Here is a 113772-nt window from a genome sequence, read left to right as displayed (position 1 = left end):
AAATTCACACCATTAGCCTTCTCGTGCTTACGCAGCAACTGAACAGAAGTTGTGCCTGTTGTTGTGGCTACTTTTTTACCTGCCAATTGAGAAATGGAGTTAATGCCAGAATTTGCTTTTACTGCAATGCGAACTTCTTCAACATATAAAGTATTTGCAAAACCGACATCTTTTGCGCGGTTTGCATTATTAGTTGTCGTGCCGCACTCAATATCGACCGTACCGTTTTGCACCAATGGCACACGGTTTTGAGAGGTTACAGGTTGATAGTTGATGCGCAATGTGTTCATGCCTAACTTATCTTTGATGTCGCCCAAAATCATGCGACAAACTTCAACGTGATATCCATCAAAACGACTATCGCCAGTTGTATAAGACATTGGAATAGAGGACTCGCGCACACCCATTGTGACTGCGCCAGTTGATTTAATTTTGTCCATCGTGGCACTGGCGGCTTGAGCCGTACCTGACAATGCGATAGATGCCGCAGCCAAAACCATAGCGCTGGCTAGAAATGATGCTGGTTTAAATTCTCTTTTTTTCATAGCAATCCATTTACAGTAAGTTGTTTTAGAAAATATACTACATCTAACGTTTTTTAATTCTAGCCCAATTTAAGCTTTAAACACTATAAATTAGATTGTTTTAGGGCGGCATGAACTCTTCTTACAAATCCTTCTTATCGCCTCCATATAAGTACCTAGTTCCCCACCAGAATGACTATAGTCATTCCGCAGGAATTTCAATCATCTCCGGCTCCAAGCCAGAGATATAGCGCGCATGGACTGCTTTATAGGCCTTCTCAATACTCTTGGCCATTAATTCCGAATTAAACAACGGCTCAGTCAATCTATTCTTAGCCAACTTTTCCTTGATGATCTTGAGGTCTGCTGGGTTTTTAGCTAAAGCTATTGCCTTAGCAGCATAAGCCTCTAATGAATCCGTAATGAGCTCTTGCAGGCCTACAGCGCTTAATAAGCTGGCAGCTACTCTGCTAGCAAACGATTTGCCGGTACAGGTCAAAATGGGAAGCCCCGCCCACAACGCATCGCTTGCAGTGGTGTGGGCGTTATATGGCAGCGTATCCAAAAATAGATCTGCTAAGCGTTGGCGCGCTAAATGCTCGCCTAGCGGTAATTTAGGTGCAAAAATTAAGCGGCTTTCTGATATCCCTCTTTTAACCGCTTCGGCCTTTAAATTCTGTGACGCTGTTGGGTTTGCATCAAACAGCCAAAGGACGCTATTGTCAACGGCATGCAGAATGCGCATCCAGACATCAAACACCTCCGGAAGAATTTTGTAATTATTGTTAAAGCAGCAAAATACAAAGCCATCTTCAGGCAATCCCACCTCTTCTCTGGTGAACCGCCTATCCGATATTTGTTTTCTTGAATCGTTAGGCTGATAGCTATGCGGAAGGTAAATCACTTTTTCAGAATAGTCTGCCTGCGAATCGCTTGGAATGACTACTTTGTCGGCAATGATGTAGTCCATATACTCAGCCCCCATCGTTCCGGGATAGCCAAGATAGTTAATCTGCACTGGGGCGGCGCGATGAGCAAAAATGCCGGTTCTTGAATTTTGTGTGTACCCCATTAGATCAATAGCAATATCAACCTTTAGATCTCTACTGAGCTGAGCAACCTCAGCGTCACCCATTGAATCAACTTCAATAAACTGATCAAAAGCTTTAACAATTCGATCTCTCATCAATCCATCTTGTATTTGAGCAAAAGAGATCCCGATCATTTCAAATGCAGCTCTATCATGCAATTCAAATATCTCGGCTATTAAATACGCGACAGCATGCGCATGCAAATCGGCCGAATAATAGGCAATTTTTATTTTGTCGCCTTTTGGCCAAGGCTGACTAATCCCAAGCGATGGATTTTTAGGAAATTCCTGTTTTGCATAAATCTCTGCACAACTCTTTTGCAAGCCGGGATGATCTATCAACCCAAGCAATGGAAAAGGAAGAATTACTTTTTTGCCAGCCTCAATCAAGCCCTCAAGTCTCTGCAAATCATTGTCAACAGAGTTCCATTGACAAATCTCCATCTTGGCATGCAGTGATTGCCCCAGAACCCAATTCTGAGAGGGATCCAACTTCAAAGCGGCATCGTAACTTGCAATAGCTAGGTCATAGCGTTGCAGCGCATGTAAAACCTTGCCCTTAACTGCATAGGCTTCCGCGCACTCTGGATTTTTATTCAGTACGAGATCGTATACGTCTAATGCTCTCGTGTAATCTTTCTGCAAAAATAAAGTATTGCCAAGATTTAAGTTTGCGTTTACATCGCCTGAGTTCAAGCGAAGAGCATGTCTGCAAGCATCAAGTGCCTGCTGATGTCTGCCCATATTATTTAGGGGTACGCTTTTATTTGACCAAGCTTCCAAATAATCCGGCCTAAGTCTTATGGCTTCGTCATAAGCAGCTATCGCCTGCGGATATAAGGCGAGATGATTGTATGCAATCCCTTGATTTAGAAGGGCCTCTGGAATGCCCCTCTCAGAGGCAAGCACCATTTCAAGCACATCTAATGCCTGCGCATGCGCACCCATATCATTTAATACTGAAGCCTTATTAATTAAGGTTTCAGTATCTACAGGATTCATTTCTAATGCCGAGTTATAAGCCTCGAGTGCTTCGTGCAGTTTGCCCTGTATAGCATAGGCCAACCCCAAGTTATATAGAACCCGAAGATCGGGCTCCGCAATACTGCGGAGCAATTTAAATATCAAGACCGCTTCATTTAGCCTATTGTGCTGAGCACATGCAATACCAAGATTAATCCACCCCTGAATATCAGGCAGATCACTTTTCATGCCAACCTCTACCTCATGCTCAAACCCGTCTAAGCTACCGCTTTTGATCAACCCAACAACCTTTAACAGGGAAGCGGATGCGGGGGTATTCATATAAAACCTATCATGCAAGTAATCATCAATTTAGTAGCCTCAGTGTTTATGCTGAGCCCCATAAATCAATCTATTAGCGGCCATGACAAGCAGTAGGCATATCTTGCAGCGGCTGCCCATGAAAATTGCAATTCACACCCAATGCCGATTGGCTACTGGCTCCGCAAGCCACCAAATTTAATAGGCAAACAGTAAGCACACAAAATACTTTTATTGAATTCATAAACTCATCCCTTAAACATCTTGTCAAAACGATATAAAAAAACCCACTGTGTTTCCACAGTGGGTTATTTCAATACTTAATTCTAAATTTAATACTAGCTTACGCTAGCGTTAAATTAGAAAGTGTGGCGAACACCAACAGAGTAAGCAGCGTTGCTTGCAGCACCGTTTACGTTGTTTGATGTTGTAGTTTGGCTACCGTAGATAGCGTACAAGTTAGTACGCTTGCTGAGGTAGTAGTTAGAACCAACTTGCCAACCTGTGAAGTTTGCGTATGTAGAAGCAACAGTAGCTTTGTACTTACCGTTACCTACAGTACCCCAAGCTTCGATAGTTGGAGTGATGTAGCTACGTACGCCAATTGCTTGTGCGTTACGGTTAACTTGAGTAGCAGCTGCAGTAGTTGCGCTGTAGTCGTCTTGAACCTTACGACCTTGCCAACCAGCAAACGCCTTCAAAATACCGAAGTCATAAGTACCGAGTACTTGAGTTTGCTTGTCAGACAACATTGTTGCTGGGAATGCAGCTGTAGTACCAGCAGCAATAGTAGCAGTTTGGTTTGGTGTCAAACCAGCATTAAATGCTTCAGCAGAAGCAGCTACGCCGTTAGCATACTGAGTCTTGAATGACTGGTATGTTGCGCCGATAACCAATTTTTGCCATGTGTAATCAGCAGACAAGCCCCAACCGCTCCAGTTCATAGTACCTGTGCCAACAGCACCAGTATTAGTCTTGTTTGAGTTTGACATTGCATACATTGCGTTGCCACGGAAACCGGCAATGGTTTCTGTACGTGCGATCAATGCATTAGATGCACGAACGTTTTGTGAGATATCGCTATCGCCACCTGAGTTAGCAGTACCGCCAACAGCGTACAAAACGTTACCAGGCATGATTACGTTCTGAGTTGCGCTCATAGCAGATTGCATCTCATAGCCCAATGTGTATTGACGGCCTAAAGAGAATGAACCTACGCCATTCTTTTTCAAACCAACAAATGACTGACGGTTATCAACAGCAGAACCTGAAGTTTGTGAGTCGTAAGCAGCAACGGCACCACCAGTTTTGGCGTTACCTGTCAAAGATGCTGAATCTGGACGCAATGCCATTTCAACAGTGAAGAATGCAGAAGAACCACCACCTAAGTCTTCATTGCCTTTGAAACCTAAACGGCTTGTAGACTCTTGACCAGAGCGGAAAGAACTAGATGTAGTTTTTGTTTCTACGCCAGCCGTATTCTTAGAAGCTGCTGTAGAACCGTAGTAACCCATATCCAAAACACCGTAAACGGTAACGCTGGACTGAGCTTGAGCAGCAGATGCAAACGCACCAATTGCTGCAACTGCTAATAGCGATTTTTTCATTCTTTAAATCTCCAAAAATTAAAAGTAATGCCCAAATAAAAACTGGGACCTGTGAATTTTGCTTCTTTTGCCTCGCTAGACTGGGGGTCGGGGTATTTAGGAACTCTTTTTGCTTGTCAAAAGGTAGTTTTTTGGCTTTCTTCGTTGTATCTCGGCAACAAGACCTGAGTTTTCTGTCTTTTATGGGCCTTAGATGCCAGAATTGTCATATGGCAAGCCGCGAATTCTTAAAAATCCTCAGTTCAGCCCGGTTGGGTGATGTTTCTGCGCAACAAAATCTTGCTCAAGCCTATTTAACCGGCGTATTTAAAACACCTATACAGCCAGCTAACGCATTGATTTGGCTAGAAAAATCCTATTTTTCTATTAAAAATCAGTCACTTAAGGATGAAAGCACAAGTAGCGTTGAAATTCTTAAGGTCTTGGCGCAAGTTGCCAGCATTCCACTGGTAGAAACCTTTAATTCACCTGCATTTAGCTTTGGCTGGGATTCATTTTGGAGGCTTGCTGAGTCCAATGAAGACTTAGAACACTCCTCTGCGGCCAAATGGCAACTCGTCAACTTATTAGTCAACCCACAACATCAAGAAATTCAATCTCAACTTTCTGATTGGCTTAAAAAGTCCAGCGGAATCACTATCGTCGAGAAAATTTCTGGGCAAGATTTCAGCGGTCTTCAAAAAATTGCCAAGCAATATTTAACTGAGTTAGGCGAAGGGGGCTCTACTTTTGCAGCAAACGCAAAAGAATTACTCATCAAACTCCAGCCAAAGAATGAAGCGCTTTCTTCTTTGTGGAATGTTTGGATAGATGAACAAAATGAGGATGCCCTAACTCGAGCCGCAGAACTTGGCTTAACAATTGCAAAACTGACTTTGGGCTTAAGACTTGCCCAACTCGACAATAGAGTTGAAGTAGCAGAAACAAAATCAAATGCCTCTCTTAAAAAGGCCGCATATTGGTTGGAGCTTGCTGCGAAAGATGGTGACCGGGATGCATGGTATGCACTTGGTGAAATTTATCGCCGCCCACAGTTTTCTGGATATAACGCTGCAGAAAGTGATCGCTGCTTTGATCGTGCAGCTGACCTTGGTCATGCTCAAGCCCAACTTCGCAAAGGTGCCAACCTTTGGCGCAAGCGCGAGAAATCGGAAGAAAAAGTTCGCGGGTTACAGGCCTCATACTGGGTTTGGCAAGCCCAACAACAAGGAGTACCTGAAGCAAAAGAATTACTCTGCAAGATTTTAGAGAGCTGTCCAAATCTAAAAAAGAATGAATGGTTTGAGTTAGCTCAATTTGCCGAGCGAGCCCTAAATCATCATGCTGAGCACAAACTTGATGAAGACTGGCTGCTACTTTGTCATCGCATCATCATTGCCAATCAATTCAATTTCAGCAAGGCAGAATTATTGCTATGCGAAGTCGGGCAACTTCAACATGAACATTGCGTAGTTGTAGATATTCGTTGGGAGCTGCCAAAGATATTACCGCGATTGATTCAGATCGAAACTATTCAGCAACGCCGCGCCCTACTGTCGGCCGGCAAGGCTTTTGCCGGTTCGGAAATAGATCTTGAGGGCAATCTTCGTCAAAGGCGTTACCGTTTTGATCGCGTCACCGACTGGCTAAAGACAACCTTCGCAAATCAGACTGTCGACGCAGAAGCTAATTAAGCCGCAGAACCCTCTGCCTTAACTTCGTCCTCTGAAGGCTTGGGCACATAAAAGCGTGCAATCAGCAGGCCTAATTCGTAGAGAAGGGTCATGGGGACCGCCAACAGCAGTTGGGAAAGAACATCTGGTGGTGTCACAACTGCTGAAATCACGAATGCGCCCACAATGACATAGGGACGAATTTCTCTCAACTTTGCCAATGGGACCATACCCATACGCACCAAGACAACCACCACTACAGGCACTTCAAAGGTGATACCGAATGCCAAAAAAGTGGTCATAGCGAAACTTAGATAGTTGTCGATGTCTGTAGACATCTCCGCACCCAAGGGAGCGTTATAGCTAGCCATAAACTTAAATACGGTTGGAAATACTAAAAAGTAAGCAAATGCCATGCCGATAATGAATAAGCTGTAGCTACTTACCACCAATGGCAAGATGAGTTTTCTTTCATGTAAATAGAGACCGGGCGCAATAAATGCCCACAGCTGATACATCACCACCGGCAATGCAATCAGGAAAGCAACCAGCATGGTCACCTTCATGGGAACAAAGAATGAGCCCGTAACATCAGTCACAATCATTTTGCCGCCAGCTGGCAAAGCCTCTAGTAAAGGCTGTGCGAACAAATGAAAAATATCAGGGGCCCAATACACCAACGAGACAAAGACAATAATGATGGCAAGCGCTGATTTAATTACGCGATCACGCAACTCAAACAAGTGGGATAAAAATGTTTCCTGTAATCCCGAGTCTTCGGTTGAATTATTTTCAGTCATGCGTAAATGTTTTTATTGTTTTAATTTTTTACTATTATTTTTATTTGCCAGCGCTGTGGTGAAAACGCTTCATTCTGGCTGCCCCAGATTGCACGCGAGTACGAATCCCTGCGGAACGTTTAAACCAAACCGGCCTAGCAGCGCGGCGCACCCCCCAGCTATTACGGCCTTGCCTCATGCTTTTTCGGAGTATCTCTTTTTCGTTTAGCGGTGGCTTTTCGAAGCTAGTCTCAAAAATATCCGCCTGATCGCTTAAGTTGGCGCCGGCCTCTTGAACGGTAGAGCCAATGCTATTTTCAACTTCCTTGAAAGTAGCGGCAGTTTCTTCTCGAAACTTTTTAAACTCCTCCACTTCCATCTGGCGATTGACTTCAGACTTGACGTCAGCCATATAGCGTTGAGCACGTCCAAACAAATTTCCTGCCATGCGAGCTACTTTTGGTAAACGCTCTGGTCCAACTACGACCAAAGCAACCACAGCAATTAGCGCAAGCTTTGAAACTCCGAGATCAATCATTTAACCAGTCGTTTAAAAGCAGCATGAGTTTCTATCGCGCTTCAGATATCTTATTTATTTACGTCTTTTGCTTGAACATCAACAGTCTTTTCTGCTGTTGCAGAACTTTGCTGAATTTGCTCTTTAGTCTCTTCGCCTGGCTTCATGCCATCTTTAAAACCCTTAACAGCACCACCTAAGTCTTGGCCAATGTTGCGTAATTTTTTGGTACCAAATACCAACATGACGATAACCAAAACAATTAACCAATGCCAAATGCTAAATGAACCCATCTTTAATCTCCTTGGATTATTTTTTCCAGGGGCGGGGACCGCCCATCACATGTAAGTGCAAGTGATAAACCTCCTGCCCACCATCCGCACCATTGTTCACCATCAATCTAAAGCCGCCATCCTTACCAGGACGACAACCTTGCTCTTTGGCAAGACGGGGTGCTAATTCCATCATTCTACCTAGCAAAGGGGTATCTACGCTTTCTGCGGATTCCAACATGGGTATATGTTTTTTAGGAATCATCAAAAAATGGATGGGTGCCGCTGGATTAATGTCTTTAAAAGCATAGATCTCTTCATCCTCATAAACCTTCTGGGAGGGGATTAAACCCTGGGAAATCTTGCAAAACAGGCAATTTGGATCGTGTGACATGCTTATTCCGTAGTTATTTCAGAGCTATTTCGTAATTACTCTTTACCAGCAGCTTTTCGGGCAGCCTTCTCTTCAATACCAGAAGTTCCTAGACGACGATCAAGCTCGGCGACCACATCCTCCGGACGCAGGTTAAATTGCGACAGGGCAATTAAGCAGTGAAACCATAAATCGGCTATTTCACCAACTAGCAACTTTTGCTGATCGGGAGCCAAATTGGAGTTACGCGCATCTTTTGCAGCCATGACTGCCTCAGTAGCCTCTTCACCAATCTTTTTCAAGATGCCGTCGTCACCCTTAGAAAAGAGCAAAGCGGTGTAGGAGGTTTTAGGATCTGCTTGACCTGCTTTAAACGCATCACGACGTTGGTCAACCACATCAGCCAAATGGGCTAATGCTGAGTCCAGATTAGAGGGTTTGTTTGCAGAACTAGTCATAAGATCATTTTATGTGTTTTGTAAGAAGGTCTTCGCAATTACTTCTTACTCTTGGACTCATCAACCCAAGTAGCCTTTGCAGAATCCCATTGCAAAAAGAAGCAGCTATGTTCACCTGTATGGCAGGCAATGCCATCTTTTTGCTCAACCAACAGCAAAATCGTATCGCCATCACAATCTAGACGAATTTCTTTTACCTTTTGAGTGTGGCCAGACTCTTCGCCCTTGTGCCATAACTTCTGCCTAGAACGAGTCCAGTAGACTGCTTCACCTAAACGCAAGGTCTCGAGAAGAGCGTCGCGGTTCATCCAAGCCATCATCAAGATATCTTTGCTACCGACCTCTTGAGTAATTACCGGAACTAAACCCTGCTCATTCCATGCCACAGCATCAAGCCATGAACCAGCTTGCAGATTTTGAATGGGTGTAAAAGTGCCTTGAGAATTGCTCATACCTAAACTTTACAGGCAATGGCTCAAACTTAGTAAAAAGTCTGAAATAGCTTTAAATCCGAACCGGGATTCCTTGGGCAGCCATATATTCCTTGGCCTGGCCAACGGTGTACTCACCATAATGAAAGATACTGGCAGCTAAGACTGCATCTGCATGGCCTTTGGTGATGCCATCAACCAAATGCTGCAAATTACCAACTCCGCCCGAAGCAATAACCGGTACCGATACCGCATCACTTACTGCCGCAGTAAGAGCCAAATCAAAACCATCTTTGCTGCCGTCGCGATTCATGCTGGTTAATAAAATTTCACCAGCGCCACGCTTAGCAACTTCTTTTGCCCACTCCACTACATCCATACCAGTAGCAGTTCTGCCGCCATGAGTAAATACCTCCCAATTACCGGCTTCAGTTTGCTTGGCATCAATTGCCACCACAATACATTGGGAGCCGTAATAGGCAGCCGCATCAGAAACCAAATCGGGATTAGCAACTGCGGAAGAATTCATGCTGACTTTATCTGCGCCAGCGTTAAGTAAGCGCCGTACATCAGCAACCGCACGCACGCCCCCACCAACAGTCAGAGGAATAAAGACTTGTGATGCCACATCTTCAATGATGTGCAATATGAGATCGCGTCCATCAGAGGTAGCAGTGATATCTAGGAAAGTTAACTCGTCTGCACCCTGCGTGTCATAACGCTTAGCAATTTCCACAGGATCTCCTGCATCGCGCAAACCGACAAAGTTCACACCTTTAACTACGCGCCCTGCAGTGACATCAAGACAAGGAATAATGCGCTTGGTTAACACTAGATAATTTTCTTTTTATATTTGAGCGTTAACTCATCTGCATATTTTTGCGCAGCAGCGAGATCAAGATCACCAGCATAAATAGAGCGGCCAGCAATCACACCCATCACGCCCTCTTCCTCTGCCTTACAGAGTGCATCGATATCTTGATTATTCGATAAGCCGCCACTAGCGATTACCGGAATACGAATAGCTTGGGCTAACTTCACAGTGGCATCAATGTTTACACCTTTTAGCATGCCATCGCGCCCAATATCAGTGTAGATAATGGCTTCAACACCCCAGTCTTCAAACTTCTTAGCAAGGTCAATCACTTCATGGCCGGTGATTTTGCTCCAACCATCCGTAGCTACTTTGCCATCACGTGCATCCAAACCAACCATGACATGACCTGGAAATGCTGTGCAAGCATCTTGTACGAAACCAGGGTTCTTCACTGCTGCAGTACCAATAATAACGGTGCTAATTCCATCATCCAACAGGCGTTCAATTGTCTCGAGATCACGAATACCGCCACCCAACTGCACAGGAATCTCATTGCCGACAGCTTTGAGAATAGCTTTAATGGCGGACTCGTTTTTTAACTTACCAGCAAATGCACCATTGAGATCAACTAAGTGCAAGCGACGCGCACCTTTGCTAATCCAATGTGCCGCCATTGCGCCAGGGTCTTCAGAAAAAACCGTAGCCTTGTCCATATCACCTTGTTCGAGTCGAACACAGTGGCCGTCTTTTAGATCAATTGCGGGAATCAGCAGCATAGCAAAGAGTAATAAATATTAAGGTTGCCAAGTAACAAAATTTTGATAAAGCTTTAATCCGTATTCTGCACTTTTTTCTGGATGGAATTGAGTTGCAAAAATATTATCTCGCGCTACTGCAGAAGTAAACCAATCACCATACTCAGTTGAACCGGCAATATCTTCATTGCGCTGCGGCACAACATAGTAGCTATGCACAAAATAAAAACTCGTCAAATCTGGGATGCCAGACCAAAGGGGGTGATTTTGATCCTGACGAACCTGATTCCAGCCCATATGCGGTACTTTAAAAGCAGATCCATCCGGCTGCCTCTTACCAGCCAAATCAAAACGGCGCACTTCACCAGGAATCAAGCTTAGGCATGACGTCCATTGCTCAGTAGCACGAACCTCTGCACTTCTATCAAATAGCATTTGCTCGCCAACGCAAACACCTAGAAGTGGCTTGCTTTTAGACGCCTCTAGCAAGGCCTCTAATAAACCGGACTCTTGTAGGTGCTTCATGCAATCTGGCATTGCGCCCTGACCTGGCAAAACCACACGATCAGCAGCGCGAATCTCTTCAGGCCGCTGTGCAATGAGTACATTGTCATTGGGTGCGACATGATGAAATGCTTGATACACAGAACGGAGATTACCCATTCCATAATCAACGATCGCAATGGTTTGCGCCAAAATTTAGCCTATCCTTGCTGTTATCTAACGGGCAACTAGAAGATCTAGATTAGAGGCTGCCTTTGGTTGAAGGAATAGAACCAGATGCACGTGGATCCACTGCCAAGGCCATACGTAATGCGCGACCAAATGCCTTGAATACAGTTTCAATCTGGTGATGCGCATTAATACCGCGCAAGTTATCGATGTGCAAAGTCACTCCAGCATGGTTCACAAAACCACGGAAGAACTCAATACTAAGATCCACATCAAAATCACCCACGCGAGCACGAGTAAATGGAACATTGAATTCCAAACCAGGGCGCCCGGAGAAATCAATTACAACGCGGGAGAGAGTCTCGTCGAGAGGAACATAAGAGTGGCCATAACGAGTAATACCAGCCTTATCACCCACCGCTTTAGCAAAGGCTTGACCCAAGGTAATGCCCACATCCTCAACGGTGTGGTGATCATCAATATGGGTATCGCCTTTAGCAACCACTTTGAGGTCAATCATGCCGTGACGGGCAATTTGATCCAACATATGGTCGAGGAAAGGAACTCCGGAGGCTAGCTCAGCCTTACCGGTACCATCTAAATTGATGGAAATCTGAATTTTGGTTTCCGAAGTGTTTCGGGTAACGTCGGCTTGCCGCATGCTTCATTGCGCCGCGAGGCGAAGTGTTGATTGAAGCCTCATAATATCATTCCTAGAGAAGATTTAAATATCGATATTGCTGTACTTTCACCCAGATTTTTGACCTGAGAACCCTCATGAGCCGTTTTTGGAGCCCTGTTGTTAAAACCCTAACCCCTTACGTTCCTGGGGAGCAACCGCTAATGCAGCGGCTGGTTAAACTCAACACCAATGAAAGCCCTTATGGGCCATCACCAAAAGCATTGGCTGCAATCGAAAGTCAAAATACGGCAGATTTACGTCTTTATCCTGATCCAGAAGGTGCAGCCCTCAAACAAGCCATCGCCAAATTGCATGGCCTAGACCCAAAACAAGTTTTTTTAGGCAATGGTTCGGATGAAGTTTTAGCGCATGTCTTTGCTGGGCTTCTCAAACAAAGTAAGCCAGTCCACTTTCCGGATATTACATATAGCTTCTATCCGGTCTACTGCAAGCTTTTTGGCATTGAATACCAAACGATTCCCTTGAGTGAGAATTTTGAGATCAACACTGCTGACTACCAATCACCCAATGGCGGGATTATTTTTCCAAACCCGAATGCTCCAACAGGTAGATCAATCTCTCGTTCTGAAATCGAGGCATTGTTAACTCGCAATAAAGATTCAGTATTGGTTATTGATGAAGCCTATGTCGATTACGGCACCGAATCCTGCATTCCGTTATTGCGTGGCAAAGACTGTCCAGAAAATCTTCTAGTCGTCCATACACTTTCTAAATCTCGGGCCCTAGCTGGCCTGCGGGTTGGCTTTGCAGTTGGTCATCCAGATTTAATCGAAGGCTTAGAGCGAGTAAAAAATAGCTTTAACTCTTACCCGCTAGGCCGCCTCGCACAAGCAGGCGCCATTGCAGCCATTGAAGATCAAGCGCACCTTGAACAAACCTCTGCCAAGGTAATTCAAACTCGTAGTAATTTAGTCGAGCAGCTAAATGCTCTGGGATTTGAAACACTGCCATCAACTGCTAACTTTATTTTTACCCGTCACCCAAAACATGCTGGCGTGAAACTCTATCAAGCCTTGCGTGATAGAGGCATCATCGTTCGTCACTTTAAATCTGCGCGCATAGAAGAATTCTTGCGCATCACGATCGGCACAGATGAACAAAGCAACGAACTCGTCGCCGCTTTAAAAGAAATTCTGAATTAAAAGATTGAATTAGTAAGCGCGGGTTTATTGCGCGCTTACTTTTTAAGACGCATCTCGGCCGCGCGGGCATGGGCCTGTAAGCCTTCACCATGAGCCAAGGTGCTTGCAACCTCACCCAACGTTTGTGCACCAACTTCACTCACTTCAATCATGCTCGAGCGCTTGATGAAGTCATAAACACCCAATGGCGAAGAGAAACGTGCGGTACGTGCTGTTGGTAATACGTGATTAGGTCCTGCACAATAATCGCCCAGTGACTCGCTGGTGTAATTACCCATGAAGATAGCACCAGCATGACGAATTTGATCTGCCCACTTCCGAGGATCTGCTGCACAAATTTCTAAATGCTCAGCAGCAATCGCATTAGCGATCTCACATGCCTCTGACATATCTTTTACCTGAATCAACAAAGCGCGATTTGTGAGAGAAGCTTCAATTACTTTTGCTCTTGGCATTTCTGGCAAGAGATTGTTAATACTTACTTTTACTTGCTCTATGTATGCAGCATCCGGACAAAGCAAAATTGATTGCGCCTGCTCATCGTGCTCGGCCTGCGAGAACAAGTCCATAGCAACCCAATCGGGGTTGGTAGATCCATCGCAAAGAACCAAGATTTCTGAAGGGCCGGCAATCATATCGATACCAACAGTACCAAATACTCTACGCTTAGCTGCAGCTACATAAGCATTACCGGGTCCAACAATTTTGTCGACTGAAGGAATCGTTTTTGTTCCGTATGCCAAGGCACCTACAGCCTGAGCACCGCCAATCGTAAAGACGCGATCAACGCCAGCAAGGTACGCTGCTGCCAAGACCAATGGATTGCGCGCTCCATCTGGAGTAGGCACCACCATAATGACTTCAGCAACGCCTGCCACTTTTGCAGGAATGGCATTCATCAAGACTGAGGATGGGTAAGCAGCTTTACCGCCTGGCACATAAATGCCAACACGATCCAATGGAGTCACTTTCTGGCCTAAGCGCGTGCCATCTTTCTCTTCATACTCCCAGGAATGGCAACCTGCCTCAATCTTTTGCTTCTCGTGATATGCGCGTACTCTTTGCGCCGCAATATCTAAGGCATTTTTTTGCTCGGTAGATAAAGATTGATACGACCGCTCTAAATCCTTGCGCGGAATCTCTAAGTCCGAAACACTTGTAACATTCAAACGATCGAATTGTTTTGTAAAACCAAGAACCGCTTCATCACCCTTGTCTTTGACTGCCGCCAAGATCTTGACGACTGCAGAATCTATAGCCTCGTCATCAGCGCTAGGCAAAGAAAGGCTAGATAACAGAATTTCTCTAAAGCCTGCATCTTGGCTATTAAGGCGCTTGACGTTGATATTTGAAGACATGGATGAGACTTCTGGTTGGCCGCTGATTACTTCAGCAACTCAAAAATAGGCTGCAGCTGAGCACGCTTACGCTTATACGAAGCTTGATTTACTACCAAACGAGCACTGATATCGGCGATTGGCTCAACCTCAACCAAGCCATTGGCTTTTAGAGTATTGCCAGTAGAAACTAAATCTACGATAGCGTCAGCCAACCCCACCAATGGAGCAAGCTCCATTGAGCCATACAAATGAATCGTGTCAATGTGAACACCTTTATTAGCAAAGTGCTCCCGTGCACAATTGACATACTTCGTTGCCACCTTTAAACGAGAGCCCTGCTTCACTGCGCCAGCGTAATCAAAACCTTCACGTACAGCAACAGACATACGGCACTTGGCAATTCCCAAGTCATAAGGCACGTACAAACCATCAGTACCTTTTTCCATCAATACGTCCAAGCCAGCAACGCCAAAATCAGCACCACCAAATTGAACATAGGTTGGAACATCCGAAGCACGAACAATGATTAAGCGAACATCTGGATTGGTAGTCTCAATAATGAGTTTGCGAGACTTCTCTGGATCCTCCAGCGGCACAATGCCGACCTTGGACAAGATCTCAGCGGTTTCCTCGAAGATGCGGCCCTTGGAGAGAGCTAAAGTCAATTTCATGGACTAATTATCCATCAGCCTTACTTGACGCGCTCAATCTTGGCGCCCAAGAGGGTTAACTTCTGCTCCATACGGTCATAGCCACGATCTAAGTGGTAAATCCGGTCCACTTGGGTTTCGCCCTGAGCTGCCAGCCCTGCGATCACCAAGCTAGCGGAAGCGCGCAGGTCAGTAGCCATCACGATTGCGCCGGAGAGCTTTTCCACCCCCTGAGCAATTGCGGTATTTCCTTCAATAGCAATGTCTGCACCCAAACGATTGAGCTCTTGCACATGCATAAAGCGGTTTTCAAAAATTGTTTCGGTAATCATTGAGCTACCAGCCGCAATGGCATTCACGGTCATCAACTGTGCCTGCATGTCTGTTGGAAAGGCTGGATATTCAGAGGTGCGGAAATTCACTGCCTTAGGGCGACTCTGCATCGATGCCTTAATCCAATCTGGTCCAACCTCCATCTGCAGACCAGCTTCTTTTAATTTCACGATCACCGCGTCTAAAGTATCTGGACGACAGTGTTTTACTGTGATCTCGCCACCTGTCGCAGCTACTGCACATAAAAATGTGCCAGCTTCTATACGATCCGGGATTACTGAGTGCTCTGCACCATGTAGTTTTTCAACGCCTTCAATTACTAGCCGATCACTGCCAATGCCAGAAATCTTGGCGCCCATCTTCACTAGCAATTCAGCTAGGTCGCCAACCTCAGGTTCACGCGCAGCATTTTCTAATACTGTTGTTCCTGATGCCAAAGTAGCGGCCATCAATAAATTTTCAGTGCCGGTCACGGTAATCATGTCCGTCAAGATCGAGGCGCCCTTCAAGCGATCAGATTGAGGCTTCGTTTCGGCTTGAATGTAACCACTCTTGATTTTGATGCTGGCGCCCATTGCCTTCAGACCCTTGATGTGCTGGTCCACCGGGCGGGCACCAATAGCGCAACCACCTGGTAATGACACCTTCGCACTATGCATTCTGGCTAAAAGCGGACCAAGCACCAAGATGGACGCGCGCATAGTCTTCACCATCTCGTAGGTGGCTTCAGAACTTTTAATCACTGCCGCGCTTAACACCATATGACTGCGATCACCAGCATTTGGGAAATCTACCGTGACACCAATCTCTTGTAAAAGTTTGAGCATGGTACGCACATCCTGCAAGTCAGGAACATTGCGCAAAACTACCGGTTGATCAGTCAACAGACAAGCACAAAGAATTGGCAGTGCGGCATTTTTAGCGCCAGCAATCACTACCTCTCCATTGAGAGGAGTGCCGCCAACCATTCGTAATTTATCCATGAAACGATTCCAGTAAAAACTTAGTTATTAATGTGTAGTGTGTAATAAGAGAACTCTTATGCCGCTGAATTCTGTGCAAATTCTTCCGGTGTAAAAGCCTTAATTGATAAAGCATGAACTTCTGCTTTCATACGATCACCCATGGCACCATAGACCAATTGATGACGCTGCACTAGACGCTTACCCTCAAACTCCGGACTCACAATCGTTGCAAAAAAATGTTGTCCATCACCCTCAACCTGTATATGGGTGCATTGAATACCTTGCTTGATATAGCCTTCAATCTGTTCAGGGGTGGGTAGCATTTTTTTCCTAATGAACCAGGGTATTAATAATTAGTAACGGAGCTTATAGCCCTTTTGGAGCAAGCGCAATGCAATGGCTGACACCACCACAAAGAAACAAAATACGATCACCAAACTACTCCAAGGGGAGTTATCAGAAACTCCAAAAAATCCGTAGCGGAACCCATCAATCATATAAAAGAAAGGGTTGAAGTGTGAGACCACTTGCCATGCTGGCGGTAAAGAATGAATGGAATAGAAAACGCCAGACAACATCGTAGCTGGCATGATGATGAAATTCTGAAAGGCAGCCAACTGATCATATTTATCAGCCCATATGCCAGCAATTAAGCCGAGACTTCCTAAAATTGCTGCACCTAAAAATGCAAATACCAAAATCCACAGTGGATATTCGAGCGCGGGGAATGCAAACCATGAGGTAATTAAAAGCACGCCCATGCCAACCACAATTCCCCTGAAGACTGCAGCCAATATATAAGCAGCATAGAACTCAAAGTGACTCAAAGGAGCAAGTAGAACAAAGACCAAATTACCTGTGACTTTGGACTGAATTAAAGAGGAGGATGTATTGGCAAAAGCGTTTTGCAAAACACTCATCATCACAAGGCCTGGAATCAAGAAAGCCGTATAGCTCAAGCGGCCATACACTTCCCTCCCCTCAAGCACATGCCCGAAGATCATGAGATAAAGCACAGCCGTAAGTACTGGCGCTGCCACTGTCTGAAAAGCCACTTTATAAAAGCGCTTTACCTCTTTGAACAATAAAGTCGGGAAGCCGCTACCGTACTCCAAGGCAGGTCGATTGAGGCCGTGCTTCATTGAGCGTTCCCTGACATGATGTTGACAAAGACTTCTTCCAGATCGGTTTTACCTTCGCCATCTTTTTTGACCGATCCGTAACGACTTAATAAATTAGCGGTGGTATCTAGCGCCACAATCTTGCCTTGCTTGAGCATGGCAATGCGCTGACACAGAGCTTCAGCCTCTTCTAAATAATGTGTAGTTAAAACAATCGTATGGCCATCTTGATTCAGTCTGCTGATAAATTGCCATAAGGATTGACGTAACTCGACATCTACACCGGCAGTAGGCTCATCCAGAATGATGACTGGTGGTCTATGTACCAATGCCTGAGCTACAAGCACTCGGCGTTTCATTCCACCAGACAAAGAACGCATATTGCTATCGGCTTTAGAGGTGAGATCAAGATTAGCCATGATCTCGTCAATCCATGCATCGTTATTGCGTATCCCAAAGTAGCCAGACTGAAAACGCAAAGTTTCTCGAACTGTAAAGAAGGGGTCAAAGACCAACTCTTGAGGAACAACGCCCAGCATACGGCGCGCCTCCCGAAAACCTTTTTGAACATCGGCGCCCATGATGGCAGCGTGGCCATGGCTAGGTCTGACTAAACCAGCCAAAATAGAAATTAAAGTGGTCTTGCCAGCACCATTTGGGCCCAACAAACCAAAAAACTCTCCAGGCTCGATAGCTAGTGAAACATCATCTAATGCTTGAAGTGCTCCGTATTGCTTGGATATGTTTTGTATAGATATTGCAGGATGCATTGTCATTACAAACCTAGCAATACAGCAACACCGTAAACACCAGCCAGCACTTTTAGCTTCTCTGGCGCATGCTCTATGGAAATAGATTTGCCTTCAAACTTAAGCTTTTTTTGCCATGCCAATAAAACAGTTAATACGGTGGAGTCAAAGTCTTTGAGCGCAGAGCAATCGATCGATTGCAAATTTGGGCTATTTAACAAGCCTTCCTTTTGCAGCTGCAAGGCAGTTTCTTGCGTTACTTTTTTAGGCAAAAGAAAAGGCATGATCTCTATTTCTAGCTATTAATTGCTTGGCTTAGCTGCGGCTAATTGCTTGTTACGGTCTTGTAAGAACTTCACCAAACCTTCAACACCGTTTTGACTGATTTGATTGGAGAATTGATTGCGATAAGCCTCGACCAACCAAACACCCATGATGTTCATGTCATAAACTTTCCAGCCATTAGCTGTCTTCTCAAGGCGATAGTCCAGAGGTACTGGGTCACCACGGCCAAGTACAACCGTTTTCACAACTACCTCTTTATCATCTGGTGCAGCCCGCAAAGCTTTGAATTGCACAGTCTGGTCGCGCAATTGGCTCAAAGCGCCGGAATAGGTGCGAATTAGAAGATTCTTAAATTCAGAAGTCAGTTGAGCCTGCTGTTCAGGCGTTGCCTTTTTCCAATTTGGGCCCATCGCCATTTCCGTAGTACGACGCATATCGGTATAGGGAACAATTTTCTTCTCCACCAACTCGACAATCTTAGGAATATTGCCCTTTTGAATATCTGGATCTGCTTTAACGGTTGCCATTACCTCAGTAACGACCATCTTAATTAAAGCATCTGGAGGGGTTGATTGATCAGGAGTTTGAGCAAAAACAGCGCCGGAAGCGAGCAGCAAGCCCGCAAAAATGAAGCCGCAGATTCTTTTAAAGTTTTTCATATTCTCCTGCCCACTATCTTTATCTAAATTGAGACTCATTTTAGTCGCACCAGGCGATATTCGTTGACCGCTTATTGATATGGGTTCTCATAAATGATGGGCTCTTCATCCTCGCGACCCTCATTAATTTGATATGCCCGTCTTTGAATATAAGCATCGCGCATAAAGCTGTACTTATCTATTGCAGCACCATCCAATAAATCACCAGCTTCGTAATATGTATTTCGGGCATTCACTACACGTAGCCCAGTAATGCTATTTCTAACTCCAATATCCTTTACATAGCTAAAAAGATAGTCTGACTCTAAATCAGCCACAGTGCCAAAAGTATCGCGCACATTGCTTGGCCCAAAGAAAGGCAAAACAACATATGGGCCAGAAGGCACACCCCAAACACCCAAAGTTTGGCCCCAATCTTCCTTATGCTTTTCTAAACCGCCTGGTGTTGCTAAATCCAATAGGCCACCCAAGCCCATTGTGGTATTGACCACCACCCGCATGAAATCATTAAACGCATAATCCGGCTTGCCTTGTAGCAGGTTAAAGAGCGCAGTATAGATATCGTTGTAGTTGCTAAAAAAGTTGTAAATCCCGTCGCGTACAAACTCAGGCAACACAAAGCGATAGCCTGCAACTACCGGCTTAAGTACATAAGCGTCTAAACCTTCATTAAATTCAAATACAGAGCGATTAAATGGCTCCCATGGATCTTGGGGTGAACGCTCTGCGCCAGCAGGAATGGATGCACAACCAACAATAACTGCAATCAAACTCAGCAAAGCAACTATCTTGAGTTTGCGCAAAAGCGACAACATCATTTTGCTGCGCCTTTTTCCTGGCCACTATCTGCTGCTTTGTTATAGAGAAACTGACTGATTAGGTTTTCTAAAACAATTGCTGACTGAGTCTGAGAAATCTTCTCGCCATTAGTCAACATATCATCCGAGCCACCTGCTTCAAGGCCAATATATTGCTCGCCCAATAAACCGGATGTCAAAATCTTTGCAGAGGAATCTTTTGGAAACTTAAAAGAATCTTCAATCGTCATAACCACTGTTGCCTGATAAGTCTTGTCATCGAAGGAGATATTGGCAATTCTGCCAACAACTACTCCAGCACTTTTAACAGGTGCGCGGGGCTTTAAGCCGCCGATGTTGTCAAAGCGTGCAGAAATTTTGTATGTGGGAGCAAATGACACTGCATTCATATTGCCTACTTTTAGCGCAAGAAATAACGCTGCCAATAAACCAATGGCAACAAAGATTCCTACCCAAACATCAATTGCACTTTTTCTCATAAGAGCCCCAGTTTATTCTTTCTAATTTGAGAACATCATCGCGGTTAGCAAGAAATCCAATGCTAAAACCGATAAAGAAGAGATCACCACCGTACGGGTAGTCGCTTGCGAAACGCCTTCAGGCGTAGGCTTAGATTCATAACCTTGATAGAGGGCAATAAAAGTTACTGCCACACCAAACACCATGCTTTTAATTAGGCCGTTACCAATATCCGAAAACAGGTCTACGCCACCCTGCATTTGTGACCAGAAAGCTCCTGAATCCACCCCAATAAGCGGAACACCAACCAAGTAACCACCAAGTACACCTACAGCTGTAAAGATGGTGGCCAATATTGGCATTGAAATAATGCCCGCCCAGAGTCGTGGTGCAATCACACGACCCAATGGATCCACTGCCATCATCTCCATAGCAGTCAATTGCTCACCCGCCTTCATTAAACCAATTTCTGCGGTCAATGAAGTGCCAGCTCTACCAGCAAACAATAAGGCTGTAATCACAGGGCCTAGCTCACGAGTTAAAGACAGTGCGACCAACAAGCCAAGGGCTTGTTCTGAACCATAACGATTTAAGGTGTAGTAACCCTGCAAACCCAATACGAAACCTACAAATAATCCTGAGACCGCAATGATGATGAACGAATGGTTGCCAACAAATAAAATTTGATCGATCACTAAGCGTGGTCTCTTAAGCAAGAATCCTGAGCGCACGATCACCGCTACAAACATGCGGGCAGCCAATCCAAGACTACTTAAGTTACGACGAACAAAAAATCCAAGATCACCAAAGAGATTTAATAGTGCAGTCATAGAGGTCTAGCTCCAAAATCTTCTTCCAAGGTTTTACCTGGGTAGTGGAATGGCACGGGACCATCTGGTGCGGCATCTAAAAACTGTCTGACAAAAGGATCGGTTGAGCGACTTAACTCGTCAGGAGTTCCTTCAGCGCCAATGCGGCCATTCGCAATAAAGTACACATAGTCAGCAATGGCAAAAGTTTCCTCAACATCATGCGTGACCAATAAACTCGTGGCTCCCAGGGCATTATTCAGGTCGCGAATCAGGCGTGCCGTAATACCAAGCGAAATCGGATCCAATCCAGCAAAAGGCTCGTCGTACATGATCAATGGAGGATCTAGTGCAATCGCCCTAGCAAGTGCAACACGTCGCGCCATACCACCAGAAATTTGAGCGGGCATTAAATCACGTGCGCCACGCAAACCGACAGCATTGAGTTTCATCAATACCAATGAATGTAAGAGCTCTTCACTTAAGTCGGTATGCTCGCGGAGTGGAAAGGCAACGTTTTCAAAAACACTGAGATCGGTAAATAAAGCGCCAAACTGAAAGAGCATGCCCATCCGTCGACGAGCGGCCATCAACTCAGCACCACTCATCTTGCCAATATCTTGACCTTCAAACAGAACTTGACCCGATTGGGCCATATATTGACCACCGATCAGACGAAGAATGGTGGTCTTGCCACAACCAGAGCCGCCCATAACAGCAACTACTTGACCGCGTCGAAACTCCATATTGAGTCCCGACAAAATTTGCCGCTCACCTGCAGCGTAGGAAAAGTTGACGTCTTTAATAGAGACGACAACCTCGCCTGCAGCTTGCTTGCTTACATCCAAAGAGTTTGGCCGGCCACTGTTCATATCCTCACATTATCGAGGTAAAACAGAAGACCCCATTAAATATTCATCAACTGAACGGGCGCATTGGCGGCCTTCACGAATCGCCCAAACCACCAGAGACTGTCCGCGACGCATATCGCCAGCGGCAAACACCTTGGGAACGTTCGTTTGATAGGCATTTTGACCATCTACGGTCGCTTTAGCATTGCCACGAGCATCTTTTTCAACACCGAAAGCATTCAGCACTTGCTGAACTGGAGACACAAAGCCCATCGCCAAAAGCACTAAATCTGCCTTAATCTCAAATTCAGAGTTTGGCACTTCTGACATCTTGCCGTCTTTCCACTCCAAACGTACGCCAATTAATTTCTCTACTTTGCCGTTTTTACCTTCAAAACGTTTAGTTCCAACAGACCAGTCACGATCACAACCTTCTTCGTGAGAAGAGGATGTGCGCAACTTTGTTGGCCAATATGGCCATACCAATGGCTTGTTTTCCTCTTCAGGAGGTTGTGGGAGTAGTTCAAACTGAGTAATCTTGGTAGCGCCATGGCGGTTAGAAGTACCTACACAATCAGAGCCTGTATCACCACCACCGATAACTACAACATGCTTATCAGTCGCACGAATTTCATTTTTGAAATCACCTGCATTTTCTTTGTTCTGTGGAATCAAGAACTCTAATGCATAGTGGACACCAGCTAACTCACGGCCTGGCACGGGCAAATCACGTGGCTGCTCTGCGCCGCCAGTAATTACAACCGCATCAAAATCTTTCATCAACTGTTCAGGCGAAACAGTCTTGGTAGAGTAATTTTTTACTTCAGCACCAATTGCTTCTTTACCAACAAAAACACCAGTCTCAAACTTTACGCCTTCTGCTTGCATCTGTTCAACACGACGGTCAATCAACCACTTTTCCATTTTGAAATCAGGAATACCGTAGCGGAGCAAGCCTCCAACACGGTCATTCTTTTCGAATACAGTCACATCGTGACCAACACGAGCCAATTGCTGTGCAGCTGCCATACCCGCAGGTCCACCGCCAACTACTGCTACTTTTTTACCAGTCTTGGTCTTGGGTGGTTGAGGTTTAACCCAACCACTTTCCCAGCCTTTATCAATGATGGCGTGCTCAATAGACTTGATGCCAACTGCCGTGCTATTAATCCCTAAAGTACATGCAGCTTCACAAGGAGCGGGACAAATACGGCCAGTAAATTCTGGGAAGTTATTAGTTGATTGCAAAACATCTAATGCATTCTTCCAATCGCTATGAAATACCAAATCATTGAAGTCAGGAATGATGTTATTCACAGGGCAGCCGTTATTGCAGAACGGGATGCCGCAATCCATACAACGCGCGCCTTGAACTTTAGCTTCTTCATCGGTTAAAGCGGCGACAAACTCTTTGTAATGATGGAGGCGTTTAACCGGCGCTTCGTACGTCTCACCGACGCGCTCAAACTCCATAAATCCTGTGACCTTACCCATATCGAATCCTTAGTATCTTTTCTTAATGTCTTTATTAATTAAGTGGCTTATGCCGCAACTGTTTTGTTTTGAGATTTTTCCCACAACTCACCTAGAGCACGCTTGTACTCAGTTGGGAGAACTTTCACAAAACGTCCGCGGGCACTTTCCCAGTCAGCCAAGAGTGCTTTAGCGCGCTCAGAGCCTGTGTGGCGGAAATGACGCTCAATCAAGCCCTTCAAAATTTGCTCGTCTGTTAAGCGCTCACCACCATCTTTAACATCGACAGGGGCATGCCACTCAGACTTCGGCATCTTGGCAATCTGCTCAGCAGAAGGCAGTACTTTTTCCAAGGTAGCCATGCTGGTGTTGCAACGCTTATCGAACAAACCATCTTCGTCGTAAACATAAGCAATGCCACCGCTCATACCTGCAGCAAAGTTACGGCCTGTTGCGCCCAATACAACTACTGTGCCACCAGTCATGTACTCACAACCATGGTCGCCAGTACCTTCAACAACTGTTGTAGCACCAGAGTTACGCACCGCGAAACGCTCACCAGCTACACCGTTAAAGAATGCCTCGCCAGCAATCGCACCGTAGAGAACGGTATTGCCAACAATGATGTTCTTCGCTGTATCGCCACGGAACTCATGCGGAGCACGAACAATCACACGACCACCAGACAAACCTTTACCAACGTAGTCATTACCATCGCCAACCAAATCTAAGGTGATGCCGCGAGCCAAGAAAGCTGCGAAGCTTTGACCGGCAGTGCCATTCAACTGAATATGAATAGTGTCATCTGGCAAACCTGCATGGCCATAACGCTGAGCCACCTCACCTGAGAGCATTGCGCCAACCGTACGGTTCACGTTCTTAACAGGAACAATGAAAGATACCTTCTCGCCACGCTCTAAGGCAGGCTCACTCTTCTCAATCAAGATATTGTCGAGTGCACTAGCTAAGCCGTGATCCTGCGTCAACACTTGGTAACGTGGAACTTCAGCAGCAACCTGTGGCTCAGCAAAGATCTTGCTGAAATCCAAGCCGTGTACTTTCCAGTTCTCAATACCTTTGCGGGTATCTAACAAATCAACGCGACCAATTAAGTCATCAAACTTACGAATGCCTAATTGCGCCATGATTTCACGAGCTTCTTCAGCAATAAAGAAGAAGAAGTTCACAACGTGCTCTGGCTTCCCTGAGAATTTCTTACGCAATTCAGGGTCTTGAGTAGCAACACCAACTGGACAGGTATTCAAATGACACTTGCGCATCATGATGCAACCCTCTACTACCAATGGCGCTGTAGCAAAACCAAACTCATCCGCGCCCAATAAAGCGCCGATCACTACGTCGCGACCAGTTTTCATTTGGCCATCAGCCTGAACACGAATACGACTACGCAATCCATTAAGCACCAATGTTTGCTGTGTTTCAGCCAAACCAAGTTCCCATGGGGAACCAGCATGCTTGATTGAAGACAGTGGGGATGCGCCAGTACCACCATCGTGGCCAGCGATCACAACGTGATCTGCTTTTGCTTTTGCAACACCAGCAGCAACAGTACCAACGCCCACCTCAGAAACCAACTTCACAGAAACGTCGGCTTTTGGATTGACGTTTTTCAGGTCATGAATCAACTGAGCGATATCTTCAATAGAATAAATGTCGTGGTGCGGAGGTGGAGAAATCAAACCAACGCCCGGTACTGAGAAACGCAACTTACCGATGTAGTCAGAAACTTTACCGCCAGGTAATTGACCGCCTTCACCAGGCTTTGCGCCTTGTGCCATTTTGATCTGAATCTGATCGGCAGAACGTAAATATTCTGTAGTTACACCAAAGCGACCAGAAGCAACTTGCTTAATCTTGGAGCGTAAGGAGTCGCCATCTTGCAATGGGATATTCGCCTCAACAACATCGCTACCTAAGATGCTTGCTAAAGACTCACCCTTCTTAATAGGAATGCCTTTAAGTTCATTCACATAACGGTTTGGATCTTCGCCGCCTTCGCCGGTATTGGACTTACCGCCAATACGGTTCATGGCAATTGCCAAGGTAGCGTGCGCTTCTGTAGAGATCGAACCCAAAGACATCGCGCCCGTAGCAAAACGTTTAACGATTTCTTTTGCAGACTCTACTTCATCTAACGGAATAGCTTTTGCTGGATCAATCTTGAACTCAAACAAACCGCGCAAAGTCATTTGACGCTTAGTTTGATCATTAATGATGTTGGCGTACTCTTTATAGGTCTGATAGCCCTTCTCAGCGCCAATACGTGTGGAGTGCTGTAACTTTGCAATCGTGTCAGGAGTCCACATATGGTTCTCACCACGGATACGGAAAGCGTACTCACCACCAGCGTCAAGCATATTGGTTAACACTGGATCATTACCAAATGCGGATGAATGCATACGCAATGCTTCTTCAGCCACTTCAAATACGCCGATACCACCAACATTTGATGGAGTGCCTTTGAAATATTGATCAATGATGTCGTGGTTTAAACCAATGGCTTCAAAAATCTGTGAGCCTGTATAAGACATGTAAGTTGAGATACCCATTTTGGACATCACTTTTTGCAAGCCTTTACCAATTGCTTTTACAAAATTCTTCACTGCTTTTTCTGCAGATAAATCACCGGACAAACCTTTAGCCATTTCAGCCAAAGTTTCCATTGCAAGGTATGGGTGAACAGCTTCAGCACCATAGCCAGCAAGGAGTGCAAAGTGATGGGTCTCACGTGCGCTACCTGTTTCAACTACCAAGCCAACGCTAGTGCGCAAACCTTTTTGCACTAAATGTTGGTGAATTGCAGAAGTTGCCAACAATGCAGGAATTGCAACGTGTTTCTCGTCAACTTGACGATCGCTCACGATCAAAATGTTGTAACCAGAGCGCACTGCATCAGCCGCTTCTGCACACAAAGAAGCTAAGCGCGCTTCAATACCAGCCTTACCCCATGAAGCTGGATAGCAAATATCCAATTCATAAGAGCGGAACTTGCCGTTGGTGTAGTGGCCAATGTGACGAATCTTAGTGATGTCGTCAAAATCCAAAATTGGCTGACTAACTTCTAATCGCATTGGAGGATTAATGTTATTGGTGTCCAACAGATTCGGCTTAGGTCCGATGAAAGAAACCAAAGACATCACCATATTCTCGCGAATCGGATCGATTGGAGGATTGGTAACCTGCGCAAACAATTGTTTGAAGTAGTTATATAGTGGCTTGTTCTTATTTGAAAGAACCGCCAATGGGCTGTCGTTACCCATTGAACCAATAGCCTCTTCACCATTCATGGCCATTGGAGCCATGAGGAATTTAATGTCTTCCTGGGTGTAACCGAATGCTTGTTGGCGATCTAATAATTTAGCCGCTGGACGAATGGTAGTTTTCTCATCAATCAAGTCCACTTTGCTGGCATCAACTTCGTCTAACTTCACACGAACAGCATCGATCCAACTCTTATAGGGCTTAGCTTTAGAGACAGCATCCTTTAATTCAACGTCATCAATAATGCGACCTTGTTCCATGTCAATCATGAACATCTTGCCAGGTTGCAAACGCCATTTTTGTACGATCTTGCTTTCAGGAATCGGCAATACACCAGCCTCAGAGCCCATGATGACGAGATCATCATCAGTTACGTAGTAACGAGCTGGACGCAAACCATTGCGATCCAAAGTGGCGCCAATTTGACGACCATCGGTAAATGCCATTGCTGCAGGACCATCCCATGGCTCCATCATTGCTGCATGGTATTCATAGAAAGCGCGACGGTTGTCATCCATTAATGCATGCTGTTCCCATGCTTCAGGAATCATCATCATCATGGCTTGAGCCAATGGATAGCCCGACATTACCAACAACTCTAAGCAGTTATCAAAACAGGCTGTGTCTGATTGGCCCGGATAAATTAGTGGCCAGAGTTTTTGTAAGTCATCGCCAAGCACTGGGGAGCTAATTGCACCTTCACGTGCATTCACCCAATTGACGTTACCTTTTACTGTATTGATCTCACCGTTATGCGCAATCATGCGGTATGGATGCGCTAACTCCCAAGCAGGGAAAGTATTGGTTGAGAAACGTTGATGCACTAAAGCAAGCGCAGACACAGTGCGCTTATCTTGCAAATCTTGATAATAGGCGCCTACTTGGTTCGCTAACAGCAAACCCTTATAAACAATGGTTCTAGCAGACATCGAAGTAACGAAATATTCTTTGCCATGCTTGAGATGCAAGTCTTGAATTGCATGACTTGCTGTCTTACGAATTACATACAACTTACGCTCGAGCGCATCGGTTGTCATGATGTCGCGGCCACGACCAATAAAAATTTGGCGGATGAATGGCTCAGTCAGTTGCACTGTTGGAGACATCGGCAATTTCACATCCACCGGAACATCTCTCCAACCTAAAACTACCTGACCCTCTAAACGAACAGTGCGCTCTAATTCTTGTTCACATGCCAAACGTGAAGCATGTTCCTTTGGCAAGAAAATCATGCCAACGCCATACTCGCCTAATGGCGGCAAAGTTACACCTTGCTTGGCCATTTCTTCGCGATACAAAGTATCTGGAATTTGAATCAAGATACCAGCGCCATCGCCCATCAAGGGATCAGCACCAACCGCTCCCCGGTGATCTAAATTCTCAAGAATCTTTAAACCCTGAGAAACGATCTCATGGGATTTCTTGCCTTTGATGTGTGCTACGAATCCTACGCCGCAAGCATCGTGCTCATTACTTGGGTCATATAAACCCTGAGCGATAGGGCGAAGATCTGTATTTAATTGTGTAGTCATAGTATTTCGAGGGGCGACAAAGGCCTAATTACTTTTGGAGGATCAAATATAGGTGAATACCCATACCGATGCAATAGAAATAAAATGAGTCTGTCCCATTTATTTTGATGTCGCACCAATATGCATTGCTTATATGGGGACAGAGTCGAAATATTCAATATCCCGAATTTATTACTGAGGGGTTTTTATTTCTCTAAGTTATTGAATTAACTGAATTTATTTTCCTGGGTCGTCCACGATGACGTATCACTGAAATCTCAGGGGCATCTTTGAAGAGTTTTTTCGCATAAATATCACTCACCCAAGGTTTAGAGCGAATCAAGGATTCGGTGATTTGACGATCTTCCCAATGGGGCGCACCCTCCTTAACAAAGTTCGCCCAACTCATCTGCCTCTCAAAAGGCGTATTACCTAAACGCCAAAAATACTGATGATCTACTAGCCAGGGTTCGGCGTTGCCTCCAATGTGCGTAGCAAAACTAGTCCAAGTGGAGCTTTGGGGGTTAGATTCAAATCCCGCTCTCACCGGATTGAGTTCTATATAACGTTGGCAACGCAAAAAATAGTCGGGGTCAATCAGGGATGAGCGATACCTCCCCTCCCAGATTGTTCCTGAGCGCTGATGCTGCTTATTGAAAAACTGCGCATAACGACGCCCCAAAGATTGCATAGTTTTTGCAAGGGAGTCTTCGTTTTGCGGGGTCATCAACAAGTGAACATGATTTGGCATCAATGCAAAGGCATGCACTGCACAACCAAATTGCCTTGCCGCCTCGCGCAACCAATCCAAGTAAGTGTGACGATCCTCATCGGTAAAAAAAAGTGTCTCACGGTTATTACCGCGGACCATCACATGCATTGCTTGGCCAGGTATTACAGTGCGAGCTTGCCGTGCCATCTTAGAGGCGAACTACTGCAGTTCGCGTGCACCGCCGCTACTAGAAAATTCTGGGATAAACCAGTCGCCATCAGCTTGAGTTACTCCACTAGGCACTTCACGTGTCTGCTGTGGAATATCCCTTAATGCAGTGCTCATATAAGAAATCCACATTGGCAATGCAAGACCGCCGCCAGTTTCTCGATCACCTAAGCTGGCTGGCTTATCAAAACCAATCCATGCAACAGCAACTACTTTCGGGTTATAGCCAGCAAACCAAGCGTCATGAGAATCATTGGTTGTGCCAGTTTTACCGGCAATATCATTGCGCCCCAACTTACCGCGTGCAGAAGCTGCAGTACCGGTCTTGGTTACTTCTTGCAACATGCTATCCATTACGAAAGCAGTTCGAGCATCCAACACACGAGGAGCATCTTCGCGAGCATGAGTTGGCTTTGCTTCAAACATAACAGTACCTTTAGAGTCCACCATCTTGTCAATCAAGAATGGATCTACTCGATACCCACCATTGGCAAACACACTATAAGCAGAAGCCATTTGCAATGGCGTTACAGAACCCGCACCCAAAGCCATCGTTAAATAAGGCGGGTGCTTTTCTGGTTCAAAACCAAAACGTTGAATATATTCCTGAGCATAGGAGGGACCAATGGCGCGAATGATGCGAACGGAAACTAAGTTTTTGGATTTTGCTAAAGCATTTCGCAAACGCATCATGCCCTCATATTTACCGTCGTAGTTTTTAGGCTCCCAGGCCTGACTACCTGTTTCCATGCTGCCAATCGATAGCGGTGCATCATTCACCATCGTGGTAGGGGTAAAGCCTTTTTCAATCGCAGCTGCATAAATAAATGGCTTGAATGAAGAACCAGGTTGACGGAGGGCTTGTGTCACGTGATTGAATTGATTGCGGCGGAAATCAAAGCCGCCCACCAAAGAAAGAATGGCTCCGGTCTCTGCATTCATAGACACAAACGCAGCCTCAACTTGAGGTAACTGGGCTAACTTCCAAACACCGCCATCAGACAGCAGGCGCACTACCGCTCCAGGACGCAAGCGTTTCTTAGGTTGAGTGCTATCGGTAATTGATGCGGCTGCAAGCTTCATGCCATCACCTTTAATGGTGATGGTGTCGCCAGTGGCAATCATGACCTGCATTTCTTTGGGCTTAACGTCAAGCACAACGCCAGACTGCAAGTCATCCAACTGTGGATAAGCAAGTAACGCTTCGTCAATGGCACGTTGGCGTTTTACAGAATCTTCTGGCAGATTAATAAATCCCTCGGGACCACGATATGCATGACGTAAGTCATATTCAAAAATTCCCTTACGCAGCGCCTTGTATGCTGCATCTTGATCGGCCTTCAAGATGGTGGTGTAAACGTCGATACCCTGAGAATAGATTGCTTCACCATATTGAGTAAAGAGCAGTTGGCGAACCATCTCTGCCGGGAACTCTGCACGGACTGCAAATTCATTCCCAAGACCGCGAATATGTAGCTCTTCAATCATCGCCTTTTGGTAATCCTCTGGCTTGATGTAACCCAAATCTCGCATACGCTGAAGAATGTACTCTTGGCGAATCTTGGCGCGACGGAAGTTGCTAACTGGGTTATAGGCTGATGGTGCCTTTGGTAGCCCAGCTAACATTGCAGACTCAGCAATCGTGATGTCTTTTAGCTCTTTGCCAAAGTAGATCTGTGCCGCACTAGAAAAACCATATGCGCGCTGTCCCAAGAAAATCTGGTTCATGTAAATTTCTAGAATCTTGTCCTTGGTTAACTGAGACTCAATTTCCCAAGCTAGCAATACTTCATAGATTTTTCGACTAAAGGTCTTCTCATTGCTGAGGAAGAAATTACGCGCCACCTGCATAGTGATAGTTGAAGCGCCCTGCGAAAGATGTCCACGTAAATTGGTTAATGCAGCCCGCAAAATTCCAACGTAGTCCACACCGCCGTGAGAATAGAAGCGATCATCCTCAATTGCTAGAACAGCATTTCGCATACTTTGAGGAATTTCATTTAAGGGGATTACCTTACGACGCTCTTCACCGAACTCACCAATTAACACTTTATCCGCCGTATAGATGCGCAGAGGAGTCTTTGGGTTGTAATCAGTTAAGGCTGAGATTTTTGGCAGATTGGGTTTTGCAACCAAAAAGGCGTAGCCCATCAGCAGCATAATGACCACAGCAAAAACTACGCCAATGATCAACAAAGCCTTTACTAGTGGATTGCTTGAATTTTTTCTAGGCAAGCCAGGCTGTACTCGTGTTGGCCGAGGACGTCTATCGGATGGACGGATAGGACGTTGATTGAACAGCGGCTTGTCTTTTGGAGTTAAGGCCATATGCCCAAATTATAGGGTGCTTAGACATTTTTCCTAAAAGCTCCAAATCCCTTGTTTTCCGAATGTTAAAAGCCTAATTTCTGACGTTGGGTTCAAGCTGGGCTGATGGCTTTTCTGGTCTCTAAACTGAAGAATAGGGTCATGCCTGCACGCCACATTTCCAGCCAATCGTTTGATGAAATTTTGAGTGATCTTGGCGATGACCCCGCAATCCCAGATCCCCATGGAATTCGCAAGCCACCCACTCATCCAGACGTCCCCTCCAAAACCTCTGGAAGAGGCAATAACCCCTCTTTCACAGACTCCCTCAACAAACTTCAAATCCCAGGGTCCACTCAAAAAATAATAGGGTTTATTGCGCTATTTTTCGGGATCTTAATAGCGGCAGCAGTTGCAATCTCCCTTGTCTTCAACACACCCAATCAGGAACCTCAAAGCACTCAAGAGGCATCCCAAAAACTCTTAACCGAGCTAAAAAAGGAAATATCTTTAATGCGCGAGGAATTTCATCAAGATCAAGAAGATATATATCTAGGAATAGAAGAAATAGAAGTGAGTATTCACTCATTAATTAATAAAAGGCCTGAAAGCAGAGCTCCAAGCAAACCCAAGGCGCCCTCCCATGAAACCGAATTACGCCGCTGGCGGTATCTGGGCTCAGCACAAATGGGAGGCTCTCATCAGGCATTTTTCAATACCGGAAAAAGCAATATTGCTTTTGAAAAAGGGGTCCAAGTTTTAGGCGAATGGCGTCTTAGCAATATTGAAAATGGCAGTGTAATGCTGTCTCACCCCGAAGGTAAATCTCTGGTGCTGAAAGCCTTCTCAAGCGAATGAACTCCTGCATTCATCTTCTCCAAAAATACTTCAATAGAGTCAGCTTTTCGATTGCATTATTTATGCTGCTTTCACCCAATTTAGTAATTGGAAACTCACCTTCACAAAATCATTTTTTGAGTTCAATTACTCTGCAATTTACGGATATTGAAGTAAGTGAGCTTTTACAGGTTTTGGCTAAATTGGGTAACGCCAATTTTTTATTAAGCGAGTCGATCAAGGGAAGGATTTCGGTCAATCTCAGCAAGACTCCTTGGCAGACCGCTCTCCATTCCATTCTTGCCAGTCGCGGTTTGAGACTTGTTCGCAATGGTGATATTTACTGGATTGGCCCGCATGCAGAAATCCAAGCCTTCCAGAAATTTCGCCGCGATGATGCTGCCCTACCTTTTGGTGGGGATCACATCAACAGCCCAAGACAGATACTGATAGAGGCTCGCATTGTAGAAGCGGATGAGCGCTTTGCTAAAGAGCTAGGGGTAAAGCTGGGATACCAAGCAAATGGGGTGGGCGATCAAAAGCTGGTTGGCAACCTGGACTTGGCAGGTGCTGGATTAAGTGGCTTTAATCCAGCGGCCATAGCTGCAACCTTGGTTTCCAGAAATGGGAGTCGCATTCTTCAGGCAGAGCTTTCCGCCCTGGAATCTGAGGGCCAAGGCAAAATTCTTTCCAACCCCCGAATCATGACAGGCGATCAGGTGAAAGCCACGATTGAGCAAGGCACTGAACTCCCTTATCAGACCTCCAATCAAAATGGCAGCAAATTGCAATTCAGAAAAGCTAACTTAAGACTTGAAGTTCTCCCCAAAATTCATCCAGATGGAAAGATTTCAATGTTAGTAGGCATCAACAAAGACACTGTAGGCATGAAAACAGAGCAGGGATATGCGATTGATACCAAAAGCCTCAGCTCCGAAGTCACCGTTGAAAATGGTGGAACAGCGATCATAGGCGGCATCTTCCAAACCACTGAGCGAGAAGATGAAGTCAAAATCCCTTTACTAGGGGATATACCGCTAATTGGCCATTTATTCCGCCATAAATCCAAATTACAAGACAAAACTGAATTGTTAGTCTTTTTAACTCCGACCGTTCTCGACAAACCCTAATAAAATCGAAGGGTGAACTCTTCGACAAACAATATCTTTCTAATCGGCCTCATGGGCGCCGGTAAGTCCACTGTCGGCAAAGTTTTAGCAAAAAAATTAGGGCGTCGATTTTTAGATGCCGACCACGTCATCGAAGAACGCTGCGGCGTAAAAATTCCCGTCATATTTGAAATGGAAGGCGAGGAAGGTTTTCGTAAGCGAGAGGCACAAGCCATTCGCGAAATAACCGCCGAGAAAGAAATTATTTTGGCAACTGGCGGGGGCGCTGTTTTACTGCCAGAAAACCGTCAAGCACTGAGTAGTCATGGCACGGTTATCTACTTACATGCAAATCCAATTGAACTCTGGCATCGCACCAAAGGTGGCGAGGGCCGCCCTCTTCTTAAGAATGGCGATGCTAAAAAAATACTAGAAAAATTGTACGCTATTCGCGACCCTCTCTATCGTGAAATTGCTGACCACGTGATTGAAACTGGCAAACCGAGTGTTAATCAGCTGGTTAACACCTTAATCATGCAGCTTGAACTCTCCGCATAAATACATTGGCACTATGATGAAAACACTTGAAGTTGATCTTGGCAATCGCAGTTATCCAATCTATATTGGTACAGACCTGATTGATCAGCCAAACTTATTTAGCGCCTGCGAAAAAGCAACCTCAATCTATATCGTCAGCAACACCACGGTTGCCCCGCTCTATGCTGAGCGCCTGACTAAGACCCTCAATAACTTTGGAAAGCCCGTCAGAACAATTGTCTTGCCTGATGGCGAGTCATATAAGGACTGGAAAAACCTTCAGCTCATTTTTGATGATCTCTTGAAGTTTGGTGCCGATCGTCAAACCATGTTGGTTGCTTTGGGTGGTGGAGTCATTGGCGATATGACCGGGTTTGCTGCAGCCAGCTTCATGCGTGGCATTCGCTTTATCCAGGTGCCAACTACTTTGCTTGCTCAGGTTGATTCCTCGGTTGGTGGCAAGACTGGCATCAATCATCCCCTTGGTAAAAACATGATCGGCGCTTTTCATCAGCCGGCGGCGGTCATTGCAGATCTCAATACATTGAAGACCTTGCCTCCACGGGAACTCTCTGCTGGTCTTGCAGAAGTGGTTAAACATGGCGCGATTGCTGACGCACAATTCTTAGATTGGATCGAGGCTAACGCAAAGGCATTATTGGCTTGTGACACAGCAGCTATGGGTCATGCTGTTTTAAGATCATGCGAAATCAAATCTGCAGTGGTTTCTGCGGATGAAAGAGAGGGTGGCATTCGCGCAACCCTGAATTTTGGCCACACCTTTGGACATGCAATTGAAGCAGGCATGGGTTATGGCGAATGGCTTCATGGCGAAGCAGTGGGTTGTGGCATGGTCTTAGGCGCAGACCTATCTCGCCGCCTCAACTACATCAGCGAAGCCGATGTCCAACGTCTCACCAAAATCATCCAGTCGATGAATCTACCAATCGCACCGCCAAAGTTTGGTGCGGAACGTTATATGGAGCTCATGCAGGTTGATAAAAAAACCGAAGGTGGTCAAATCCGTTACGTTGTTTTAGAAAAGATTGGCAAAGCCCAGATTAAAAGCGTAGCCGATGCCCAAGTGATTGAAACCTTGAGTGCTACGGGTGCCGCTTAAATTAGAGCAATCTTGATAGTTTGACCTGCCTGAGCACTTGCAAACTCAGTCAAGTCACTTAAAAGCTCTTTTCCTGTTTTGGTATCCAGCCACAAGGGCTTTGCTACTGTACCTGCCCAACGGTAGTGATATCCGCCCGACTTAGCGGCGACCCAAATCTCATGCAAGGGTGGCTGAGTATTCACCACAATGACGCTTTTATCCTTAAAACGAATGTTGATGACATTGCCACCCTGACGCTCTACATCCAAATCAAGATCCAGAGCGTCATCAGCAGCCTCTAATGCCACCTCTATGGATTGCAATAAATTACTTCCCAATTGATAAAACTGCTTGTCATCAATGGTTTCTGCGCCTGAATTATTTGGATTCATAGTGGAGTCCCGCATGCTATATTCAATCATTCGTTTTAGAGACATTCATGATAGCGATTCTTAATAGAACCTTCTGCCTTAGCCTTTTATTATCCCTTGTTGGGTGTGGGGTAAGAGGGCCGCTATATTTGCCAAATGTGCCTCCAGTTCCACCTGCCCCGACGGAACCAGAACCTAAAGGCAAGCTCTACCCTCCCCAAACGCCTGCCAGCCCAAGCAATTCTTCAACGGCCAAGTAATGACAAGTAAAGCACTCCCAATCCCTCAGCTATCTGGTTTTACCGAAAGAAATGACAGTTGGTATGCCGAAGAAATTCCGCTCGCAGATTTAGCGAAAGAGTTTGGAACTCCGCTCTATGTCTACAGTAAAAAGGCATTGACTGAAGCCTATCAGGCGTACGATAAAGCATGCATTGATGGCAATGGCAAGCGTCGTGCACGTGTTCACTATGCCATGAAAGCCAACAGTAATTTAGCAGTACTTGATTGCTTTAAAAAACTAGGCTCTGGATTTGACTTGGTTAGCGGCGGTGAATTAGCTCGCGCATTAGCTATTGGCGCAGAGCCGAAAAGTTTGGTATTTGCTGGCGTTGGTAAATCCGCATCTGAAATCGGTGCAGCTCTCAAGGCTGGCGTCAAATGCATCAATGTTGAATCCATTGCAGAACTACACAAGATCAACAAAGTTGCTACAGAGCTGAATCTGCGCGCCCCAATTTCTTTGCGTGTAAATCCGGATGTGGATGCACAAACTCATCCTTATATTTCCACCGGATTGAAAGGCAATAAATTTGGCATCGCCTATCACGAGGTTTTAAAAACTTATCGTGAAGCTGCCCAACTTTCACAAATAGATGTGGTTGGCATTGATTGCCACATTGGCTCACAAATCACCACCACCGCTCCTTACCTAGATGCGCTCGATAAAGTATTGGATCTTGTAGCTCAACTGAAAAAAGAGGGCATTGTTATTCACCATTTAGATCTTGGTGGTGGCCTCGGAATTTCTTACAGCGATGAAACTCCCCCAGATATCACTGAATTTACGAACACCTTGTTAAATCGAGTAGCTGAACGTGGTTTTGGCCATCTAGATGTTGTCCTTGAGCCAGGCAGATCATTAGTTGGCAATGCTGGCGTTCTACTAACCACCGTGGAATACTTAAAGCCAGGCACCGAAAAGAACTTTTGTATTGTGGATGCCGCAATGACAGAATTGATGCGTCCAGCCTTATATGAAGCACATCACGGGATTGTGCCCGTCCAAAAGAAAACAGCAACGGCTTTGACTTATGACATTGTTGGCCCAGTTTGTGAGTCTGGCGACTGGTTAGGGAGAGATCGTCACCTTGCGGTAGAAGAAGGTGATCTTCTTGCAATTTTGTCTGCCGGTGCTTATGGATTTGTGATGGCATCAAACTACAACACGCGACCTAAACCTGCAGAGATTATGGTGGATGGCAAGAATGCGTATGTCATTCGCGCGCGTGAAAAAACTACTGACTTGTTTGCTTCAGAAACTGTATTGCCAAATTAAACACTTTGTAAAAGTTTCACGAAATAAAAAACCCGCTACTTGAGCGGGTTTTTTATTTCAACAAATTTGCTTAATGCAAACCAGCGATGTAATCAGAAACTGCCTTCATTTCTTGATCAGAAAGCTTGGTAGCAATCGTAGTCATCTGGCTGCTATTTTTACGAACACCCTCACGGAACGCGAGCAATTGTGCGTTTGTGTAATCAGCCCATTGACCACCTAAGAGTGGATATTGAGCAGGAATACCGGCGCCAGTTGGGCTATGGCAAGCTGCACAGGCTGGCACACCTTTTGCCGCAATGCCCCCACGATAGATGCTTTGACCTAATTCAATAGTGTTCTTATTTTGCGCAACACCTTGTGAAAGTGGCTGCTTAGCCAAATAAGCTCCGATGTTTTGCATATCTTGTTCTGTCAATGTTGCCGCCATACCCATCATCACAGGATTGGCGCGAGTGCCTTCTTTAAAGTTCTTCAACTGCTTAGCTGTATAAGCTGCATGTTGGGCAGACAACTTAGGCCATGTACCAACAGCACTTTGACCTTTAGGTCCGTGGCAAGTTAGGCAAGCTGTTACACCGCGTGAAGGATCGCCATTAGAGTACAGAGCTTCGCCAGCTGCCGCATCGACCTTAGGCTTGCTTGGAACAGCAGCCTTAGCTTCTGCAGCAGGAGCTGCGTCGGCAGCAAAAACCGTGCTAGAAAAGCCAATCAAGGCGAAAATAGAGAAAGCCGCAAAACCAGCACGTAAGCTAGTTAATTTGGAGATTTGAGAGGTTTGACGCATTATGTTTACCTTGGCAAAAATTCCTAAAAGTGTTTGGGCCCTGCATTTACAACTTTTTACCCAACACCATGAGATATTTCATGATTTTGCGTGATTTTACAATAGCTTCTGGACATGTCTAAACTCTTTCAAGCCCGATTCGCCACCACAGTCAATGACACCCATTGCCTGCCTGCTACACCCCTGCGTGAGGTGGCTTTTGCCGGACGCTCAAATGCAGGGAAATCTAGCGCCATAAACGTCCTTTGCAACCAAAAAAGACTGGCTTTTGCCAGTAAAACTCCAGGGCGCACCCAACATATCAACTATTTTGGCCTTTTTGCTAAAGACGACCTCCTGGCGTATTTAGTGGACTTGCCAGGCTATGGCTACGCAGCCGTCAACCATGAGACCAAATACCACTGGAATGCCCTCTTAAGCGACTATTTGCAGGAACGGGAACAACTAGTGGGTATGGTTCTGATTGTGGACTCCAGGCGTGGCATTACCGACCTGGATGAACAAATGATTGAGTGGTTTGTTCCTACCGGCAAGCCAATTCATGTTTTGCTAAGTAAATGCGACAAACTCAACAAAAGTGAGTGCAAGCATGCGCTAGAGGCTGTTCGCAAACAATTGCAACAATACGACCCCGCTTTGGTAGACGGCAATGGTGAGTCTAAGCAACTTACGGCACAATTATTTTCAAGCACCAAACGTATTGGCCTTGAAGAAGCCGACAATATTGTTATTAAATGGTTATTTGAAGCAGAGACTAAAGAAGATGAAATCACCAGCTAATTCATTGCTAAATTTTCCTGGGCATCGCCCTCGTCGTATGCGTCGTGATGATTGGTCGCGCCGCCTCATGCAAGAGAGCAGCGTCTCTACCAATGATTTGATCTACCCAGTGTTTTTGCTTGAAGGTCAGGGTAAATCTGAAGCTGTTGCATCCATGCCGGGCGTGAATCGCCTCTCTTTAGATTTACTTTTTCCCATTGCACAAGAGTGTGTTGGTTTAGGCATTCCAGTGCTTGCTCTCTTTCCGGTTATTGATGCAGCGCTAAAGACACCTGATGGTAAGGAAGCCTTCAATCCAAAGGGGCTTATCCCTACCGCCGTTCGTGAACTCAAAAAACGTTTCCCAAATTTAGGCATCATGACTGATGTTGCGCTTGATCCATATACAAGCCATGGTCAAGATGGTGTACTCGATGAACAAAGTCGCATTCTCAATGATGAGACTACTGCCATCCTGGTACAGCAAGCAGTTGCACAGGCTGAAGCGGGTGTTGATATTGTTGCACCATCAGACATGATGGATGGTCGCATTGGGAAAATTCGTGAAGCTCTCGAACAAAAAAAATTAATTCACACTCGCATCATGGCGTATTCCGCTAAATATGCCTCAGCGTTTTATGGTCCATTTAGAGATGCCGTAGGCTCCGCAAAGAACCTTGGTAAGGCCGATAAAAAAACCTACCAAATGGATTGTGGCAATGGTGACGAGGCTTTGCGGGAGGTTGCCCTCGATATTAGCGAAGGTGCTGATATGGTAATGGTCAAACCTGGTATGCCCTATTTGGATATTGTTCGTCGCGTAAGGGAAGAATTTGATTATCCGACCTATGCCTATCAAGTGAGTGGCGAATATGCCATGCTCAAAGCCGCTGCACAAAATGGCTGGCTAGATCATGATGCCGTAATGATGGAATCACTACTTGCATTTAAACGTGCTGGCGCAGACGGCGTGCTGACTTACTTTGCACTTGAAGCGGCGCGACTAATTAAAGCAGCCAACAAATAATTAAATCGTTATTCGGTTGCTGTATAGCTGCTTTAGTTTTTCAATGCGTTTCTTAATCGATCAAGAAACCGCTGTGGTGGCATATAACCAATGACACGTTGATCTTTTTGCTCTTGAGAATTTTGATCAAAGATCAAAATGCCTGGCGGACCAAACAATCCAAAGCGCTTAAGTAATGCCTGGTTTTCAAGGCTATTTGCAGTTACGTCCGCTTGTAATAAAACAAACTGCTTGAGCTCCTTACTAACCTCTGGATTTGCAAAAGTATTCACTTCCATTTCTTTGCAGCTGATACACCAATCTGCATAAAAATCGAGAAGAACTAATTTCTTTTCCTCTTTGGCTTTACTTAATTGAGCATCAAGCTGTGCGGGTGACTGAATCACCACAAAAGCCAAGTCTCCCACCTGATGAACGCTTTGACCGTTGACTGTTTTCGCGCTTCCCGCAACGTCATTATTTTGCAGCAATGGTGATGCAATCCAAGCTGCAGTAGCAACCAGTAAAACACCCAAAGTTCGCTGTAACCACACCATCCAGATTCCGGTAGAAGGAATCAAGATGCGAGCCTCAACAGCAATGAATAGTAGCGGCAGACCCATTCCTAACGCCATCACAAAGAGGATTCCAGCACCCAAACTCATAGAACCAGTTTGCGCAATAAAGGCCAAAACACCCGCTAACGGCGCTGTAATGCACGGGCTGGCTACTAGAGTAGAAATACCGCCCAAAGCAAAGGCACCAAATACGCTACCGCCCTTTTGGCGCCCTGCTAACCTATCAACATGCTGATGCAACGATTGGGGCAGGCGTAGGTCATATAAGCCAAAAAGACTGCCAGATAGGGCCAATAGTAATAAAGCAAAAGTGGCGAGCGCAAAGGGACTTTGCAGGGCGCGTTGTACGCTGCCCCCCAAGGCCGCCATGAGTACACCAGCCAAGGCGTATACCAAGGCCATTCCCAAGACATAAGCTAACGCTAGAACGCTCGCACGGCCTTTAGAAATAGCTTTCCCACCCTGGGTACCGAAGATAACGCTCGACAAGATCGGCAACATGGGAAGTACGCAAGGCGTAAATGCCAATGCCAGACCCAATACAAAGAACGCTAGAAATAAATACGCGGTTGAGGTGCTTTCTAAAAAGCGGCTGATGGCATTAACGTCATCACGCTCACGCCATAGATCCGCCAAACTAAATTCACTTTTCGTCTGAGTATTAAGTTGAGATACTCCATCTATTACAACATCTGGAATTGGGGCGGCCTTCACACCCGGGGCAGCAAGTAAAAATTTAAGAGTCATGGGTGGATAGCAAATGCCAGCCTCAGCACAACCTTGAAGGGTGACATCCAAATGAACAGGCTGTCCAGCTACAGTCTTAAGATCAAGGAAAACCAAAAATGGATCTTTGTATACCTGCAGTTTTTTCTGAAAAGTTTCATCAAATTTTTCTATGCTTAGCGGCAGTGAAGGTCTTATATTACCTAGCTTCCCAGCCTGTGAACCCGCCTGAAATTTAAGAGACTCTTGATATATGTAATAGCCTTTGGCAGGTAAAAATTCTAGTTCAATTTGATTGGAATTTTCTAGCCAAGTTGCCTCTACTCGAAATGCTTTTTCTGGGGGCAAGAATTCTTTTGCAGCAAATACTTGCGCAGAGAAAAGCAGCAAGAGCGCAAAAATTCTGGCTAAGAAAGAATGTAATTTCATGACTTTGAATTTACCTCAGACTCTACCCACTTCCCGTACTGCTCTTCATATTGCTCAGGAGAAAAGGCTAATATCTCGGGAAGAGCGTATGGATGTGTATTTTTAATAAAGGCGGACAACTCAAGCCACTTTGCTTGAGTTGTCTTCGCTGAAAGCAATGCTTCGCGTTCTTCACAAACCTTGCCCTCCCAACGATAAATTGAGTGAACTCCTTCAATGATTTGCACGCAAGCGGCTAAATTCTGATCCACCAAGGACCTTGCCAAGCCTTTGGCGGCCTCCATATTAGGAAGGCTAGTAAGCAGCACTAAAAGCTTGCTGGAATTGACTGGGAGGTTTTCAGACATTCTGTATTTATAACCTGATAAAAGAAAAAAGCCAGACCGAAGCCTGGCTTTTTACTGTAACCGCGAGACTTAAGCCTCTTCAGCTACTACTGCTGTTTCATCAACTTCTGGGCGATCCACCAGCTCAACTAAAGCCATTGGTGCATTATCACCATGACGGAAGCCAAACTTCAAAATGCGAAGGTAGCCACCTGGACGTGTTGCATAACGTGGACCGAGTTCTGTAAAGAGCTTGGCAACGATATCGCGATCACGTGTGCGATTAAATGCTAAGCGACGGTTTGCCAAGTTGTCTTTTTTACCCAAGGTAATCAAAGGCTCAACAACCATGCGCAATTCTTTAGCTTTTGGCAAAGTCGTTTTAATGACTTCGTGCTCCAAAAGTGAATTGGACATGTTGCGCAGCATCGCTAGGCGATGTGATGATGTTCTGTTTAGTTTGCGTAAGCCGTTTCCGTGACGCATGATGCTTCCTTTCTAATTATTTCTCGAGGTTAGCTGGAGGCCAGCTTTCGAGTTTCATGCCAAGACTTAAGCCACGAGCCGCTAAAACATCTTTAATTTCATTCAAAGATTTGCGACCTAGATTAGGCGTCTTCAACAATTCATTCTCTGTACGTTGAATCAAGTCACCGATGTAGTAAATGTTCTCAGCCTTCAAGCAGTTTGCAGAGCGAACTGTCAACTCGAGATCATCAACCGGACGCATCAACATTGGATCAACCATTGATGAGCGGCTTGGTGCTAAATCACCAGAAACTTCGCTGCTTTCGAGGGCCGCGAATACAACTAATTGATCAACCAAGATGCTAGCTGCTTGACGAATTGCTTCTTCAGGAGATAACACGCCGTTAGTTTCGATAGTCATTACGAGACGATCGAGGTCGGTACGTTGCTCAACACGAGCAGACTCAACAGCATAGCTAACACGGCTTACTGGGCTGAATGAAGCATCCAACACAATGCGGCCAATAATCTTAGTTGCTTCGTCGCTGTACTGACGTACGTTACCTGGAACATAACCACGGCCTTTTTCAACCTTGATCTGCATGTCCAACTTACCACCAGCTGACAAGTGAGCGATCACATGATCAGGGTTCATGATTTCTACATCATGTGGCAAATCGATATCTTTTGCTGTAACAACGCCAGGGCCTTCTTTACGCAAATTGATAGTAACTTCATCACGTGACTGCAACTTAAATACGATACCTTTGAGGTTCAACAAGAGGTTTACTACGTCCTCTTGAACTCCATCCAATGTGGAGTACTCATGAACAACACCAGCAATAGCTACTTCAGTTGGCGCATAACCAACCATCGAGGACAAAAGTACACGACGTAATGCATTTCCGAGTGTGTGGCCATAGCCACGCTCGAACGGCTCCATAACAACCTTAGCTTGGTTGGCGGTAAGCGCTTCAACAGAAATAATCTTTGGCTTGAGCAAATTTGTTTGCATATTTTTTCCTTGAGAGTGCCTAATTAGCGTGAATACAATTCGACGATCAAACTTTCATTAATTTCACCGCTAATATCTTCGCGGTCAGGCACTTGCTTAAATGTTCCCTCGAGTTTGGCTGCGTCAACTGAAACCCAAGTAACAGCTGCCATTTGTCCAACCAAATTGAGTGATTCCGTAATACGCGCTTGCTTCTTCGCTTTTTCACGAATCGCAACTACATCACCAGGCTTAACCTGAATAGATGGAATATTTACAGGGCTACCATTGAGCAAAATTGCGCAATGAGAAACCAACTGACGTGCCTCAGCGCGTGTTGAACCAAAGCCCATGCGATAAACCACGTTGTCTAAACGTGACTCAAGCAACTGGAGCAATGTTTCACCAGTATTGCCCTTACGACGCTCAGCTTCAGCGAAGTAACGACGGAATTGACGCTCTAATACGCCATAGATACGCTTAACCTTTTGCTTTTCACGCAATTGATTACCGTAATCAGATGTTCTTGAGCCAGATGTACGGCCATGTTGACCAGGCTTAGTATCTAACTTGCACTTGTCTGACAGGGCGCGACGTGCGCTCTTTAAAAATAAGTCGGTACCTTCCCGACGTGCTAATTTGGCCTTAGGCCCTAAGTAACGTGCCACGATGCTTTCCTTTCTTTGCCGCAGTCTTGCGACCGGCGGTGAGTTCGCCCTTTAAATCAGGCGAACAGTGGGCTTTAATAAAAAACTACTGAAACTGTTGTACTGCCAACTTCCAAGCTTAGATACGACGGCGCTTTGGAGGACGGCAACCATTATGTGGAACTGGAGTTACGTCTTGAATCTCAGTGATCTTGATACCCAATGAGTTCAATGCACGAACTGCTGATTCACGACCTGGGCCTGGGCCTTTGATCTGAACTTCCAAGTTCTTGATACCGCATTCAATGGCTGTCTTACCAGCAACTTCTGCAGCTACCTGAGCAGCAAAAGGTGTTGATTTACGTGAGCCTTTGAAACCCTGGCCGCCAGAAGTTGCCCATGAAAGCGCATTTCCTTGACGATCAGTGATCGTAATGATGGTGTTGTTAAAAGAAGCATGAACGTGTGCAATACCGTCAGCAACGTTCTTTTTAACCTTCTTACGAGCGCGCTGTGAAGCGGCGGAAGCGGATTGTTGTTTTGCCATGTCAATAAACTTTCTTGATTATTTCTTCAGTTGCACGCCAGACTTACGTGGGCCCTTACGGGTACGCGCATTAGTCTTCGTACGTTGACCACGTACAGGCAAGCCCTTACGATGACGAACGCCACGGTAGCAACCTAAGTCCATCAAACGCTTGATGCTCATAGTTACTTCACGACGAAGATCACCTTCAGTAATGAATTTACCTACTTCATCACGCAACTTTTCCAAGTCACCGTCAGTAAGGTCTTTAACTTTTTTGTCGATTGCAACACCTGTGGTTTCACAAATTTTGCGTGCACGAGTTGTGCCAATGCCAAAAATTGCTGTTAAACCGATAACAGTATGTTGATGATTTGGGATGTTTACCCCAGCGATACGTGCCATGAGATTTCCTCTTAATTAACCAGATCAGCCTTGACGCTGCTTATGACGTGCGTCTGAAGAACAGATCACGCGCACAACGCGTTTGCGCTTAATGATCTTGCAATTTCTGCAAATACACTTAACGGATGCTAAAACTTTCATAACTCACCTCTTAAAAATAGGTACTACTTAATCTTTACTTCGCACGGAAAATGATTCTGGCGCGCGTTAGGTCGTAAGGAGTCATCTCCACCGTCACCTTATCTCCCGGCAAAATACGGATGTAGTGCATCCGCATCTTTCCAGAAATGTGCCCTAGAACCACATGTCCGTTTTCCAGCTTCACGCGAAACATCGCGTTCGGCAAATTCTCTACAACTTCTCCCGCCATCTGAATTACATCGTCTTTAGACATTCAGTTAAGCGCCCATCTTAAAGTTGGCTTTTTTCATCAAAGAGCCGTACTGCTGTTGCATGACAAATGACTGAACTTGAGCCATGAAATCCATTGCAACAACAACAATAATCAACAATGAAGTACCGCCGAAATAAAACGGCACGTTGTACTTCAAGACCAAGAATTCTGGCAACAAGCAAACCAAAACCATATAAATTGCACCGGCTAGAGTCAAACGCACCAAGATCTTATCGATGTAACGCGCTGTTTGATCGCCTGGACGAATACCTGGAACAAATGCACCACTCTTCTTTAAGTTCTCAGCTGTATCACGGCTGTTAAATACCAATGCGGTATAGAAGAAGCAGAAGAAGATAATCGCAGCTGCATACAAAATCGTGTACACAGGTTGTCCTGGTGCCAAAGTGGCCGCTAAGTCTTTAATAATTCTGCTGAACATATTGGTTGGCTCGCCTGAAGTAAACCAGCCAGCAATCGTTGCAGGGAACAAAATAATAGAAGAAGCAAAAATTGGAGGAATAACGCCCGCCATATTCAACTTCAATGGGAAGTAAGAAGATTGGCCACCATAGATCTTGTTGCCAACTTGACGCTTAGCGTAGTTAACCAAGATACGACGCTGACCACGCTCTACAAACACCACAAAATACGTCACTGCCACGCAAATCACAACGATGAGCAATGCAGAAATAATATTCATTGAGCCGGTACGAACTAACTCTAATAAGCTTGCCAATGCATTCGGCAGACCAGAAACAATGCCGCCGAAAATAATGATGGAAATACCGTTACCAAGACCGCGCTCAGTAATTTGCTCGCCAAGCCACATCAAGAACATCGTGCCAGTAACCAAAGTTACTACAGTATTCAATTCAAACATCAAACCTGGGTTGATAACCAAACCTGGTTGAGCCTGCAAGGCAACAGAAATACCCAATGCCTGGAATGTTGCCAAGAGTACAGTGCCGTAGCGGGTGTACTGAGTAATCTTACGTTGACCAGCTTGACCTTCTTTCTTCAAAGCTTCTAAAGAAGGTACAACGATGGTCATTAATTGCATGATGATCGATGCAGAAATGTACGGCATGATTCCCAAAGCAAATACGGTAAAGCGAGATAAAGCACCGCCTGAGAACAAGTTAAACATTCCCAAGATGCCGTCTTTTTGGCCAGAGAACAACTGTGCCAATTGGTCAGGGTCAATTCCAGGAACTGGAATATGAGCACCCAAACGGAACACGAGCAAAGCCAACACCAGGAAGACTAAGCGTTGGCGTAATTCGCCAAACTTGCCACCTGATGCTGCGGTGCTTGCGTTATTGGTAGGTGCTAATGCCATATCTACTAAAAGACCTATTAAGCCAATTCAACCAATTTGCCGCCAGCTGCTTCAATAGCTGCTTTAGCGCCGGCAGTAGCTGTAATGCCCTTGAGGGTTACAGCAATCTTGAGTTCGCCAGTCTTGATAACCTTAACTGCATTAATCTGCTCACCAGCAAAGCCATGAGCCTTCAATACCAAGAGGTCCACTTCTGGCAAGTTGATTTTTGCTAAATCATTCAAAGTAATTTGACCAACGTGACGACGTGTCAAAGACACGAAACCGCGCTTTGGCAAACGACGATACATAGGCATCTGTCCGCCTTCAAATCCAACCTTGTGGAAACCACCAGAACGGGATTTTTGACCTTTGTGACCACGGCCAGCAGTTTTACCAAGACCAGAACCAATGCCGCGACCAACGCGACGACGGTTTTTCTTAGAGCCTTCTGCAGGTTTAATTGTGTTGAGTTGCATATTCTTCGCCTATTTACTTGCTAGTTATTAGCCAATGACTTTAACTAGATAAGAAACTTTATTAATCATGCCGCGAACAGCTGGAGTGTCTTCCAATTCAGAAACTGAATTGATGCGACCAAGGCCTAAGCCACGTACAGTTGCACGATGGCTTTCGCGTGTACCGATCAAGCTGCGTACTAATTGCAGTTTGACTTTGGAGTTAGATGTTGTCATTTATAGATTCCTAATCTTTTGGTCTTAGCCGAGAATCTCTTCAACTGACTTACCGCGCTTAGCAGCAATCTCAGCAGGAGTACTCATCTTGCTCAAACCATCAATGGTTGCACGAACCAAGTTGTATGGGTTTGTAGAGCCAAGTGACTTAGCAACCACGTTAGTTACACCCATTACGTCGAAAATCGCGCGCATTGGGCCGCCAGCAATAATTCCAGTACCGTCTTTAGCTGGAGAAATCAAAACGCGTGACGCGCCGTGTTGACCAGTAACGGTGTGTTGCAAAGTACCTTTACGCAAAGTAACTTTGATCATCTTGCGACGTGCTTCGTCCATTGCTTTTTGAACTGCAACTGGAACTTCTTTTGATTTGCCTTTACCCATGCCGATGCGGCCATCGCCATCGCCAACTACAGTGAGTGCAGCGAAGCCGAGAATACGACCACCCTTAACCACTTTAGTTACACGATTAACAGCGATCATCTTCTCGCGAAGACCATCATCACGCTCTTCGTTTTGCATCTTAGTTTGCATTTTTGCCATGTTTTTTCCTAAACCCTATTAGAACTTCAGGCCGGCTTCACGCGCAGCTTCAGCTAAGGCCTTAATACGGCCGTGGTAACGATGACCGGAACGATCAAACGCAACATCAACAACGCCTGCCTTAACAGCACGCTCAGCAACTAACTTGCCGATTTGTTTAGCCGCTTCAGCGTTGCCGCCGTTTTTGATCGCTTGGCGCAAATCTTTTTCCATTGTTGAAGCAGCTGCTACAACTTTGGTTCCGCATGGGCTATAAACCTGAGCAGAAATATGTGAATTGCTACGGATAACTGTTAAGCGATTTGCCAATGCTTCGGCAATGCGAATACGAGTCTGCCTAGCACGTCTTTGTCTGGATTCGTCTTTATTCATTTTCTAATCTCGCTTACTTCTTCTTAGTTTCTTTCAGGTGCACAACCTCATCCACGTAGCGAACGCCTTTGCCTTTGTATGGCTCTGGTGAACGGTATGCGCGAACTTCAGCTGCGACCTGGCCAACTTGCTGCTTGTTGGAACCTTTGATAATGATTTCAGTTTGCGATGGAGTCTCAGCTTTTACACCCTTTGGTAGGTTGTAAATAATGTCGTGTGAGAAACCCAACTGCAATTTCAATGTTTCGCCTTGAGCAGCAGCACGGTAACCAACGCCTACCAAGCTGAGCTTGCGCTCAAAGCCAGTAGTTACGCCAACAACCATGTTGTTAACCAAAGCACGTGCAGTACCTGACTGAGCACCAGCCTCTGGTGAGTCGTTATTTAAAACAACTGTCAATACGCCATCTTCTTGTTTCAAACCAACAGAAGGATGCAAGTTGTGTGTCAAAGTGCCCAATGGACCTTTAACCGTAATATTTGCACCGTTGATGCTGATCTCAGCGCCCTTAGGAACTGTAATGGGTGATTTACCTACGCGGGACATATTTCGCTCCTTAAGCTACGTAGCAAATAACTTCGCCGCCCACGCCTGTTGCACGTGCTTTACGGTCTGTCATTACGCCTTGAGGGGTTGAAATAATTGCAATGCCCAAGCCATTCATTACTTCTGGAATGTCATGACGGCCTTTATAGATACGCAGACTTGGTGTGGATACACGGTCAATACGCTCAATAACAGGACGGCCTGCATAGTATTTGAGATCAATGTGTAGCACTGGCTTGGCTGCTTCACCTTTGATTTCGAAACTTTCGATATAGCCTTCATCTTGCAAAACTTTTGCGATGGCTACTTTTACTTTTGACGACGGCATCAAGACTACGGGTTTCTGCACTGCTTGCGCATTGCGGATCCTTGTCAACATGTCGGCGATTGGATCGCTGATACTCATGAGTTCTCCTAATTCTTTCGCCGCTTACCAGCTGGCCTTGGTTAAACCGGGGATTTCGCCACGGAAGGCGATTTCACGAATCTTGCTACGAGCCAAACCGAATTTACGGAATGTGCCACGTGGGCGACCGGTTAATGAACAACGATTTCTTTGACGAATCGGGCTTGCGTTACGTGGAAGTGCCTGTAGCTTCAAGCGAGCTTCATAGCGCTCTTCATCGCTGCGTGATTGATCAGCAATGATCGCTTTTAGTTCGGCACGCTTAACAGCGTACTTCTCTACAGTTTTTGCGCGCTTATTCTCGCGCTCAATCAGGGATAGTTTTGCCACGTTAGCCTCTTAATTGCGGAAAGGGAATTTGAATGCTGCCAACAAAGCTTTTGCTTCTTCGTCGGTTTTAGCAGTCGTCGTAATACTGATGTTGAGACCACGGAGGGCATCAATTTTGTCGTATTCGATTTCAGGGAAAATGATCTGTTCTTTAACGCCGATGTTGTAGTTACCACGACCATCAAACGCTTTGCCAGAAATACCACGGAAGTCACGTACGCGTGGCAATGCAACAGTAACGAAACGATCCAAGAATTCGTACATGCGTGCGCCACGCAATGTCACCATGGCACCGATTGGGTAGCCTTGACGAATCTTGAAACCTGCAATCGCTTTTTTAGCTTTAGTTACAACTGGCTTTTGGCCTGCAACTTTAGTTAAATCGCCAACTGCATTTTCGATAATTTTCTTGTCGTTCACTGCATCGCCTAAGCCCATGTTCAGGGTTACCTTAGTGATACGTGGAACTTCCATTACAGACTTGTAGCCAAACTTGGCGATCAAATCTGCAACTACTTTAGCTTGATAGTGTTCTTGAAAACGTGTGCTCATAATTTCTCCGTGCCCCTTATGCGCTTAAAGTTGCGCCAGTGGTTTTGAGGAAACGCTGCTTTTTACCGTCAACGAGTTTGATACCAACACGTGATGGTTTGCCGTTACCGTCAACCAAAGCCACATTAGAAATGTGAACAGGCATCGTCTTGTCAATCATGCCGCCAGTAACGCCGGCTGCTGGATTAGGCTTAACGCTCTTTTTATAAATGTTTACGCCTTCGATAACTAATTTGTTCTCGAGAACGGCTGTAACAGTTCCTTGCTTGCCCTTATCGCGGCCAGTCAATAGAACTACTGAATCACCTTTACGAATCTTTTTCATATCAGCCTCTTAAATAACTTCGGGGGCGAGAGAAACGATCTTCATGAACTTTTCAGTACGCAATTCACGCGTCACTGGTCCAAAGATACGTGTGCCAATTGGCTCTAACTTAGCGTTGAGCAATACCGCAGCGTTGCCATCAAACTTAATCAATGAACCATCTGGACGGCGAACACCCTTAGCAGTTCTCACTACTACGGCGTTATAAATGTCACCTTTTTTTACACGGCCACGTGGAGCAGCGGACTTTACAGTCACTTTAATGACATCACCGATACTGGCGTAACGACGCTTAGAGCCGCCCAATACCTTGATGCACAACACTTCACTGGCGCCTGTGTTATCGGCAACCTGTAATCTACTTTCGGTTTGTATCATTTCTAATCCCCAACTTATTGGCCAAAGGCAAACAGTCTTGGTTCCGTCTATGGGCTTTAACGAAAGCTAAAACCCGGAATTAATGAAAAACACTGCTTCTCCAATAAAACCAGAGAAGCCTTCTATTCTACTACGTAAAACAGGGATTTGGGAAGAAACTTCGCCAAAATCCCTAATATTTCTTTAAATACCCTTTGAAGCTTCAACTAAACGGGTCACAACCCAAGATTTAGTGCGTGAAATTGGCTTAGATTCAGCAATTTCAACGGTATCACCCATCTTGTATGTGCCAGCTTCGTCATGAGCGTGGTACTTTTTGGACTGGCCAACGTACTTACCAATCACTGGATGCTTAACTTGACGCTCAACCAACACCGTCACAGTTTTTTGCATTTTGTCACTAACAACGCGTCCCACGAGGGTGCGGCGCAAGGGTTTAGATAACTCTGTCATATCCCTTTTTCCTTATTTCTGTGCAGTCTTTTGGGCGATAAAAGTCTTCACGCGAGCGATGTCGCGCTTATTTTTACCCAATTGGCTGGTATTTGTGAGTTGCTGAGTGCCTTTTTGCATACGGAGCTTAAAACCGGTCTTAAGCAACTCGGTTAACTCTGCATTTAAAGCGTTCAGATCTTTTGAAGCTAATTCTGTATTTTTCATAATCTCTATCCCGATCAACCTAAGTGGCGAATCACGAAAGTGGTCTGTAAAGGCAACTTAGCAGCAGCAAGCTTGAAAGCTTCGCGCGCCAATTGCTCATCAACACCGTCCATCTCGTAGAGCACTTTGCCTGGTTGAATTTCAGCTACGTAGTACTCTGGATTACCTTTGCCGTTACCCATACGTACTTCAGCAGGTTTTTGTGAAATTGGCTTATCTGGGAAAATGCGAATCCAAATACGGCCACCACGTTTAATGTGACGAGTCATTGCACGACGTGCTGACTCAATTTGACGAGCAGTCAAACGACCGCGGCCAACGGCCTTCAATCCAAAGTCACCAAAGGCTACAGAACTACCGCGTGTTGCCACGCCAGTGTTACGGCCTTTTTGTTCCTTACGATACTTGCGACGCTTTGGTTGTAGCATGCTTACTCTCCTGACTTCTGCGTATCTGCGGCTGGTGTTTCAACCTTACGCACACGCTTTACTGCTGGTTTAGCAGCAACTAATGGCTTGTCTGTGCCAGCAGCTGGTTTACGAGCAGCTGTCTTGCTTGGAGCACGACGAGTTTTCTTTTCTTCGGCAGCTGGTTCAGCAGATGGAGCAGCAACTTGAGCTTCTGCACCACGACCCAATGTGTCGCCTTTATATACCCAAACTTTTACACCGATGATGCCGTATGTAGTTTCAGCTTCGGAAGTTGCGTAATCGATATCCGCCTTCAATGTATGAAGTGGAACACGGCCTTCACGATACCATTCGCGACGAGCAATCTCAGCACCATTCAAACGACCAGATGACATGATCTTGATACCTTGTGCGCCAAGACGCATTGCGCTTTGCATTGCACGCTTCATTGCACGACGGAACATGATACGTTTTTCGAGCTGCTGAGTAATAGAGTCAGCGATCAATTGCGCATCAACTTCAGGCTTACGAATTTCTTCGATATTCACGTGAACTGGAACGCCCATACGCTTTTGTAATTCGCGACGGAGAACTTCAATGTCTTCGCCTTTTTTACCGATCACAACGCCTGGACGTGAGCTGTAGATAGTGATACGTGCGTTCTTTGCAGGACGCTCAATGACCACTTTACTTACGGATGCATTCTTCAATTTCTTCTTCAAATAGCTACGGACATCAACGTCCTCTTTCAGCATCTTTGCGAAGTCAGTATTGTTTGCATACCAACGTGATGTCCAATTCTTCGTTACCGCGAGTCGGAATCCGGTTGGGTTTATCTTTTGTCCCATATCTTTCCTTAGTTACTCAAGGTCACGCTAATGTGACAAGTTTGTTTTTCAATTTGATTGCCACGACCCTTAGCGCGTGCGGTAAAGCGCTTCAATGAAGTGCCTTTATCAACAATAATTGCTGAAACTTTGAGCTCGTCAATGTCAGCACCTTTATTGTGTTCAGCGTTGGCCACTGCGGACTCAACAACTTTCTTCACAATGAAGGCAGCTTTCTTGGGGCTGAAGTTCAAAATGTTTAATGCGCGAGCAATCGGCAAACCACGAATTTGGTCAGCGACCAAACGAGTCTTTTGCGCAGAAATGCGGGCACCCTTGTGAATAGCTTTAACTTCCATCATCATCCCCTTACTTCTTCGTTACTTTCTTGTCAGCAGCGTGACCTTTGAAAGTACGGGTCAAGGCAAATTCGCCTAACTTATGACCCACCATGTTTTCTGATACATATACCGGAACGTGTTGACGACCGTTATGTACAGCAATCGTCAGACCAATGAAGTCTGGGAGGATTGTTGAACGGCGTGACCAAGTTTTGATCGGCTTCTTGTCTTTGTTGGCTTGTGCAACTTCAACTTTTTTTACTAAGCTGGCGTCGCAGAATGGGCCTTTTTTAGCTGAACGTGTCATATCTATTTATCCTTATCGCTTAACGTTTTTGACGACGTTGAACGATCATCGAAGTTGTACGCTTATTGCGACGTGTGCGATAACCTTTGGTTGGAGTGCCCCATGGAGATACAGGTACGCGGCCTTCGCCAGTTCTACCTTCACCACCACCGTGTGGGTGATCTACTGGGTTCATTGCCACACCGCGAACGGTTGGGCGAATACCACGCCAGCGATTTGCACCTGCTTTACCAATTTGACGCAAGCTGTGCTCTTCATTACCAACTTCACCAATAGTGGCGCGGCACTCAATCAGAACACGGCGAACTTCACCGGAGCGCAAACGCACTTGAGCGTATACGCCTTCACGAGCTAACAATACTGCTGAACCACCGGCTGAACGCGCAACTTGTGCACCTTTGCCTGGCATGATTTCTACACAGTGAATAGTGCTACCAACTGGAATATTGCGAATCGGCAAATTGTTACCAGACTTGATTGGAGCTTCAGAGCCACTCATCAACGCCTGACCAACAGTCATGCCTTTTGCAGCCAGAATATAGCGACGCTCACCATCAGCAAACACGATCAATGCAATATTTGCACTGCGGTTTGGATCGTATTCCAAGCGTTCAACTTTTGCTGGGATGCCATCTTTGTCGTTGCGTTTGAAGTCAACAACACGATAGTGATGCTTATGACCACCACCTTTATGACGGGTAGTGATGTGACCGTTATTGTTACGGCCAGCTTTTTGAAACTGTGGCTCTAACAATGGTGCAAAAGGCTTGCCTTTATGGAGGTCAGGATTGACCACCTTGACCATTGAGCGACGACCTGGTGAGGTCGGTTTTGTTTTCATCAAAGGCATGATTAATTCGCCTCCGCTTCAAAGTTGATTTCTTGACCTGGCTTCAAATTCACGTAGGCCTTCTTAGTGTGGTCACGACGACCTTCAAAACGGCCATAGCGCTTAGGCTTACCTTTTTGATTCACGATTTGAACTGAGTCAACTTGCACTTTGAAGAGCAATTCAACTGCTTGTTTTACATCGCTCTTGTTTGCGTCGCGAGCTACTTGGAAAACTACTTGTTCGTTTTTCTCTGCAACCATAGTAGCTTTTTCAGAGATAACCGGTCCAAGCAGAACCTTCATTAGGTTGTGATCGTTTTTACGGACTTGGCTCATTTCAGCAACTCCTCAATTTTTGCGATCGCAGCTTTGCTTACCAATACTTTTTTGTATTGAACCAAAGCTAATGGATCAGCGTGCTGTGGCTCACATACAGCAACTTTATGCAAGTTGCGTGATGCCAAGTACAAATTCTCGCTAACCTGATCAACAATAATCAAGACTGAATCCAAGCCCATTGCTTTAACTTTGTCAGCTAAAACCTTAGTCTTTGGAGCGTCAAGACTGAATTGATCAACAACATTCAAACGACCTTCGCGTGCTAACTGAGACAAAATTGATCTCATACCAGCGCGGTACATTTTCTTGTTTACTTTTTGGCTGAAATTCTCTTCTGGAGAATTCGGGAATATACGACCACCTCCACGCCACAGCGGGGAAGAGCTCATACCAGCACGTGCACGACCAGTACCTTTTTGACGCCAAGGTTTCTTAGTTGTGTGCTTAACTTGCTCACGGTCTTTTTGTGCACGGTTACCGCTACGTGCATTTGCTTGGTAAGCCACTACAACTTGGTGTACCAACGCTTCGTTATATTCACGCTCGAATACTTCTGGTGAAGCTTGTACGCCCGCACCTAAAGTACCGTTGTCCTGGAGAAGCTTAAGTTCCATATTCGCTCTCCTTATTTCTTCTTCAACGGTGTTTTAACCGCTGGAGTAACAATAACTTTACCGCCTGGGGCACCTGGAATAGCGCCTTTAACCATGATGAGATTACGTTCTGCATCAATGCGTGCGATGACTAAATTTTGAACTGTACGTGTAACGTCACCCAAGTGACCGGTCATACGCTTACCAGGGAAAACACGACCTGGATCTTGCGCCATACCGATTGAGCCTGGTACGTTATGTGAACGTGAGTTACCGTGGGATGCGCGACCAGAAGCGAAGTGATAACGCTTGATGGTACCTGCGTAACCCTTACCGATTGTTACGCCTTGCACATCCACTTTTTGACCAGCAGTAAAAGCAGTTTCAGCAGGAATTACTTGCCCTGGTGTCATTTCTGCAATTTTTGCTGCGTCTAATGGGAATTCGTTGAGACCGTTACCAGCCATCACACCCGCTTTAGCGAAGTGACCAGCCATTGCTTTGGTAACGCGAGTAGCTCTACGTGTGCCATGTGCTAACTGGATAGCATCATAGCCATCAGTTGCCTGGGTCTTGATTTGAGCGACTCTGTTGTCGCTCACGTCGATTACGGTGACAGGAATTGCTTCCCCTTCGTCCGTAAATAGACGGGTCATGCCGACCTTGCGGCCGATTAAGCCTAAGCTCATATTCATGCTCCACGCCGACTTCGATTGGTCGGCAAAATTAATTTAAGTGATTTACAAGTAAAAGTACTTCTAAATCAATAACTTACAACGTTTTTAATGCTGATAAAACTAAGATTTTCGCTCAAATAATTGAGCGAAGCCTTAGATTCTATCCCGAAAACCCAGTCTTGACAAGCAAAAAGACTGGAAATAACAAATTACTGCAACTTAATTTCGACGTCCACACCTGCTGGGAGGTCTAATTTCATCAAAGCATCTACAGTTTTCTCTGTAGGATCAACGATATCCATCAAACGGAGATGGGTACGGATCTCTAACTGATCACGGGATGTCTTGTTCACGTGTGGTGAACGCAAGATATCAAAGCGCTCGATACGAGTTGGCAAAGGTACTGGACCCTTAACAACTGCACCAGTACGTTTAGCTGTATCAACGATTTCAGCTGCAGACTGGTCGATCAAACGGTAATCAAATGCTTTAAGGCGAATACGAATTTTTTGGTTTTGCATATTAATTCCAAAGAGCGTTGTGGTGCTGCCACGTTATACATCTAAAGAGCACGGTGACATCAGCAGCACTGATGTCACCGGTTAGCAAACCGCTAAATATTTATTACTAGTAAAACTTAAGCCAAAATCTTTGCAACCACGCCGGCGCCAACAGTACGGCCACCTTCACGGATCGCAAAACGTAAACCTTCTTCCATCGCGATAGGAGCGATGAGTTTTACGGTAATCGTGACGTTATCACCAGGCATTACCATTTCTTTGTCTTTTGGCAACTCGATTGAACCAGTTACGTCCGTAGTACGGAAGTAGAACTGTGGACGATAGTTGTTAAAGAATGGAGTATGACGACCACCTTCGTCTTTACCCAAGATGTAAACCTCGGCTGTAAAGTGAGTATGTGGAGTGATTGAACCTGGCTTAGCCAATACTTGGCCGCGCTCAACTTCTTCACGTTTTGTACCGCGTAACAAGATACCAACGTTATCGCCTGCTTGACCTTGGTCGAGCAATTTGCGGAACATTTCAACACCAGTACAAGTGGTCTTGAGTGTTGGTTTGATACCGATAATTTCAATCTCTTCGCCAACTTTAACGATACCGCGCTCGATACGGCCTGTAACAACAGTACCGCGACCGGAGATAGAGAACACGTCTTCTACTGGCATCAAGAACGCGCCGTCAACAGCACGCTCTGGAGTTGGGATGTATGAGTCAAGTGCTTCAGCCAATTTCATGATGGCTTCTTTACCCAATTTGCCTTCGTCGCCTTCAAGAGCTAACTTAGCAGAACCTTGGATGATTGGTGTGTCATCGCCAGGGAAGTTGTACTTAGATAAAAGCTCACGAACTTCCATTTCAACGAGTTCTAACAATTCAGCGTCATCAACCATGTCGCACTTGTTCAAGAACACCACGATGTAAGGAACGCCAACTTGGCGTGCCAAGAGGATGTGCTCACGAGTTTGTGGCATTGGGCCGTCAGCAGCAGAGCAAACCAAAATTGCGCCGTCCATCTGAGCAGCACCAGTAATCATGTTCTTAACGTAGTCAGCATGTCCTGGGCAATCAACGTGAGCGTAGTGACGATTTGCAGTCTCATACTCAACGTGCGCAGTATTAATCGTAATACCACGTGCTTTTTCTTCTGGAGCAGCATCGATCTGATCGTATGCTTTAGCTTCGCCACCGAATGCTTTAGAAAGCACGGTTGCGATTGCTGCTGTCAATGTGGTTTTACCGTGGTCAACGTGACCGATGGTGCCTACGTTTACGTGCGGTTTTGTCCGCTCGAATTTTTCTTTTGCCATTTTTGTCTGCCTTCTTTAGCTAGTCAATATTCAAAATTAGTGTGGATAAATTACTTCGCTTTAGCAGCCATAACTGCTTCAGCAACGTTCTTAGGTGCTTCGGAATAATGCTTAAATTCCATGGTGTAGGTAGCGCGACCTTGGGTCAACGAGCGCAAGCCAGTTGAGTAACCAAACATCTCCGCCAACGGCACTTCAGCGCGAACGATCTTACCGCCGCCTGGAATGTCATCCATACCTTGCAAAATACCGCGACGGGATGAGAGATCACCCATTACGTTACCCATGAAATCTTCTGGTGTTTCTACTTCAACAGCCATCATCGGCTCAAGCAACACAGGAGCTGCTTTACGCATTCCATCCTTGAACGCCATAGAGCCCGCCATCTTAAATGCGTTTTCATTGGAGTCAACGTCATGGTATGAACCGAAGAACAATGTTGCTTTGATATCTACAACTGGATAGCCAGCCAAAATACCGGAGTTCAATGTTTCGATGATGCCTTTTTCTACTGCAGGAATGTATTCACGTGGAACAACACCGCCCTTAATAGCGTCAACGAATTCAAAACCTTTGCCTGGGGCTTGTGGCTCTAACTTCAAGACCACATGACCGTATTGACCACGACCACCAGACTGCTTAACGAATTTACCTTCGATCTCTTCGCAAACCTTACGAATCGTTTCACGGTATGCAACTTGTGGCTTACCAACAGTTGCTTCAACACCGAATTCACGCTTCATACGGTCAACCAAAATTTCCAAGTGGAGCTCGCCCATACCGGAAATAATTGTTTGACCTGATTCTTCATCAGTTTTTACACGGAAAGAAGGATCTTCTTGTGCCAAACGATTCAAAGCAAGACCCATTTTTTCTTGGTCAGCTTTTGTCTTTGGCTCAACAGCCTGAGAGATCACTGGCTCTGGGAATACCATGCGCTCCAAAATAACGATGCTATCTGGATCACACAATGTTTCGCCTGTAGTTGCGTCTTTCAGACCAACCGCAGCTGCGATATCGCCAGCGAATACTTCTTTAATTTCTTCACGTTCGTTTGCGTGCATCTGCAACAAACGACCAACACGTTCTTTCTTACCCTTAATTGGGTTGTAGATGGTGTCGCCAGATTTCATTACGCCTGAGTAAACACGGAAGAAGATGAGCTGGCCTACGAATGGGTCAGTCATGATCTTAAATGCCAATGCTGAGAACTTAGCGCTGTCAGACGCTTCACGTGTTGTAGGTGTTCCATCTTCCAATTCACATGGAACTGGTGGAACGTCCAATGGTGAAGGCAACAATTCAACTACAGCATCCAACATCGCCTGAACGCCTTTGTTTTTGAAAGCGGTTCCGCACAACATTGGAACAATTTCATTGGCAATAGTACGTTGACGCAATGCTGCTTTGATTTCTTCTTCGGTCAAGCCTTCGCCGCCGAGATACTTTTCCATCAATTCTTCTGAGCTCTCTGCAGCAGCTTCGAGCATCTTCTCGCGCCACTCTTCAGCAGAAGCTTGCAATTCAGCAGGAATATCTTCGTAAGTAAACTTAGTACCTTGTGAAGCCTCATCCCAATAGATGGCCTTCATCTTTACCAAATCCACAACGCCTTTGAAGTTTTCTTCAGCGCCGATAGGAATTTGGATCAAGATTGGATTCGCTTTAAGGCGAGTTCTCATTTGGTCGTAGACCTTGAAGAAGTTCGCACCAGTACGGTCCATCTTGTTTACGAATGCTAAACGTGGAACTTGATACTTGTTAGCTTGACGCCAAACAGTTTCAGATTGTGGCTGTACACCACCTACCGCACAGTAAACCATGCAAGCGCCGTCCAATACACGCATTGAACGCTCAACCTCAATAGTGAAGTCTACGTGTCCTGGGGTATCAATAATATTGATACGGTGCTCTGGGAAATTACCAGCCATGCCCTTCCAGAATGTTGTAGTAGCAGCAGAAGTAATCGTGATGCCACGCTCTTGCTCTTGCTCCATCCAGTCCATGGTTGCAGCGCCGTCATGAACTTCACCGATCTTGTGGTTAACACCGGTGTAGAACAAAACGCGTTCTGTAGTTGTTGTCTTACCTGCGTCAATATGTGCAGAAATACCGATATTGCGGTATTTGTCGATAGGGGTTTTACGTGCCACTGTTGGTGCCTTTTCTTTACTATTTGATTAGAAGCGGAAATGTGAGAAAGCTTTGTTAGCTTCTGCCATACGGTGAACTTCTTCACGCTTCTTCATTGCGCCGCCACGACCTTCAGCAGCTTCTAATAATTCGTTGGCTAAACGTTGAGCCATAGATTTTTCGCCACGCTTCTTAGCGGCTTCACGCAACCATCGCATTGCCAAAGCAGAACGACGTGATGGACGAACTTCAACAGGAACTTGATAGTTAGCACCGCCAACACGACGGCTCTTCACCTCAACCATTGGCTTAACGTTACCCATGGCTGTTGAAAAAATTTCGAGTGGTTCTTTATTTGCTTTTTTCTCGATGTGATCAAAGGCACCATAAACGATACGCTCTGCAACCGATTTCTTGCCGTCCAACATAAGGACGTTCATGAATTTAGCTACTTCTACATTACCGAATTTTGGATCCGGCAAAATTTCCCGTTTGGGAACTTCACGACGACGTGGCATAACTACTCCTTCAGTTCAGTTAGGGGTGTTCACATGAATCACCCGCTCCGGCTGTCCTACTATCCAAGAAAATTCTTAGACGGAACAGCCACTTACTTGTCTTTTAAGTCTGACAAACAATGACTTACTGCAAAAAAACTAGAACTGCTTAATTACAAAAAATTAAGCAGCTTTCTTAGCGCGCTTAGCACCGTACTTGGAACGTGATTGCTTACGGTCTTTAACACCTTGCAAGTCAAGTGAGCCACGAACGATGTGGTAACGAACACCTGGCAAATCCTTTACACGACCACCACGAATCAACACAACTGAGTGTTCCTGGAGGTTATGGCCTTCACCACCAATGTATGAAATAACTTCAAAACCATTGGTTAAGCGAACTTTGGCTACTTTACGAAGCGCAGAGTTAGGCTTTTTAGGAGTAGTGGTGTACACACGTGTACAAACACCACGGCGCTGCGGACTGTTTTCCAGTGCAGGGCTCTTGCTTTTAACGATAAGCCTGGATCTTGGCTTGCGTATTAATTGATTAATTGTTGGCATAAAATAGCTCGGTTAGTACTTCTTTGTTGCTTTCTTCAAGAAAATCAATGACTTAGAGAATTTCTAGGTCAAAAAGACCCTCTTCTGAATCAGTAGAACTCAGCATTCTAGCTTGGCCAGCCTTTTCCGTCAACCAAATGGGGAAAAAACTGGCCATTTCTGGCCAGAATTACCAAATTAGCTTGGATCAGCCTCTCCAGTAGGAGCAACGACTTCAGCCTCAATTTCTACAGGCATATTGGCCATTGCTTCCTCTTCGGCGGCAATCATTTGAGCGCGATCACGCTCGAATTGCTCTCTGACCTTGCGTGCACGGCGATAAGACAAGCCGGTACCAGCAGGGATCAGACGACCAATAATGACGTTTTCCTTGAGGCCACGGAGTGTATCGGTCTTGCCCATAATTGCGGCTTCGGTCAATACACGGGTGGTTTCTTGGAAAGAAGCCGCTGAAATGAAGCTGTCGGTCGACAAGGATGCCTTAGTAATGCCTAGCAACACGTTATCGAACTGAGCTGGGTGCTTACCTTGGGCGATCACTGCATCGTTAGCGTCATACAACTTAGAACGCTCAACTTGCTCACCAGTAATGAATGATGTGTCGCCTGGATCAGTTACCTGAACACGACGCAACATCTGACGCACGATCACTTCAATGTGCTTGTCATTGATCTTCACGCCCTGGAGACGGTAAACGTCTTGAACTTCGTCAACGATGTAGATTGCCAACTCTTCGATACCTTTGAGAGTCAAGATGTCGTGTGGATCAGCAGGGCCTTCCACAATCATCTCGCCCTTGTTCACAACTTGACCGTCATGAACGAGAACCTGCTTCTCTTTAGGAATCAAGAACTCATTGGCTTCACCGTCCATATCGGTAATCACCAAACGTTGTTTACCTTTGGTTTCTTTACCGAATGAAACTGTTCCAGTAACTTTCGCCAATACTGCTGCATCTTTTGGTGAACGTGCTTCGAACAATTCTGCAACGCGTGGCAAACCACCGGTAATGTCGCGAGTCTTCTGTGATTCGATTGGAATACGTGCCAATACTTCACCGACTTCAACTTTCTGACCATCTTTAACAGTAATCAACGCGCCCACTTGGAGGCCAATGTTTACTGGATGATCGGTACCGGCGATCATGACTTCATTACCCTTTTCATCAACCAAGTTGATCATTGGGCGAACGCCTTTGCTTGCTGCTGAACGACGCTTACCGTCAATAACCACCAGAGTGGAAAGGCCAGTAACTTCGTCAACTTGCTTAGCAACAGTTACACCTTCTTCGACGTTGTCGAAGCGAGCGATACCAGCGTACTCAGAAATAATCGGACGTGTTAATGGATCCCAGGTTGCCAAGCTTGCGCCAGCCTTCACTGCTGCATCTTCTTTCAACAAGAGAGTTGCACCGTAAGGAACTTTATGACGCTCGCGCTCGCGACCATTCTCATCAACGATCAAGGCTTCGCCAGAACGTGAAATCACGACCTGCTCACCCTTCGCGTTCTTCACAACACGCATCGTGCCGGAGAACTTCAATGCACCATTTGATTTGGCTTCAATATTGCTTGCAACTAAGGCACGTGACGCTGCACCACCGATGTGGAAGGTACGCATAGTCAACTGTGTACCTGGCTCACCGATTGACTGAGCAGCGATAACACCAACTGCCTCACCAACGTTCACCAAACCACCGCGACCTAGATCACGTCCGTAGCACTTAGCGCACAAGCCAAAGCGAGTTAAGCAAGACAATACTGTGCGAACTTTAACTTCGTCGATGCCCAATGCAACGATTTGATCAACATGATCTTCATCGAGCAATGTGTCGTTAGGAACAATCACTTCTTGTGTGTCAGGGTGAACGATGTCACCGATACATACACGACCCAAAATACGATCACGCAATGCTTCGATAATCTCGCCGCCTTCAACAAGCGCCTTCATTGTTACGCCAGTAGTCGCGCCGCAATCCTCTTCGATCACCACGAGATCTTGAGTAACGTCGCACAAACGACGTGTCAAGTAACCAGAGTTCGCTGTCTTCAATGCTGTATCAGCCAGACCTTTACGAGCACCGTGGGTTGAAATGAAGTACTGCAACACGTTCAAGCCTTCACGGAAGTTCGCAGTAATTGGGGTCTCAATGATGGAGCCATCAGGCTTAGCCATCAAACCACGCATACCAGCTAACTGACGAATCTGCGCCGCAGATCCACGTGCACCAGAATCCGCCATCATGTAGATGGAGTTAAAGGATTCTTGACGCACAGTCTTGCCGTTGCGGTCGAGTACGTCAACGTGTGACAACTCGTCCATCATCGCCTTACCAACTTGGTCGCCTGCGGCACCCCAAATATCAACCACGTTGTTATAACGCTCTTGATTGGTTACGAGGCCAGACATGAACTGCTTGTCATACTCCTTTACCTTGGCAGAAGCTTCAGTAATGATGCGCTCTTTAGATGTTGGGATCAACATATCGTCAATCGCAACAGAGATACCAGCATTGGTAGCTAAACGGAAACCAGACTGCAAGAGACGGTCAGCAAAAATGACTGTTTCACGCAAACCGCACTTACGGAATGATGTGTTGATCAAACGTGAGATTTCTTTTTTCTTCAAAGGCTTGTTGATTTCCTCAAAAGACATGCCTTTAGGCAAAATCTCAGACAAGATTGCACGGCCAACTGATGTTTGATAGATCTTGGTCTTCTCAGCAAAACGCGCATCGCCTTCTGCCTTCTTGTCCACGATCTCATACTCAGTAATACGCACAGCAACACGAGAAGCCAATTCAACTTGACCTGCTTCGTATGCGCGCACTACTTCAGTAATGTTGGCGAAAACCATGCCTTCGCCCTTACCGTTGATCTTGTCACGTGTAGCGTAGTACAGACCCAACACCACGTCCTGTGAAGGAACGATTGATGGCTCGCCGTTAGCTGGGAACAATACGTTGTTCGAAGCCAACATCAATGTACGTGCTTCCATTTGCGCTTCGAGCGACAAAGGAACGTGAACCGCCATTTGGTCACCGTCAAAGTCGGCGTTAAATGCCGCGCAGACTAATGGATGCAATTGGATTGCTTTACCTTCAATCAGCATTGGCTCGAAAGCCTGAATACCGAGACGATGCAATGTAGGAGCACGGTTCAACATGATTGGATGTTCACGAATCACTTCTTCGAGAATGTCCCAAACGATTGGAGTCTGACTTTCAACTTCTTTCTTCGCAGCCTTAATAGTGGTTGCAATTCCTAAAGTCTCAAGCTTGTTGAAAATGAATGGCTTGAATAATTCCAAAGCCATCAATTTTGGTAAGCCGCACTGATGCAATTTCAATGTAGGGCCAACCACGATGACTGAACGACCAGAGTAGTCAACACGTTTACCCAACAAGTTTTGACGGAAACGACCACTCTTACCTTTAATCATCTCAGCCAAGGACTTGAGAGGACGCTTGTTAGCGCCAGTCATAGCCTTACCGCGACGACCGTTGTCGAGCAATGAATCAACCGCTTCTTGCAACATACGTTTTTCGTTGCGAACGATGATCTCTGGTGCGCGCAACTCTAACAAACGCTTGAGACGGTTGTTACGGTTAATAACGCGACGATAGAGATCGTTCAAATCAGAGGTAGCAAAGCGACCGCCATCCAACGGCACCAATGGGCGCAATTCAGGTGGCAATACTGGCAATACTTCCATGATCATCCAGTCAGGCTTAATACCTGAAGTCTGGAACGCCTCGAGCACTTTTAAGCGCTTAGCGTATTTCTTGATCTTGGCATCGCTACCAGTAGCCTTTAAGTCAGCACGAATAGTCTCAACTTCACGATCGATATCAATCGAACGCAAGAGATCACGAATACCTTCCGCGCCCATGATGGCAGTAAACGCACCGTCACCATATTCTTCGGTCTTAGCAATGTATTCGTCTTCAGACATGATCTGGCCGCGCTTCATTGCGCCTTCAGGAGTCATGCCAGGATCAACGACTACATATGCTTCAAAGTAAAGAACGCGCTCGATATCGCGTAATGTCATATCGAGAACCATACCCAAACGGGATGGCAGGGACTTCAAGAACCAGATGTGCGCTACAGGGGCTGCCAACTCAATGTGGCCCATGCGCTCACGACGTACCTTAGCGAGAGTAACTTCAACACCACACTTCTCACAGATAACGCCACGGAACTTTAAGCGCTTGTACTTGCCGCATAAGCACTCGTAGTCTTTGGTTGGTCCAAAAATCTTGGCGCAGAACAAACCATCACGCTCGGGCTTAAAAGTCCGGTAGTTGATGGTTTCTGGTTTGCGTACTTCACCAAAAGACCATGAGCGAATTTTCTCAGGAGATGCGAGACCAATTTTGATGACATCAAACTGCTCTTCGCCCTGCGTTTGCTTAAATAAATCGAGCAATGCTTTCATATCAGTTGCGCTCCATGTCAATGTCAATACCCAACGAACGGATTTCTTTTACCAGCACGTTGAAGGATTCGGGCATGCCAGCATCAATCGTGTGCTCGCCCTTGACGATGTTTTCGTAAACCTTGGTACGGCCTGCGACGTCATCGGACTTCACTGTCAGCATTTCCTGCAAGACATATGAAGCACCGTATGCTTCGAGGGCCCAGACTTCCATCTCACCAAAGCGCTGACCACCGAACTGAGCTTTACCGCCCAATGGCTGTTGCGTTACTAAAGAGTAAGGTCCGGTTGAACGAGCATGCATCTTGTCATCAACCAAATGGTGGAGCTTCAAGACGTGCATTACGCCAACAGTTACTGGACGCTCAAACTGATCGCCAGTACGGCCGTCGCACAAAATCATTTGCTGACGTGAAGGAGTCATCTTCAAAGAAGTAGCTACTTCTTCTGGATAAGCCAACTCAAGCATGCGTCCGATTTCAGCTTCTGTGGCACCGTCAAAAACTGGGGTTGCAAATGGCAGGCCTTGGCGAAGATTCTCAGCCAATACTGTGATTTGCTCGTCAGTGAAGTTATCGATGTCTTCAATACGGCCTGTTTCGTTGTAAAGCTGCTTGAGGAACTTACGTAACTCAGCTTGTTTAGCTTGTTGACGAACCATCTCGTCGATACGCTTACCAATACCTTGAGCCGCCCAACCTAAGTGGGTTTCCAAGATCTGGCCAACGTTCATACGGGAAGGAACACCCAATGGATTCAAGACGATGTCAACAGGGCGTCCGTCAGCCATAAATGGCATGTCTTCTGCTGGAGCGATTTTAGAAACCACACCCTTGTTACCGTGACGACCGGCCATCTTGTCACCAGGCTGCAAGCGACGCTTAACAGCCAAGTACACCTTAACCATCTTCGTTACGCCGGGTTGCAAATCATCGCCCTGGGTAAGCTTGGTGCGCTTCTCTTCGAAGGCTTCATCAAACTGTTTACGCTTCGCTTCGATAGAAGATTTAATTGCTTCAACTTGTGAGGCAACTTCATCATCTGCTGGACGAACATCAAACCAATGGTATTTATCTAAGCCAGCAAGGTATTCCTTGTCGATCTTAGTGCCTTTAGCTAATTTCTGAGGGCCACCATTGGCAGCCTTGCCAATCAACAGTTTTTCTAAACGCATGAAGGCATCGCCCTCAACAATACGCAACTGGTCGTTTAAGTCCAAACGATAGCGTTGTAATTCTTCTTGAATGATTGACTGTGCACGGGCATCGCGCTCAATACCTTCACGGGTGAAGACTTGAACATCGATAACAGTACCGATCATTCCTGATGGAACGCGCAAAGAAGTATCTTTTACGTCAGATGCTTTTTCACCGAAGATCGCACGGAGGAGCTTCTCTTCAGGAGTGAGAGTTGTCTCGCCCTTTGGAGTTACCTTACCAACCAATACGTCACCAGCTTCAACTTCAGCACCGATGTAGACAATACCGCTCTCATCCAAGCGGGAGAGTTGTGACTCAGCCAAGTTGGAGATATCGCGAGTAATTTCTTCTGAACCAAGCTTGGTATCACGCGCAACCACTGACAACTCTTCAATGTGAATAGATGTGTAGCGGTCGTCAGCAACAACTTTCTCAGAGATCAAGATTGAATCTTCGAAGTTGTAACCGTTCCACGGCATAAATGCCACAGTCATGTTTTGACCCAAAGCCAACTCGCCTAAATCGGTAGATGCTCCGTCAGCAACTACGTCGCCACGGGCTACACGATCGCCAACCTTCACGATTGGGCGTTGGTTGATGTTGGTGTTTTGGTTTGAACGGGTGTATTTGATGAGGTTATAAATATCCACACCAACTTCACCAGCTGCAGTTTCATCATCATTCACACGAATCACAACACGATTCGCATCAACGTAATCCACGATACCGCCGCGGTTAGCTAATACAACAGTACCAGAGTCAACCGCAACAATGCGCTCTAAACCGGTACCAACCAATGGCTTATCTGGACGCAAGCAAGGAACTGCTTGACGCTGCATGTTCGCACCCATCAACGCACGGTTCGCATCATCGTGCTCTAAGAATGGAACGAGTGAAGCAGCAGCAGAAACGATCTGGCTAGGAGCAACGTCGATGAAATCGATACGCTCTGGGCTAACCATCATAGTTTCGCCAGCTTGACGAGCTGAAACCAATTCGTCGGCCAACTTACCGCTCTTGTCAATTGTTGCGTTTGCCTGAGCAATCACATACTTCGCCTCTTCAATCGCAGAGAGGTAAACCACTTCATCGCTTACCTTGCTATTGGAAACCTTACGGTATGGAGTCTCAAGGAAACCATGCTCATTCAGGCGCGCAAACAATGCGAGCGAATTGATCAAACCAATGTTTGGTCCTTCTGGAGTTTCGATCGGGCAAACACGTCCGTAGTGGGTTGGATGCACGTCGCGCACTTCGAAACCTGCGCGCTCGCGTGTCAAACCACCAGGTCCCAATGCAGAAATACGACGCTTGTGCGTGATCTCTGAAAGTGGGTTGGTTTGGTCCATAAACTGGGACAACTGTGAAGAACCGAAGAACTCACGAATAGCAGAAGAGATTGGCTTGCTGTTAATCAAATCATGCGGCATGAGGTTTTCTGTTTCGGCTTGGCCGAGACGTTCTTTAACCGCACGCTCAACACGTGACAAACCAGCACGGAATTGGTTTTCTGCCAATTCGCCAACGCAACGTACACGACGATTACCTAAGTGATCGATATCGTCTACTTCGCCTTTGCCGTTACGCAAATCTACGAGGGACTTAATGGTGTCGAGAATATCTTCGTTTGACAGAACCATTGGACCTTCCATTTCTGGACGGTTCAAACGGCTGTTGACCTTCATACGGCCAACGCGTGACAAATCGTAGGTATCTTCGCTATAGAACAAGCGCTGGAACAAGGCTTCAACAGCATCTTCTGTTGGAGGCTCACCAGGACGCATCATGCGGTAGATGGCGATACGAGCAGCCATTTGATCCGCAGTTTCGTCAGTACGCAATGTCTGTGAAATGTATGCGCCAGAATCCAAATCATTGGTGTAGATGGTTTCTAATTGCTTGATACCTGCATCGCGCAATGTTGCCAACAACTCTTCAGTGATTTCATCATTAGCGTAAGCCAAGATTTCACCGGAGTCTGGATCAACAATATTGCGTGCAACTACACGACCAATTAAATAGTCATCTGGTACAGCGATTGTTTTTGTTTTAGCAGCTTCGAGTTCACGGATATGCTTTGCATTGATACGCTTGTCTTTTTGAATGACTACAACGCCATTCTTGTCGAGCACATCAAAGCTAGCCAACTGACCACGCAAACGCTCTGGCACAAATTCCATTGAGCCGCCATTAGCAGTCAATGAGAAATGGTCAAAGTTAAAGAAGTTCGCAAGAATCTGTTCGTTGTTTAAACCAATTGCTTTGAGCAAAATGGTGACAGGCATCTTACGACGACGGTCAACGCGGAAATAGAGAATATCTTTTGGATCAAACTCGAAATCGAGCCATGAACCACGGTAAGGAATGATGCGTGCTGAGAACAGCAACTTACCTGAGCTGTGTGTCTTGCCCTTATCGTGCTCAAAGAACACGCCTGGGGAACGGTGCAACTGAGAAACGATCACGCGCTCAGTACCATTGATCACAAAAGAGCCGTTTTCTGTCATGAGTGGAATTTCACCCATGTAGACTTCGCTCTCTTTTACCTCTTTAACCTTAGTAGGCGCTTCGCGATCATAAATAATCAAGCGAACTTTTGCGCGTAAGGCAGAGTGGTATGTGTAACCACGTTGTTGACATTCTTTAACGTCAAACGGTGGCTGTGATAACTGGTATGACACGTATTCCATACGTGCGTAGCCGTTGTTAGACACAATTGGGAACGCTGATGTAAAGGCAGCTTGAAGTCCCTCAGTAAGACGAGACATTGCCGGCTTATCAGCCTGTAAAAATTTAGCGTAGGATTCCAGCTGCGTTGCGATCAGGTACGGAACCTGGTGGTTGTTTACTCGCTTAGCAAAGCTTTTACGGACTCGCTTGCGTTCGGTGAAGCTATAGTTCATTTCATCTCCGAATTCAGCGACTGTACAAAGATTTGGCGATTGGCCACTACCAATCACTGGCGGACAACACTAAACCGATAGATCTAGTGTCCGACCAAACTTGCATTCTGCAGTCGTATCAGAAGGCAAACCCGATTTCAATCAGAAATGAAATCGGGTTTGACCTCTAGAGGTCAAACCCAACATGGCTAACGCCCCTTTTTGAGAGGCGCCAGCATTGTGTGTATTACTTGAGTTCTGCTTTAGCGCCAGCTTCTTCAAGCTTCTTCTTAGCTTCTTCAGCAGTTTTCTTGTCAACGCCTTCTTTGATTGGCTTCGGTGCACCGTCAACCAAGTCCTTAGCTTCTTTCAAGCCAAGACCAGTAATTTCGCGAACTGCCTTAATTACTGAAACCTTGTTTGCGCCAGCTTCGAGCAAGTTAACAGTGAATTCTGTTTGCTCTTCGCCACCACCAGCTGCAGCGCCACCGCCTGCAGGACCAGCAACAGCCATAGCTGCAGCTGAAACACCAAACTTCTCTTCGAACGCTTTAACCAAGTCGTTCAAATCCATAACGGACATGCTACCTACTGCTTCAATGATTTCTTCTTTAGTAATCGCCATTTTTAGCTCCTAATACTTAAATAGTTAATCTGTCGCTTATTCAGCGGCAGGGGTTTCGTTTGCTTCTGTTCCAGCTTCTGGGGCTGCGGCTGCAGGCTCAGCACTTGCTTCTGGGGCTGCGGCTTCAGCAACTACTGCTGCTGGTGCTGCTGCTTCAACTACAGGTGCTGCAACAGGAGCAGGTGCTCCTTCTGCCTTTTGTGCTGCTACTGCGCCCAATACGCGAGCCATCGCAGATACCGGTGCCAACATCACACCTAACAACTGAGATAACAACTCGTCGCGGCTTGGAATTGTTGCGAGGGCTTTTACGCCTGCAACGTCTAACAACTTGCCGTTATATAAGCCAGCTTTAATGACTAGCTGATCTTGAGTCTTAGCAAAGTTCTGCAATACTTTTGCCGAAGCAATCGGATCAGCAGAAATGCCGTAAATCAAGGGGCCAACCATCGAATCAGCAAGAGGCTCAAACTGTGTGCCTTGTGCAGCACGGCGTGCCAATGTGTTCTTCAAAACGCGAAGATATACACCTTGGTCACGTGCGCTAGCACGTAGCTTTGTCAACTGCTCTACTGGAATACCACGGTATTCAGCGAGCACGACAGTTTGGGCTCCAGCCAATTGAGCGCCGACATCAGCAACAATCGCTTTTTTGTCTTGTACATTCAAAGGCACGGTTTAACTCCATAAAAACCAACTGTTTCCAGTTGGGGTTACACACCAGCGTCTGATCATTTGTTCACAAAGACTCTTGTGAAAATCTTTTCAGGGTCGCCATCTGCGCTGGCTATTACTTTCGTAACGATTAAGAATTAATTTCTGAGTAAGCAAACCAATCCACCAACGGTCTTTGATGTTCGACTCTCACTCAAAGAGCAGGAGCCGACCCAAAGTTCTTTTTTGCTACAGGCTAATTAAGCTGCTGCCTGTAGCGATGCTTGGTCTACGCGTACGCCTGCACCCATGGTGCTGCTTACGGCAACCTTCTTTAAATAGATGCCCTTAGATGCAGGTGGCTTTGCTTTATTCAAAGCCTCAAGCAATGCGAGCAAATTGGATTTCAATGCAGTTGGCTCGAATGAACGACGGCCGATGCTTGCGTGCACGATACCGGCTTTGTCCACACGGAACTGAACTTGACCAGCTTTTGCATTCTTAACTGCAGTAGCAACGTCAGGAGTAACTGTTCCAACTTTTGGATTCGGCATCAAACCACGTGGGCCCAATACTTGACCTAAAGTACCAACAATTTTCATTGTGTCTGGAGATGCGATCAAAATATCGAAATCAATTTTGCCGCCTTTAATTTGTTCAGCAAGATCTTCCATGCCAACGATTTCAGCACCAGCAGCTTTAGCTTGTTCAGCTTTCTCGCCTTGTGCAAAAACAGCAACACGAACATGCTTACCTGTACCAGCTGGGAGCACTACTGCGCCACGCACAACTTGGTCAGATTTCTTAGCATCAATACCCAACTGAACTGCAACGTCGATAGACTCATCAAACTTGGCAGTTGCACACTCTTTAACGAGGTTCAATGCATCGTCTAATGAATAAAACTTATTGCGATCAACTTTAGATTGAATTGCTTTAACGCGTTTAGATAACTTAGTCATGATTAGAGACCTTCCACAGTGATGCCCATGGAACGGGCGCTACCAGCGATAGTTCTAACAGCTGCGTCCATATCGGCTGCTGTCAAGTCTGGCATTTTTGCTTTAGCGATTTCTTCCGCTTGAGCACGAGTAATTGAACCCACCTTGTCTGTATGTGGACGTGGTGATCCTTTTTCGATCTTCGCAGCCTTCTTAATCATGATGGTTGCTGGAGGAGTCTTCATGATGAATGTGAAGCTCTTATCAGCAAACGCTGTAATCACGACTGGAATTGGCAGGCCAGGTTCCATGCTCTGAGTTTGAGCATTAAACGCCTTACAGAATTCCATAATGTTGAGGCCGCGTTGACCCAATGCTGGACCTACGGGAGGTGATGGATTTGCTTTTCCTGCAGGGATCTGCAGCTTAATAAAGCCAATGATCTTCTTTGCCATGTGTTGCTCCTTAAAGCGCGCCTAACCTCATTAGGAAAGACCGCTGTTGAGTAAACGCTTCGCTAGTTTTTGGCTTTCTAGCTCCGCTCCTCGGTTAAATACAAAAAACTAAATAACCATCTAAAACTTCTTTTACTGCTGCACTGCAAAACTGGACTAAGTCCTTGTTTTTACATCTTTTCTACTTGGCCAAACTCCAGCTCAACTGGGGTACCGCGGCCAAAAATTGTAACAGAAACGCGTAATCTTGACTTCTCATAATTGACTTCTTCGATATTTCCGTTGAAATCAACAAATGGGCCTTCTTTAACACGCACAATCTCACCAACTTCAAATAGGGTCTTAGGCTTAGGCTTATCTACCCCGGCCTGCATTTGATCCATGATTTTCGCTACTTCAGCAGTAGAAATAGGGCTTGGGCGGTTACGAACGCCACCTACGAAACCAGTCACTTTTGGCGTATTTTTCACCAAATGCCAGCTCTCATCGGTCATTTCCATCTCAATCAGGACATATCCTGGGAAGAAACGACGCTCAGAAACTGATTTTGTGCCGGACTTGATCTCCACAACCTCTTCGGATGGAACCAAAATACGACCAAATTTTTCAGGCATACCAGAACGTCCAATACGCTCTTCGAGGCCTCTTTTCACGCTTTTTTCCATTCCGGAATAAGCATGGATTACATACCAGCGCATATTGCCGGTAGCTTGTGGATTTACAGCTACTTCAGAATCAGTCATTTTTTACTCACTTCCAGCCCAAAAAGACTGAAAAAACTAGCCATTCAATCAATTTGTCTGCAATCCACAAAAACAAGGACATGATCAGAACAAAGCCAAATACGACTAGAGTCATCTGGGTGGTCTCTTTACGAGTCGGCCAAACAACCTTTTTTACTTCATACCAAGAATCTTTTGCATAGGCGATAAAACGACGCCCATCCGGTGAAATTGCCACAATTAAAACTGCCACAGCAATGCCACCAAATAAAACAGCCAAGCGCACCAACATAGACTGGTCAACCAGCGTGTAGTAAAGCACTAGCGCGGCGACAACGATTAAAGCAGCGAGTCCGGAGACCCAGCTGCTTTTTTCTTCAGAATGACTTGCTGTTTGTTGAGACATATTGCTTTCAGTTCAAATCGTGGCAGGGGCGGAGGGCATCGAACCCCCAACCTTTGGTTTTGGAGACCAACGCTCTGCCAATTGAGCTACACCCCTTTATAAAAACGCATCAAAACTTACTACTTAAGCCAAAATCTTTGCAACCACGCCGGCGCCAACAGTACGGCCACCTTCACGGATCGCAAAACGTAAACCTTCTTCCATCGCGATAGGAGCGATGAGTTTTACGGTAATCGTGACGTTATCACCAGGCATTACCATTTCTTTGTCTTTTGGCAACTCGATTGAACCAGTTACGTCCGTAGTACGGAAGTAGAACTGTGGACGATAGTTGTTAAAGAATGGAGTATGACGACCACCTTCGTCTTTACCCAAGATGTAAACCTCGGCTGTAAAGTGAGTATGTGGAGTGATTGAACCTGGCTTAGCCAATACTTGGCCGCGCTCAACTTCTTCACGTTTTGTACCGCGTAACAAGATACCAACGTTATCGCCTGCTTGACCTTGGTCGAGCAATTTGCGGAACATTTCAACACCAGTACAAGTGGTCTTGAGTGTTGGTTTGATACCGATAATTTCAATCTCTTCGCCAACTTTAACGATACCGCGCTCGATACGGCCTGTAACAACAGTACCGCGACCGGAGATAGAGAACACGTCTTCTACTGGCATCAAGAACGCGCCGTCAACAGCACGCTCTGGAGTTGGGATGTATGAGTCAAGTGCTTCAGCCAATTTCATGATGGCTTCTTTACCCAATTTGCCTTCGTCGCCTTCAAGAGCTAACTTAGCAGAACCTTGGATGATTGGTGTGTCATCGCCAGGGAAGTTGTACTTAGATAAAAGCTCACGAACTTCCATTTCAACGAGTTCTAACAATTCAGCGTCATCAACCATGTCGCACTTGTTCAAGAACACCACGATGTAAGGAACGCCAACTTGGCGTGCCAAGAGGATGTGCTCACGAGTTTGTGGCATTGGGCCGTCAGCAGCAGAGCAAACCAAAATTGCGCCGTCCATCTGAGCAGCACCAGTAATCATGTTCTTAACGTAGTCAGCATGTCCTGGGCAATCAACGTGAGCGTAGTGACGATTTGCAGTCTCATACTCAACGTGCGCAGTATTAATCGTAATACCACGTGCTTTTTCTTCTGGAGCAGCATCGATCTGATCGTATGCTTTAGCTTCGCCACCGAATGCTTTAGAAAGCACGGTTGCGATTGCTGCTGTCAATGTGGTTTTACCGTGGTCAACGTGACCGATGGTGCCTACGTTTACGTGCGGTTTTGTCCGCTCGAATTTTTCTTTTGCCATTTTTAATCTGCCTTTAGTTAACTCTTAAACCAAACACGAAATACACAATTAATAAAACCTAACATGGTGCCCATGGGCAGGATCGAACTGCCGACCTCTCCCTTACCAAGGGAGTGCTCTACCACTGAGCCACATGGGCGAAATCTAATGCAACAAATTCTGGAGCGGGATAAGAGAATCGAACTCTTGACCGAAGATTGGAAATCTGCTGTTTTACCATTAAACTAATCCCGCACATCTGGTGGAGGGGGTAGGATTCGAACCTACGTAGGCGTAGCCAACAGATTTACAGTCTGCCTCCTTTAGCCGCTCGGACACCCCTCCGCGAACCCAATATTCTGACTCCAAATGGAGTTTCTGTCAATCACTCTAAACGCTTTGCACAAGTAAAAACGCCCAGACCTAAAAGGGTCTGGGCGTCGCATTGGTGCCCGGCAGTTACCTACTTTCACACGGGTAATCCGCACTATCATCGGCGTAGAATCGTTTCACTGTCCTGTTCGGGATGGGAAGGAGTGGTTCCAATTCGCTATGGTCACCGGGCGTAGAGGGTTGAGTTGCTGATTAATCATCAACAACTCTATTTGAGTAAGCATGTAATTAAGGATGCAGATTAAATCTGGCAAACATCCAACACAATAGTGCTGGTTATAGGATCAAGCCTAACGGGCAATTAGTATCGGTTAGCTTAATGCATTACTGCACTTCCACACCCGACCTATCAACGTTGTGGTCTTCAACGACCCTTTATGTAGGTTAAACCTACGGGAGATCTCATCTTCAGGCAAGTTTCCCGCTTAGATGCTTTCAGCGGTTATCTCTTCCGTACATAGCTACCCTGCGATGCTTCTGGCGAAACAACAGGTACACCAGCGGTACGTCCACTCCGGTCCTCTCGTACTAGGAGCAGCCCCCGTCAAATCTCCAACGCCCATGGCAGATAGGGACCAAACTGTCTCACGACGTTTTAAACCCAGCTCACGTACCTCTTTAAATGGCGAACAGCCATACCCTTGGGACCGGCTACAGCCCCAGGATGAGATGAGCCGACATCGAGGTGCCAAACACCGCCGTCGATATGAACTCTTGGGCGGTATCAGCCTGTTATCCCCAGAGTACCTTTTATCCGTTGAGCGATGGCCCTTCCATACAGAACCACCGGATCACTATGACCTGCTTTCGCACCTGCTCGACTTGTCGGTCTCGCAGTTAAGCACGCTTTTGCCATTGCACTTTAGGTACGATGTCCGACCGTACCAAGCGTACCTTCGTACTCCTCCGTTACACTTTGGGAGGAGACCGCCCCAGTCAAACTGCCTACCATGCACTGTTCCCGACCCGGATAACGGGCCAAGGTTAGAACCTCAAATAAATCAGGGTGGTATTTCAAGGTTGGCTCCAACAGAACTAGCATCCTGTTATCAACGCCTCCCACCTATCCTACACAGACCGATTCAAAGTCCAATGCAAAGCTACAGTAAAGGTTCATGGGGTCTTTCCGTCTAGCCACGGGTAGATTGCATCATCACAAACATTTCAACTTCGCTGAGTCTCAGGAGGAGACAGTGTGGCCATCGTTACGCCATTCGTGCAGGTCGGAACTTACCCGACAAGGAATTTCGCTACCTTAGGACCGTTATAGTTACGGCCGCCGTTTACTGGGACTTCAATCAAGAGCTTGCACCCCATCATTTAATCTTCCAGCACCGGGCAGGCGTCACACCCTATACGTCCACTTTCGTGTTTGCAGAGTGCTGTGTTTTTATTAAACAGTCGCAGCCACCTTTTTATTGCAACCCTTTCGTCCTTCCGTTGTTCACGGTCAAACTACAAGGGCGCACCTTATCCCGAAGTTACGGTGCAAATTTGCCGAGTTCCTTCTCCTGAGTTCTCTCAAGCGCCTTAGAATACTCATCTCGCCCACCTGTGTCGGTTTGCGGTACGGTCTTGTTAGACTGAAGCTTAGAGGCTTTTCTTGGAACCACTTCCAATTGCTTCGCGAATAAATTCGCTCGTCTCACGCCCTTGAATTACGCTACCGGATTTACCTAATAGCCATCTCCAACGCAAGAACCGGGACTTCCAACACCCGGACAACTTTCCGCGATCCGTCCCCCCATCGCATCTAACAATGGTCAAGGAATATTAACCTTGTTCCCATCAGCTACGCATCTCTGCCTCGCCTTAGGGGCCGACTCACCCTGTTCCGATGAACGTTGAACAGGAAACCTTGGGCTTACGGCGAGGGGGCTTTTCACCCCCTTTATCGCTACTCATGTCAGCATTCGCACTTCTGATACCTCCAGCATCCTTTACAAGACACCTTCACAGGCTTACAGAACGCTCTCCTACCATCACATTGCTGTGATCCGCAGCTTCGGTTATATGCTTAGCCCCGTTACATCTTCCGCGCAGGACGACTCGATCAGTGAGCTATTACGCTTTCTTTAAAGGATGGCTGCTTCTAAGCCAACCTCCTGACTGTTTTAGCCTTCCCACTTCGTTTCCCACTTAGCATATATTAGGGACCTTAGCTGGCGGTCTGGGTTGTTTCCCTCTTGACACCGGACGTTAGCACCCGATGTCTGTCTCCCGTGCTTGCACTTGTAGGTATTCGGAGTTTGCTATGGCGCAGTAATCCGCAATGGACCCCACTACCATGACAGTGCTCTACCCCCTACAGTGATACACGAGGCACTACCTAAATAGTTTTCGGAGAGAACCAGCTATTTCCAGTTTTGTTTAGCCTTTCACCCCTATCCACAGCTCATCCCCTAACTTTTCAACGTTAGTGGGTTCGGTCCTCCAGTACGTGTTACCGCACCTTCAACCTGGCCATGGATAGATCAACTGGTTTCGGGTCTACACCCAGCAACTAGCGCCCTATTCGGACTCGCTTTCGCTACGCCTTCCCTATTCGGTTAAGCTTGCTACTGAATGTAAGTCGCTGACCCATTATACAAAAGGTACGCAGTCACCCCTTACGAGGCTCCTACTGTTTGTATGCACACAATTTCAGGATCTATTTCACTCCCCTCCCGGGGTTCTTTTCGCCTTTCCCTCACGGTACTTGTTCACTATCGGTCGATTACGAGTATTTAGCCTTGGAGGATGGTCCCCCCATATTCAGACAGGATTTCACGTGTCCCGCCCTACTTGTCTCTAGCCTAGTACCACCCAATAATTTTCACATACGGGACTATCACCCTTTATTGTTGGACTTTCCATTCCATTCTGTTAATTACTGAGCTATCACTAGAAGGCTCTTCCCATTTCGCTCGCCACTACTTTGGGAATCTCGGTTGATGTCTTTTCCTCTCGCTACTTAGATGTTTCAGTTCACGAGGTTCGCTTCTCATACCCTATGTATTCAGGTATGGATACCACAAAAGTGGTGGGTTTCCCCATTCAGAAATCCCCGGATCAAAGCTTATTTACCAGCTCCCCGGGGCTTATCGCAGGTTATAACGTCTTTCGTCGCCTGTAATCGCCAAGGCATCCATCATGTGCACTTATTCACTTGATCCTATAACGAGCACCATTGCTAGTACCTGTTACAGGTTTACTTCTACTTCTGACATGTTTGCCGTAATCCAAACTGTAAGTACTTTGTTAAGAACTTGGTAAAACTCGTTTGTATTACTGATTGATGATTCAATCTTTACCCTTATTACATTGTCAAATGTCCTCTCAAAGAAACATTTGACACTTTGCTTACTCAAATTTTTAAAGAACAGCCATAAATGGCAAAACTAAACAATTAACAATCGCTTAGTTTTGACATTTATAAGTTGGTGGAGGATGACGGGATCGAACCGACGACCCCCTGCTTGCAAAGCAGGTGCTCTCCCAGCTGAGCTAATCCCCCAACGTCCACTAAGTTTGTTTCTGGCTGGTGGTGGGTCTGGTAGGACTTGAACCTACGACCCCTGCGTTATCAACACAGTGCTCTAACCAGCTGAGCTACAGACCCGTGGCTTTTATTGTCAACCGATAAGTGTGGGCACTATAGATCCAGCATCTTTTCTCTAGAAAGGAGGTGATCCAGCCGCACCTTCCGATACGGCTACCTTGTTACGACTTTACCCCAGTCATGAACCCTGCCGTGGCAGTCGCCCCCCTTGCGGTTAGGCTAACGGCTTCTGGCAAAACCCACTCCCATGGTATGACGGGCGGTGTGTACAAGACCCGGGAACGTATTCACCGCGACATTCTGATCCGCGATTACTAGCGATTCCAGCTTCACGTAGTCGAGTTGCAGACTACGATCCGGACTACGATGCATTTTCTGAGATTAGCTCCCCCTCGCGGGTTGGCAACCCTCTGTATGCACCATTGTATGACGTGTGAAGCCCTACCCATAAGGGCCATGAGGACTTGACGTCATCCCCACCTTCCTCCGGTTTGTCACCGGCAGTCTCTTTAGAGTGCTCTTGCGTAGCAACTAAAGACAAGGGTTGCGCTCGTTGCGGGACTTAACCCAACATCTCACGACACGAGCTGACGACAGCCATGCAGCACCTGTGTTCACTTTCTCTTACGAGCACCTAATGTATCTCTACTTCGTTAGTGACATGTCAAGGGTAGGTAAGGTTTTTCGCGTTGCATCGAATTAATCCACATCATCCACCGCTTGTGCGGGTCCCCGTCAATTCCTTTGAGTTTTAATCTTGCGACCGTACTCCCCAGGCGGCTGACTTCACGCGTTAGCTACGTTACTCAGGATGTAAATCCCGAACAACTAGTCAGCATCGTTTAGGGCGTGGACTACCAGGGTATCTAATCCTGTTTGCTCCCCACGCTTTCGTGCATGAGCGTCAGTGTTATCCCAGGGGGCTGCCTTCGCCATTGGTATTCCTCCACATATCTACGCATTTCACTGCTACACGTGGAATTCTACCCCCCTCTGACACACTCTAGCTATACAGTCACAGGCGCCATTCCCAGGTTAAGCCCGGGGATTTCACGCCTGTCTTGTATAACCGCCTGCGCACGCTTTACGCCCAGTAATTCCGATTAACGCTCGCACCCTACGTATTACCGCGGCTGCTGGCACGTAGTTAGCCGGTGCTTATTCTTCAGGTACCGTCATTCCCGGACTGTGTTAGAGCCGGTGTTTCTTCCCTGACAAAAGAGCTTTACAACCCGAAGGCCTTCTTCACTCACGCGGCATTGCTGGATCAGGGTTTCCCCCATTGTCCAAAATTCCCCACTGCTGCCTCCCGTAGGAGTCTGGGCCGTGTCTCAGTCCCAGTGTGGCTGATCGTCCTCTCAGACCAGCTACTGATCGTCGCCTTGGTGGGCTTTTACCCCACCAACAAGCTAATCAGGCATCGGCCGCTCTAATCGCGCGAGGTCTTTCGATCCCCCGCTTTCCCCCTCAGGGCGTATGCGGTATTAGCACAGCTTTCGCTGCGTTATCCCCCACGATAAGGTACGTTCCGATGTATTACTCACCCGTTCGCCACTCGCCACCAGGTGCAAGCACCCGTGCTGCCGTTCGACTTGCATGTGTAAGGCATGCCGCCAGCGTTCAATCTGAGCCAGGATCAAACTCTTCAGTTCAATTCCTGTGATCCTTGCGGATCGTCGCACTCATTCAAGAAATTGACTTGGTAATAAAACCAAATCTTTTTACTGTCTATGAGTACTATTTATTTACATCTGTCCCGAAGGACTGGATGCTTTCACTTAGTACCCACAATTATCGGTTGACTAATTTTTAAAGAGGGCTGACTTGTTTTGTATTTCAAATAACATTCAGCAGAGAGGTGAGACTATAGCGCACTTATTTTGGGTCGTCAACACCTTTCGTAGTCTTTTTCTTAAAAAAGGCAGGGTTTTTTCCTATTAAAAAAATAAGTTCAATAAAAACAAGCACTTAGTTTTGAAAAAAATTTTCAACTTTTTTCTTAAATTTCTATTTTTTTAGGCTTTTTTGAATTCAAGGCATGAATTCAGTCGATTTTTGACCACCAATTTCATCCCTTATTGCGCATAAGCCACACATTAGGGAAAACCCTGAATTTTTTCCCTATCCCTGTTAAAATGTTGCCATGCACACTAAATTAGCGAATAGTCACTTACCTGCGAGCCCATATTCGGCAGGGCAGACTGTGCCCGTTCGCGAACTTCATGCGGGCTACAGAGAAGAGATATTGAATCATTTACTACAGCTAAATGATGAAGATAGGCGCTTACGCTTTGGGACTCAAACTCCTGATGAAGTCATTCGTCACTATGTTGAGAATCTAGATTTCAATAAGGATGCTATTTTCGGCGTGTTTGATTTAGACCTGAAGCTCATTGGCATGGCCCATTTAGCCTATCTACCAGAGCATAAGGGCCAAGCGCGCGCCGCTGAATTTGGTGTGTCAGTATTGCCAGAAGGGCGCTCACAGGGCCTGGGAACAGCACTATTGCAGCGCTCTTCCGTGCACTCACGCAATACCCGCATTGAAACACTGTATGTTCACTGCCTTGCAAACAATAAGGCGATGATGCATTTGGCACAAAAGGCTGGAATGACAGTTGAGTACGCTTACGGCGATGCTGACGCTTGCCTTAAGTTGCCGCCCGCGAGTCCCGCAACCATTGTGGAAGAAGCCGCAAATGAACAGTGGGCCGATATGGATTACGCACTAAAACAAAACCTCAAGCGCTCTAATCAAGCGTGGTGGTGGTTCTTAGGTAGGCCTGGGCTTGCACGTTAACTAACTCTGCATTAATTTTTATTGGGTGCGCCGCGTAATATCCAGCTGGCCAATGCAGATAAGTCCGCGTCGTTTAGTTTTGTATTAGCCGGCATAGGCACCACGCCCCAAGATCCAGACCCGCCTTTGCTGATTTTGTTTTTTAAAAACGTTTGAGCATTTGCATCGCTCTTATATTTTTCTGCGATTGCTTGAAAGCTTGGGCCAACAATTTTTTTATTAATTGCATGACAACCTAAACATGCATTTTGTTTAGCAATGGAAAATGCTTTTTCATCTTCAGCGCTTGCGTGTGCGATTGGTATACAGTAGGCGAGCACAGCAAACAAAAAAAATCTTTTCGAAGTGACTCGCTTTTTAAACATCACCAAGATTCAAAAAATTACTGAAACTTTGGAGGACTGCTAGGTTGTGATTGGTCCGCCTTGCCTTGCTTTTCTAAACGTGCTTTTTCTTCTTGAGAAATAATGTCAAAGTAAACATAAACATCTTTTACGCCGTTCGTATTGCTGGTTACTTTCTTAGCAATATCTGCTTCGTTTTGCGTCAACATGCCCATCAGATAAACGCTACTTCCTTCAGCAACTATCACCATAGAATTAGATGGCAGCTGCTCAGTGAAGATCATTTGGGTTTTAATTTTCGACTCGAGATAAGAGTCATTTGCGCGAGATGTGTAGCTACTATTTGGTCCAATAATTAATTCATTAAATACGGAGCGCGCGTTTTTCATCGCCTTTACATAGGCACCAGCCTCGTTCTTAATATCAGCATTCTTAACCTCTCCGGTCAGCAACACTTTTTGATTAAACGAAGTGACATTAATGTGTGCGTTATCCCCAAATTTCTTAGCTAATACGTTTCCTGCTTCAAGTTCAATGCCTTTATCAATGGCTTGAACGCCAGGGGTGCGACGATCGGCCAGGACGGTAGAGCCAGCTGCAACACCGCCTACTGCAAGCACACCACATGCTGTTAACTGCGATGCGATTAATAGTGCAACAAATAACTTGGCGATAGCGGAAATTTTCATTGGGATATTTTCTGTGTTGAGTTTCAATAAATTTTAGTCAAGCAAAACATGATCTACGCCATCGCACAAGGCATGCAGTAAAACCAAATGGGTTTCCTGGATGCGCGCAGTTCGAGTTGATGGCGCGGATAAATGAATATCATCTTTATCTAACAATTGCGCAATTTTTCCACCGCCATTACCGGTCAACGCAATAGTTTTGATGCCCATCTTTTTTGCAGCTTCAATTGCTTTAACAACGTTCTTTGAGTTTCCAGAAGTTGAAATTCCCAAAAGAATGTCACCTTTTTTTCCAAGCCCACGAACTTGTTTGCTGAAAACTTCGTCAAAGCTGTAATCATTTCCAACTGCAGTGAGTATGGAGGTGTCGGTTGTCAAAGCAATCGCCGCCAGCTCTTGACGCTCTCTTTCAAAGCGGCCAATCAACTCAGCAGCAAAGTGTTGTGCATCGGCCGCCGAACCGCCGTTGCCGCAAGCCATAACCTTGCCTCCGGCGCGTAAACACTCCACCATTGCCAACACGCCAGCAGCAACAAAATCAGGCAGCACTTTCTCGGCCTCTTGCTTTACCGCAATGCTATCTAAAAAATGTTGGGAGGCGCGCTTGCGCAAACGTTCATTGAGATCTTTTTCCATATCAATATTATGCGCCAAAGATAGGCTAATTTCAGCGGCAATCGGGTCATCCCAAAAGCAACGTATTCTCTTACTAATTATTTAACTTTTTCAGGCAAACCCCATGGAACTTGGCTCATTTGATTTTTTAAAGCAGCAGGATTTACCCGCTGGGGCTCTTTACATGGTCGCCACACCTATTGGTAATTTGGGTGACATTACTTTACGCGCCCTACACGTATTAAATGCCGTGGATGGAATTGCCTGTGAAGACACCAGGCATAGCGCAGCGTTACTCCAGCAATTTGGTATCCATAAAAAATGTTTAGCGCTTCATGAGCACAATGAAATCAGTGGAGCTCAAACAGTTATTCAGCACCTCACAAATGGCGAACGTTGGGCCTATATCTCAGACGCAGGCACACCAGGCGTTTCTGACCCCGGGGCAAGACTTGTAAGTGAAGTTCAAAAAGCCGGGTTGCGGGTAATACCCATTCCTGGTGCAAGCGCAGTATCCGGGGCGATTTCAGCGGCGGGGTCTGTGATGTATGGCTCAGAAGGGCGCTTTCAATTTTTAGGTTTTTGGCCGAACAAAACAAAAGATCGCGACATCTTTTTGCAAGATATTTCGAGTAGCAAAAAAGCAAGCATCTTTTTTGAATCGCCACACCACATCAAAGAGACGTTAGCGCTATTGGCAAATCATCTTGAACCTGATCGTCAACTTTTAATTTGTCGCGAGTTAACAAAAAAATTTGAAGAAATTATTTCTCTTGAGGCACACAATGTTAGTAGCTGGCTTGAGGGCGCAGAGAGTCTTAGGGGCGAATTTGTGATCGTGGTTGCAGCTCGCTCAGCCAAGGGCGACGAGACGCCTGAACATGCGTCGCTGCTGTTATGGGCAAACGCGCTAAGCCCTTACATGGGTAGCAAAGAAATTGCTGCAGTTCTCTCGCAAACTCTAGGACTTACAAAAAAAGAGGCTTACCAAATCGCCTTGGATGCAAAAAACGAATAAGCAGAAATAAAAAAGCTGGCATATAGCCAGCTTTTAAATCAGCGCAAAAAAATTATTTTGTCGCAGGAGCGGCTGGTGCTTTTGGCTCTGGTAATTTGCCACCAGCAGAATTTGCCATATACACAACCGCACGACCCAACTCATAGTCGCTCACATCAGCAGGAGCAGCTCCGCCACGAGCAGGCATAGCGCCTTTACCTTTAATTACAGATGCTAGCAAGCCGTCATAGCCCTTACCTAAACGTGACGCCCATGCACCGGCATCGCCAAATTTAGGGGCACCCGCAGCGCCGCTTGCATGACATGCTGCGCAAACCGCTTTATAAACTTGCTCGCCTGTTTGAAGCTCTTTAGGGGTGCTAGCGTCTTTAAAGTTCAACTGCGCCACTGGCTTAATCAATTGCTCAGCGCTTGCAGCAGAATCGCTACGCTTGCCGTTGTTCACAAACACCATCAGCAATAAAATGATGATGAGTGGCACAAAAAAGCTTGCAAACACCATGATGATGAGTTGTTTTGGGGACTTAATCAGACTTCCGTGCTCGTTGCTCATAAGAATTTATCGTTTGACGGGTTTTAGGGTTGTTTTGCCGTGATTATAACTAGAGAGTAGGGTTATAGGCACTTACAATAGAGGGGTAGCCAGATTTTCACTGGCGCCCGTAGCTCAGTGGATAGAGTATTGGCCTCCGAAGCCAAGGGTCGCAGGTTCGATTCCTGCCGGGCGCGCCAAAAACAAAGGGGTTTTTGACTTACATCATGCGGGAAATTGCGAAAACCGCTATCATTTCCACCTAACTTATTGATTCTTATCGTGTCTACACATCTAAATTCCGCCCTTTCAGAGCCCTCATTGACTAACCCCTTGCCGCCAGAGGCGCCATTACCGCATCGAAAAATCATTCGAAGCTGGTTAATTCCAATGGCACAAGGCGAAACTGGGCGCGCAATCATGCTCCTAGTAATAGACGCCCTTTTGTGGCTCGGCTGCATAGCAGGTACTATATTTGTTGAGAGCGTTCTGCTTAAAGTTGTATTTGGTCTCATCGCAGGATTTGTAACGGGACGCATTTTTATTCTAGGTCACGATGCATGTCACCAAAGCTACACACCCAATCGTGAGCTTAATAAAGTTTTAGGTCGCATTGCGTTCTTACCATCACTCACACCATATAGCTTGTGGGACGTTGGTCATAACGTTGTGCATCACGGACAAACAAATCTGAAGGGATTTGACTTCGTTTGGGCGCCTTTATCAAAATCAGAATATGACGCGCTTCCCCCATGGCGTAAGGCTTTGGAGCATCTTTATCGTAGCGGCTGGGGCCCTGTTTTCTACTACTTAATTGAAATTTGGTGGAGACGCGAGTACTTCCCAAATGCTAAAAACAAACCGGGTGATCGCCCAATTTTCCTAAAAGATAATTTGCTCGTTACCGCATTTGCGATTGTTTGGATTGCTTGTTTAATTGCTGGCGCCATCGCAACTGGTCAATCTATTTGGATTGGTTTAATCACTGGTTTCGCAGTTCCATTCTTATTCTGGAACGGCATGATCGGTTTTGTGGTCTACGTACACCACACTCATCCAAAAGTCTCTTGGTACGACAAAAAATCTGAGTGGTTACGTGCTCAGCCATTCGTCTCCACCACCGTTCATCTGACTTTTAACTGGATTTGGGGCAAATTGATGCACCACATCATGGAGCACACAGCGCACCATGTGGACATGAGCGTACCGCTTTATCGCCTGCCAGAAGCCCAGCAGACTCTTGAAACCATCCTTCCAGAGCGCATTTTTGTACAAAAGTTCTCTTGGGGCTGGTATTTCGATACTGCGCGCAAGTGCAAGCTTTATGACTTTGAAAACAAGGCTTGGCTAGACTTTGACGGCAATAAAACGGCCGATTCAGTCAGAGTTGTCCTAAGCCCAGCTCCAGCGGGACAAAACGGGTAAAATAGATTTTCTGTATAGATTTGCCTTACCCGGATTGCCAATGACTACCTCGACTCCAGCAGCTACCCAAGAAACCTCTCAGAGCCTTAAATTTTGCTCTTCTTGCAGCCGTGAAAAACGACTTGAGGGTGGCACATGGATTCCGACAAGCAATCGTAAGCAACGCTGGATCTGCGCTAGCTGTTTATACAACCGTACACATCGTACTGGTTCAGCAAAAACCTAATATCACTAGTAGTAAAAAGTTTTAAGCGCGATCCCCAACATAGGGATTCGTTTTTCGCTCCTGACCAAATGTCGACATTGGTCCATGGCCCGGCACAAACTGAACATCATCTCCCAAGGGCCACAATTTAGTTTTAATCGCATGAATTAAATCCGCATGGTTGCCACGCGGAAAATCTGTCCTGCCAATAGAGCCTGCAAATAAAACATCTCCAACTATTGCCAAACGATCTTCCTTGTCAAAAAATACAACGTGTCCTGGGGTATGACCGGGACAATGAAATACTTCAAGATCAACATTGCCAACTTTTACATGATCGCCATTATTTAACCAACGATCAGGCTCAAAAACTTTGGCGTGTCCAAAACCAAAGCGCACTGTTTGCTCTGGTAATTGATCAATCCAAAATCGCTCATCTTCCTGCGGCCCCTCAATAGGCACGCCCAGCTGATCAGCCAAGTCTTTAGCGGCTGCGCAATGATCAAGATGCCCATGAGTTAGTAAGATCTTTTTTACGTTTCCGCCCATCTGCTTAACGCCTTCAAGGATCTTGTCAATATCTCCACCGGGATCTACCACCGCAGCATCGCCTGTCTCTTGGCAAACCAAGATGGAGCAATTTTGCTCATAAGGGGTAACGGGAACAATTCCTAATTTGATTGGCATATATATCCAGCAGATAAATTCATATATTTGATGATCAATCATTTTATGAGAGTGGGCATAAAATGTGCCTAAAGGATAAAACAATGAACAGCCAAGATACTTTTAAATTTGCAGAAACTCACGAATGGGCCGACCAGGAAGATGATGGGCTAATTTGGGTTGGCATTAGCAACCACGCCCAAGAAGCTCTTGGTGATGTAATGTTCTTTCAGGCGCCAAAGCTTGGCCAACAAGTAAAGCAGGGTGAAGCTATTGCAGTGATTGAATCAGTAAAAGCAGCAAGCGATATTCATGCCCCCGTGAGCGGTGAAATTGTTGCGCTCAATGAAGAAGTGGATGCATCACCTGAGCTTGTCAATGAAAAGCCTTACAGCGTATGGCTTTTCAAAATCAAACCCACATCCGATGACACTCTTGCCTCTGATTTAAACCAGCTCTTAACTTTAGAAAAATATAACGCAGGGCCTGGAGCCTAAAAATTAGATAGAAATAGGGTCGCGCTCAATGAGCCAACGAATGCGACCTTCCTTGCTAATGCGCCCCTGAGAATTCTCCCGCAAATAGCGATCCATCACCTCTAAAATTTCTTGTAGGTTTTTACGATCATCAGACTCCACCAGGAGCTGAGCACGCTCTGAACCTGCCACTCGCATCATCGCCTTGGGAACGGGGTCGTAGACTCTGAGCCCATTGGCTATAAGGCCGCTAGACTTTAAATAGCCCTTCAAAACGCTCAAAAACTGGATTGCCTTATCAAGACTTTTGGCCTCAGCATGAACTAATGCCTGATATGCAAATGGCGGCAAGCCAGCTTCTTTTCTTTCGTTTGCCGTGTAGGATAAAAAACCGTCTACGTCGTGGCGCAGTAAGAACTGAAAAACTGCAGCCTCTGGAAATTGAGTTTCGATATAAATTGCGCCACCCGCTTCTCCGTCTTTGCCCGATCTCCCCGCGCGACCAGCCACCTGAACCAGTTGGGCAAACAATCTTTCTGCCGCCCTAAAGTCTTGTGAAAACAATCTGCTATCGGCATCCAATACGGCAACCAAACCAATATTTTGATAATCGTGCCCCTTGGCGATCATTTGGGTACCAACAACAATATCAACATTTCCCTGATGTATTTCCTGAAAGAGCTCTTCAGCACCTTTACTCTTTCTACTTGAATCCGTATCCACTCGCAACACTCTGGCACTTGGCCACATCTCTTCAATAGAGTCTTCAATCTTTTGGGTACCTTGCCCTAGGGTCTTGAGATCAGCATTGCCGCACTCAGGGCAATGATTCGGGATATTCTTCGCCAGTCCGCAGTGATGGCAACTTAAAACGGATTTCCTAGCTAAAGCGCCAGCCTTATGAAGCACCATGTATGAGCTACATTGCTCACATTTAGAAAGCCATGAGCATGCGCTACAGCTTAATACCGGCGCATAACCACGTCGATTGATAAGAATTAAACTCTGCTGCCGTTTTTCTAAATTCTGACTTACTGCATGCGCAAGCGTTTTAGTGATTAGGCTCTTGGATTTTGGCCTCTCAATATCACCAGGGCTAAATTGTGTTTGTGGATCTCGCGTGTTCACCAAATGTACTTTGGGAAGGCTTGCGCCTTGTGCGCGTTGATCTAAGCGAATATATTCATAGCGTCCCGCTTTAGCAGCCATCCATGTTTCAAGCGATGGCGTTGCAGATGCTAACAAGATTGGCACCTTAAGGTCATGAGCGCGCCAAACTGCAAGGTCGCGCGCAGAATAACGAATGCCATCTTGCTGTTTATAGGATGGGTCATGTTCCTCATCTACAACGATAGCGCGTAAGTTGGGTAGGGGTGTTAATGCTGCCAAGCGTGTGCCCAAAATGATTTGTGCTTTGCCAGTCATTGCTTCATGCCATGCAATTCCTCTGACCTTTTCACTAACGCCACTGTGAAGTACAACCATTTTTTTATCTGGGAAATATGCGCGCACTCTGCGCTCTAACTGTGGCGTTAAATTTATTTCAGGAACCAAGAGCAGCACTTGTGCGCTTGCATCCTTCAATATTCCACTCAGCCAATTTAGAAATACAGCAGTTTTTCCGCTACCTGTTTGTCCTTGCAAAAGAATTGCTTTGAATTCATTCGAAGGGCAAGCGCGCAATTTTTCTAATGCGAGTTTTTGTCCTTCGTTTAAATTATCTTCGTCTACATATCTCTCAACAACTTCTTGTTTGGTTTTTTTCTTTTGCTTTTCTCCGGCAGCAACTAACTTTTTAGGAATTTTTTCCCAGTCATCGGACTTTTTCCACATCTGCGGAATGGTGGGAATGATGGTCTCACCAAGGGCATGAATGTAGTACTGGCTTGCAAAGTTCATCAAGCGCAAAACAGCAGGATCTAATGGGGGCAGCGGGGCGACCCTGGTTACCCCTTTTAATTTATCGATATCATAGTCAGAGTAAGCACTTACTTTTATTACAATCCCAACCAGCTTGCTGCGCCCAAATGGAACCTCTACTACTGCCCCAACCTCTGGCTGCCCCCCTAATGATGCTTCATCCCATAAGTAGTCAAAGCCCTGGGCAAGGGGCTTATCAACAACAACTTGCACTACGATTGGAGAGGGCATGATTTACTTCAAATCTCTATTTTGCTTGTGGATAAGTCTGTGGATATCATCCAAGGATTCTGATTTATAAGCTAATTTATCAGCTTTCCGTTTTTGCACCCTTTTAAAGCTTTTTGGTAATTTCTTATATTTATCAATAACTTATATAGGTATTCGAAAGTGAATTTTCATCTTTAATCGCAATCTCACTGAATTTCGAATTTTGTTGCTAACTGTGCATAACTTTCACTAAAAATTTTGGCAGCAAGTTAGCGATCACTTAGTATTACGACTTTGCCCTAAGTGCCCTAGAGCGATTAATGACGGCTTCTGCCAGTGCGGTGACGCTCTCAGGAGGGGTGAACTGAGAAATGCCGTGGCCCAAATTAAACACATGGCCATCTAAAGGATGTAAACCAGATTTAAGGGCTGGTGCGCCCGCCAAATCTTCAAGAAGAAGGTTTGCTTGTTCCGCGATTTGTTTTGGCTCTGCAAACAGGATTAGCGGATCTAGATTGCCTTGCAATGCCAACGGCTTATTCAGAGCGAGCAATTGTTTTCTTGCGCGACTAAGTGACATAGTCCAATCAATTGCAATCACGTCGGCACCAACTTGCGCCATATCATTGAGCCAAATTGCGCCACCTTTAGTAAACATGATCACCGGAATTTTTCTACCCTCATGCTCACGAGGCAACAAAGCAATCACTTTTTGCATAGACGCCAAAGACATCTTTTGATACCAACCATCTGGAAGCATCCCGCCCCAGGTATCAAAAATCATCAATGCTTGTGCACCAGCTTTTACTTGCTCAGTTAAATAGTCGGCAACAGATTGTGCGTTGATATCCAATATGTGTTGCATCAAATCAGGGCGGCTAAACATCATGGTTTTGGCATGACGGAAATCATCTGCGCTGGAGCCATCAATCATGTAGCAAGCCAATGTCCATGGGCTTCCGGAGAAGCCAATCAATGGGACGCGTTGCTTACCATCCTGCATCAATGCTTTGCGAATTTCAGAGACGGCATCAAAAACATATTTGAGCTGATCCATATCAGCTACACGTAATTTCTTAACCGCCTCTTCTGTGCGAAGGGGGTGCTCAAAGCTTGGGCCTTCGCCAGCCGTAAATTTCAGACCCAATCCCATTGCATCGGGAATGGTCAAAATATCGGAGAACAAAATAGCCGCATCCAATGGATAGCGATCCAAAGGCTGAAGTGTTACTTCAGTAGCATAAGCAGGATTTTTTGCGAGCCCTAGAAAACTTCCGGCTCTAGCGCGTGTAGCGTTGTATTCAGGGAGATAGCGGCCGGCTTGGCGCATGAGCCAAAGCGGTGTTTGATCAACCGCTTCGCCCAGGCAGGCCTTTAAAAACCGATCGTTTAACAGCAAGGAGATGACCGGCTGTTACTTTTTACGACGGAAACGAGCAATTGCAGCCAACTGCGCAGCTGCCATTGCAAACTCAGACTGGGCCAAGGCCAAATCAAAGTCAGTGCCACGATTTTGCATCGCTTCTTCGGCACGTTTCTTGGCTTCAATAGCTTTAGCTTCATCAAGATCATGCCCACGAATAGCGGTATCCGCTAATACAGTAACGTGATCTGGCTGAACTTCTAAATAGCCACCTGCTACGAATACAAACTCTTCGTCACCATCAGCTTTTTCAATACGAACTGAGCCTGGACGAATACGTGTAATCAAAGGAGTGTGGCCGCGCAAAATGCCGAGCTCACCACTTTCGCCAGGAAGTGCAACAAACTTAGCCTCCCCGCTGAAAATAGACTGCTCAGCACTTACTACATCGACGCGTATGGTTGACATAATTTCCCTAGATTAAAGCTTCTTGGCTTTCTCGATGGCTTCATCAATTGAGCCCACCATGTAGAACGCTTGCTCTGGCAAGTGATCCAATTCGCCGCTGCAGATCATTTTGAAGCCACGGATAGTTTCTTTCAATGGAACGTATTTGCCTGGTGAACCAGTAAACACTTCAGCAACGTGGAAAGGTTGTGACAAGAAACGTTGAATCTTACGAGCACGTGATACAGCCAATTTGTCTTCTGGGGACAATTCATCCATACCCAAAATCGCAATAATGTCGCGCAATTCTTTGTAGCGCTGCAATGTCATCTGTACGTCACGAGCAACTTCATAGTGCTCTTGACCAACCACTTGTGGGTCGAGCTGACGGCTGGTTGAATCCAATGGATCAACCGCTGGGTAAATACCCAATGCAGCGATGTCACGTGACAACACAACTGTGGAGTCTAAGTGCAAGAAGGTTGTAGCTGGTGACGGGTCGGTCAAGTCATCCGCAGGAACGTAAACGGCCTGAATAGATGTAACAGAACCAGTCTTAGTAGAAGTAATACGCTCTTGCAATTTACCCATCTCTTCAGCCAATGTAGGTTGGTAACCCACAGCAGAAGGCATACGACCGAGCAACGCAGAAACTTCAGTACCGGCCAATGTGTAACGGTAGATGTTGTCAACGAAGAACAAAATGTCACGGCCTTCGTCACGGAATGCTTCAGCCATTGTCAAACCAGTCAACGCAACGCGCAAGCGGTTGCCTGGAGGTTCGTTCATCTGACCAAACACCATTGCCACTTTGTCGATAACGTTAGATTCTTTCATCTCGTGGTAGAAGTCATTACCTTCACGAGTACGCTCACCAACACCAGCAAACACTGACAAACCAGAGTGCTGCTTAGCGATGTTGTTAATCAATTCCATCATGTTCACGGTCTTACCAACACCCGCACCACCGAACAAGCCCACCTTACCGCCTTTAGCGAATGGGCAAACTAAGTCAATAACCTTAATACCGGTTTCGAGCAAGTCAACAGAAGGTGAGAGCTCATCAAACTTAGGCGCTGGCTGGTGAATAGCGCGACGCTCTTCAGTAGCGATCGGACCTGCGTCGTCAATTGGGCGACCCAAAACGTCCATGATACGGCCCAAAGTTGCTGGACCAACTGGCACAGAAATTGGCTTGCCTGTAGATTTCACTTCCATACCGCGGCGCAAACCATCGCTTGCGCCCATGGCAATCGCGCGAACTACGCCGTCACCGATTTGTTGCTGAACTTCAAAGGTCAAGCCTTTTTCAGCAAATGATTTTTCGCTGCTTTCAACTAATGTCAATGCATCATAAATGTTTGGCATTTTGTCGCGTGGGAACTGAATGTCCACCACTGGACCGATACACTGCACGATATTTCCGTTACTCATCGCATTTCTCCGCTTTTAATTCCTGAATTCTTTCGTATTCCTAAACGCTGACCGCTTAAACCGCAGCCGCTCCGCCAACAATCTCTGACAGCTCTTTAGTAATAGCAGCTTGTCGTGTCTTGTTGTAATCCAATTGCAATTCGCCAATTACGTTCTTCGCATTATCTGAAGCGGCCTTCATTGAGACCATGCGTGCAGACTGCTCAGAAGCCATGTTTTCAGCAACAGCCTGATAAATCATTGCCTCAAAGTAACGCTTAAGCAGGCCATTCAAAATGGACTCTGCATCAGGTTCGTAGATGTAATCCCAAGAATTGCCTGTTTGCTCTTCCGGAGTCAAGGCTTCTGCCTCCAAAGGCAAGAGTTTTTCTAAAACAGGCTCTTGTTTCATTGCATTTACAAAGCGGGTGTACGCCAAATAAACGGCATCAATCTCGCCACGCTCAAACGCTTCCAACTGGGCAGTAATTGCGCCAATCAAAACATCCAAATGCGGCGTATCGCCAATCTGAATTGTTTGAGAAATAAGTTTTGCTTTTGAGCGATTCAAAAATTGCAAACCTTTTGAACCAATTGCGGTGTACGCAATGTCAATATTGTTTTCTTGCAAATCGCGCACTTGGTTAGCAATCAAACGCAAGACGTTGGTATTTAAACCGCCGCACAGGCCTTTGTCTGTAGTAACCAAAATCGTGCCAACTTTCTTCACTTCACGAGTTGCCATGTAAGCAGGGCGGAACTCAGGATTTGCTTTTGAAAGGTTAGCAACAATCTCACGAATTTTTTCAGCGTATGGACGCGCATTACGCATACGCTCTTGGGCGCGACGCATCTTGGATGCGGCGACCATTTCCATTGCCTTCGTGATCTTGCGCGTGTTTTGCACGCTCTTGATCTTAGATCGTATCTCTTTTGTGCTTGCCATGATTTATGCGAGCCCTCTTAGAAAGAGGCAGAACGCTTGTAATCCTCAATAGCAGCGCGCAAAGCAGCTTCGTCATCTTTGCTCAAGTCTTTGGTTTCTTCAATACGTGCAACTAAGTCAGCGTATTTAGATTTCAAATGATCTTGCAAACCTTTTTCGAAGGCCAATACGTTCTTCACTTCGAGGTCATCGAAGTAGCCGTTATTCACAGCGTAGAGTGAAGCAGCCATTTCCCAAACTTGGAGTGGCTTATATTGAGCTTGCTTACACAATTCAGTAACGCGACGACCACGCTCGAGCTGCTTGCGGGTTGCTTCGTCAAGATCAGATGCGAACTGCGCAAACGCTGCCAATTCACGATATTGCGCTAAGTCGGTACGAATACCGCCAGACAATTTCTTAATAACTTTAGTTTGTGCAGCACCACCAACGCGGGATACAGAAATACCGGCGTTAATCGCAGGACGTACGCCAGCGTTAAACAAGTCAGTTTCCAAGAAGATCTGACCGTCAGTAATCGAAATTACGTTGGTTGGAACGAATGCAGAAACGTCACCGGCTTGAGTTTCAATAATTGGCAATGCGGTCAAAGAACCAGTTTTGCCTTTTACTGCACCGTTAGTGAACTTCTCAACGTATTCAGCATTTACACGAGCAGCGCGCTCGAGCAAGCGTGAGTGGAGGTAGAAAACGTCGCCAGGATAAGCTTCGCGGCCTGGTGGGCGGCGGAGCAACAAGGAGATTTGACGATAAGCAACTGCTTGCTTGGTCAAGTCATCGTAAACAATTAATGCATCTTCACCGCGATCACGGAAGTATTCGCCCATGGTGCAACCTGCGTAGGCAGAGAGGTACTGCATCGCTGCAGACTCAGAAGCACTCGCCGCAACAACCACGGTGTACTCCATCGCACCCAATTCAGTGAGCTTGCGAACAACGTTAGCAATAGTAGAAGCTTTTTGACCGATCGCCACATAAACGCAATAAACGCCTTTACCTTTTTGGTTAATGATCGCGTCAACCGCAACAGCTGTCTTACCAGTTTGGCGGTCGCCAATGATCAACTCACGTTGACCGCGACCAATAGGAACCATCGCATCAATCGCCTTCAAACCAGTTTGTACTGGCTGGCTAACAGATTGACGTGCAATAACGCCAGGAGCAACTTTTTCAATAAAGTCAGTTAACTTGGTGTTAATTGGGCCTTTGCCATCGATCGGCTGACCGAGCGCGTTTACAACGCGACCGAGTAACTCTGGGCCAACTGGAACTTCCAAAATGCGGCCAGTACATTTCACTGGGTCGCCTTCTTTAATATGGGTGTATTCACCCAACACTACGGCACCAACAGAATCACGCTCAAGGTTTAACGCGAGGCCGATAGTGTTGTTTGGAAACTCCAACATTTCGCCCTGCATAACGCCTGACAAGCCATGTACGCGGCAAATACCGTCGGTCACTGAAATAACAGTGCCTTCGTTACGAACTTGGGAGTCAACGCCCAATTCGCTAATTCGGCTTTTGATCAGCTCGCTGATCTCGGAAGGGTTGAGTTGCATTACTTACTCCTGGGTCTTATTTCGTATGTTCTTAATAGGGATCACTTATGCGCCAAGACTTGCTTGCATTTGAGCTAACTGGGCCTTAACTGAACTATCCATTACTTCGTCGCCAACCTGAATGCGAACTCCGCCAATCAATGTTGGGTCAACTTGAATAGTTGGGCGCAATTCCTTACCCCCAAAGCGCTTCTTCAAACTTGACAACAAATCATTTAACGCAGAACCCTCTAAAGGGAATGCGCTGGTAATATTTACTTCTGCTGCGCCTTCGCTCTTGTTCTTCATTGCTTCAAATTGCTGTGCAATTTCAGGAACGGCTGCTAAGCGGTGGTTTTGATTTACAAGATTTAAAAAGCTGGCAACCTTGCCATCAAGCTTGGTCTTAACCATGCCAGAAAGTAACTTACTTAAATCATCAGCAGATACTTTTGGGTTGTTTGACAAAGCAGCAACTTCTGGCAAAGCAGCAAGCTGAGCCAATTCGTTTAACTGCTCCAAACAACCGGCAAGCTCAGCTGGCTTGGCGCTTTGAAAAAGCGCTTCCGCATAAGGACGTGCAATAGTGGCTAAATCAGCCATATCAAAGTTCTGCCTTTAGTTGATCAAGCAATTGGCCGTGGGCTTTTGCATCAATCTCACGACGCAAAATTTGCTCAGCGCCTCTAACAGCGAGAACAGCAACTTCAGCACGCAGCACTTCACGAGCGCGCGTTACTTGTTGATCTGCATCTTGCTTAGCTTGAGAAATGATTCGAGCGGCTTCAGCTTGTGCGTTAGCGCGAATTTCATCGGCTGACATTTGTGCACGTTTTTCAGCTTCGGCAACACGTTGAACACCTTCTTGGCGTGCTTTAGTTAATTCTTGCTCAGCTTCATTGCTGGCTAATGCGAGTGCTTCTTTACCGCGCTCGGCAGCAGCTAAACCATCAGCAATTTTGCTTGAACGCTCATCTAACGCCTTAACAAGCGGTGGCCACACAAAGCGTGCAACAACCCACCATAAGACGAAGAAAACGATCATTTGCGCGAATAGGGTCGCGTTCAGATTCACGATATTCCTTTCAGTATTGTTGAGAACAGTTGGATGACACCTTGGTCATCCACGCCAAAACAATTACTTAATAACTGCGAGCAGTGGGTTTGCGAAAGCAAACAACATTGCAACACCAACGCCGATCAAGAACGCCGCGTCGATCAAACCAGCCAAAAGGAACATCTTAGTTTGGAGTGGCTCCATCAATTCTGGTTGACGTGCACAAGCTTCGATGTACTTACCGCCCATCAATGCAATACCTAAACAAGCACCGATCGCGCCGAGGCCGATGATGATGCCGATAGCGATTGCTGTGAAACCTTGAATGTTTGCGAGAAATTGTTGCATGTTGCTGACTCCTGAAGTTAAAGAGATAAGTTAAAAATAAAAATCTTAGTGATGGCTATGCGCTTGCCCGATGTAGACCAAGGTCAACATCATGAAAATAAAGGCTTGCAACAAAATAACCAAAATGTGGAAGATGGCCCAAGCTGATCCAGCAATAACATGACCCACCAATCCGAACAGGGATAAATCTAAATTAAATGTCCACACACTACCTAGCAATGCGATCAATAAGAAGACCAGCTCGCCGGCATACATGTTGCCGAAAAGTCGCATTCCCAATGAAACACCTTTAGCAAGATATTCGATGATGTTCAAGGCGAGGTTGAATGGGGCCAAGTACCACTTCGCGCCAAATGGGGCAGAAACCAGCTCATGCAAGAAGCCGCCAAAACCTTTTACTTTGAAGCTATAAAAGAAAACTAAGAGCAAGACGGACATAGACATGCCCATCGTTGCATTGAGGTCAGTTGTTGGAACAACTTTATGGTGTGGCACGTGCACGCCAAAACTCTCAATGAAATGATTTACGCCCAACACCCAATCCACCGGCACTAAGTCCAAGGTGTTGAGCAAGATGATCCAAAAGAATACAAATAGCGCAAGCGGGGCGATGTAAGAACGATCGCCGTGAACAATGCTCTTAGATTGTGTCTCTGCCATTTCAACAATCATTTCAACGAAGCACTGGAAACGACCTGGTACGCCAGGAGTTGCACGACGCGCTGCGATCAACAAAATAAATACAGCGAGCAAGCCCATGAGGGACGCCCAAAAAATCGTATCTAAATTAATGATGCTGAAATCAATGATGGACGACTGTGGTCCGCCTGTGTTGTTGAGGTTTTGTAAATGCTCAGAAATGTACGCCGTTGGCGTCATTTGTTCTGCTGCCCCGTGGGCTTGGTTTACTTCGCTAGACATCTCTTAACTAGTCCTTTGTTTCAATCTCAATTGTCACTACTTAGCGCCACAACCACGCTAGCCAAACACACTTCAAGGCAAGCAGGTAAGTCACCAACAGGGGGACCCAAAGCACGCCAGGGACAAAATACGCAATCCCAACAAACAGCATCAGAGTTACGACGATTTTGATAAATTCGCCTGAAACTAATGCTGCTAAAAAACTTCTTGGATTCAATATTTGCGATTTTTTTGCCAACTCCAACCTCACTAAAAACAGGGTTGTAGGCAAGACGCTAATTAAACCACCTAAAAAGGCCGACTGAGTATAAAGGCTTACCCCTACCGGCTCCCCAAAAATTGACCAAAACAACATGCTGATAGCCGTAATCAGCACTTGAGCCAAAACTATTTTCCAAGGAGAAAGTGATCGGTACCTTACAGCGTTATTTTGCTGCAACGCAATAATCTCTTCCTTGCTGTAAACCCGAATCACTTCTTCTTCGGGCTCATCCCATTCATTTACCTTAGAAAATTGATTTTTTTGAGGAATCAATTTAGCCCCGAAAGTTTAATGTGTGCAGTGCAATATGTCAAAGGATTTGGGGACATTTTTCTGCCTTATTTACGACTCAATACCCAACTTTTTTAATAAGGAATCAAGCTCGTCAAACTGGCTAAAGCGGATTCTGAGCTCCCCACCTTTGCCCTTAAGCTTAAATTCCGTGCTTAAACCAATCAAATCGGCGATTTCTTGGGTTAAGCGCTGCATATCAGGATCAGCGCTCTTTGCTGAGCTGCCAGTTTTACTTTTTGCCTTTTTGTCGCCAATTTGGCCGCCAGCAATCACCAAAGCAGCCGTCATTCTCTCCGCCTCACGCACTGATAGGCCTTGGGCAGATATTCTTTGGGCCAAGGCAACCTGGCTAGAGCCCGGAAGGGGTAGAAGCGCGCGAGCATGCCCCATATCTATGTCGCCAGCCAATAGCATGGCTTGAACAGGCTTTGCCAGCTGTGCAAGGCGCAATAAATTGGTAATGGCACTGCGGGACTTGCCCACTGCCTTTGCGGCCTGTTCATGCGTAAAACCAAATTCCTCAATCAACCGAGCCAAACCTTGGGACTCTTCAAGAGGATTTAAATCCTCACGCTGCATATTTTCGACCAAGGCCATCGCTGCGGCAGCTTGATCATCCGCACTAGAAACTAAAACGGGAACCTCTTTTAACCCAGCAATGGTTGCGGCGCGAAAACGTCTTTCGCCCGCAATAATTTCATATTTGCCTGGAGCCACTAAACGCACCAACAGCGGCTGCATCACTCCTTGCTCGCGAATGCTTTCTGCCAGCTCTTGCAAGGCGCCTGCCTCCATTTTTTGACGTGGCTGATATTTGCCAGCTTGCAGCGCTGTTAACGGCAAACGATTGATATCGGTAGACGAACCTGCTGCTTGAGTCTTTTCGCCAAGCAAAGCCTCAAGACCTCTACCTAAGCCTTTTTTCTTAATAGCAACCATGATCTTTTTCTTTCTACAAATTACATATGTTTGATGCGCTCAACCATTTCAGCGCCAAACTCTAAATACGCTTTTGCACCACGTGATGACTTGTCAAAGGCAACCCCAGGAAGCCCATAAGAAGGGGCTTCGGCAAGGCGCACGTTACGCGGAATAATGGTCTTGAAAACTTTATCGCCAAAATGTTCGAGCAGCTGATCAGAGACTTGTTGTTGCAATGTCATGCGCGCATCAAACATTACGCGCAATAAACCAATGATTACTAAATCCGGATTTAAATTTGCGTGCACTTGTTTGATGGTGTTCACCAAATCAGACAAACCCTCCAATGCAAAATATTCGCATTGCATTGGAACAATCACACCGTTTGCTGCGCACAACCCATTAAGAGTTAACAATGACAAAGCGGGCGGACAATCGATCAAAATGAAATCGTAGTCGTCGGCGACCTGCGCAAGCGCATCCTTCAATCGCACTTCGCGTAAATCTAAATCTACTAATTCAATTTCGGCGCCTGCTAAATCACGATTGGCTGGCAATACGTCATAGCCCGAACTTTCGCAACGCTGCGCACATTCCTTAACAGATGCCATACCAATCAGGACTTGATAGACGCTGGTGTTTAAATCTGCCTTTTCAACCCCGGAACCCATGGTTGCATTGCCCTGGGGGTCTAAGTCAACCAACAAAACCCGCTGTTTGAGCCCTGCCAAGCCTGCGGCTAAATTAACGGCAGTCGTGGTCTTGCCAACGCCACCTTTTTGATTTGCGATACAGAATATTTTTGCCATGGCTACTTTTGGGTCTACTTAAGGGGTGAGGGTGGATTTTCTCACGGGGGCCAACACCAAAAGGCGTCGCTCCACCGCTAAATTAGGAATATGTAGGGGTTCATCGGCGACTAAGCGCCACTCCTCCATAGAAACATCTTTCATTTCATCGTCTGCACGCTTAGCCTTCATTGCGAATACCAAGCCATCAGGCTTCAGGAAGGGCAATGACAAATCTAAAAAGCGTGCCAGGTTGGTAAATGCACGAGAAATAACCGCATCAAATTGCGCTGGTTGCTGCATTGCAGCATCTTCAACCCTTTCACATAGGACTTCAATGTTTTTGAGTTTTAACTTCCCGCGCACATGCTGCAAGAATGCTGTCTTTTTACGGATGGCCTCAATCAAAGAAAGTTGCCACTCCGTCTGAACAATCGCAATCGGAATCGCCGGCAGTCCACCACCAGAGCCTAGGTCGGCAATTTTAGGTGAGCGGCCTTTTAAAAACTCTCTTAATACCGGCAAAACCGCAATAGAATCAATAAGATGCAACCGTATAGAATCTTTCTCACCCTCAATTGCCGTGAGATTGTGAACCTGGTTCCAACGACCCATTTCCTGCAAAAACAGCTCTAAATCAGCAATATTGGTCGAACTTAATTCGAGGCCAAGATCCTCAATTCCTAAAGCAAGAAGCCCCTCACTCATGCGTTTCTTGAGTGCGCCCCAAGCCTTTTTTCAGATGCACCAACAAAAGGGAGAGGGCTGCGGGAGTTACTCCTGAAATACGACCGGCTTGACCCAATGTTTCAGGTTTATGTAAGTTAAGCTTTTGTTGTACCTCTATGGACAAACCAACAACCTGCGAATAATCGAGTGATCCCGGGAGAGGGAATGTCTCATTATGTTCTTGACGAGCAATTTCGGTTGCCTGACGCTCAATGTAGCCCTGATATTTAACAGAAATCTCTACTTGGTCGCTTATTTGAGCAGCCAGCCCAAGATCTTCATCCAATGATTCTAGGGCCCACATTCCATCGCCTAGAGTAGTAATTGCTTCATAAGTAATGCCTGGACGCCTTAAAAGCTCAGCCAAACTACATTCATGGGAAAGGTCTTGTCCCAACAATTGCGAGACAAAAGGAGCGGCCTCGCTCTTAGGGCCCACCCAAATATTTTGCAAACGAGATGTTTCACGTGAAACAGCCTCTTGTTTTCTGCAAAACACCTCCCAGCGATGATCATCCACCAAACCAAGCTCTCGACCAATCGTGGTTAAACGCATATCCGCGTTATCTTCACGCAAACTGAGGCGATACTCAGCCCGACTGGTAAACATACGATAAGGCTCCTGAACCCCGCGGGTAATCAGGTCGTCTACAAGAACGCCAATATAGGACTCGCTGCGCTTTGGCAGCCAAGGCTCTTTTCCTTTAGCCGCCAAACCAGCATTGATGCCGGCCAGCATTCCCTGCGCTGCAGCCTCTTCGTAGCCTGTAGTACCGTTAATCTGGCCGGCAAAGTAAAGGCCAGCGATTACTCTGGTCTCAAGACTGTGGCGTAATTGGCGCGGATCAAAGAAGTCATACTCAATTGCATAGCCGGGGCGAACAATAACCGCAGACTCCATACCTCGGATACTGCGAACCAAATCCCACTGAACATCAAAGGGCAGGCTAGTAGAAATTCCATTTGGGTAAAACTCGTTGGTTGTTAGGCCCTCTGGCTCCAGAAAGATCTGATGACTATTTCTGGAGGCAAAACGATGAATTTTGTCCTCAATAGAAGGGCAGTAGCGTGGGCCGACCCCTTCAATTACACCGGTATACATCGGCGAACGATCTAAACCGCTACGAATAATGTCATGCGTCTTTTCATTTGTATGAGAAATCCAGCAAGGAACTTGCTTGGGATGCTGCTCTGGGCGACCTAAATACGAGAACACTGGTACGGGATCTAAATCTCCCGGCTGCTCCAGCATCACCAAAAAGTCGATAGTACGACCATCAATGCGTGGGGGAGTGCCGGTCTTCAATCTCCCCTGAGGAAGTTTTAACTCTTTTAATCTGGCAGATAAGGAAACTGCTGCCGGATCACCTGCGCGACCGCCGGCATAATTATTTAATCCAACGTGGATCTTTCCGTCCAAAAAGGTACCCGCTGTAAGCACTACCTTTTTAGCGATAAACTCCAGGCCCATTTGCGTAACAACGCCCTGTACCTCATCGCCCTTTACCAGCAGATCATCAACAGCAGCCTGAAATAGACTTAAATTTGGTTGGTTTTCTAAACGACGGCGAATTGCAGCTTTATATAGAACACGATCGCCCTGGGCACGGGTGGCCCGTACAGCGGGGCCTTTGCTTGAATTCAGGATTCGAAACTGGATGCCAGCCTCGTCAGTAGCAGCTGCCATCGCACCGCCCATTGCATCAATCTCTTTTACTAGATGGCCTTTACCGATTCCGCCAATAGAGGGATTACAGCTCATAGCACCCAGATTTTCAATGCTATGGGTAATCAATAACGTATCGCAACCCATACGAGCCGAGGCGAGGGCGGCCTCAGTCCCAGCATGACCGCCACCAACCACAATGACATCGAAATTTTTGGAATAACGCATGATTTGCCTCAGATAGGGCGATGATCATAGCATTTTGTTTGTTTCACGTGAAACAAAAGATCGAAAATTTCTAAAAAATCAAGAGTTTTATTTATAAGTACTTGATTTAATTAGAAAAATAGGCATCCCAAGCGGACTTCAAAATTAACACGCTCACAATAATCAAAAAAGCCTTTCTTACAAAGGTACTGCCATGCTTAATTGCCAGACGACTTCCGAACTGACTGCCTGCAATATTGGCCATCATCATGGCAAACCCAAGAGCCCAATTAATTTGCCCTAGGCTGGCTAACATCAAAATGGCCGCTAGATTAGTTGCAACGTTTACCAGCTTTGTTGCAGCAGAAGCATGCAGAAAATCAAAGCTGAAGAAGCGAACAAAACCAAACAGCAAAAAGCTGCCCGTGCCCGGGCCAAAGAAGCCGTCATAAAAACCAATTGTTAAACCAAGAATTGCTGCTTTAAGCTGTTGAAGGCGTCCAAGAATTTTTGGCGCATGAGCTTCGCCAAGTGAAGGCTGAAACCAGGTGTACAACAAGAGAAATAACAATACAAATGGCAAAGCCTTACGAAGTGGCTCTGCAGGAAAGTTACTTACCGCATTGGCACCCAACAACGATCCAACAAAACCCGCAACAATTGCGGGACCAACAACAGCCCACGGCAAAGACACATGCCGTAAATATCTTCGCGCAGCATTGAGTGTTCCACCAACCGCAGATACCTTATTGGTTGAGAGCAGGGTTGCGGGCGGCGCCTCTGGATAGGCTGCAAAAAGAGCGGGGACCTGAATTAGGCCACCACCACCAGCTACCGCATCAACCAGCCCGGCAAAAAAAGCCATCGCTAAAAGCAATGGCCAGATATAAATTGAAAATTCGATGAGAGTCTCTTTTAATTAAATGAGTGTGACGCAATTAAAAATTGACGTCAAACTAAAACCAAATAATAAAAGGAAAAAACAAAAATTAGTTTTTGTTTTTGAAGTGCGCAGCGATTTCACCAACAACGCCGCGACGGAAAGCTAGAACGCAAATTACAAAAATAAATCCGGTAGCAATTGTGCTCCAAGATCCAATGTTGGCTAGATAGTTTTGCAAACCAACGACAATTCCTGCGCCAACTACTGGACCAAGAATAGTTCCCATTCCTCCAAGCAAAGTCATCAATACAACTTCACCCGACATATGCCAATGAACGTCAGTAAGTGTTGCAAGCTGAAACACCAAGGACTTCATTGATCCAGCAAGGCCAGCTAATGCCGCAGAAATAACAAACGACATTAATTTAAATCGATCGACGTCATAACCCAAAGAAATTGCGCGTGGCTCATTTTCACGAATAGCCTTGAGAACCTGACCAAATGGGGAATGAACTGCACGCATGATCAAAGCGAAGCCAAACAGGAAAACCGCCAACACAAAGTAGTACATCGCCACGTCATCTTTTAGGTCGATAAAACCAAATAACATTCCACGAGGCACGCCTTGAATACCATCCTCACCACCAGTAAAAGGTAGTTGAACAGCTAAAAAATAAATCATTTGCGAAAGAGCCAAGGTCACCATCGCAAAGTAGATTCCTTGCCTACGAATAGCCAAAGATCCAATTAAGAAACCTAAAACCCCCGAACCAACAACACCCAAGATAATCCCCAGTTCAGGGGAAAGGCCCGCCTCTTTGCAAAAGTAGGCGGTGATGTAAGCCGCCGTTCCAAAGAATGCAGCATGGCCAAATGACAGCAAGCCTGTAAAACCTAGAAGCAAATTAAATGCACATGCAAACAATGCGAAACATAAAACCTTCATCGCAAACACAAGATAAATAAAGTCTTGGAATGGTAATAACAGACCAATGAGGACCAAAATTCCGTAAAGTAATTTTGTTTTTGGATTCATGCTTATTTCTCCCGCCCAAACAGTCCAGCAGGACGAACCAACAAAACAATTGCCATGATCACAAAAATCACGACGCCAGAAGCTTCTGGATAAAAGACTTTGGTCAGGCCTTCAATCAAGCCCAAACCTAAACCTGTCAAGATGGCGCCCATGATGGAGCCCATGCCGCCAATCACCACAACCGCAAAAACAACGATGATGAGGTTGGAGCCCATTAATGGGTTTACTTGAAAAATAGGGGCAGCTAAAACACCAGCAAAACCAGCCAGGCCAACGCCATAGGCATAGGCCAAAGAAATCATCAAGGGAACATTGATACCGAAAGCCTGTAGTAATTTAGGATTTTCGGTTCCAGCACGCAAATAGGCGCCTAACTTTGTTCTTTCAATCACGTACCAGGTAGAGAAACAAACCACAAGAGAGATGATCACCACCCACACTCGATACTTCGGCAAAATAATACCCAGAGACTCAAGAGGAATAGCGCCCTGTAGCATCTCTGGGGCTGGATAGCTCTCACCAGAAATTCCATACCAATGACGGAACATACCCTCAATAATTAGAGCCAATCCAAACGTTAATAACAAGCCATATAAATGGTCAAGGTGATACAGACGGCGCAGCATCGTGCGCTCAAGAATTAAACCAAAGCCCGCCAAAACCAACGGGACAACAATTAAAGCAAACCAATAATTGATTGATAGCTCAGGAAAGCCAAGCCATTGGCTGATTTGAGTTAAACCAATCCAAGCAATAAATGCGCCCATGGTGTACTGAGCACCATGCGCAAAATTAATAATGTTGAGAAGGCCAAAAATAATGGCCAATCCCAAACTCAATATGGCATAGAACGAGCCATTAATAAGCCCCACCAAGAGCTGGGCTACCAGCCCTTGAGGGGTAATTCCAAGAAGTTCAAACATGCTTAATAGAGATCAATTACTTGTTAGTAACCAGCTTGCATCGTGACAATGAAAGTGGTTGAGTCGCTTCAGCAGCAGGAATAACTGCCTTGACGTTGTAATAATCCCATGGGCTCTTAGATTCAGATGGCTTCTTCACTTCTAGCAAGTACATGTCATGCTCAAACTTACCATCAGCACGAATCTTGCCTTTGAAAAGACCATCATCGATGTTTGTAGATTTCAGAGCCTTCATTACAGCCTGGGTATCGTCGGTACCAGCTTTTTGTACGGCATTTAAATAAGCAAGAACAGATGAGTAAACACCTGCCTGAACGCTTGATGGCATACGCTTATGTTGCAAGATGAAACGTTTTGCAAAAGCACGTGTCTTGTCGTCTTTATCCCAGTAGAAGCCCTCTGTAAGGTACATACCTTGTGCAGCATTCAAACCTAGAGAGTGAACGTCAGTAATAAACATCAACAAAGGCACAACGGTTTGCTTTTTATTGATACCAAACTCGGAGGCCTGCTTAACACTGTTGATGGTGTCTTGCCCAGCGTTTGCCAAAGCAACTACGTCAGCACCACTGGCTTGAGCCTTCAAGAGATAAGAAGAAAAGTCGCTGTTTGGGAACGGGTGCTTGCTGGTTCCTAAAACCTTACCGCCGTTCGCATTAACAACGTTAGTTGAGTCTTTTTCCAAAGCTGCGCCAAAAGCGTAGTCAGCAGTAAGGAAGTACCAATTCTTTTTGCCTTGCTTTACAACCGCTTTTGCTGTGCCGTTAGAGAGCGCATAAGTGTCATAAGTCCAATGTACGTTATTAGCGGTACATTTCTCATTGGTGATTGGCAAAGAAGCTGCGCCAGAAACCAAAGTAATCTTGTTCTTTTGTTCGGCAACCTCCATTACAGCCAAAGCAACATTGGTTGAAACCAACTCAACAATAACGTCTACACCGTCTTTGTCGTACCACTCGCGAGCCTTGTTTGCAGCAATATCAGCCTTGTTCTGGTGATCGGCGCTAACTAACTCAATCTTCTTACCGATTACAGTACCGTCTTTAGAAAAATCTGCAATCGCCATCTTTGCCGCAATTACAGCACCCGGGCCGGCCAAGTCAGAATAGGTTGAGGAAAGATCGGTCAACACGCCAATCTTAATAACATCGCCACTAACCTTCGGCGCGCTTTGTGCAAACACTGGGTTTGAACCAAACATGGTCGCCGCAACCAGACACGCGGTTATTTGCTTTAACTTCATTGCCATCTCCTATAGAAATCCACTAAACACCAAGATACTCATTTAATAAAGCTGCTTTTTCAGCAAGCTCATTCTGATTTACAACCTCAACCACATTTCCATGTTCAACAACATAATGACGATCAGCCAAGGGTGCCGCAAAACGGAAATTCTGTTCAACCAACACAATAGTGAACCCCTTATTGCGCAAACTGGTTACAACCTCGCCAAGCTTTTGCACAATCACTGGGGCTAAACCTTCAGTAATTTCATCAAGCAACAGAAGCTTGGCGCCGGTTCTTAAGATTCGCGCCATTGCCAGCATTTGTTGCTCACCACCAGACAAACGTGTGCCGGGGCTGTTTCTTCTCTCATAGAGATTGGGGAACATTTCATAAATTTCGTCCAAACCCATGCCGCCAGGAGCGATCTCCGGCAAAAGCAACAAATTCTCTTCAGTGCTTAAGCTTGCAAAAATCCCTCTCTCTTCGGGACAAAAACCAACGCCCAGGCGCGCAATCTTGTAGGTGGGCATCGAAATTGTTTGTGTTCCATAAACCTCTACCGAACCAGTTCTCTTGCTAGTTAAACCAAGAATGGTTTTCAGAATGGTGCTTCTTCCGGCGCCATTTCTACCAAGCAAGGTCACCACTTCGCCATCTCGCACGGCAAAATTAACGCCGTGCAATATGTGCGACTCGCCATACCAAGACTCTAGATTTTTTACCTCTAATGCCATGGTGCTCATAGGTTGTCTCCCCCATGGCTTCCCATATAGGCCTCAACAACCAATGGGTTGTTAGAAACCTCATGATAAGAACCCTCAGCCAAAACTGAGCCGCGCTGCAATACGGTAATTCGGTCAGCAATAGAAGAAACCACCTTCATGTTGTGCTCAACCATGAGAATCGTCCGCCCTTTGGCAACACGATCAATTAATTCGGTTACGCGCTCGACATCCTCGTGACCCATGCCCTGAGTCGGCTCATCTAAGAGCATTAACTCCGGCTCCATGGCCAATGTGGTTGCAATTTCAAGCGCACGCTTGCGGCCATATGCCAGGTTTAGAGTTTCTTCGTTCGCAAAACCTTCCAACCCAACTTCATGAAGAAGCTCTAGCGCACGCTCGTTTAAAACATTTAAGGAGTTACCGGACTTCCAAAAATGGAATTCGGTTCCCAATCCTCGCTGCAGTGCAACACGAACGTTCTCAATAACCGTCAGATGGGGGAAAACCGCTGAAATTTGAAAAGATCGAATAACGCCGCGCCGCGCAATTTGTGCTGGAGCCTCGTTGGTAATATTAAAACCATTAAATAGGATTTGACCGCTACTAGGCTCTAAAAATTTAGTAAGCAAGTTAAAGCAGGTTGTTTTACCGGCGCCGTTCGGTCCAATCAAAGCGTGAATGGTTCCCCGAGTGACATCCAGGTTCACATCAGTGACCGCAGAAAAACCTTTGAAGGATTTTCCCAGCCCAATTGTTTTTAATATCGTTTCTTGCAATCTCATACCCTCTACCCCCTACTTGGGAGCAAGAATATGAGAATACCCCAAGATAGTCTTGCTATATATAGCAATAACCCTAAACAACCCGCGAGAGACAAACAAAAAATATTTAAGCTATTTTTTGAAATTGTTGAATTGCAGAACGAGCCATGTCATCGAGAACATCGACTGGCACGCGTTGGGCACCCTGCACAATCATGAGAGCGTAAGGCTTGGCAAGGGCTGAGGCCTCTGGACAAAGGCGCAACTCATCGCCCTCTGACGGTGATTGGCTGCGCCAATAATTGATTGCTGCCTCTAGCTCTTGAATTGTTACAAACAACATAGAAATTTTTACTTCTCTTTTGTCGCCAACATGGTGCCGCGACACTTTTTGGCGCCACAGCGACACTCGTAATCTTTTTTCATTTGCTTGGTAATTTTTCCCTCGATATCTAGTGAATAGTCATAAAACAACTCTTCGCCAACCTTGAGGGCGCGCTTTGCATAAACAAACACTCTTGGCTCGCCGTCAAAGGTGTCCTCACGGGTTTCGCAGCTAGGCTTACATGAGTGGTTAATCCAGCGCGCAGCATTGCCGCCGTACTTTGCATCGATTACACGACCATCTTCCAATGAAAAGTAAAAGGTATGGTTGGGGTCTTTGGGATCATGTGGATGACGCTTTTCAGCCAACTTCCAGCTGATGCGCTCACCCTTGTATTCGATGATTGCTTCACCTTTCTTAATTGGCTTCGCAACAAAAACACCTTTGCCATGTATTGGGGAGGATTTAACAACAATAGAAGATCTGTCCACCTTTGGTGGTTTTAGTTTTTTGTCAGCCATTTTTATACGTCTAAGTTACGAGCAATCAGGGCGTTCTTTTCAATAAACGCTCGACGAGGTTCAACCTCATCACCCATTAGGGTTGTAAATACTTGGTCTGCAGCAATCGCATCTTCAATCTTTACTTGCAAAAGCGTTCTTGAGCTTGCATCCATCGTGGTTTCCCACAGCTGTGATGGATTCATCTCACCAAGACCTTTGTAACGTTGACGGCTTAGTACGCGCTCTGCTTCAGACAGCAACCAAGCAAAAGCAGCCCTAAAGTCACCAATGGTTTGCTCTTTTTGGTTTTTGTCTGGGTCGCCGCGACGAACTTTAGATCCTGAAACAACTTTGCCAGACAAAACTGCAGCAGCATTTGCAAGGCTTTGATAATCGTCGCCATGTACAAAGTCGGAGTTAATGGAGGATAGTTTGAGGTTTCCATGAATGCGGCGGGAAAGCAGTAAGCGGAAACGCTCTGTGCGGTCTTCTTTTTGCACAATAATTTCTGGTGCCACAGCCAGTGGATTTAAAGAATCCGCAAGCGCTTGGCGTAAACGATCAGCAGACTCGTTTGCTGATTTTTCAGTATCCAGATTTAATGAAGTACCTGAAGCAATAGCACGCAAAGCATCTTCATCGATAGTGCGAGAAAGACGATCGACAATCGACTGAATCACTTGATAATGTTTTGCCAACTCGTTTAATGCGGCGCCCTCAATAACTTCGCCAGATGGCGTTTGTAGAGAGGCGGTTTCAAGGGCAATCTTCAACAATAGTTGATTTAGCTCGTTGTCATCTTTGATGTATTGCTCGCTCTTACCAAACTTCACTTTGTAAAGAGGTGGTTGAGCAATATAAATATGGCCCCGCTCAATTAACTCAGGCATCTGTCTATAGAAGAAAGTTAATAAAAGTGTGCGGATGTGACTACCGTCAACGTCCGCGTCGGTCATGATGATGATGCGGTGATAACGGAGTTTATCCGCTTTGTATTCTTCAATCCCAATGCCTGTCCCAAGAACGGTAATTAAGGTAACCACTTCCTGGCTTGCAAGCATTTTGTCGAAACGAGCTTTTTCAACGTTTAAGATTTTGCCTTTTAGAGGCAGAATCGCCTGGAAGCGACGATCACGCCCTTGCTTAGCAGAGCCGCCCGCAGAGTCGCCCTCAACAATAAATAATTCAGACTTTGATGGGTCTTTTTCTTGGCAATCAGCCAACTTTCCGGGTAAGCCCAATCCATCTAATGCGCCCTTGCGACGGGTCATATCTCGCGCTTTGCGCGCCGCTTCACGAGCGCGAGCTGCGTCAACAATCTTGCCGCACAAAATCTTTGCGTCCGCTGGGCGCTCTTGCAAATAAGCACTTAAAGCCTCAGCAACGATTTCTTCTACCGGTCCACGAACCTCGCTTGAAACCAGCTTGTCTTTGGTTTGGCTTGAGAATTTTGGCTCAGGAACTTTTACCGACAATACGCATGCCAAACCTTCGCGCATATCATCACCAGAAATTTCTACCTTTGCTTTTTTAGCAACCTCATTCTCATCAATGTATTTGTTGATGACGCGTGTCATTGCGGCGCGCAAACCAGTTAAGTGTGTACCACCGTCCCTTTGGGGAATGTTGTTGGTAAAACAAAGTACCTGTTCGCTAAAGCTGTCATTCCACTGCATTGATACTTCAGCAGTAATTTGTCCACCCAGGTCAGATGGGCGAACACCTTCAGCGTAAAAAATATTGGGGTGTAATACGTTTTTAGTTTGATTAATGTATTCAACAAAGCCTTTAACGCCGCCAGAGAAAGCAAAGTCCTCTTCTTGACCTGTACGCTGATCAATCAACCTAATGTGAACGCCATTATTTAAAAATGAAAGTTCGCGAATGCGCTTCACCAAAATTTCATAATGGAATTCTACGTTTCCAAAAATTTCTTCGTCAGCCAAGAAATGAACTTCAGTTCCGGAAAGCTCTGTATCACCTGTAACGGTAATTGGGGAAACCAAAACGCCGTTCTCATCTACAACATTACGGTTTTGAATAACGCCACGGGCAAATTCCATGTAATGCGCTTTACCGTCACGACGAATGGTTAACTTTAACCATTTAGATAATGCGTTTACACAACTAACACCTACACCATGTAGACCACCAGAAACTTTATAACTATTTTGGTCGAACTTACCACCTGCATGTAGTTCGGTCATAACGATTTCAGCAGCACTTCGCTTAGGCTCATGCTTATCGTCGTATTTGATACCTGTAGGAACACCGCGCCCGTTGTCAACAATAGAAATTGAGTTGTCAGTTTGGATAACTACAGTAATTTCAGAGCAATACCCTGCTAGCGCTTCGTCAATTGAGTTATCCAACACCTCAAAAACAAGGTGGTGTAAACCAGTTCCATCAGAGGTATCTCCGATGTACATACCAGGACGTTTACGAACAGCCTCAAGACCCTCTAGGATTTGAATCGATGCAGCGCCGTACTGCTCTACTACTTTTTTTTCTTCAGTCATTTTTTTCTAAGTTAAATACGCATTGGCATCACAACATACTTAAAGCTCTCTGAGCCAGGCAGAGTAATCACAGCACTACTATTTGCATCACCCAAACTAATTTGAATCTTTTCGTTCTTAAGGTTTGATAAAACATCAAGTAAATAACTTACATTAAACCCAATCTCCACTGCATCACCAGCGTACTCGGTTTCAATCTCTTCTTGCGCCTCTTCTTGTTCAGCGTTAGTTGATTGAATTGTGATGCGATTAGGGGATAAAGAAAACCGAACACCTTTGAACTTATCGGTTGTCAAAATGGCGGCACGTTGAAGGGCGGATTGCAGTGCATCCCTACCAACCACCAGTGAATTTTTCTGACCCTTAGGAATCACCCTTTGGAAGTCTGGGAATTTACCTTCAACCAGTTTGGAAATTAATTCAATATCGCCAAAAGAAAACTTCACTTGGTTTGCAGTCAAGCTAATCTCAAGTGACTCATCAGAATCTTCCAATAAGTGCTGACACTCCAAAATAGTTTTACGTGGAATGATGATTTCTTGTTTCTGACCTGAACCAGATGGCGCCTCAGCCAACTCAACCTGTGAATAAGCAAGACGATGGCCATCTGTTGCAACAGCAACAACATCTTTACCCTCAATCACCAACAACATACCATTCAAGTAGTAACGAATATCTTGTTGAGCCATTGAAAAGTGCACTTGGCTAATTAGTTGACGGAAGCTTTTTTGAGACATCTTCCATGCAGCAGTAACTTCACCAACGCTTTGCATCACAGGAAACTCAGTTGCAGATAGTGTTTGCAAAGAAAAGCGGCTCTTTCCACTCTGCACAACCATCTTGTTATCTTTAAGGTTTAAAGAAACCGGGCCCTCAGGTAAGGCACGCAAAATATCCAACAATTTTCTTGCAGCAACAGTGGTCGTTACGTCTTCAGAACCAACACCAAAATTGGCATTAGTTGTAATTTGTATTTCAATATCGGTAGAGATAAAAGAAACTTTTTCGCCTACTTTTTTAAACAGTAGGTTTGCCAAAATTGGCAATGTATGTCTACGTTCAACAATTCCACTAACAACCTGAAGAGGTTTTAGTAAGTTATCGCGTGAAGTGTTAACGAGTTGCATTGCTTTTAAATCCTTGTATATATCTTAGTAGTAATAGTAATAAGGGTTTGAAATTCCGTGGATAAGTCAAAAACACCCTACAAAACAACACCTTAAACGCTAAAAAACCTGTGGAAAACTTTTGTATAAGCACTGCATAAAACGGGGATAACTTTTTATCAACACCCTATTTTTGCATGAAGCTGAGACTTTCCACAATTTATCCACATGTAATCCCCAAACTTATCCCTAGGGTTCTCCACAACCTTATCCACAGCCCAGAATTAAGCCTTCAAGGTTTGTTCAATAACGTGAATTTCATGGTTCAGTTGACTATCGTGCGCACGCTCATCCGCAATCTTCCGAACAGCATGTAAAACTGTGGTGTGATCCCTGCCGCCGAACAATTCCCCAATCTCTGGAAGACTTTTTTGTGTCAACTCCTTAGCCATAAACATCGCGATTTGGCGGGGTCTGGCTATGTTTGCTGGGCGCTTCTTTGAATACATATCCGCAACCTTAATACTGTAAAAATCAGCAACAGCTTTTTGGATGTTTTCCACAGAAATTTGTCGGTTTTGAATTGACAGCAAGTCCTTCAGCGCCGTTCTAGCAACCTCAATAGTTACCTCTTTGCCATGAAAACGTACAAAAGCCAAAATTTTTCTTAAGGCCCCCTCAAGCTCTCTAACGTTTGATCGAAGGTGTTTTGCTACAAAGAAAGCCACATCCTCACTCATGGGGATGCCCTCATTAATTGCTTTTTTCATCAAAATAGCAACCCGCATTTCGAGCTCTGGCGGTTCAATTGCCACGGTTAGGCCTGAATCAAAACGGGATATAAGTCGATCATCAATACCCGCCATTTCTTTGGGGTAGGTGTCGCTAGTAATAATGACCTGGGATTTATTGCTTAGTAGGGCCTCAAACGCATAGAAAAACTCTTCTTGAGTCCTGGATTTCCCGCTAAAAAACTGAATATCGTCAATTAATAGAAGGTCTAAGGAATGGTAGTAGCGCTTAAAGCGGTCGAAAGCTTTTTGTTGATAAGCCCGCACCACGTCAGAAACATACTGCTCTGCGTGTATGTAGCGAATTCGGGCGTTAGGCTTCTCTTTAAGAAGGTGATTCCCAATGGCGTGAATTAAATGGGTTTTGCCTAGCCCCACCCCACCATATAAAAACATGGGGTTATATGAGGTGCCGGGGTTGTGAGCCACCTGAATTGACGCGGCCCTTGCCAGCTGGTTTGCCTTACCGGTTACAAATGTTTCGAAGGTGAGGTTTGGGTTAAGTTTTGAGTGATCCTCAATCTCAAAACCTCCTTCTTCAACGGAAGCAACGGGTTCCATAACCTCTAGGGCAACCACTTTTTGTTGTACCTCGTCGGGTGCCGTGGTTGTTTTGCTCTCTGGACTGGCCTCGGTCGCCAATGTAAATCCTACATTTATGGGGCGACCAAAGTACTGAGATGCCAGCTCTTGAAAGCGGTCGGCAAAAGTTTTCTTAATCCAATCTAACTTAAAGCGGTTTGGCGCTCCTATTGTTAGTGAGTCATCACTTTCAATAAATGACAATAAAGTTAGGGGCTGAATCCATGTTTTAAACTGTTGGGGCGACAGTTCGCGAGATAAAATGCCGATGGCATCATCCCAAAATCCCAGTGGGCTGATTGAATTCAAGGCGGGGGGATTGTGTAAGTTGCTCATATTTTTGGAGGATCCATTGTAGCGATCCCCCAAAGTTATCC

The 113772-nt window shown here is 45.9% G+C and carries 120 protein-coding genes, 7 tRNA genes, 3 rRNA genes and 2 pseudogenes (1 of these 132 only partly in view); 16 read left to right on the top strand and 116 right to left on the bottom strand.

Annotation, left to right across the window (positions count from 1 at the left end; genetic code table 11):
• The 4 genes from ICW03_RS00660 to ICW03_RS00645 form a co-directional block, all read right to left on the bottom strand.
• Positions 1 to 545: the 5' portion of an amino acid ABC transporter substrate-binding protein gene (locus tag ICW03_RS00660; protein ID WP_251374418.1), read on the bottom strand. It extends 391 nt beyond the left edge of the window; 545 of the gene's 936 nt are visible here — the first part of the coding sequence; its start codon is at positions 543 to 545; the stop codon falls past the left edge of the window.
• A gap of 181 nt (positions 546 to 726) precedes the next feature.
• Positions 727 to 2919: a tetratricopeptide repeat protein gene (locus ICW03_RS00655; RefSeq protein WP_215348225.1), complete on the bottom strand. Its 2193-nt coding sequence runs from the start codon at positions 2917 to 2919 to the stop codon at positions 727 to 729.
• 73 nt (positions 2920 to 2992) lie between these two features.
• Positions 2993 to 3142, bottom strand: coding sequence for a hypothetical protein (locus tag ICW03_RS00650; RefSeq protein ID WP_215348224.1), 150 nt, complete (start codon positions 3140 to 3142; stop codon positions 2993 to 2995).
• Between the two features lie 115 nt (positions 3143 to 3257).
• Complete coding sequence (locus ICW03_RS00645) at positions 3258 to 4505, bottom strand: porin (RefSeq protein WP_215348223.1); 1248 nt, start codon at positions 4503 to 4505, stop codon at positions 3258 to 3260.
• 209 nt (positions 4506 to 4714) lie between these two features.
• Between ICW03_RS00645 and ICW03_RS00640 the strand changes: the two genes are divergently transcribed.
• Positions 4715 to 6178: a tetratricopeptide repeat protein gene (locus ICW03_RS00640; RefSeq protein WP_215348222.1), complete on the top strand. Its 1464-nt coding sequence runs from the start codon at positions 4715 to 4717 to the stop codon at positions 6176 to 6178.
• Here the strand turns inward: ICW03_RS00640 and tatC are convergent.
• Genes tatC through hisB form a run of 10 tightly spaced genes read right to left on the bottom strand, consistent with a single transcriptional unit; the run spans position 6175 to position 11892 of the window.
• Positions 6175 to 6957 (bottom strand): twin-arginine translocase subunit TatC, encoded by a 783-nt coding sequence (gene tatC, locus ICW03_RS00635; RefSeq protein WP_215348221.1) that lies wholly within the window; start codon positions 6955 to 6957, stop codon positions 6175 to 6177. The two genes, ICW03_RS00640 and tatC, sit on opposite strands and share 4 nt — an antisense overlap.
• Positions 6958 to 6997: 40 nt before the next feature.
• Positions 6998 to 7474: a Sec-independent protein translocase protein TatB gene (gene tatB / locus ICW03_RS00630; protein WP_215348220.1), complete on the bottom strand. Its 477-nt coding sequence runs from the start codon at positions 7472 to 7474 to the stop codon at positions 6998 to 7000.
• Between the two features lie 50 nt (positions 7475 to 7524).
• The gene (gene tatA, locus ICW03_RS00625) at positions 7525 to 7746 is read right to left on the bottom strand and encodes a Sec-independent protein translocase subunit TatA (RefSeq protein ID WP_215348219.1); all 222 of its coding nucleotides are present in this window, start codon (positions 7744 to 7746) and stop codon (positions 7525 to 7527) included.
• A gap of 16 nt (positions 7747 to 7762) precedes the next feature.
• Positions 7763 to 8119, bottom strand: coding sequence for a histidine triad nucleotide-binding protein (locus tag ICW03_RS00620; RefSeq protein ID WP_215348218.1), 357 nt, complete (start codon positions 8117 to 8119; stop codon positions 7763 to 7765).
• A gap of 35 nt (positions 8120 to 8154) precedes the next feature.
• Entirely contained in the window at positions 8155 to 8556 is a 402-nt protein-coding gene (locus tag ICW03_RS00615) for a phosphoribosyl-ATP diphosphatase (RefSeq protein ID WP_215348217.1), read from the bottom strand.
• A gap of 38 nt (positions 8557 to 8594) precedes the next feature.
• On the bottom strand, positions 8595 to 9008 hold the full coding sequence (gene hisI, locus ICW03_RS00610; RefSeq protein WP_215348216.1) for a phosphoribosyl-AMP cyclohydrolase: 414 nt from the start codon (positions 9006 to 9008) through the stop codon (positions 8595 to 8597).
• Positions 9009 to 9060: 52 nt separating this feature from the next.
• A complete protein-coding gene (hisF, locus tag ICW03_RS00605) occupies positions 9061 to 9819 on the bottom strand; it encodes an imidazole glycerol phosphate synthase subunit HisF (RefSeq protein ID WP_215348215.1) in 759 nt (252 codons plus the stop codon).
• Positions 9819 to 10580 carry a 1-(5-phosphoribosyl)-5-[(5-phosphoribosylamino)methylideneamino]imidazole-4-carboxamide isomerase gene (gene hisA, locus ICW03_RS00600; protein WP_215348214.1) on the bottom strand — a complete coding sequence of 254 codons (762 nt, stop codon included), beginning with the start codon at positions 10578 to 10580 and terminating at the stop codon, positions 9819 to 9821. Before hisA ends, hisF begins: the two co-directional genes overlap by 1 nt.
• Positions 10581 to 10598: 18 nt before the next feature.
• Entirely contained in the window at positions 10599 to 11255 is a 657-nt protein-coding gene (gene hisH / locus ICW03_RS00595) for an imidazole glycerol phosphate synthase subunit HisH (protein WP_215348213.1), read from the bottom strand.
• A 49-nt stretch (positions 11256 to 11304) separates the two neighbouring features.
• Positions 11305 to 11892 (bottom strand): imidazoleglycerol-phosphate dehydratase HisB, encoded by a 588-nt coding sequence (gene hisB / locus ICW03_RS00590; protein WP_215348212.1) that lies wholly within the window; start codon positions 11890 to 11892, stop codon positions 11305 to 11307.
• 116 nt (positions 11893 to 12008) lie between these two features.
• Here hisB and hisC point away from each other — a divergent pair, with 116 nt between their 5' ends.
• Positions 12009 to 13076: a histidinol-phosphate transaminase gene (gene hisC, locus ICW03_RS00585; protein WP_215348211.1), complete on the top strand. Its 1068-nt coding sequence runs from the start codon at positions 12009 to 12011 to the stop codon at positions 13074 to 13076.
• Between the two features lie 35 nt (positions 13077 to 13111).
• On the opposite strand, the gene hisD is transcribed toward hisC, so the two are convergent.
• From hisD to ICW03_RS00505, 16 genes and pseudogenes are all read right to left on the bottom strand, one after another.
• Positions 13112 to 14434, bottom strand: coding sequence for a histidinol dehydrogenase (hisD, locus tag ICW03_RS00580; RefSeq protein ID WP_215348210.1), 1323 nt, complete (start codon positions 14432 to 14434; stop codon positions 13112 to 13114).
• A 26-nt stretch (positions 14435 to 14460) separates the two neighbouring features.
• Positions 14461 to 15087, bottom strand: a complete 627-nt coding sequence (gene hisG, locus ICW03_RS00575; RefSeq protein WP_215348209.1) for an ATP phosphoribosyltransferase — start codon at positions 15085 to 15087, stop codon at positions 14461 to 14463.
• 20 nt (positions 15088 to 15107) lie between these two features.
• Positions 15108 to 16382, bottom strand: coding sequence for a UDP-N-acetylglucosamine 1-carboxyvinyltransferase (murA, locus tag ICW03_RS00570; protein WP_215348208.1), 1275 nt, complete (start codon positions 16380 to 16382; stop codon positions 15108 to 15110).
• 56 nt (positions 16383 to 16438) lie between these two features.
• Positions 16439 to 16687 carry a BolA family protein gene (locus ICW03_RS00565; RefSeq protein ID WP_068320176.1) on the bottom strand — a complete coding sequence of 83 codons (249 nt, stop codon included), beginning with the start codon at positions 16685 to 16687 and terminating at the stop codon, positions 16439 to 16441.
• Positions 16688 to 16717: 30 nt separating this feature from the next.
• Positions 16718 to 17506 (bottom strand): ABC transporter permease, encoded by a 789-nt coding sequence (locus ICW03_RS00560; RefSeq protein WP_215348207.1) that lies wholly within the window; start codon positions 17504 to 17506, stop codon positions 16718 to 16720.
• Between the two features lie 65 nt (positions 17507 to 17571).
• Positions 17572 to 18255, bottom strand: a pseudogene (locus ICW03_RS00555) (ABC transporter ATP-binding protein); the annotation flags it as partial.
• Positions 18256 to 18260: 5 nt separating this feature from the next.
• Complete coding sequence (locus ICW03_RS00550) at positions 18261 to 18518, bottom strand: lipid asymmetry maintenance protein MlaB (protein WP_215348206.1); 258 nt, start codon at positions 18516 to 18518, stop codon at positions 18261 to 18263.
• 18 nt (positions 18519 to 18536) lie between these two features.
• A complete protein-coding gene (locus ICW03_RS00545; RefSeq protein WP_215350061.1) occupies positions 18537 to 19178 on the bottom strand; it encodes a phospholipid-binding protein MlaC in 642 nt (213 codons plus the stop codon).
• A 71-nt stretch (positions 19179 to 19249) separates the two neighbouring features.
• Entirely contained in the window at positions 19250 to 19996 is a 747-nt protein-coding gene (locus ICW03_RS00540) for a VacJ family lipoprotein (protein WP_251374417.1), read from the bottom strand.
• Positions 19993 to 20475, bottom strand: coding sequence for an outer membrane lipid asymmetry maintenance protein MlaD (mlaD, locus tag ICW03_RS00535; protein WP_215348205.1), 483 nt, complete (start codon positions 20473 to 20475; stop codon positions 19993 to 19995). The genes ICW03_RS00540 and mlaD overlap by 4 nt, the downstream gene beginning before the upstream one ends.
• Before the next feature lie 21 nt (positions 20476 to 20496).
• Entirely contained in the window at positions 20497 to 21285 is a 789-nt protein-coding gene (mlaE, locus tag ICW03_RS00530; protein ID WP_215348204.1) for a lipid asymmetry maintenance ABC transporter permease subunit MlaE, read from the bottom strand.
• Positions 21282 to 22136, bottom strand: a complete 855-nt coding sequence (locus tag ICW03_RS00525) for an ABC transporter ATP-binding protein (RefSeq protein WP_215348203.1) — start codon at positions 22134 to 22136, stop codon at positions 21282 to 21284. Before ICW03_RS00525 ends, mlaE begins: the two co-directional genes overlap by 4 nt.
• 9 nt (positions 22137 to 22145) lie before the next feature.
• Positions 22146 to 23609 (bottom strand): glutamate synthase subunit beta, encoded by a 1464-nt coding sequence (locus ICW03_RS00520; RefSeq protein ID WP_215348202.1) that lies wholly within the window; start codon positions 23607 to 23609, stop codon positions 22146 to 22148.
• Between the two features lie 47 nt (positions 23610 to 23656).
• Positions 23657 to 28402 (bottom strand): glutamate synthase-related protein, encoded by a 4746-nt coding sequence (locus tag ICW03_RS00515; protein ID WP_215348201.1) that lies wholly within the window; start codon positions 28400 to 28402, stop codon positions 23657 to 23659.
• Positions 28403 to 28595: 193 nt separating this feature from the next.
• Positions 28596 to 29300 carry a transposase gene (locus tag ICW03_RS00510; RefSeq protein ID WP_215348200.1) on the bottom strand — a complete coding sequence of 235 codons (705 nt, stop codon included), beginning with the start codon at positions 29298 to 29300 and terminating at the stop codon, positions 28596 to 28598.
• A 12-nt stretch (positions 29301 to 29312) separates the two neighbouring features.
• Positions 29313 to 31649 (bottom strand): penicillin-binding protein 1A, encoded by a 2337-nt coding sequence (locus ICW03_RS00505; RefSeq protein WP_215348199.1) that lies wholly within the window; start codon positions 31647 to 31649, stop codon positions 29313 to 29315.
• A 105-nt stretch (positions 31650 to 31754) separates the two neighbouring features.
• Here ICW03_RS00505 and ICW03_RS00500 point away from each other — a divergent pair, with 105 nt between their 5' ends.
• From ICW03_RS00500 to aroB, 4 genes are all read left to right on the top strand, one after another.
• Complete coding sequence (locus tag ICW03_RS00500) at positions 31755 to 32486, top strand: hypothetical protein (protein ID WP_215348198.1); 732 nt, start codon at positions 31755 to 31757, stop codon at positions 32484 to 32486.
• Positions 32487 to 32602: 116 nt separating this feature from the next.
• Positions 32603 to 33595 carry a secretin and TonB N-terminal domain-containing protein gene (locus ICW03_RS00495; RefSeq protein WP_251374416.1) on the top strand — a complete coding sequence of 331 codons (993 nt, stop codon included), beginning with the start codon at positions 32603 to 32605 and terminating at the stop codon, positions 33593 to 33595.
• 12 nt (positions 33596 to 33607) lie between these two features.
• Positions 33608 to 34132 carry a shikimate kinase gene (locus ICW03_RS00490; RefSeq protein ID WP_215348197.1) on the top strand — a complete coding sequence of 175 codons (525 nt, stop codon included), beginning with the start codon at positions 33608 to 33610 and terminating at the stop codon, positions 34130 to 34132.
• A gap of 16 nt (positions 34133 to 34148) precedes the next feature.
• Positions 34149 to 35231, top strand: coding sequence for a 3-dehydroquinate synthase (aroB, locus tag ICW03_RS00485; RefSeq protein ID WP_251374478.1), 1083 nt, complete (start codon positions 34149 to 34151; stop codon positions 35229 to 35231).
• Here the strand turns inward: aroB and cyaY are convergent.
• Positions 35228 to 35605 carry an iron donor protein CyaY gene (gene cyaY / locus ICW03_RS00480; RefSeq protein WP_215348195.1) on the bottom strand — a complete coding sequence of 126 codons (378 nt, stop codon included), beginning with the start codon at positions 35603 to 35605 and terminating at the stop codon, positions 35228 to 35230. The genes aroB and cyaY overlap by 4 nt on opposite strands.
• A gap of 47 nt (positions 35606 to 35652) precedes the next feature.
• Between cyaY and ICW03_RS11665 the strand changes: the two genes are divergently transcribed.
• Positions 35653 to 35844: a lipoprotein gene (locus ICW03_RS11665; protein ID WP_215348194.1), complete on the top strand. Its 192-nt coding sequence runs from the start codon at positions 35653 to 35655 to the stop codon at positions 35842 to 35844.
• Positions 35844 to 37142 carry a diaminopimelate decarboxylase gene (gene lysA / locus ICW03_RS00470; RefSeq protein ID WP_215348193.1) on the top strand — a complete coding sequence of 433 codons (1299 nt, stop codon included), beginning with the start codon at positions 35844 to 35846 and terminating at the stop codon, positions 37140 to 37142. The genes ICW03_RS11665 and lysA overlap by 1 nt, the downstream gene beginning before the upstream one ends.
• A 70-nt stretch (positions 37143 to 37212) precedes the next feature.
• Here the strand turns inward: lysA and ICW03_RS00465 are convergent, their stop codons facing one another.
• Positions 37213 to 37929, bottom strand: coding sequence for a cytochrome c (locus ICW03_RS00465; protein ID WP_215348192.1), 717 nt, complete (start codon positions 37927 to 37929; stop codon positions 37213 to 37215).
• A gap of 114 nt (positions 37930 to 38043) precedes the next feature.
• Here ICW03_RS00465 and yihA point away from each other — a divergent pair, with 114 nt between their 5' ends.
• Together yihA and hemB are read left to right on the top strand one after the other, a co-directional pair.
• Entirely contained in the window at positions 38044 to 38709 is a 666-nt protein-coding gene (gene yihA, locus ICW03_RS00460; RefSeq protein ID WP_215348191.1) for a ribosome biogenesis GTP-binding protein YihA/YsxC, read from the top strand.
• The gene (gene hemB / locus ICW03_RS00455; RefSeq protein ID WP_215348190.1) at positions 38693 to 39715 is read left to right on the top strand and encodes a porphobilinogen synthase; all 1023 of its coding nucleotides are present in this window, start codon (positions 38693 to 38695) and stop codon (positions 39713 to 39715) included. The genes yihA and hemB overlap by 17 nt, the downstream gene beginning before the upstream one ends.
• A 32-nt stretch (positions 39716 to 39747) precedes the next feature.
• Here hemB and dsbD read toward each other — a convergent pair whose 3' ends face one another.
• From dsbD to ICW03_RS00190, 53 genes and pseudogenes are all read right to left on the bottom strand, one after another.
• Positions 39748 to 41427: a protein-disulfide reductase DsbD gene (gene dsbD, locus ICW03_RS00450; protein WP_215348189.1), complete on the bottom strand. Its 1680-nt coding sequence runs from the start codon at positions 41425 to 41427 to the stop codon at positions 39748 to 39750.
• Complete coding sequence (gene cutA, locus ICW03_RS00445; protein WP_215348188.1) at positions 41424 to 41774, bottom strand: divalent-cation tolerance protein CutA; 351 nt, start codon at positions 41772 to 41774, stop codon at positions 41424 to 41426. The genes dsbD and cutA overlap by 4 nt, the downstream gene beginning before the upstream one ends.
• Before the next feature lie 69 nt (positions 41775 to 41843).
• Entirely contained in the window at positions 41844 to 42239 is a 396-nt protein-coding gene (gene rplQ, locus ICW03_RS00440) for a 50S ribosomal protein L17 (protein ID WP_068320139.1), read from the bottom strand.
• Positions 42240 to 42255: 16 nt separating this feature from the next.
• Positions 42256 to 43236, bottom strand: a complete 981-nt coding sequence (gene rpoA / locus ICW03_RS00435) for a DNA-directed RNA polymerase subunit alpha (RefSeq protein ID WP_215321281.1) — start codon at positions 43234 to 43236, stop codon at positions 42256 to 42258.
• Between the two features lie 23 nt (positions 43237 to 43259).
• On the bottom strand, positions 43260 to 43883 hold the full coding sequence (gene rpsD / locus ICW03_RS00430) for a 30S ribosomal protein S4 (RefSeq protein WP_011901924.1): 624 nt from the start codon (positions 43881 to 43883) through the stop codon (positions 43260 to 43262).
• Positions 43884 to 44001: 118 nt separating this feature from the next.
• Positions 44002 to 44409, bottom strand: a complete 408-nt coding sequence (gene rpsK / locus ICW03_RS00425; protein ID WP_015420254.1) for a 30S ribosomal protein S11 — start codon at positions 44407 to 44409, stop codon at positions 44002 to 44004.
• A gap of 18 nt (positions 44410 to 44427) precedes the next feature.
• A complete protein-coding gene (gene rpsM, locus ICW03_RS00420) occupies positions 44428 to 44793 on the bottom strand; it encodes a 30S ribosomal protein S13 (RefSeq protein ID WP_015420253.1) in 366 nt (121 codons plus the stop codon).
• A gap of 24 nt (positions 44794 to 44817) precedes the next feature.
• Positions 44818 to 44934 (bottom strand): 50S ribosomal protein L36, encoded by a 117-nt coding sequence (gene rpmJ, locus ICW03_RS00415; RefSeq protein ID WP_012357167.1) that lies wholly within the window; start codon positions 44932 to 44934, stop codon positions 44818 to 44820.
• Between the two features lie 34 nt (positions 44935 to 44968).
• Positions 44969 to 45187, bottom strand: coding sequence for a translation initiation factor IF-1 (infA, locus tag ICW03_RS00410; RefSeq protein WP_068320132.1), 219 nt, complete (start codon positions 45185 to 45187; stop codon positions 44969 to 44971).
• 4 nt (positions 45188 to 45191) lie between these two features.
• Positions 45192 to 46529 carry a preprotein translocase subunit SecY gene (secY, locus tag ICW03_RS00405; RefSeq protein ID WP_215348187.1) on the bottom strand — a complete coding sequence of 446 codons (1338 nt, stop codon included), beginning with the start codon at positions 46527 to 46529 and terminating at the stop codon, positions 45192 to 45194.
• Positions 46530 to 46546: 17 nt separating this feature from the next.
• Positions 46547 to 46987, bottom strand: coding sequence for a 50S ribosomal protein L15 (gene rplO, locus ICW03_RS00400; protein WP_068320126.1), 441 nt, complete (start codon positions 46985 to 46987; stop codon positions 46547 to 46549).
• A 27-nt stretch (positions 46988 to 47014) separates the two neighbouring features.
• The gene (rpmD, locus tag ICW03_RS00395) at positions 47015 to 47203 is read right to left on the bottom strand and encodes a 50S ribosomal protein L30 (protein WP_015420249.1); all 189 of its coding nucleotides are present in this window, start codon (positions 47201 to 47203) and stop codon (positions 47015 to 47017) included.
• A 24-nt stretch (positions 47204 to 47227) separates the two neighbouring features.
• Entirely contained in the window at positions 47228 to 47746 is a 519-nt protein-coding gene (gene rpsE / locus ICW03_RS00390; RefSeq protein WP_011901917.1) for a 30S ribosomal protein S5, read from the bottom strand.
• A gap of 18 nt (positions 47747 to 47764) precedes the next feature.
• Complete coding sequence (rplR, locus tag ICW03_RS00385; protein ID WP_068320124.1) at positions 47765 to 48118, bottom strand: 50S ribosomal protein L18; 354 nt, start codon at positions 48116 to 48118, stop codon at positions 47765 to 47767.
• Positions 48119 to 48131: 13 nt separating this feature from the next.
• Positions 48132 to 48665: a 50S ribosomal protein L6 gene (gene rplF / locus ICW03_RS00380; protein ID WP_012357160.1), complete on the bottom strand. Its 534-nt coding sequence runs from the start codon at positions 48663 to 48665 to the stop codon at positions 48132 to 48134.
• Between the two features lie 10 nt (positions 48666 to 48675).
• Entirely contained in the window at positions 48676 to 49071 is a 396-nt protein-coding gene (gene rpsH, locus ICW03_RS00375) for a 30S ribosomal protein S8 (RefSeq protein ID WP_011901914.1), read from the bottom strand.
• A 24-nt stretch (positions 49072 to 49095) separates the two neighbouring features.
• Positions 49096 to 49401 carry a 30S ribosomal protein S14 gene (gene rpsN, locus ICW03_RS00370; protein WP_011901913.1) on the bottom strand — a complete coding sequence of 102 codons (306 nt, stop codon included), beginning with the start codon at positions 49399 to 49401 and terminating at the stop codon, positions 49096 to 49098.
• Positions 49402 to 49410: 9 nt separating this feature from the next.
• Complete coding sequence (gene rplE / locus ICW03_RS00365; protein ID WP_046329383.1) at positions 49411 to 49953, bottom strand: 50S ribosomal protein L5; 543 nt, start codon at positions 49951 to 49953, stop codon at positions 49411 to 49413.
• A gap of 16 nt (positions 49954 to 49969) precedes the next feature.
• Positions 49970 to 50278 (bottom strand): 50S ribosomal protein L24, encoded by a 309-nt coding sequence (rplX, locus tag ICW03_RS00360; RefSeq protein WP_015420242.1) that lies wholly within the window; start codon positions 50276 to 50278, stop codon positions 49970 to 49972.
• Positions 50279 to 50287: 9 nt separating this feature from the next.
• The gene (rplN, locus tag ICW03_RS00355) at positions 50288 to 50656 is read right to left on the bottom strand and encodes a 50S ribosomal protein L14 (RefSeq protein WP_015420241.1); all 369 of its coding nucleotides are present in this window, start codon (positions 50654 to 50656) and stop codon (positions 50288 to 50290) included.
• 183 nt (positions 50657 to 50839) lie between these two features.
• The gene (gene rpsQ / locus ICW03_RS00350; protein ID WP_011901909.1) at positions 50840 to 51109 is read right to left on the bottom strand and encodes a 30S ribosomal protein S17; all 270 of its coding nucleotides are present in this window, start codon (positions 51107 to 51109) and stop codon (positions 50840 to 50842) included.
• 12 nt (positions 51110 to 51121) lie between these two features.
• Positions 51122 to 51316, bottom strand: a complete 195-nt coding sequence (rpmC, locus tag ICW03_RS00345; RefSeq protein WP_068320118.1) for a 50S ribosomal protein L29 — start codon at positions 51314 to 51316, stop codon at positions 51122 to 51124.
• A gap of 14 nt (positions 51317 to 51330) precedes the next feature.
• The gene (gene rplP / locus ICW03_RS00340) at positions 51331 to 51744 is read right to left on the bottom strand and encodes a 50S ribosomal protein L16 (RefSeq protein WP_011901907.1); all 414 of its coding nucleotides are present in this window, start codon (positions 51742 to 51744) and stop codon (positions 51331 to 51333) included.
• A gap of 2 nt (positions 51745 to 51746) precedes the next feature.
• Positions 51747 to 52574, bottom strand: coding sequence for a 30S ribosomal protein S3 (gene rpsC, locus ICW03_RS00335; RefSeq protein ID WP_215348186.1), 828 nt, complete (start codon positions 52572 to 52574; stop codon positions 51747 to 51749).
• An 8-nt stretch (positions 52575 to 52582) separates the two neighbouring features.
• Complete coding sequence (gene rplV / locus ICW03_RS00330) at positions 52583 to 52915, bottom strand: 50S ribosomal protein L22 (RefSeq protein WP_198929325.1); 333 nt, start codon at positions 52913 to 52915, stop codon at positions 52583 to 52585.
• A gap of 7 nt (positions 52916 to 52922) precedes the next feature.
• Positions 52923 to 53201 carry a 30S ribosomal protein S19 gene (gene rpsS / locus ICW03_RS00325; RefSeq protein ID WP_011901904.1) on the bottom strand — a complete coding sequence of 93 codons (279 nt, stop codon included), beginning with the start codon at positions 53199 to 53201 and terminating at the stop codon, positions 52923 to 52925.
• Between the two features lie 19 nt (positions 53202 to 53220).
• Positions 53221 to 54051 (bottom strand): 50S ribosomal protein L2, encoded by an 831-nt coding sequence (gene rplB, locus ICW03_RS00320; RefSeq protein WP_215348185.1) that lies wholly within the window; start codon positions 54049 to 54051, stop codon positions 53221 to 53223.
• A gap of 2 nt (positions 54052 to 54053) precedes the next feature.
• Entirely contained in the window at positions 54054 to 54368 is a 315-nt protein-coding gene (gene rplW / locus ICW03_RS00315; RefSeq protein WP_068947693.1) for a 50S ribosomal protein L23, read from the bottom strand.
• Positions 54365 to 54985 (bottom strand): 50S ribosomal protein L4, encoded by a 621-nt coding sequence (gene rplD, locus ICW03_RS00310; protein WP_011901901.1) that lies wholly within the window; start codon positions 54983 to 54985, stop codon positions 54365 to 54367. Before rplD ends, rplW begins: the two co-directional genes overlap by 4 nt.
• A gap of 11 nt (positions 54986 to 54996) precedes the next feature.
• Positions 54997 to 55653, bottom strand: a complete 657-nt coding sequence (gene rplC / locus ICW03_RS00305) for a 50S ribosomal protein L3 (RefSeq protein WP_215350055.1) — start codon at positions 55651 to 55653, stop codon at positions 54997 to 54999.
• 197 nt (positions 55654 to 55850) lie between these two features.
• Entirely contained in the window at positions 55851 to 56162 is a 312-nt protein-coding gene (gene rpsJ, locus ICW03_RS00300; RefSeq protein ID WP_011901899.1) for a 30S ribosomal protein S10, read from the bottom strand.
• 116 nt (positions 56163 to 56278) lie between these two features.
• Positions 56279 to 57469 carry an elongation factor Tu gene (gene tuf, locus ICW03_RS00295; RefSeq protein WP_215348176.1) on the bottom strand — a complete coding sequence of 397 codons (1191 nt, stop codon included), beginning with the start codon at positions 57467 to 57469 and terminating at the stop codon, positions 56279 to 56281.
• Positions 57470 to 57519: 50 nt separating this feature from the next.
• Positions 57520 to 59622, bottom strand: a complete 2103-nt coding sequence (gene fusA, locus ICW03_RS00290; protein WP_215348184.1) for an elongation factor G — start codon at positions 59620 to 59622, stop codon at positions 57520 to 57522.
• Between the two features lie 27 nt (positions 59623 to 59649).
• Entirely contained in the window at positions 59650 to 60120 is a 471-nt protein-coding gene (gene rpsG / locus ICW03_RS00285; protein WP_068320103.1) for a 30S ribosomal protein S7, read from the bottom strand.
• 162 nt (positions 60121 to 60282) lie between these two features.
• Positions 60283 to 60663 (bottom strand): 30S ribosomal protein S12, encoded by a 381-nt coding sequence (gene rpsL / locus ICW03_RS00280; RefSeq protein WP_011901896.1) that lies wholly within the window; start codon positions 60661 to 60663, stop codon positions 60283 to 60285.
• A 177-nt stretch (positions 60664 to 60840) separates the two neighbouring features.
• Positions 60841 to 65103 carry a DNA-directed RNA polymerase subunit beta' gene (gene rpoC / locus ICW03_RS00275; protein ID WP_215348183.1) on the bottom strand — a complete coding sequence of 1421 codons (4263 nt, stop codon included), beginning with the start codon at positions 65101 to 65103 and terminating at the stop codon, positions 60841 to 60843.
• Position 65104: 1 nt separating this feature from the next.
• Positions 65105 to 69205 (bottom strand): DNA-directed RNA polymerase subunit beta, encoded by a 4101-nt coding sequence (gene rpoB / locus ICW03_RS00270; RefSeq protein WP_215348182.1) that lies wholly within the window; start codon positions 69203 to 69205, stop codon positions 65105 to 65107.
• A gap of 226 nt (positions 69206 to 69431) precedes the next feature.
• Entirely contained in the window at positions 69432 to 69809 is a 378-nt protein-coding gene (gene rplL, locus ICW03_RS00265; protein ID WP_215348181.1) for a 50S ribosomal protein L7/L12, read from the bottom strand.
• Positions 69810 to 69971: 162 nt separating this feature from the next.
• A pseudogene (rplJ, locus tag ICW03_RS00260) lies at positions 69972 to 70484 on the bottom strand (50S ribosomal protein L10); the annotation flags it as partial.
• Positions 70485 to 70723: 239 nt separating this feature from the next.
• Positions 70724 to 71425, bottom strand: coding sequence for a 50S ribosomal protein L1 (gene rplA / locus ICW03_RS00255; RefSeq protein WP_215348179.1), 702 nt, complete (start codon positions 71423 to 71425; stop codon positions 70724 to 70726).
• 2 nt (positions 71426 to 71427) lie between these two features.
• Positions 71428 to 71859, bottom strand: coding sequence for a 50S ribosomal protein L11 (gene rplK / locus ICW03_RS00250; RefSeq protein ID WP_068320088.1), 432 nt, complete (start codon positions 71857 to 71859; stop codon positions 71428 to 71430).
• Between the two features lie 170 nt (positions 71860 to 72029).
• Positions 72030 to 72602: a transcription termination/antitermination protein NusG gene (gene nusG, locus ICW03_RS00245; protein WP_215348178.1), complete on the bottom strand. Its 573-nt coding sequence runs from the start codon at positions 72600 to 72602 to the stop codon at positions 72030 to 72032.
• A gap of 7 nt (positions 72603 to 72609) precedes the next feature.
• On the bottom strand, positions 72610 to 72987 hold the full coding sequence (gene secE / locus ICW03_RS00240) for a preprotein translocase subunit SecE (RefSeq protein ID WP_215348177.1): 378 nt from the start codon (positions 72985 to 72987) through the stop codon (positions 72610 to 72612).
• 20 nt (positions 72988 to 73007) lie between these two features.
• Positions 73008 to 73083, bottom strand: a tRNA-Trp gene (locus tag ICW03_RS00235).
• Between the two features lie 27 nt (positions 73084 to 73110).
• Positions 73111 to 74301 (bottom strand): elongation factor Tu, encoded by a 1191-nt coding sequence (tuf, locus tag ICW03_RS00230; RefSeq protein ID WP_215348176.1) that lies wholly within the window; start codon positions 74299 to 74301, stop codon positions 73111 to 73113.
• A 64-nt stretch (positions 74302 to 74365) separates the two neighbouring features.
• Positions 74366 to 74440 (bottom strand) — tRNA-Thr (locus ICW03_RS00225).
• A gap of 21 nt (positions 74441 to 74461) precedes the next feature.
• Positions 74462 to 74535, bottom strand: a tRNA-Gly gene (locus tag ICW03_RS00220).
• A gap of 5 nt (positions 74536 to 74540) precedes the next feature.
• Positions 74541 to 74625, bottom strand: a tRNA-Tyr gene (locus ICW03_RS00215).
• Between the two features lie 105 nt (positions 74626 to 74730).
• Positions 74731 to 74844 (bottom strand): 5S ribosomal RNA (gene rrf, locus ICW03_RS00210).
• Positions 74845 to 74953: 109 nt separating this feature from the next.
• Positions 74954 to 77827 (bottom strand): 23S ribosomal RNA (locus ICW03_RS00205).
• Positions 77828 to 78093: 266 nt separating this feature from the next.
• Positions 78094 to 78169: transfer RNA gene (locus ICW03_RS00200), tRNA-Ala, on the bottom strand.
• 28 nt (positions 78170 to 78197) lie between these two features.
• A tRNA-Ile gene (locus ICW03_RS00195) sits at positions 78198 to 78274 on the bottom strand.
• A gap of 59 nt (positions 78275 to 78333) precedes the next feature.
• A 16S ribosomal RNA gene (locus ICW03_RS00190) occupies positions 78334 to 79866 on the bottom strand.
• Together the 16S, 23S and 5S rRNA genes with 5 tRNA genes alongside form the textbook arrangement of a ribosomal RNA operon.
• A gap of 491 nt (positions 79867 to 80357) precedes the next feature.
• Between ICW03_RS00190 and ICW03_RS00185 the strand changes: the two genes are divergently transcribed.
• Entirely contained in the window at positions 80358 to 81014 is a 657-nt protein-coding gene (locus ICW03_RS00185) for a GNAT family N-acetyltransferase (protein ID WP_215348175.1), read from the top strand.
• An 11-nt stretch (positions 81015 to 81025) separates the two neighbouring features.
• On the opposite strand, the gene ICW03_RS00180 is transcribed toward ICW03_RS00185, so the two are convergent.
• The 3 genes from ICW03_RS00180 to ICW03_RS00170 all read right to left on the bottom strand — a co-directional run bounded on the left by ICW03_RS00180 (position 81026) and on the right by ICW03_RS00170 (position 82683).
• Positions 81026 to 81334: a c-type cytochrome gene (locus ICW03_RS00180; protein ID WP_251374516.1), complete on the bottom strand. Its 309-nt coding sequence runs from the start codon at positions 81332 to 81334 to the stop codon at positions 81026 to 81028.
• Between the two features lie 62 nt (positions 81335 to 81396).
• Positions 81397 to 82047 (bottom strand): BON domain-containing protein, encoded by a 651-nt coding sequence (locus tag ICW03_RS00175; protein ID WP_215348173.1) that lies wholly within the window; start codon positions 82045 to 82047, stop codon positions 81397 to 81399.
• A 33-nt stretch (positions 82048 to 82080) separates the two neighbouring features.
• On the bottom strand, positions 82081 to 82683 hold the full coding sequence (locus ICW03_RS00170) for a phosphoheptose isomerase (RefSeq protein WP_215348172.1): 603 nt from the start codon (positions 82681 to 82683) through the stop codon (positions 82081 to 82083).
• 103 nt (positions 82684 to 82786) lie between these two features.
• Here ICW03_RS00170 and rsmI point away from each other — a divergent pair, with 103 nt between their 5' ends.
• Entirely contained in the window at positions 82787 to 83680 is an 894-nt protein-coding gene (gene rsmI / locus ICW03_RS00165; protein ID WP_215348171.1) for a 16S rRNA (cytidine(1402)-2'-O)-methyltransferase, read from the top strand.
• Between the two features lie 52 nt (positions 83681 to 83732).
• Here rsmI and ICW03_RS00160 read toward each other — a convergent pair whose 3' ends face one another.
• Positions 83733 to 84233, bottom strand: coding sequence for a cytochrome c5 family protein (locus ICW03_RS00160; protein ID WP_215348170.1), 501 nt, complete (start codon positions 84231 to 84233; stop codon positions 83733 to 83735).
• Between the two features lie 103 nt (positions 84234 to 84336).
• Here ICW03_RS00160 and ICW03_RS00155 point away from each other — a divergent pair.
• From ICW03_RS00155 to ICW03_RS00145, 3 genes are all read left to right on the top strand, one after another.
• Positions 84337 to 84412, top strand: a tRNA-Arg gene (locus ICW03_RS00155).
• A 73-nt stretch (positions 84413 to 84485) separates the two neighbouring features.
• On the top strand, positions 84486 to 85637 hold the full coding sequence (locus ICW03_RS00150; RefSeq protein ID WP_371819927.1) for a fatty acid desaturase: 1152 nt from the start codon (positions 84486 to 84488) through the stop codon (positions 85635 to 85637).
• 40 nt (positions 85638 to 85677) lie between these two features.
• A complete protein-coding gene (locus ICW03_RS00145; protein ID WP_041396810.1) occupies positions 85678 to 85863 on the top strand; it encodes a hypothetical protein in 186 nt (61 codons plus the stop codon).
• 21 nt (positions 85864 to 85884) lie between these two features.
• Here the strand turns inward: ICW03_RS00145 and ICW03_RS00140 are convergent, their stop codons facing one another.
• Positions 85885 to 86529 (bottom strand): MBL fold metallo-hydrolase, encoded by a 645-nt coding sequence (locus ICW03_RS00140; protein WP_371819885.1) that lies wholly within the window; start codon positions 86527 to 86529, stop codon positions 85885 to 85887.
• An 83-nt stretch (positions 86530 to 86612) separates the two neighbouring features.
• Between ICW03_RS00140 and gcvH the strand changes: the two genes are divergently transcribed.
• Positions 86613 to 87005, top strand: a complete 393-nt coding sequence (gene gcvH / locus ICW03_RS00135; RefSeq protein WP_251374414.1) for a glycine cleavage system protein GcvH — start codon at positions 86613 to 86615, stop codon at positions 87003 to 87005.
• Positions 87006 to 87008: 3 nt separating this feature from the next.
• Here gcvH and priA read toward each other — a convergent pair whose 3' ends face one another.
• The 26 genes from priA to dnaA all read right to left on the bottom strand — a co-directional run bounded on the left by priA (position 87009) and on the right by dnaA (position 113731).
• Positions 87009 to 89135 (bottom strand): primosomal protein N', encoded by a 2127-nt coding sequence (priA, locus tag ICW03_RS00130; protein ID WP_215348168.1) that lies wholly within the window; start codon positions 89133 to 89135, stop codon positions 87009 to 87011.
• 265 nt (positions 89136 to 89400) lie between these two features.
• Positions 89401 to 90519 carry a uroporphyrinogen decarboxylase gene (hemE, locus tag ICW03_RS00125; RefSeq protein ID WP_215350049.1) on the bottom strand — a complete coding sequence of 373 codons (1119 nt, stop codon included), beginning with the start codon at positions 90517 to 90519 and terminating at the stop codon, positions 89401 to 89403.
• 9 nt (positions 90520 to 90528) lie between these two features.
• On the bottom strand, positions 90529 to 90945 hold the full coding sequence (locus tag ICW03_RS00120; protein ID WP_068320066.1) for a F0F1 ATP synthase subunit epsilon: 417 nt from the start codon (positions 90943 to 90945) through the stop codon (positions 90529 to 90531).
• Positions 90946 to 90957: 12 nt separating this feature from the next.
• Positions 90958 to 92358, bottom strand: a complete 1401-nt coding sequence (gene atpD / locus ICW03_RS00115; protein WP_215348167.1) for a F0F1 ATP synthase subunit beta — start codon at positions 92356 to 92358, stop codon at positions 90958 to 90960.
• A gap of 55 nt (positions 92359 to 92413) precedes the next feature.
• Entirely contained in the window at positions 92414 to 93283 is an 870-nt protein-coding gene (gene atpG, locus ICW03_RS00110; RefSeq protein WP_215348166.1) for a F0F1 ATP synthase subunit gamma, read from the bottom strand.
• A gap of 17 nt (positions 93284 to 93300) precedes the next feature.
• On the bottom strand, positions 93301 to 94842 hold the full coding sequence (gene atpA / locus ICW03_RS00105; protein WP_215348165.1) for a F0F1 ATP synthase subunit alpha: 1542 nt from the start codon (positions 94840 to 94842) through the stop codon (positions 93301 to 93303).
• 45 nt (positions 94843 to 94887) lie between these two features.
• A complete protein-coding gene (locus ICW03_RS00100) occupies positions 94888 to 95424 on the bottom strand; it encodes a F0F1 ATP synthase subunit delta (RefSeq protein WP_068320059.1) in 537 nt (178 codons plus the stop codon).
• A 1-nt stretch (position 95425) separates the two neighbouring features.
• Positions 95426 to 95896 carry a F0F1 ATP synthase subunit B gene (locus tag ICW03_RS00095; RefSeq protein WP_215348164.1) on the bottom strand — a complete coding sequence of 157 codons (471 nt, stop codon included), beginning with the start codon at positions 95894 to 95896 and terminating at the stop codon, positions 95426 to 95428.
• Between the two features lie 63 nt (positions 95897 to 95959).
• Positions 95960 to 96226: a F0F1 ATP synthase subunit C gene (gene atpE, locus ICW03_RS00090; protein ID WP_012357116.1), complete on the bottom strand. Its 267-nt coding sequence runs from the start codon at positions 96224 to 96226 to the stop codon at positions 95960 to 95962.
• A gap of 45 nt (positions 96227 to 96271) precedes the next feature.
• On the bottom strand, positions 96272 to 97147 hold the full coding sequence (gene atpB, locus ICW03_RS00085) for a F0F1 ATP synthase subunit A (protein WP_215348163.1): 876 nt from the start codon (positions 97145 to 97147) through the stop codon (positions 96272 to 96274).
• 40 nt (positions 97148 to 97187) lie between these two features.
• On the bottom strand, positions 97188 to 97682 hold the full coding sequence (locus tag ICW03_RS00080) for an ATP synthase subunit I (RefSeq protein WP_215348162.1): 495 nt from the start codon (positions 97680 to 97682) through the stop codon (positions 97188 to 97190).
• 69 nt (positions 97683 to 97751) lie between these two features.
• On the bottom strand, positions 97752 to 98642 hold the full coding sequence (locus ICW03_RS00075; RefSeq protein WP_215348161.1) for a ParB/RepB/Spo0J family partition protein: 891 nt from the start codon (positions 98640 to 98642) through the stop codon (positions 97752 to 97754).
• A 20-nt stretch (positions 98643 to 98662) separates the two neighbouring features.
• On the bottom strand, positions 98663 to 99433 hold the full coding sequence (locus ICW03_RS00070) for a ParA family protein (protein ID WP_215348160.1): 771 nt from the start codon (positions 99431 to 99433) through the stop codon (positions 98663 to 98665).
• An 18-nt stretch (positions 99434 to 99451) separates the two neighbouring features.
• Entirely contained in the window at positions 99452 to 100120 is a 669-nt protein-coding gene (gene rsmG / locus ICW03_RS00065) for a 16S rRNA (guanine(527)-N(7))-methyltransferase RsmG (RefSeq protein WP_215348159.1), read from the bottom strand.
• Positions 100113 to 102035 carry a tRNA uridine-5-carboxymethylaminomethyl(34) synthesis enzyme MnmG gene (mnmG, locus tag ICW03_RS00060; RefSeq protein ID WP_215348158.1) on the bottom strand — a complete coding sequence of 641 codons (1923 nt, stop codon included), beginning with the start codon at positions 102033 to 102035 and terminating at the stop codon, positions 100113 to 100115. Before mnmG ends, rsmG begins: the two co-directional genes overlap by 8 nt.
• Positions 102036 to 102141: 106 nt before the next feature.
• Positions 102142 to 102879, bottom strand: coding sequence for a TSUP family transporter (locus tag ICW03_RS00055; protein ID WP_215348157.1), 738 nt, complete (start codon positions 102877 to 102879; stop codon positions 102142 to 102144).
• A 124-nt stretch (positions 102880 to 103003) separates the two neighbouring features.
• The gene (locus ICW03_RS00050) at positions 103004 to 103933 is read right to left on the bottom strand and encodes a branched-chain amino acid ABC transporter permease (protein ID WP_068320042.1); all 930 of its coding nucleotides are present in this window, start codon (positions 103931 to 103933) and stop codon (positions 103004 to 103006) included.
• Between the two features lie 2 nt (positions 103934 to 103935).
• Entirely contained in the window at positions 103936 to 104856 is a 921-nt protein-coding gene (locus ICW03_RS00045; protein WP_068320040.1) for a branched-chain amino acid ABC transporter permease, read from the bottom strand.
• A 16-nt stretch (positions 104857 to 104872) separates the two neighbouring features.
• Positions 104873 to 106099, bottom strand: coding sequence for an ABC transporter substrate-binding protein (locus tag ICW03_RS00040; RefSeq protein WP_215348156.1), 1227 nt, complete (start codon positions 106097 to 106099; stop codon positions 104873 to 104875).
• 22 nt (positions 106100 to 106121) lie between these two features.
• Positions 106122 to 106826, bottom strand: a complete 705-nt coding sequence (locus ICW03_RS00035) for an ABC transporter ATP-binding protein (RefSeq protein WP_215348155.1) — start codon at positions 106824 to 106826, stop codon at positions 106122 to 106124.
• A complete protein-coding gene (locus ICW03_RS00030) occupies positions 106823 to 107590 on the bottom strand; it encodes an ABC transporter ATP-binding protein (protein WP_215348154.1) in 768 nt (255 codons plus the stop codon). Before ICW03_RS00030 ends, ICW03_RS00035 begins: the two co-directional genes overlap by 4 nt.
• Before the next feature lie 106 nt (positions 107591 to 107696).
• Complete coding sequence (locus ICW03_RS00025; protein WP_215350048.1) at positions 107697 to 107918, bottom strand: DUF3717 domain-containing protein; 222 nt, start codon at positions 107916 to 107918, stop codon at positions 107697 to 107699.
• A gap of 2 nt (positions 107919 to 107920) precedes the next feature.
• A complete protein-coding gene (locus tag ICW03_RS00020) occupies positions 107921 to 108415 on the bottom strand; it encodes an SET domain-containing protein (RefSeq protein WP_215348153.1) in 495 nt (164 codons plus the stop codon).
• Between the two features lie 2 nt (positions 108416 to 108417).
• Positions 108418 to 110916: a DNA topoisomerase (ATP-hydrolyzing) subunit B gene (gene gyrB, locus ICW03_RS00015; protein WP_215348152.1), complete on the bottom strand. Its 2499-nt coding sequence runs from the start codon at positions 110914 to 110916 to the stop codon at positions 108418 to 108420.
• Positions 110917 to 110927: 11 nt separating this feature from the next.
• Positions 110928 to 112043: a DNA polymerase III subunit beta gene (gene dnaN / locus ICW03_RS00010; protein WP_215348151.1), complete on the bottom strand. Its 1116-nt coding sequence runs from the start codon at positions 112041 to 112043 to the stop codon at positions 110928 to 110930.
• 263 nt (positions 112044 to 112306) lie between these two features.
• Entirely contained in the window at positions 112307 to 113731 is a 1425-nt protein-coding gene (gene dnaA, locus ICW03_RS00005; RefSeq protein ID WP_251374413.1) for a chromosomal replication initiator protein DnaA, read from the bottom strand.
• Positions 113732 to 113772 lie beyond the last annotated feature (41 nt).

This window comes from Polynucleobacter sp. MWH-Aus1W21 (assembly GCF_018687275.1).
Classification (GTDB): Bacteria; Pseudomonadota; Gammaproteobacteria; order Burkholderiales; family Burkholderiaceae; genus Polynucleobacter.
The sequence above is the reverse complement of the archived record's forward strand: the minus strand, read 5'-3'. Positions and strand labels throughout refer to the sequence as shown.

What these genes read in the sequence shown, in the direction of transcription:
- ICW03_RS00035 (WP_215348155.1), bottom strand. Translation starts at nt 106,826, where the DNA reads ATGAGCACCATGGCATTAGAGGTAAAAAATCTAGAGTCTTGGTATGGC.
- tatB (WP_215348220.1), bottom strand. Translation starts at nt 7,474, where the DNA reads ATGATTGATCTCGGAGTTTCAAAGCTTGCGCTAATTGCTGTGGTTGCT.
- rpsM (WP_015420253.1), bottom strand. Translation starts at nt 44,793, where the DNA reads ATGGCACGTATCGCTGGGGTAAACATCCCAAATCATCAACATACTGTT.
- ICW03_RS00045 (WP_068320040.1), bottom strand. Translation starts at nt 104,856, where the DNA reads ATGTTTGAACTTCTTGGAATTACCCCTCAAGGGCTGGTAGCCCAGCTC.
- rpoB (WP_215348182.1), bottom strand. Translation starts at nt 69,205, where the DNA reads ATGAACTATAGCTTCACCGAACGCAAGCGAGTCCGTAAAAGCTTTGCT.
- ICW03_RS00500 (WP_215348198.1), top strand. Translation starts at nt 31,755, where the DNA reads ATGGCTTTTCTGGTCTCTAAACTGAAGAATAGGGTCATGCCTGCACGC.
- hisA (WP_215348214.1), bottom strand. Translation starts at nt 10,580, where the DNA reads ATGCTGCTGATTCCCGCAATTGATCTAAAAGACGGCCACTGTGTTCGA.
- secY (WP_215348187.1), bottom strand. Translation starts at nt 46,529, where the DNA reads ATGGCATTAGCACCTACCAATAACGCAAGCACCGCAGCATCAGGTGGC.
- rplR (WP_068320124.1), bottom strand. Translation starts at nt 48,118, where the DNA reads ATGAATAAAGACGAATCCAGACAAAGACGTGCTAGGCAGACTCGTATT.
- rpsK (WP_015420254.1), bottom strand. Translation starts at nt 44,409, where the DNA reads ATGGCAAAACAACAATCCGCTTCCGCCGCTTCACAGCGCGCTCGTAAG.
- ICW03_RS00020 (WP_215348153.1), bottom strand. Translation starts at nt 108,415, where the DNA reads ATGGCTGACAAAAAACTAAAACCACCAAAGGTGGACAGATCTTCTATT.
- rpsG (WP_068320103.1), bottom strand. Translation starts at nt 60,120, where the DNA reads ATGCCACGTCGTCGTGAAGTTCCCAAACGGGAAATTTTGCCGGATCCA.
- mnmG (WP_215348158.1), bottom strand. Translation starts at nt 102,035, where the DNA reads ATGCGTTATTCCAAAAATTTCGATGTCATTGTGGTTGGTGGCGGTCAT.
- rpsS (WP_011901904.1), bottom strand. Translation starts at nt 53,201, where the DNA reads ATGACACGTTCAGCTAAAAAAGGCCCATTCTGCGACGCCAGCTTAGTA.
- rplD (WP_011901901.1), bottom strand. Translation starts at nt 54,985, where the DNA reads ATGGAACTTAAGCTTCTCCAGGACAACGGTACTTTAGGTGCGGGCGTA.
- ICW03_RS00520 (WP_215348202.1), bottom strand. Translation starts at nt 23,609, where the DNA reads ATGGGTAAGGTCACAGGATTTATGGAGTTTGAGCGCGTCGGTGAGACG.
- rpsJ (WP_011901899.1), bottom strand. Translation starts at nt 56,162, where the DNA reads ATGCAAAACCAAAAAATTCGTATTCGCCTTAAAGCATTTGATTACCGT.
- rplW (WP_068947693.1), bottom strand. Translation starts at nt 54,368, where the DNA reads ATGAGCCAAGTCCGTAAAAACGATCACAACCTAATGAAGGTTCTGCTT.
- atpE (WP_012357116.1), bottom strand. Translation starts at nt 96,226, where the DNA reads ATGCAACAATTTCTCGCAAACATTCAAGGTTTCACAGCAATCGCTATC.
- mlaD (WP_215348205.1), bottom strand. Translation starts at nt 20,475, where the DNA reads ATGAGAAAAAGTGCAATTGATGTTTGGGTAGGAATCTTTGTTGCCATT.
- rpsL (WP_011901896.1), bottom strand. Translation starts at nt 60,663, where the DNA reads ATGCCAACAATTAATCAATTAATACGCAAGCCAAGATCCAGGCTTATC.
- rplN (WP_015420241.1), bottom strand. Translation starts at nt 50,656, where the DNA reads ATGATACAAACCGAAAGTAGATTACAGGTTGCCGATAACACAGGCGCC.
- ICW03_RS00550 (WP_215348206.1), bottom strand. Translation starts at nt 18,518, where the DNA reads ATGCCTTTTCTTTTGCCTAAAAAAGTAACGCAAGAAACTGCCTTGCAG.
- rpmC (WP_068320118.1), bottom strand. Translation starts at nt 51,316, where the DNA reads ATGAAAAATACAGAATTAGCTTCAAAAGATCTGAACGCTTTAAATGCA.
- ICW03_RS00640 (WP_215348222.1), top strand. Translation starts at nt 4,715, where the DNA reads ATGGCAAGCCGCGAATTCTTAAAAATCCTCAGTTCAGCCCGGTTGGGT.
- ICW03_RS00545 (WP_215350061.1), bottom strand. Translation starts at nt 19,178, where the DNA reads ATGAAAAACTTTAAAAGAATCTGCGGCTTCATTTTTGCGGGCTTGCTG.
- atpG (WP_215348166.1), bottom strand. Translation starts at nt 93,283, where the DNA reads ATGGCAAGCACAAAAGAGATACGATCTAAGATCAAGAGCGTGCAAAAC.
- rpoA (WP_215321281.1), bottom strand. Translation starts at nt 43,236, where the DNA reads ATGCAAACAAATTTGCTCAAGCCAAAGATTATTTCTGTTGAAGCGCTT.
- rplC (WP_215350055.1), bottom strand. Translation starts at nt 55,653, where the DNA reads ATGAGCTTAGGCTTAATCGGCCGCAAGGTCGGCATGACCCGTCTATTT.
- hisC (WP_215348211.1), top strand. Translation starts at nt 12,009, where the DNA reads ATGAGCCGTTTTTGGAGCCCTGTTGTTAAAACCCTAACCCCTTACGTT.
- ICW03_RS00175 (WP_215348173.1), bottom strand. Translation starts at nt 82,047, where the DNA reads ATGAAAATTTCCGCTATCGCCAAGTTATTTGTTGCACTATTAATCGCA.
- gyrB (WP_215348152.1), bottom strand. Translation starts at nt 110,916, where the DNA reads ATGACTGAAGAAAAAAAAGTAGTAGAGCAGTACGGCGCTGCATCGATT.
- ICW03_RS00465 (WP_215348192.1), bottom strand. Translation starts at nt 37,929, where the DNA reads ATGCGTCAAACCTCTCAAATCTCCAAATTAACTAGCTTACGTGCTGGT.
- gcvH (WP_251374414.1), top strand. Translation starts at nt 86,613, where the DNA reads ATGAACAGCCAAGATACTTTTAAATTTGCAGAAACTCACGAATGGGCC.
- ICW03_RS00100 (WP_068320059.1), bottom strand. Translation starts at nt 95,424, where the DNA reads ATGGCTGATTTAGCCACTATTGCACGTCCTTATGCGGAAGCGCTTTTT.
- ICW03_RS00030 (WP_215348154.1), bottom strand. Translation starts at nt 107,590, where the DNA reads ATGAGATTGCAAGAAACGATATTAAAAACAATTGGGCTGGGAAAATCC.
- ICW03_RS11665 (WP_215348194.1), top strand. Translation starts at nt 35,653, where the DNA reads ATGATAGCGATTCTTAATAGAACCTTCTGCCTTAGCCTTTTATTATCC.
- infA (WP_068320132.1), bottom strand. Translation starts at nt 45,187, where the DNA reads ATGTCTAAAGACGATGTAATTCAGATGGCGGGAGAAGTTGTAGAGAAT.
- rpmD (WP_015420249.1), bottom strand. Translation starts at nt 47,203, where the DNA reads ATGACAACATCTAACTCCAAAGTCAAACTGCAATTAGTACGCAGCTTG.
- mlaE (WP_215348204.1), bottom strand. Translation starts at nt 21,285, where the DNA reads ATGACTGCACTATTAAATCTCTTTGGTGATCTTGGATTTTTTGTTCGT.
- ICW03_RS00560 (WP_215348207.1), bottom strand. Translation starts at nt 17,506, where the DNA reads ATGAAGCACGGCCTCAATCGACCTGCCTTGGAGTACGGTAGCGGCTTC.
- secE (WP_215348177.1), bottom strand. Translation starts at nt 72,987, where the DNA reads ATGTCTCAACAAACAGCAAGTCATTCTGAAGAAAAAAGCAGCTGGGTC.
- ICW03_RS00145 (WP_041396810.1), top strand. Translation starts at nt 85,678, where the DNA reads ATGACTACCTCGACTCCAGCAGCTACCCAAGAAACCTCTCAGAGCCTT.
- atpA (WP_215348165.1), bottom strand. Translation starts at nt 94,842, where the DNA reads ATGCAACTCAACCCTTCCGAGATCAGCGAGCTGATCAAAAGCCGAATT.
- dsbD (WP_215348189.1), bottom strand. Translation starts at nt 41,427, where the DNA reads ATGAAATTACATTCTTTCTTAGCCAGAATTTTTGCGCTCTTGCTGCTT.
- rplO (WP_068320126.1), bottom strand. Translation starts at nt 46,987, where the DNA reads ATGCAACTCAACACAATTAAACCTGCAGAAGGCTCTAAGAAAAACCGT.
- dnaA (WP_251374413.1), bottom strand. Translation starts at nt 113,731, where the DNA reads ATGAGCAACTTACACAATCCCCCCGCCTTGAATTCAATCAGCCCACTG.
- ICW03_RS00645 (WP_215348223.1), bottom strand. Translation starts at nt 4,505, where the DNA reads ATGAAAAAATCGCTATTAGCAGTTGCAGCAATTGGTGCGTTTGCATCT.
- rsmI (WP_215348171.1), top strand. Translation starts at nt 82,787, where the DNA reads ATGGAACTTGGCTCATTTGATTTTTTAAAGCAGCAGGATTTACCCGCT.
- ICW03_RS00565 (WP_068320176.1), bottom strand. Translation starts at nt 16,687, where the DNA reads ATGCTACCCACCCCTGAACAGATTGAAGGCTATATCAAGCAAGGTATT.
- ICW03_RS00655 (WP_215348225.1), bottom strand. Translation starts at nt 2,919, where the DNA reads ATGAATACCCCCGCATCCGCTTCCCTGTTAAAGGTTGTTGGGTTGATC.
- ICW03_RS00510 (WP_215348200.1), bottom strand. Translation starts at nt 29,300, where the DNA reads ATGGCACGGCAAGCTCGCACTGTAATACCTGGCCAAGCAATGCATGTG.
- rpmJ (WP_012357167.1), bottom strand. Translation starts at nt 44,934, where the DNA reads ATGAAAGTTTTAGCATCCGTTAAGTGTATTTGCAGAAATTGCAAGATC.
- ICW03_RS00050 (WP_068320042.1), bottom strand. Translation starts at nt 103,933, where the DNA reads ATGAATCCAAAAACAAAATTACTTTACGGAATTTTGGTCCTCATTGGT.
- tatA (WP_215348219.1), bottom strand. Translation starts at nt 7,746, where the DNA reads ATGGGTTCATTTAGCATTTGGCATTGGTTAATTGTTTTGGTTATCGTC.
- ICW03_RS00620 (WP_215348218.1), bottom strand. Translation starts at nt 8,119, where the DNA reads ATGTCACACGATCCAAATTGCCTGTTTTGCAAGATTTCCCAGGGTTTA.
- rplL (WP_215348181.1), bottom strand. Translation starts at nt 69,809, where the DNA reads ATGGCGATTACTAAAGAAGAAATCATTGAAGCAGTAGGTAGCATGTCC.
- rplA (WP_215348179.1), bottom strand. Translation starts at nt 71,425, where the DNA reads ATGACTAAGTTATCTAAACGCGTTAAAGCAATTCAATCTAAAGTTGAT.
- ICW03_RS00170 (WP_215348172.1), bottom strand. Translation starts at nt 82,683, where the DNA reads ATGGAAAAAGATCTCAATGAACGTTTGCGCAAGCGCGCCTCCCAACAT.
- ICW03_RS00055 (WP_215348157.1), bottom strand. Translation starts at nt 102,879, where the DNA reads ATGGCTTTTTTTGCCGGGCTGGTTGATGCGGTAGCTGGTGGTGGTGGC.
- dnaN (WP_215348151.1), bottom strand. Translation starts at nt 112,043, where the DNA reads ATGCAACTCGTTAACACTTCACGCGATAACTTACTAAAACCTCTTCAG.
- hemB (WP_215348190.1), top strand. Translation starts at nt 38,693, where the DNA reads ATGAAATCACCAGCTAATTCATTGCTAAATTTTCCTGGGCATCGCCCT.
- lysA (WP_215348193.1), top strand. Translation starts at nt 35,844, where the DNA reads ATGACAAGTAAAGCACTCCCAATCCCTCAGCTATCTGGTTTTACCGAA.
- ICW03_RS00185 (WP_215348175.1), top strand. Translation starts at nt 80,358, where the DNA reads ATGCACACTAAATTAGCGAATAGTCACTTACCTGCGAGCCCATATTCG.
- atpD (WP_215348167.1), bottom strand. Translation starts at nt 92,358, where the DNA reads ATGAGTAACGGAAATATCGTGCAGTGTATCGGTCCAGTGGTGGACATT.
- rsmG (WP_215348159.1), bottom strand. Translation starts at nt 100,120, where the DNA reads ATGAGTGAGGGGCTTCTTGCTTTAGGAATTGAGGATCTTGGCCTCGAA.
- rplV (WP_198929325.1), bottom strand. Translation starts at nt 52,915, where the DNA reads ATGATGGAAGTTAAAGCTATTCACAAGGGTGCCCGCATTTCTGCGCAA.
- ICW03_RS00525 (WP_215348203.1), bottom strand. Translation starts at nt 22,136, where the DNA reads ATGAACAGTGGCCGGCCAAACTCTTTGGATGTAAGCAAGCAAGCTGCA.
- rpoC (WP_215348183.1), bottom strand. Translation starts at nt 65,103, where the DNA reads ATGAAAGCATTGCTCGATTTATTTAAGCAAACGCAGGGCGAAGAGCAG.
- rplX (WP_015420242.1), bottom strand. Translation starts at nt 50,278, where the DNA reads ATGAAAAAGATTCGTAAAGGTGATTCAGTAGTTCTATTGACTGGCCGC.
- cyaY (WP_215348195.1), bottom strand. Translation starts at nt 35,605, where the DNA reads ATGAATCCAAATAATTCAGGCGCAGAAACCATTGATGACAAGCAGTTT.
- hisI (WP_215348216.1), bottom strand. Translation starts at nt 9,008, where the DNA reads ATGAGCAATTCTCAAGGCACTTTTACACCCATTCAAAATCTGCAAGCT.
- ICW03_RS00615 (WP_215348217.1), bottom strand. Translation starts at nt 8,556, where the DNA reads ATGACTAGTTCTGCAAACAAACCCTCTAATCTGGACTCAGCATTAGCC.
- yihA (WP_215348191.1), top strand. Translation starts at nt 38,044, where the DNA reads ATGTCTAAACTCTTTCAAGCCCGATTCGCCACCACAGTCAATGACACC.
- rplB (WP_215348185.1), bottom strand. Translation starts at nt 54,051, where the DNA reads ATGCCTTTGATGAAAACAAAACCGACCTCACCAGGTCGTCGCTCAATG.
- ICW03_RS00540 (WP_251374417.1), bottom strand. Translation starts at nt 19,996, where the DNA reads ATGATGTTGTCGCTTTTGCGCAAACTCAAGATAGTTGCTTTGCTGAGT.
- ICW03_RS00505 (WP_215348199.1), bottom strand. Translation starts at nt 31,649, where the DNA reads ATGGCCTTAACTCCAAAAGACAAGCCGCTGTTCAATCAACGTCCTATC.
- ICW03_RS00070 (WP_215348160.1), bottom strand. Translation starts at nt 99,433, where the DNA reads ATGGCAAAAATATTCTGTATCGCAAATCAAAAAGGTGGCGTTGGCAAG.
- priA (WP_215348168.1), bottom strand. Translation starts at nt 89,135, where the DNA reads ATGCCCTCTCCAATCGTAGTGCAAGTTGTTGTTGATAAGCCCCTTGCC.
- cutA (WP_215348188.1), bottom strand. Translation starts at nt 41,774, where the DNA reads ATGTCTGAAAACCTCCCAGTCAATTCCAGCAAGCTTTTAGTGCTGCTT.
- rpsC (WP_215348186.1), bottom strand. Translation starts at nt 52,574, where the DNA reads ATGGGACAAAAGATAAACCCAACCGGATTCCGACTCGCGGTAACGAAG.
- hisG (WP_215348209.1), bottom strand. Translation starts at nt 15,087, where the DNA reads ATGAAATTGACTTTAGCTCTCTCCAAGGGCCGCATCTTCGAGGAAACC.
- rplF (WP_012357160.1), bottom strand. Translation starts at nt 48,665, where the DNA reads ATGTCCCGCGTAGGTAAATCACCCATTACAGTTCCTAAGGGCGCTGAG.
- tuf (WP_215348176.1), bottom strand. Translation starts at nt 57,469, where the DNA reads ATGGCAAAAGAAAAATTCGAGCGGACAAAACCGCACGTAAACGTAGGC.
- rpsH (WP_011901914.1), bottom strand. Translation starts at nt 49,071, where the DNA reads ATGAGTATCAGCGATCCAATCGCCGACATGTTGACAAGGATCCGCAAT.
- rplP (WP_011901907.1), bottom strand. Translation starts at nt 51,744, where the DNA reads ATGCTACAACCAAAGCGTCGCAAGTATCGTAAGGAACAAAAAGGCCGT.
- nusG (WP_215348178.1), bottom strand. Translation starts at nt 72,602, where the DNA reads ATGACTGATTCTGAAGTAGCTGTAAATCCACAAGCTACCGGCAATATG.
- ICW03_RS00040 (WP_215348156.1), bottom strand. Translation starts at nt 106,099, where the DNA reads ATGAAGTTAAAGCAAATAACCGCGTGTCTGGTTGCGGCGACCATGTTT.
- hisD (WP_215348210.1), bottom strand. Translation starts at nt 14,434, where the DNA reads ATGTCTTCAAATATCAACGTCAAGCGCCTTAATAGCCAAGATGCAGGC.
- tatC (WP_215348221.1), bottom strand. Translation starts at nt 6,957, where the DNA reads ATGACTGAAAATAATTCAACCGAAGACTCGGGATTACAGGAAACATTT.
- murA (WP_215348208.1), bottom strand. Translation starts at nt 16,382, where the DNA reads ATGGATAAATTACGAATGGTTGGCGGCACTCCTCTCAATGGAGAGGTA.
- rpsQ (WP_011901909.1), bottom strand. Translation starts at nt 51,109, where the DNA reads ATGACAGAGTTATCTAAACCCTTGCGCCGCACCCTCGTGGGACGCGTT.
- atpB (WP_215348163.1), bottom strand. Translation starts at nt 97,147, where the DNA reads ATGTCTAGCGAAGTAAACCAAGCCCACGGGGCAGCAGAACAAATGACG.
- ICW03_RS00075 (WP_215348161.1), bottom strand. Translation starts at nt 98,642, where the DNA reads ATGGTTGCTATTAAGAAAAAAGGCTTAGGTAGAGGTCTTGAGGCTTTG.
- tuf (WP_215348176.1), bottom strand. Translation starts at nt 74,301, where the DNA reads ATGGCAAAAGAAAAATTCGAGCGGACAAAACCGCACGTAAACGTAGGC.
- rplE (WP_046329383.1), bottom strand. Translation starts at nt 49,953, where the DNA reads ATGAGCACACGTTTTCAAGAACACTATCAAGCTAAAGTAGTTGCAGAT.
- ICW03_RS00120 (WP_068320066.1), bottom strand. Translation starts at nt 90,945, where the DNA reads ATGTCAACCATACGCGTCGATGTAGTAAGTGCTGAGCAGTCTATTTTC.
- ICW03_RS00140 (WP_371819885.1), bottom strand. Translation starts at nt 86,529, where the DNA reads ATGCCAATCAAATTAGGAATTGTTCCCGTTACCCCTTATGAGCAAAAT.
- rplK (WP_068320088.1), bottom strand. Translation starts at nt 71,859, where the DNA reads ATGGCAAAGAAGATCATTGGCTTTATTAAGCTGCAGATCCCTGCAGGA.
- ICW03_RS00515 (WP_215348201.1), bottom strand. Translation starts at nt 28,402, where the DNA reads ATGACTACACAATTAAATACAGATCTTCGCCCTATCGCTCAGGGTTTA.
- rplQ (WP_068320139.1), bottom strand. Translation starts at nt 42,239, where the DNA reads ATGCGTCACGGAAACGGCTTACGCAAACTAAACAGAACATCATCACAT.
- aroB (WP_251374478.1), top strand. Translation starts at nt 34,149, where the DNA reads ATGAAAACACTTGAAGTTGATCTTGGCAATCGCAGTTATCCAATCTAT.
- rpsE (WP_011901917.1), bottom strand. Translation starts at nt 47,746, where the DNA reads ATGGCAAAAATGCAAACTAAGATGCAAAACGAAGAGCGTGATGATGGT.
- ICW03_RS00160 (WP_215348170.1), bottom strand. Translation starts at nt 84,233, where the DNA reads ATGAGCAACGAGCACGGAAGTCTGATTAAGTCCCCAAAACAACTCATC.
- hisB (WP_215348212.1), bottom strand. Translation starts at nt 11,892, where the DNA reads ATGCGGCAAGCCGACGTTACCCGAAACACTTCGGAAACCAAAATTCAG.
- ICW03_RS00650 (WP_215348224.1), bottom strand. Translation starts at nt 3,142, where the DNA reads ATGAATTCAATAAAAGTATTTTGTGTGCTTACTGTTTGCCTATTAAAT.